Origin of the sequence: Candidatus Magnetaquiglobus chichijimensis (assembly GCF_045865675.1) — a bacterium.
Taxonomy (GTDB): Bacteria; Pseudomonadota; Magnetococcia; order Magnetococcales; family Magnetaquicoccaceae; genus Magnetaquiglobus; species Magnetaquiglobus chichijimensis.
The window spans coordinates 2,067,702-2,183,044 of record NZ_BAAFGK010000004.1 but is presented as its reverse complement, the minus strand read 5'-3'; the positions used below and the strand labels follow the sequence as shown (position 1 = coordinate 2,183,044).

Below are 115,343 nucleotides of genomic sequence, written 5' to 3'. Positions count from 1 at the left end.
AAAACGCAATCAAACGCAAAGTTTCAATCCGCGCCCCCGCGTGGGGGGCGACTCGTCAACCGGTTTGACTGTTTTCAGACCTTCCAGTTTCAATCCGCGCCCCCGCGTGGGGGGCGACAGCATGGTCACTGATTGGGAGGGTTGAGACAATGTTTCAATCCGCGCCCCCGCGTGGGGGGCGACGCGTCAACGGTGCCGGTACAACGCCAGCCGTCTGTTTCAATCCGCGCCCCCACGTGGGGGGCGACCCAACGTTTTGGCGAACATGCTGCCAGGCAGGAAGTTTCAATCCGCGCCCCCGCGTGGGGGGCGACCTTGTCAAAAGCTGCTCGGTGATACGTCTTGCTCGGTTTCAATCCGCGCCCCCGCGTGGGGGGCGACAATGATATTTTGACCATGACCGCCTATAACGCTGGTTTCAATCCGCGCCCCCGCGTGGGGGGCGACCCTGCCGTCGCTCCAGAGAGGCGACGGCAGACGTTTCAATCCGCGCCCCCGCGTGGGGGGCGACCGTGGCCTTGCTCATCGCCAAGTATTGGAGCAAGGTTTCAATCCGCGCCCCCGCGTGGGGGGCGACTCAAAGCGGATGCACCAGGCGCGTTGCGCGCGCTGTTTCAATCCGCGCCCCCGCGTGGGGGGCGACTCGTTGCAGATGGTTTGACAAGGAAAGAATTACAGTTTCAATCCGCGCCCCCGCGTGGGGGGCGACCTTGTTGGACTCGCTTGCGTGGCGCGCGTCCGGTTGTTTCAATCCGCGCCCCCGCGTGGGGGGCGACGACGGATGCAGCACGGCGGGAGGACGATATGCGATGTTTCAATCCGCGCCCCCGCGTGGGGGGCGACGGCGTCTCCAAGTGTGATAGTCGGTGATCGACTCGTTTCAATCCGCGCCCCCGCGTGGGGGGCGACCATTTATTCATCTCCTTCCATTTACGATAATGTAGTTTCAATCCGCGCCCCCGCGTGGGGGGCGACTGACCGCGCCAAGAACAGGAGTGTGTCTGCTCTCGTTTCAATCCGCGCCCCCGCGTGGGGGGCGACGACACGTTATGACGATTGCAAGCGAAAAACGCAAAGGTTTCAATCCGCGCCCCCGCGTGGGGGGCGACACGGTCTTTAAGCATGGCGAAATCATGATCCCAGTTTCAATCCGCGCCCCCGCGTGGGGGGCGACTCGACGCCTGCCAGCTGGCACCTTGGCATTATCAGCGTTTCAATCCGCGCCCCCGCGTGGGGGGCGACACTTTCGCTTTGATCTCTTCAGCATCCCACATCAAAGTTTCAATCCGCGCCCCCGCGTGGGGGGCGACTCTGCCGTCGCCTCTCTGGAGCGACGGCAGGGCGTTTCAATCCGCGCCCCCGCGTGGGGGGCGACCCACATTTTGTGGCGTTGACATGGCAACGGTCAGCGTTTCAATCCGCGCCCCCGCGTGGGGGGCGACTTTGCGACCTTGGCGCGATACGCAAGTGCCAAGGTTTCAATCCGCGCCCCCGCGTGGGGGGCGACGGTCCGCGGCAGTACCGGTCTAATCGCCAGGGCTGGTTTCAATCCGCGCCCCCGCGTGGGGGGCGACAGCCCTTCCGCGCAGGAAAACCCCCTCTTGACTGTTTCAATCCGCGCCCCCGCGTGGGGGGCGACCGTCGGTGCCGATCAACACCATGGTGGCTTCCAAGTTTCAATCCGCGCCCCCGCGTGGGGGGCGACACATGACATCATGCACATCAAATCCGGGAGCAGGTTTCAATCCGCGCCCCCGCGTGGGGGCGACGCGTTGAGCATGGCGCGACGGTGTACAAACACGGCGTTTCAATCCGCGCCCCCGCGTGGGGGGCGACACTTTCGCTTTGATCTCTTCAGCATCCCACATCAAAGTTTCAATCCGCGCCCCCGCGTGGGGGGCGACTCTGCCGTCGCCTCTCTGGATCGACGGCAGGGCGTTTCAATCCGCGCCCCCGCGTGGGGGGCGACAAGGAGACGGTCTGGTATACGCTGTGACCAGGGTGTTTCAATCCGCGCCCCCGCGTGGGGGGCGACCCCTTCTCGATCAGCCATGCACGAGCGATCCGTTCGTTTCAATCCGCGCCCCCGCGTGGGGGGCGACTCTTCCCGCCTGTGACGCCCTGAAGCGCCTGTTGTTTCAATCCGCGCCCCCGCGTGGGGGGCGACCGGCTGGTCGCAAGACCCAGACGCGGAGACCGGTGTTTCAATCCGCGCCCCCGCGTGGGGGGCGACTCGGTGATGTGCGGTTGCCGGACGGCACGATGTGGTTTCAATCCGCGCCCCCGCGTGGGGGGCGACGAAAATCCCTGGGTGTGGGTGAGAGATTTCAAAAGTTTCAATCCGCGCCCCCGCGTGGGGGGCGACCCTTGTACACGGGCGTCGGCGTGTACCCGCCGCAGGTTTCAATCCGCGCCCCCGCGTGGGGGGCGACCATCTGGCGGATGATAGACGCTGCTACCTGGATATTGTTTCAATCCGCGCCCCCGCGTGGGGGGCGACGTTTAACGTCAGTTATCTATACAACATCGTGTCGTTTCAATCCGCGCCCCCGCGTGGGGGGCGACGCGGCGATTCGGGATTTCTCCCGGGTGACCGGTTTCAATCCGCGCCCCCGCGTGGGGGGCGACCGCGATTCCCATGGTGTGAGTATTACAAGTCACAGTTTCAATCCGCGCCCCCGCGTGGGGGGCGACCGGAGGCGGATTTGCAAGTCCGTTTTAAAGACGGTGTTTCAATCCGCGCCCCCGCGTGGGGGGCGACCTGTAACGCACAACATCCCTTCGTAGTCCTCGTAGTTTCAATCCGCGCCCCCGCGTGGGGGGCGACCACGGCGTCATATTTTTTCGCGATCCGGGCCAGGTTTCAATCCGCGCCCCCGCGTGGGGGGCGACCGGGCCAAGGTCGGCAAGTCCGTGGTTGGCATGTTTCAATCCGCGCCCCCGCGTGGGGGGCGACATCAACACGCCAAGCGGTGTGGGAGCGGGTGAAAGTTTCAATCCGCGCCCCCGCGTGGGGGGCGACTCCATGTCGGCGACAAGACCGATGGGAGTACCGAGGTTTCAATCCGCGCCCCCGCGTGGGGGGCGACCAGAGATACGGAGCATGCCTGAGACCTTCATAGTTTCAATCCGCGCCCCCGCGTGGGGGGCGACTTGGAATATGTCTGCGAGATTGATATGGGATACAGTTTCAATCCGCGCCCCCGCGTGGGGGGCGACCGCGCATTGGGCGCCTATTGTCGAGCAACTTCGTGAGTTTCAATCCGCGCCCCCGCGTGGGGGGCGACTTCCATCGGTTCGTCCCTTTCGGTTCAGTGGTTGTTTCAATCCGCGCCCCCGCGTGGGGGGCGACGATTGAGATGGTTCCGTTCCCGGCGGACACAAAGTTTCAATCCGCGCCCCCGCGTGGGGGGCGACGGCCGTTGGCGATGGTAACCGCGAATCCGGAGGTTTCAATCCGCGCCCCCGCGTGGGGGGCGACGTTTGACCATCTGGGACGCGATTGAACTTTATATGTTTCAATCCGCGCCCCCGCGTGGGGGGCGACTTTGAAACTCTGCGGGCTGAAGGTCGTCGGCACTGGTTTCAATCCGCGCCCCCGCGTGGGGGGCGACGTTGATGATGGTGTTCTACTCCGGTACGCGCAAGTTTCAATCCGCGCCCCCGCGTGGGGGGCGACGGTCGCAGGGTGTGGTTTTGGTTGTAAGTATTTGTTTCAATCCGCGCCCCCGCGTGGGGGGCGACCCCTGCCGTCGCCCCAGAGAGGCGACGGCAGACGTTTCAATCCGCGCCCCCGCGTGGGGGGCGACCGCCATCCCGAAGTCCACCACCGTTTTAATGATGTTTCAATCCGCGCCCCCGCGTGGGGGGCGACTACTGCTCCAAAGCGGCGTCGTAGTAGGTGTTGGTGTTTCAATCCGCGCCCCCGCGTGGGGGGCGACGTTACTAGTCACGGGTCGGGAGGGTTGAGACAATGTTTCAATCCGCGCCCCCGCGTGGGGGGCGACCTGATCGCGCGCAACGCCAAGGGCCCTTACAAGGTTTCAATCCGCGCCCCCGCGTGGGGGGCGACACCCATTCCGCCTTGAAACCCTGCCATCCACGCGTTTCAATCCGCGCCCCCGCGTGGGGGGCGACCACCGCGCTGCGGCCAGTCTTTGCCACCACGGGGTTTCAATCCGCGCCCCCGCGTGGGGGGCGACCCTAGTGTTGAGTACATTGCTGCGGGAGAGTCTGTTTCAATCCGCGCCCCCGCGTGGGGGGCGACTGGCGGATGATAGACGCGCCGACATGGATGGTAGTTTCAATCCGCGCCCCCGCGTGGGGGGCGACATATTCGCAGCATCATCCTTAAAACGGATTAGTGTTTCAATCCGCGCCCCCGCGTGGGGGGCGACCGGAAAATTCCGAGTCGTTCAAGGGTTCCCGCATGTTTCAATCCGCGCCCCCGCGTGGGGGGCGACCATGCGCGATGTGGTCAACGCGCTCCGTAAGCAGTTTCAATCCGCGCCCCCGCGTGGGGGGCGACCGCTGAAGCTCGCGCCCAGAGGGTTGTACAAGGTTTCAATCCGCACCCCCGCGTGGGGGGCGACGCTCCGTTTGACGTCTGATAACAAGCAAGATGTTTCAATCCGCGCCCCCGCGTGGGGGGCGACCGTCATAGTCCGCAAAAGCGGCATTGTCACAATGTTTCAATCCGCGCCCCCGCGTGGGGGGCGACCCATCGTGATTTCCACCGGGGCGTCCATCCCCCCGTTTCAATCCGCGCCCCCGCGTGGGGGGCGACAACTGGTGGTTCGGGTCGAGCAAGACCAGCGCGGTTTCAATCCGCGCCCCCGCGTGGGGGGCGACGATAGGCCATGACCACAAACAGCTTGACCGTTTATGTTTCAATCCGCGCCCCCGCGTGGGGGGCGACCATGCGGCGCGCGGTGGGATGAGATGGACCTAGTTTCAATCCGCGCCCCCGCGTGGGGGGCGACCTTTCAAAGCTACCTTGCAGGTTCTCACCGCGGAGTTTCAATCCGCGCCCCCGCGTGGGGGGCGACAAGCTCAACAATGCCGCGCTCCACGGGGCGTTTCTGTTTCAATCCGCGCCCCCGCGTGGGGGGCGACCGTGCCGCCCTGAATGCCAATCTCGTCGAGTATCAGTTTCAATCCGCGCCCCCGCGTGGGGGGCGACTACGTCTCCAGGGTGCGATCGTAAAACCGTTCCGGTTTCAATCCGCGCCCCCGCGTGGGGGGCGACATGGCGGAAGTTACTTTCGCACCTCGGCAAGACGTTTCAATCCGCGCCCCCGCGTGGGGGGCGACCACCGCGCTGCGGCCCGTCTTTGCCACCACGGGGTTTCAATCCGCGCCCCCGCGTGGGGGGCGACGTCCTATCAAGATCGTGGGGGCGGCAGAAAGGGGTTTCAATCCGCGCCCCCGCGTGGGGGGCGACTATCGGCGCGCTATTAATAGGTGTTGGTATAGGGTTTCAATCCGCGCCCCCGCGTGGGGGGCGACCGTGGTGACTTGACAAGCTGCAAAAGGAGCACAGTTTCAATCCGCGCCCCCGCGTGGGGGGCGACGTGGCCGCCGGTGTGCTGGTAATGGATGATGCCGGGTTTCAATCCGCGCCCCCGCGTGGGGGGCGACCCGCAGGCAAGGTGTGCAAGTTGGTCTGTGCCTTGTTTCAATCCGCGCCCCCGCGTGGGGGGCGACGTCCCTTCTTATGCGCTTACAAAAGATCTGGCCGTTTCAATCCGCGCCCCCGCGTGGGGGGCGACCCAGGCTCCTTGATTGTTGACCGGGCGGTCAAGAGTTTCAATCCGCGCCCCCGCGTGGGGGGCGACGTTACTCCTCTGATCTGTCGGTTTGGTTAGCTAATGTTTCAATCCGCGCCCCCGCGTGGGGGGCGACCACCCTGCAAGGGGTTCTCAGGATTGCTCCCGGAGTTTCAATCCGCGCCCCCGCGTGGGGGGCGACGAGGCGCAGGATTTTCATTGAAGCGGCGTTAGGTTTCAATCCGCGCCCCCGCGTGGGGGGCGACTCGGATCATTGCCGGTCCCGGTTGGCGCGCAAGAGTTTCAATCCGCGCCCCCGCGTGGGGGGCGACCAATCAGCTGTTGCAAAAAATGCAACAACTGAAGTTTCAATCCGCGCCCCCGCGTGGGGGGCGACACCTTAACACCGGATCTCTTGACGATTGGCATAAGTTTCAATCCGCGCCCCCGCGTGGGGGGCTGCTGCAATACAACATTTTGATATTAAATATTTTTTATTGGTCGTTACGCGAACCTCCAGATGAATGGGTTTGAATGTTGAATGACGGAACCGGGGAATTCTACAATAATAATATGATATCAAACAGTTTTCATTTGTTTTTCTTGTTGAAACGCCACTCTGTGCGCTTGGGTTTCGCGTGGGGCGTTTGGTGGCACTGGCGTTGGCTGGAGCATCAGACGATTAATGGGCCATCGATATCATAGGACACCTTGATGCCGTAGTGTTCCACGCGGTGATGCCACTCGGCACCCAGATTATAAAACCGAATGCTGTCCTCGGTCGGATCCATGATCTCCAGCAACCTGTGTTTGAATTGGGTGAATTGGGCTGGATCGACTTTGCATTCAAATACCGAATTTTGGACCCGCTGTCCATAGTCAAGACACGCCTTGGCGACACGTCTCAAACGTCGGCGGCCTGCTGCATGCACCGTGGACACATCATAAGCGACGAGAACATACATGGTTTAATCCTCAACGCCACAAGAAGGCCGGATAGGCATCCAGATCGCCTCGCAAATGACGCGCCAGCAGTCTGGCCTGGAGGTGTGGCAATAGTCCGTAAGTGGTTTTTTCGTTCAGGAATGGGTGTGTCAACGTTTCCTTTTTGCGTTCTTGCCACGCCACCAAGACTTTTTTCCGGGACTCTTCACGGAGCAGAACCGCGCCGTTTTCGCGCTGCTCAAAATCCTCGGCATTCACCTGTTTGCGGTTGATCAGACTCAAGGCCAGACGATCGGCCAATACCGGACGGAACTCTTCCATCAAATCCAAGGCCAAGGAGGGACGTCCGGGGCGATCCCGATGAAAAAAACCGACCGCCGCATCCAGACCGGTGGCTTCGAGAGCGGAACGGCAATCATGGGCCAACAAGGCATAAAGAAACGATAACAGGGCATTGACCGGATCCAGGGGTGGACGGCGGTTGCGTCCGGAGAATTGAATGGCGGGATCCCCTCCAGACAGCATGTGTCCGAATGCATTGAAATAGCAGTGGGCTGCATGGCCCTCTTCGCCACGCAGGGTATCCGCACTCTTGGCCAGAGAGACACCGCGCAAGGCTCTGGCCAATTCGTCCACGGCCTTGGATAAACCATCCACATGATCGCCATCGGGTCGGTCCCGTCGTGTTCGTTGCAATACGCTGCGGCAGTTGGCGATTTTGGCGGCCACGCAGTGTTTTGCGATTTCCAACGAGGGAGCGTCCAGGTCTGCACGACGATACTGCTCCCGCCGCAACAAGACATTGCCCGGAGCAAACCCGGTTGCTGCCGCCAGAAAATGGCCATGCGGCGTGCAGAAAGACAACGTCACCCCACCTTCGGCACATGCGGCCATCAACTGGGCGGACGCTCCGATATCCCAGCCCAGACAGACGATGCCATCCAGATTGTGCAGAGGGATCCTCAAGCGGGTTTCGCCCTCCACCCGCACCTCCACGGTTTCCCCCTGCTTGCGCAACCAAGCCCCTTCCAGGGTCACGAACAGGGTATTGAGATGTTGTTGCATGGTTCAACGCTCCATCAGGAGTTGGTTCAGCGTATCCCGGAACCAGTTGCCGACCTGAGCAGGCGTCTCACGGCGACGTGGCAGGCAGATCTGCAGCAGTGAACAACCACGACACAGACTGGCGCGATAGAGCGCGGCAGGCGTTACGCCACGCTCCAGAAGCGCATGCAGGGCTTGCGCGGCCTGAATCGTGGTATCGCGCAACTCCAGGGTGAAGGGCACTTCGGTACGTCGGCGGGGTTCGCCATAAAACAGGGCGCCCTCGGTGATCGGAATGCCAAGCATCTCTTCCAGACAGATCGCCTGGGCGCACAACTGCACCAGATCGGCTGCATGGGATTTGGGGCGGCCGCGTTTGTATTCCACGGGCCGCACCGCATCCCATCTCTCCGCAGCATTTGGATGCCGTTTGCGCGAGGACAGAAACTCCACCAGATCACACTGCCCGATCACCCCCAGAGTCTCGGAGACCACGGACAGACCTCGGACCAGACGGATTCCCGGTCTGTTCTCTCCAGAGGTTTCGTGGACCTTTTCATGCAGCAGGTTGCCTTCGGCGGTCAGACGGTTGTTGATCCAGACCTGCTCCAGGTGGATCAAGGCGCATTGCCGCTCGCAATAGACAAAATGTTGCAATGCCGACAAAGGGGCATAACGGCGTTCTGGATTCATCGGTGCCGCCTCGCTGCTGAAAGACTACACCCGCCGGATCAGGGCAACCCCTTTAGCTACCTGTTCCATCGTTCCGCCGGGAGCCAAGACGCTTTCCAGCGGCTTGCCATCGAAGGTGATCTCATAATCCGTGAAGGCGCGCGCCGGTTTCCCGGGCTGGAGCAGCCTGACGCCGACCCGCTCGAACAGGGTATGGGCCGGAGCATCCCCCAGGGCGCTGTCATGGCGGAAGATCAACAGCGCGCGCGCCACCATCTCGCCTCGACTGGCGGAGCGGTCGTGTTCAAACATGTTCTCCAGGGATTGCCAGAGCAGTTCCAGATCCTCCTCCGAAAATCCGGTCTGTTGCGCCAGGGGCGCGCTGACGAAACCGTGGGTACGGTACAGTCCATAGGGGATGGTGAATTTCCGTCCCATGGTCCGGTTGTCCCCATCCTGTTTTTTGGCCTCTTCCTCGGTGGTGACTGCCATGCGGGTGATGCTGTGTTCGGCGGCGATGACCGGATCGCTGCTGCGGCCAAAGGTGAATTGGATCGGTCCACGCACTTGACCGCAGTTGGTTCCCGTGGTCATGACCGCTCCAAAGGCGCGCACATCGTAAAAATTGCGGCACATCCATCTGCGTGCCGCATCCACCTGCTCTCCGCTGCCCTTGCGTTTGCCATCCTTGCCATCCTGGGTGATCCCCAGCGCTGCATGGGCGCGGTCATGTTGTTGATTCAAAATTGCCTTCTCGCGAACATAGATGTCATATCCCGCGCCGGTCACTCCCACATCGTGCGTCTGCTGCTCCAGATGACGCAGTTGCACATAATTGCGGATCTTGCGTTTGAGACAGACATCGGTGACCAAGCCATGACTGGTCTCGGCATCGATGCGTGGCAGATTGCCGGCATCCGGGTCGCCATTCGGATTGCCGTCCTTGACATCAAACAGATAGACGAAATCATAACGATGGTTCATGGTAATCATTCCTTCTTTCAGGCTGGATTATGGATTGGAATCGATTTTGGTATCACCTTTGGCCGTGAAGAAATCCTGGCGCTGGTGGTAATAGCCGATGGCAAAGAGTCCTTGTTCTTCCAGGGAGAGCGTGGCGGGAATATCGGTCACGGCGCTCATGATCTCCTGAACGCTTTTTTCCCGGTTCACCTTGGCACCGACGGAAATTTTACTCAGATGGTGTTGATAGGTGCGCAACAGGCGCGGAAAGACCGAGCCGGGCGTCGCAGAGGCGGCGCCATAAAAACGGTCCCGGATGGTGGCGTTGATGCCGGGCAGGGCCTCTTCCTGGGTCTTTTCCAAGGCAGCGAACAGACGACCCAGGCGATAGGCCGGATCCGGGCGGGTGGTATCCAGAGTCACGGTGATCTCTCCTTTCCAACGGGGTGAGCGGTTGAGCCAGGCTTTGAGCAGACCGGCACGCAGATAATTGATTTGTCGATTGGGGTGTTGTCTGTCGTCCCGATCGGCGCGGATGCGGCGGATCACTGCCGCCGCCAAGGCATCGGGATAGGGGGTGCCATTCAGAATGGCGCGCATCAGCGCCCCTTCCAGCAGTGGGGCCACATCCTTGCCATCGCGGGTGCTCTCCTTGAGCAGCATCCAGACCGGCGGGAACTCCCTGCCCTTGGGCGGACGCACGATGTCGATGGCCGCGAAATGGTCGTGCAGGCGATCCACGAAATGGTCCAGCGTGGAGACGTGCCAGAAGCGCACCGAGATCCTTCCGGCATTCGGGGAGAGCCCCAGAATGTAAAACGGGGTTTCTGGATCCTCTTGCAGACAGTGACTCCCCTCCCGCACGGCCTGCATGAAGAGTCGTACATGTTCGAGTGTTGCCGGATCCTGACTCTCCTGAACGGAATCGGTGGATTCGTTCAGGCCTCCGGCAAACAACATGGCAATGCCCTCTTCCGCGTCGGTTCGTTTTTCGGTCCAGAAAATCACCGTGTCGTTGTCCAGCCGGATGCGGTGCCTGTCCCGTTTTGTCCCGTTCAAAAGGGTGTTGAGGGCGGTGCAGTAGCGGAAGGTGGCCATCTCCGAGACCGGAGCGTTGTAGCTCTGCTCTTTTCCATACGACTCAAAAGCAGCGCAATTGAAAGACACCATCAATGCGCCCGTGGATTGTGCATTCCGATTCTGGACCCCCTTGATTTTAGGTTCATGGATCCTGGCAATCGGATGGTCAAGGGTTCCGCTGATCAGGCACAGGCCCAGTTTTCCAGAGGTCGAGTTGGTTTGTTCTCCCAGATTCTGCCACCATTGACGGATGCGGGGATGCTCATGGACATACCCACCTTCCCCCTGGATTCGGAAAACTCCGAAACCGGCACTCTGTTCGACCAGCACGGGGTGATCGGGCGCCTGTTCCGGGGACCAGGTTTCCAGGAAGCGACACACGGCGGAAAAGGCCGGTTCGTTGATTTGGTTTTCCAACTCCAGGTGTTTCTGACGAAAGGCCTGAAAAGACAGGAGCGTTCGTTCCGGTTTGCTGTCCTTGGGATCGAATCCCAGCATGTATTTGGTGTTGTCCCACAAAAAACAGGGATTGATCCCTTGTCCAGTCGGTTTGGATTGTCCGGGCAGACGCAGGGATTTGGGTCTGCGGACGGTTTTTTTCTTGCCACCGGTGGCCGGGATGATCTGATCCACCTGTTCGTCCGCGAAGTGGAACAGCTCCCCCGAGGGGGTCAGGACCACGGAGAACGAGACATTCTGGGGGCTGTAGCCAGGTGCGGCGATGCCGTAGTCCGGATCGCAGGCCAGACGATCATAAAGGGCATAAAGGGATTGCAGGATCATGATCCGAACACCTCCTGTCTCTCTTTCCGACAGGCGGCCACATCCACCATGCCATCCAGCATGCGGGCGCGGAAGAACCGGGGCTGGCAACGCGCGTCGCAACGGTGCGGACGCGGCGTGCTGCCGGGATGCCCGACATGCTCCAGGTCGTCGAGCATGAAACCAAGCTGGCGCTCCCCTTTAAGCTCATCCGGGACGGGAGGGAACCCTGCGGCATCGACGGGTGCGAAATAGGCCGGGAACTCCCGGCATCCCAGATAGGGACGGTGAAAACAGGCGCCATCCCGCACCCGGCGGTTGAACTGGTCGAGATGTTTGGCCACCGGTTCGCTCAGGGTGGTACCATTTTTCTCCTGGGCATCCAGAATCTCGATGTGCGCCTCGATGCCGTAGACCACGTTGGTCAACAGCAGGGTGGCACGCTGTTGCCTGTTCTCCTCGGCATGGATGGATGGACCGGATTCCAGTCCCTGCATGGCCTTGGCGGTGACGGAAATCTTGGGCAGATCCACCTCGTTGCGGCGGATGTTGGCAAAGCGGATCGGGGCCAATACCCGGATGCGGTCGATCACCCAGCGCATTTGCGGTTTCCAGTAGATCGCCTCCAGGATGCCCCGCGCACCCGAAGGGGTCATGACATCATAAGAGACCCGCTCGGCTTTCATCTCCGGACGGGTCCAGCAGGCGTATTCGCCCCATACGTGCAGTCGGATTCCATGGCTCATGGCATGTTGTTCTCCTTGGGATCTGAAAAGGTCAGAGGATCAGTTTGGCTGGATCACACCAGCCTTCCCGGTTCACGGTCAGGCCGGTTTTGGGTGAGTAGTGCTCTTCTGGATTCAACAGAACACGAAAGCGTTCGTGCAGGATTTCGATGGCGTTGGAGCGGGAGAGCCATTCCAACTCGCGCGGATAGATGGTCACGACATGGCGTTGCAGAACTCTGGAAGCGTGCGCGAGAAAACCGGGGTGCGGATGGTGCATGGCACGCAGGGCGTCGATCACCGCTTGTGCCTTGGCATCCTTCCAGGGGATGATCACCGCTTCCTGGCTCTCTTCGATCAGGCGGAATTTTTCGGCAGCCTCCCGGAACTGGAACAAAAACGGCTCCTTTCGATTACCGAACTCGAAACATGCCATCACACCCTCCACATCCCAACCCTGTCCGGTCTCCGCGCCATGCTGCCAATAGTGCAGACGGAAATAGTGGTCGATGGCAGCAAGGGAGAGGCCCTCCGCGCGGTGCTCGGGCAGGGCGAGCACCTCCCGGGCTGTCGTGGCGGCCTGTCCCAGGGCGTTTTTGGGCAGAAATTGGGGTTCTGCGGGGGTAAACAGGCGGATGATGCCGGGTTGGGGCAGTGTGCCCTCCCGATTGCAGCGTCCGGCGGCCTGGGCCAGGGCATCGAGTCCGGCCATGGCGCGGTAGACCACGGGAAAATCCACATCCACGCCCGCTTCCACCAGTTGGGTCGCCACCACGCGACAGCTCTGCCAAGGATCGTGCAAACGGTCACGGATTTCGGACAAGACCGTCAGGCGATGCGCCGGAGTCATCAGAGCGCTCAAGTGGAAACAGGATGACGCATCGGTGTGCCTGGCCAGGGTCTCGTAGAGTTCACGGGCATGACGCCGGGTGTTGACGATCACCAGAACCCGTTCCAGGGCAGCCAACTGGAGCGCGAGTTCTTCCAGGGTGAGCGTTCCCGTCATCTCCACGGTTACCCGTTTGAGCGCGGCATGCAGGCGTTGGGCATCGGGGATGATCGGTCGCACCCCGGTCAGCCCGATAGGGAAATTGGCACGTTGCTCCAGCGCCGGTTGGGTGGCCGTGGATAAAACCACGGTGCAGCCGTAGCGTTGCACCAACTCTTCGAGTGCCGCCAGACACGGTTTCAGCAGAGAGACCGGCAGAGCCTGCGCCTCATCCAGAACGATCACCGAACGGGCTATGCGGTGCAGTTTTCGGCAACGACTCGGACGATGAGCAAACAGGGTCTCGAAGAGTTGCACATTGGTGGTGACGATGATCGGCGCATCCCAGTTTTCCGTGGCCAGACGGGCGCTGAGCACTTTTAGATCGTCGTGATCGAGATTGGCATGATGTTCCAGGATGATACCCTCCCCCAAAGGATTGAAAATCTCCCGATAGACCTCGGCGTTTTGTTCGATGATGCTGGTGAAAGGAATGGCGCAGATCACCCGGCGCAATCCGTGGCGAGCCGCATGATGCAAGGCGAAGGCGAGCGCGGAGAGGGTCTTGCCACCCCCGGTGGGGACATTGAGCGAAAAGAATCCGGGTTCCAGGCCAGTCGCCTGGAGACAGGCCTGCAAAATTTCGGCACGGTGGTGCTGCACCGGTGTGTGCGGAGCAGAAAATCTTGCGCTCAGGTGGGCGTCGAGATGCTCTGCCAGAGAGGCCATTCCCGGAAAGCCCTTTTCCCGAGCGGTGGACTGATCCGGATTCATGAACCCCTCGGTGGCCAGAAAATCCCCATCCGTGAGGCAGGAAAAGAGCATGCGGGTGAAAAAGGCGCAAGCGAATTTGTCTGGTGGCAACGAGATGAGTCTGGGGAATCCGGGTGCCAACAGCAACTTTGTCGGGATCGCCTCTTCCCAGGGTTCGACCGCTTTTTGCAGGCGCTGTTTCAGGACCGATTCGCCGGTGCCGTTCCAATTCGGCAAACCGTTGTGATGTCCGGCAATGGCAAAGGCGAGCAGTGTGCCGAATCCGGGAATGGTTTTGGCTGCATGTTGAGCGCCTGCCGTGGAATGATCGACCTTTCCTTTCCACTCCAGGGCGTGGGCATCTTCCAGATGAGACAGAAGATAATCCTGAAATTTCCGTGACCCTTTTCCCAAATCGTGCCACCAGCCGAGTAGGTTCGCGCCGTCCACGGCCAGTCTGATCAGTTCTGCGGCTTGGGGGGGGATCATCTCTTGCGCAAAGCGGGCAGACAAGCGTGCGGTTATAGCAAGATGACTATCTGGACCGTGATAGAGAGACTCTTTTTTTTGAGAACCAGAATTGATATGAGCATAATATTCCATGGCAACTGGACCTTAGAGTACTTGGTGGTGACGATTCTTGAGCGTAAAATAGTAGATTTTTACGGATGATAATTAAAATGGGTAAACAAAGGCTTTGCCGGGGGTGACAGTAAAAGTTTGACATTTCAGGGAGTCCACCAGGACACTCCAAAACCGTGAGCGCCAAGGACACGATAAAGGAGAATCCCGATGGACCAGGCAGAGATCCTAAACTACTCCCGGCGGGAGTGCAAATACCATGTGGTTTTTATCCCGAAAGGACGCCGCAAAGCTGTCAGGCGACATGAGAAACTGACTCCCTGGCGACACGAAGAATTGCCTCTCTCCCCTGGGAAGGAGGAGAGATGACATTAACGAAAGATTCGGTTTCAATCCTTGGAAACACGAACCAAGGAGGAAACCCAATGTTGCCAAACCGAAACTGCTGATCGTGGATGAACTGGGCTATCTGCCTTTGGAAGCCAATGCAGCTCATTTGTTTTTCCAATTGGTTTCAAGACGCTACGAGCGAGGCAGCATGCTGGTGACCAGCCATCGCGGTGTGGGCGAGTGGGGGGAAGTGTTCGGCGATCCCGTTGTGGCGACAGCCATCCTGGATTGCCTGCTGCAACAGCCATGTGGTGACGATCCGTGGCGAGAGCTACAGACTACGGGAAAAACGGCGTTCCGGTCTTTTGAAAACCGGAATATTGGCGAGCAACCATCAACCAGCGTAACCAGGAGGGGGGTCAGTTTTTCATGTCGTCAGGGGGTCAATTCTTCGTGTCGCTTGACATCCGTTGGACGACTCAAGAGACGATTTTGGACGATTTTGGAAAAAAACATAAAAAAAGCCACCTGTTACGGTGGCTTCATTCGGACTCTGTTGGACGCCGGACTCTGTTGGACGCCGGACTCTGTTGGACGCCGGACTCTGTTGGACGCCGGACTCTGTTGGACGCCGGACTCTGTTGGACGCTAAAAAATGTATTTTGGCGGAAGGGGTGGGATTTGAACCCACGGATGGTTACCCATCGACGATTTTCAAGACCGTTGCATTCAACCGCTCTGCCACCCTTCCGTACCTGCCGCACGCGCCATCTGCGTGATGCCGTGCGGGTCAATCGCATTCCCTGGTCAACCCGACGCGAGGTGTTTCCTGGTCAACCCGACGCGAGGTGTTTCCTGGTCAGTCCGCTCGGGTTGTTCCTTGGTCAATCTGGCGCGGTGGTCAACCGCGTATCTCGATCCGGGCCTGACCGCCCATATAGGGACGCAGGGCGTCCGGAATTGTCACGCTGCCATCGGGTTGGACGAAATTTTCCAACAAGGCCACCAGCGTCCGTCCCACCGCGATGCCGGAGCCGTTCAGGGTATGCACCGGCTCGACCGTCTTGCTCTCCGTGCGTCGCAGACGGGCCTTCATGCGGCGCGCCTGGAAATCCAGGGTGTTGGAACAGGAGGAGATCTCCCGATAACGACCCTGACCGGGCAGCCACACCTCCAGATCATACGTCTTGGCCGAGGCGAAGCCAAGGTCGCCCGTACACAACGCCACGGTGCGATAGGGGAGTTCCAGACGTTTCAACACCTCTTCGGCGTGCCCGGTCAAAGACTCCAGAGCCGCCATGCTCTCCTCCGGACGGGTGATCCACACCAGCTCCACCTTGTCGAACTGGTGCTGGCGGATCAAGCCGCGCGTGTCGCGTCCGGCGGCGCCCGCTTCGCGGCGGAAACAGGCGGTCCAGGCCGTGAACCTCATCGGCAGGAGCGACTCATCCACGATCTGGCCCCGTACCATGTTGGTCAACGGCACCTCGGCGGTCGGAATCAGATAGAACGGGTCATCCCGCAGGCAGAAAAGATCTTCCTCGAACTTCGGCAGTTGGCCGGTGCCGAACAGGCTCTCCTTGTTGGCCAGAAACGGCGGCAGGATCTCCTCGTAGCCGTGCTCGCGGGTGTGCAGATCGAGCATGAACGAGGTCAAGGCGCGGATCAGTCGGGCGCCGTCGCCCCGGAAGAAGGTGAAACGGGCCCCCAACGTCTCGGCGGCCACCTGGAAGTCGAGAATCCCGAGGCGTTCGCCGATGTCCCAGTGGTTGAGTTCGGTCGCGGTTCCGGAAAAGTCTTCCGGCCAGGACCGCACCACCACATTGCCGCTTTCGTCCGGTCCCACCGGAACATCCTCGGCGGGCAGATTCGGCAGACGGGCCAGTTCCTCCTGCACCGCCTCCTCCTTGGCGCGCAATGCGGCTTCGTGCTCTTTGAGCCGAGGTCCCAGTTTCCTCATCTCCGCGAGCAGGGACGAGGCGTCTTCACCTTTGGCCTTGAGCTGACCGATCAGCTTGGAAATTTCGTTGCGGCGCGCCTGCAACCCCTCGGTCGTGGCGCGCAGGGCGCGCTGTTCGGCCTCAAGGGCGAAAAAGGCGGTCAGATCATGCCGTCCCCCACGGGTTTTCAACCGCGCATCCACCCACTCCGGACGCTCCCGGATCGCCTTCAGATCCAACATGGCTCATGCACCTCCCTCATCCATGGGCATTCCATCGCTCTCCCCATCCTCCGAGGCGGTCACGACGGCATCCTCCTCGGCTTCGGCGATGCGCGCCACCGATACCACCCGCTCCCCGGAGCTGGAGACATCCAACACCTTTACCCCACGGGCATTGCGGCCCGTCTGACGCACGCTCTCCACCGGGGTGCGCAACACCGTACCCTGATCGGTGATCACCATGATCTGATCCCCAGGCGACACCACCAGACTGGCCACCACCGGACCGTTGCGCTCGTCGATCAGCATGCCGATCACCCCTTGCGATCCTCGGCCTTTGGTGGGGAACCTCTCGGCCTCGGTCCGCTTGCCGAACCCGTTCTCGGTGATGGCCAGAATCTGACAATCCGGCTCGTTGGTCAGCACGTTCAAGGCGATCACCCGATCCTCGCCACGCAGTCGCATGCCGCGCACCCCGCGTGCCACCCGTCCCATCAGCCGTACCTGTCCGGTACGGAAGCGGGCCGCCTTGCCGGAACTCGAATAGAGCAGAATCCGTCCGGGTCTCGTCTCGCCGCTCTCCTCCGGCTCCTCTTCGGCCACCGGTTCGACCACCGGTTCGACCTCGACCGGGGTCGTGCCATCTTCGTCGCCTTCGCCCGCCGCGACGGCCTCGGCATCGATATCCTCTTGCAACACCGGCAGCAGCGCCACCCCGACCAGATCATCCCCCTCTTGCAGATCCACCGCCCGGATTCCCGAGGCGCGGATGTTGGCATAGGCGGAGAGGGCGGTTTTCTTGATCAGCCCCTTGGCCGTGGCGAACAGCAGATGCCAGTTGTCCCACTGGTCGCGCGCCACCGGCGCCGGCAGGATCTGGGCCAGCTTTTCGCCCCCCTCGAGGGCCAGCAGATTGATGATCGGGCGACCGCGCGCCGCGCGGCTGGCCAGGGGCAGTTCGTGGACCTTCAGGCGGAACACCCGGCCTTTGTCGGTAAAACAGAGGATCGGATCGTGGGTCGAGGCCACGAAGAGTTGCGAGATGAAATCCTCATCCCGGACTCCGGTGGCGCTTTTGCCTTTGCCGCCGCGGCGCTGACTGCGGTAATCCACCGCCGGCTGACGCTTCACGTAGCCCGAATGGCTCACCGTGACCACCATCTCCTCTTCCGGGATCAGATCCTCGGCGCAAAACTCGCCCAGATCCTCCACGATCTCGGTGCGGCGCGCATTGGCGAACATCTCCTTGATGCGCGTGAGTTCGTCCTTGATCACCGTCAGGAGCGCCTGATCCGAGGCGAGAATCGCGTTCAGCCGGGCGATTTCGGTCAGGGTCTCCTCGAACTCCTGATGGATTTTGTCCTGTTCCAGACCGGTCAGACGGTGCAGACGCATGTCGAGGATCGCCTGGGCCTGTTCGGGGGAGAGTCGATAGCCTCCCTCGACGAACTGGGGCGAAGCGACCATGCCTGCCTCCAGGGCGCGCGCCAGCATCGCCTCCACCGGGCCGCGCGCCCACACCTCGGCCACCAGCCGCTCCTTGGCGGTCTGGGGGTTGGGGGCGTTGCGGATCAGCTCGATGATGCGGTCGATGTTGGCCAGGGCCACGGAGAGCCCTTCCAGGATGTGGCCGCGTGCCTGGGCCTTGGCCAGATCGAACAGGGTACGTCGCGTCACCACCTGACGGCGGTGGTTGATGAACTCCTCGAGGATGCTTTTCAGACTCAGGGTTTGCGGCTGGCCATGCACCAGGGCCACGGCGTTCACGCCGAAGGTGGTCTGCATGGCGGTGTGCTTGTAGAGCTGGTTGAGCAACACTTCGGTGCTGGCATCGCGTTTGGTTTCGATCACCACCCGCATCCCCTGGCGATCCGATTCGTCGCGCAGATCCGAGATGCCGTCGATCTTCTTTTCGCGCACCAGGTCGGCGATGAATTCCACCAGTTTGGCCTTGTTCACCTGGAACGGCAGTTCGTCGATGATGATCGCCTCGCGTCCGTCTTTCTTCGTCTCGACATGGGTCTTGGCGCGCAGCACGATGGAGCCGCGTCCGGTTTCGTAGGCGCTTACAATTCCGGCCCGACCGTGGATCGAGCCGCCGGTGGGAAAGTCCGGACCAGGCACGAAGGTCATCAGGCCGCGATTGGTCAGTTCCGGGTTGTCGATCAGGGCGCAGGTGGCATCGACCACCTCGCCGAGGTTGTGGGGTGGGATGTTGGTGGCCATGCCCACCGCGATGCCCGAGGAGCCGCTGACCAGAAGGTTGGGGAATTTGCACGGCAGAATGCGCGGTTCGGTGAGGGATCCGTCGTAGTTGGGTCCGAAATCCACCGTCTCCTTGTCGATGTCGGCGAGCAGTTCGCCGGCCAGACGGGTCATGCGCACTTCGGTGTAACGCATGGCCGCCGGAGAGTCCCCATCCACGGAGCCGAAGTTCCCCTGGCCATCCACGAGCGGATGGCGCATCGAGAACTCCTGGGCCATGCGCACGATGGTGTCGTAGACCGCCACGTCGCCGTGGGGATGGTATTTGCCGATGACGTCACCGACCACGCGGGCCGATTTCTTGTAGGCGCGATTCCACTCGTTGCCCAGTTCGCTCATGGCGTAGAGGACGCGGCGGTGGACCGGTTTGAGTCCGTCGCGCACGTCGGGCAGGGCGCGTCCCACGATCACGCTCATGGCGTAATCGAGGTAGGAGCGGCGCATTTCGTCTTCGAGATTGACGGGAACCCGCTTGGAAAGGTTGGGATCCACGGTCGTTGTTTCGCTATCCATGATACCCGCGTGACATCGGTGGAGAAGAAGAGGGGTTAACTTGTCAATAATACCCCTTTTCCCTTGCTATCGCAACCGTGACCCAGCGGTTCGGGAATCCTTTTCGTCCGTGCGCATCAGGGCGAGAGGTGGGGATCATGTGCCTCCTCGCCGGGGTGTCGAGGAGGGGGCGAAGGGGGCTCGGGAGGCAAGACATTTTTGGCGGGCGGTTGGGGGGGGACTTGGGGCGGTTTTTTGGGGGGGCTTTGGGGCGGTTTTTTTTTGGCTTTTTTGGCTTTTTTGGCTTTTTTGGGTGGGCTTTGGGTGGGCTTTGGGTGGGCTTTGGGTGGGCTTTGGGTGGGCTTTGGGTGGGCTTTGGGTGGGCTTTGGGTGGGCTTTGGGGCCATGTTCGCGGGAACGTTTGGCAAAAGGCGCCAAACGTTCCCGCAGCCAAGGCGGCGCGCAGCGTTTTTTCGCAAAAGAGCGAAAAAACGCTTTTTTTGAAGAGCGCGCTAAAATCTTAAAGACCAAAGACCAAAGACCAAAGAGTCAAAGGCTAAAGAGTCAAGACACAGGCAAAATCACAGGCAAAACCTTGGAGACGCTGTCTCCAAACCTCTGCCGGGGACCTTCGGCCCCCCGTCCCCCGCAACAGTGGGGAGCTTTTCCGCTTCCGCTTCCGCTTCCCTCTACGCCGAACCCAACGTGATCAACAAATCCTTGGTCTCCACCTGATCCCCGGTCGAAACATGGATCTCGGCCACCACCCCATCCTTGGTGGCGCACACCGCAGTCTCCATCTTCATCGCCTCCAGGGAGAGCAGCAGATCGCCGCGCGCCACCTTTTGACCCCGCGCCACCGCGATCGCGCCCACGGCGCCCGGAATCGGCGCGCCCACCTGGGCCGGATCGCCATCCCGCGCCTTGGGCGCGGCACGCTTGCCGCTACCTTGGGCACGGTTGTGGATCAGGATCGAACGAGGTTGACCGTTTACCTCGAAGAACACCTTCACCATCCCATCCCGGTCCGGCTCCGAGGCGGTGACGAAGTGGACGATCAACGCCTTGCCCGGCTCGGGCTCCACGGTGATCTCCTGGCCCGGCTCCATGCCGTAGAAAAAGACCGTCGAAGGCAGGCGACTCACATCTCCATAGGTCTGACAGTGACGCATGAACTCGCTGTAAACCTGGGGATACATCAGATACGAGGCCAACTGGGCATCGCTCACCATGCCGCCGGTCAGGTGCGATACCACGGTGCGCTGCTCGTCGAGGTCGGTATCCGGGAGCACGGCGCCGGGTCGTTCGGTCAAGGGGGTCTGGTTTTTCAGCACCTTGCGTTGCAGCGCCTGGGGAAAGCCCCCCGGCGGCTGGCCGAGATCACCCCGGAAATACTGCACCACCGACTCCGGAAAGGAGATCTCCTTGTGCGGATCGAGCACATCCTGGCGGCTGAGCTGACTGGTCACCATCATCAAGGCCATGTCGCCCACCACCTTGGAGCTGGGAGTCACCTTGGGGATGTCGCCGAACATCTCGTTGACCTGGGCATAGGCGCGCGCCACCTGATCCCAGTGGGAGTCGATGCCCAGGGAACGGGCCTGCTGACGCAGATTGGTGAACTGACCGCCCGGCATCTCGTGCAGATAAACCTCCGAGGCCCCGACATATTGACGGGTTTCGAAGGCGGCGTAGTGACGCCGCACCTGCTCCCAATAGGTCGAGATCGCGCGGATGGCGTCGATGTCGAGTTCGGTGTCGTGGGGGGTGTTGCGCAACGCCTCGACGATCGAGCCGAGACTGGGCTGGGAGGTGGCCCCGCTCATGGCGTCCATGGCCGCGTCCACCGCATCCACGCCGGCTTCGATGGCCGCCAGGACGCTGGCCGCGGAGATGCCGCTGGTGTCGTGGGTGTGGAAGTGGATCGGCAGGCCGATCTCCTGTTTGAGAGCCTTGACCAGCACCCGCGCCGCGTTGGGCTTGAGCAGTCCGGCCATGTCCTTGATGCCCAGGATATGCGCGCCGGCGGCTTCCAGCTCCTTGGCCATCTCCACGTAGTATTTCAGGGAGTACTTGGCCCGTTTGGGATCGTTGATGTCGCCGGTGTAGCAGATGGCCGCCTCGCAGAGCTTCTCCTCGGCGCACACCGCGTCCATGGCCACGCGCATGTTCTCCACCCAGTTGAGGGAGTCGAACACCCGGAACACATCCACCCCGCGTCCGGCGGCCTGCTTGATGAAAAATTTGACCACGTTGTCCGGATAGTTGGTGTAGCCGACGCCGTTGGCCGAGCGCAGCAGCATCTGCAAAAGCAGATTGGGCATCAGCTCGCGCAGATGCATCAGCCGTTCCCAGGGACACTCCTTCAGGAAGCGCATGGTCACGTCGAAGGTGGCGCCGCCCCAGCACTCCATGGAAAACAGGTTGGGCAGAAGCCGCTGATAGGCCGGCGCGATCACCTTGAGGTCGAAGGTGCGCAGCCGCGTGGCCAGCAGCGACTGATGGGCGTCGCGCATCGTGGTGTCGGTGATCAGGGTGCGTTTCTGAGCCAGCATCCACTCGGCGAATTTTTTCGGTCCGAGGTCATCCAACAGATCGCGGGTGCCGAGCGGGAGCTCCTCTTTCTCGTTGAACTTCGGCACGTTCGGTTTGGCATAGCTCTCCGGTTTCGGCAACCCCTTGGTTTCGCGGTTGCCGTTGACCACCACGTCGGCGATGTATTGCAGCAGATGGGCGTGGGAGTCGTGCCGTTCCGGGGTCTTGAACAGGGAGGGGTTCTGATCGATGAAGGTGGTGGTGTAGTCGCCGAAACGGAACTTGTCGTGACGCACCACGCGGCTTAAAAAGCCGAGATTGGTCTTCACGCCGACGATGCGGAACTCCTGCAAGGCACGGTCCATGCGATGGATGGCCGCGTCCGAGGTGGCCGCCCAGGCGGTGATCTTGACCAGCAGCGAATCATAGAACGGGGTGATGCGCGCGCCGCTGTAGGCGGTGCCCGCGTCGAGACGCACGCCAAAGCCGGCGGCGCTGCGATAGTCGGAGATGCGTCCGTAGTCCGGGGTGAAGTTGTTTTCCGGATCTTCGGTGGTGACCCGGCACTGCATGGCGTGGCCGTGCAGGGCGATGTTCTGCTGGAGCGGCAGACCGCGGGAGCCGAGGGGGTGGCCCTGGGCCACCAGGATCTGCGCCTGCACCAGATCGATGCCGGTCACCTCCTCGGTGACGGTATGTTCCACCTGGATGCGCGGGTTGACCTCGATGAAGTAGAAGGCGCCGGAATCCACATCCTGCAAGAACTCCACGGTGCCGGCATTGCGATAACCCACCGCCTTGGCCAGCCGCAGGGCGTTGCCGCACAGTTCGGCGCGCTGGGCGTCGGAGAGGTAGAGCGCCGGAGCCCGTTCGACCACCTTCTGGTTGCGGCGCTGCACGGTACAGTCGCGCTCATAAAGATGCACGAGATTGCCGTGCTGGTCGCCGAGGATCTGCACCTCGACGTGCCGGGCGCGTCGGACCAGTTTTTCCAGGTAGACCGAGCCGTTGCCGAAAGCGGTGGCTGCCTCGCGGGAGGCGGTGCGCACCTGTTCGAGGAGCTGCTCCGGCCCTTCGATCACCCGCATGCCGCGTCCGCCGCCGCCCCAGATCGCCTTGAGCATCACCGGATAGCCGATTTGATGGGCCATGGCGTGGATCTGGTCCGGATCCTCGGGCAGGGTGGTGGTGGCGGGCATGACCGGCACGCCGGCCTCCACCGCGATGCGGCGCGCCTGCACCTTGTCGCCGAGCAGTCGCATGGCTTCCGGGGTCGGGCCGACGAAGGCGATGCCGGAGTCGCGACAGGCGGCGGCGAAATCGGGATTCTCGGAGAGAAACCCGTATCCCGGATGGATGGCATCGACATGCACCTCGCGGGCGATGCGCAGGATATCCTGGATATCGAGATAGGCGGCGATGGGGCGCTTGCCCGCGCCGACCAGATAGCTTTCGTCGGCCTTGTAGCGGTGCAGGGAGTAGCTGTCCTCCAGGGCGTGGATGGCCACGGTGGCGATGCCCATCTCGGAGGCGGCCCGGATGATGCGGATGGCGATTTCGCCGCGATTGGCCACCAACAGGCGTTTGAAGGGTCTGGCTTCGGTCATGGCATCGTTCCTTGCTGACTTGTCATGTAGGGCGGAACCCCTAGCCCCCATCCGTTGGAGCTTCACTGGGTGGAGGATCCACGGTAATGGTCAAATTTTTGCCATTTATGAGGGTAAACGCAAATGCGGGCCACGCCAAGTGGTGCCAATCGGCCATAAGATGATTTTTTCACCTGCGCGGGTTTTGTTTTTCGTCGATCTTGGTTACCATGCAAGGATTGGTTCTTCTTTCCCGTTTATTTGCCAGCATGGAAGTTGACTCGAACATGGATCCGACCCTTTTGACCGCTCTTTCGCCGCTGGATGGACGCTACGCCCGTCAGGTGGCCCCGCTGCGCCCGATCTTTTCCGAATTCGGCCTCATCCACCGTCGCGTGCGGGTGGAGCTGGGCTGGCTTCTGGCCCTTTCCCGCGAGCCGGCCATCCCCGAGGTACCCCCGTTCACCGCCGAGGTCGAGGCGCGGCTGCATGCCCTCGCCCAGGACTTTTCCGAGGTGGACGGCCATCGCGTCAAGGAGATCGAGCGCACCACCAACCACGATGTCAAGGCGGTCGAGTATTTTCTCAAGGAACGGCTCGGCGATCTCCTGCCGGAGCCGGTGCTGGAGTTCATCCATTTCGCCTGCACCTCCGAGGATATCAACAACCTCTCCCACGGCCTGGCGATGAAGGAGGCCAGGGAACAGGTGCTCCTGCCCGCCATGGAGCGGGTGGTGGCCCAGATCGCCGATCTGGCCGCGCGCCATCGTGAACAGCCCATGCTCGCCCGTACCCACGGTCAACCCGCCTCGCCGACCACGCTCGGCAAGGAGATGGCCAACGTCGCCCATCGTCTGCGGATTCAACGCGACGGTCTGCAACGGGTCGGGATTCCCGGCAAGATCAATGGCGCGGTCGGCAACTTCAACGCCCATGTGGTCGCCTATCCCGAGGTGGATTGGCCGGCTCTGGCCGAACGGTTCGTCACCTCCCTCGGCCTGACCTACCAGCCCCTCACCACCCAGATCGAACCCCACGACGGCGTGGCGGAGTTCTTCCACGCGGTCATGCGCTTCAATACCGTGCTGCTCGATTTCGACCGGGATCTGTGGAGCTATATTTCGCTCGGTTATTTCCGTCAGAAGACCCGCGCCGGCGAGGTGGGCTCCTCGACCATGCCCCACAAGGTCAATCCCATCGATTTCGAGAACTCCGAGGGCAATCTCGGCCTGGCCAACGCCGTGCTCGACCATCTGGCGGTGAAACTCCCGGTGTCGCGCCTGCAACGGGATCTCACCGACTCCACGGTGCTGCGCAACGTCGGCGTGGGGTTGGGGTATGCGGTGTTGGGGTATGATTCGGCCTTGAAGGGGATCGGCAAGCTCGAGGCCGATCCGGTCCGTCTGGCCGCCGACCTGGAAAATGCCTGGGAGGTTCTGGCCGAGCCGATCCAGACCGTCATGCGCCGGCATGGCCTGGAGAAACCCTACGAACGGTTGAAGGAGCTGACCCGCGGTCGAGGCATCACCCGCGAGGGGATCCGCGACTTCATCGAGGGGTTGGAGATTCCGACCGAGGCCAAGGCGCGGCTTCTGGAACTGACCCCCGCAGGTTACATCGGCCTGGCGACGCGGTTGAGCCGGATCGGGGAGGGGACGTGATCCTCGCGCCCTCCTGATCGGTGATCCCCACGGGTGCCCGCCGGGAAGGGGGCATCGTCGCTGGCGGATCGATAACGTACCGAAATCAAAAGATCCAGAACGAAAATATGCTGCGCGGCAACTTGACCGCGCGGACGTTTTCTTTCATCATCTGCTCCTTGAGAATTCGTCCCGGATGCGCGCATGGAGGAGCGCTTATCGTTGGAGTGGATGAAGCCCCGTTTGGTTCCACGATCCTTAAATTTATATCAGGAGGCGTTCAATGCAGATCGGCATTCCCAGAGAGATCTATCCAGGGGAACGACGGGTGGCAGCCAGCCCGGATTCCGTCAAGCAGTTCATCAAGTTGGGCTTCACCGTGGCGGTCGAGAAGGGTGCCGGTGCCGAGGCCAATTTCTCGGACGAGGTGTATCAGGAAGCGGGCGCCACGATCGCGGCGGATGCCAAATCCCTCTATGACAATGCGGATATCGTCCTCAAAGTGCGCGCCCCGATGGCCATTCCGGGTGGCAAGGCCCATGAGGTCGATTCCCTGCGCGCCGGCCAGACCCTCATCAGCTTCATCTGGCCCGCCCAAAACAAAGAACTCATGGACCGCATGGCCGCCCTCAAGGTCACCGCGCTGGCCATGGATTCGGTGCCGCGCATCTCCCGCGCCCAGAAGCTCGACGCCCTAAGCTCCATGGCCAACATCGCCGGCTATCGCGCCGTGATCGAGGCCGCCCATCACTTCGGACGCTTCTTCACCGGTCAGATCACCGCCGCCGGCAAGGTTCCGCCGGCCAAGGTGTTCGTCATCGGCGCCGGCGTGGCCGGTCTGGCCGCCATCGGTGCCGCCTCGGGCCTGGGCGCCATCGTGCGCGCCTTCGACACCCGTCCGGAAGTGGGTGATCAGGTCAAGAGCATGGGTGGCGAGTTCGTCACCGTCGATTACGAGGAAGAGGGTGGCGGCGTCGGCGGTTACGCCAAGGTGATGAGCGAAGGGTATCAGAAGGCTCAGGCCGAAATGACCGCCCAGCAGGCCGCCGAGGTGGACATCATCATCACCACCGCGTTGATTCCGGGCCGTCCCGCGCCCAAGCTGATCACCGCCGACATGGTGAAGAGCATGAAACCCGGCAGCGTGATCGTCGATCTGGCCGCCGAAATGGGGGGCAACTGCGAATTGACCGAGCCGGGCAAGGTGGCGGTCAAGCACGATGTCACCATCATCGGCTTCACCGATCTGCCCAGCCGTCTGTCGCGTCAGTCCAGCCAGCTCTACGCCACCAACCTGGTGCGTCTGATGGAAGAGCTGTGCCGTACCAAGGATGGCGTGATCAACGTCAACATGGAAGACGAAGTGATCCGTGGCGCCACGGTCATCAAGGAGGGCGAGATCACCTGGCCCCCGCCGCCGCCCAAGCTCTCCGCCGCCCCGCAGCAGGCCAAGCCCGCCGCCCCGCCGCCGCCGCCCAAGCACGGCCATGGCCCCGGCGAGCCGGCCAGCAACAAAAGCGTGCTCACCACCGGCATCAGCCTGGCGTTGATCTTCCTTCTGGTGGGCGTCGGCGCGCCGACGGCCTTCCTGGGACATTTCACCGTCTTCATCCTGGCCTGCTTCATCGGTTACATGGTCATCTGGAACGTCACCCCGGCCCTGCACACCCCGCTCATGAGCGTCACCAACGCCATCAGCAGCATCATCGTGATCGGCGCCCTGATCCAAATCTCCACGCCCGGAAAGATGATCACCATCCTGGCGGCACTGGCCATCGTTTTGACCGCCGTGAACATGATGGGTGGCTTCTGGGTCACTCAGCGCATGTTGCGCATGTTTCAGAAATAAGGAGGCGTGACCCATGAACCAAGGTTTGTTGACCGTTTCTTACATCGGCGCCACCATCCTCTTCATCCTGAGCCTGGGTGGCCTGAGCAATCCCGAAACCGCCCGGCGCGGCAATCTGTTCGGCGTCATCGGCATGACCATCGCCGTGCTCGCCACCCTGATGGGTCCGAAGCTGGCCGGCGCCGGCAATCTGGCCCTGATCATCGTCGCCATGGCCATCGGTGGCGGGATCGGCATTTTCGCCGCCATCCGTGTCAAAATGACCGAGATGCCGGAGCTGGTCGCCCTCATGCACAGCCTGGTCGGTCTGGCCGCCATGCTGGTCGGCTTCGCCAACTACATCGATCCCACCTCCACCCTCACCGGCGCCGAGAAGACCATCCACGAGATGGAGATCTACATCGGCATCCTGATCGGTGCCGTGACCTTCTCCGGCTCCATCGTCGCCTTTGGCAAGCTCTCCGGCAGGATCGGCGGCAAGCCTTTGACCCTGCCGGGTCGCCACCAGTTCAACTTCGGCCTGCTGATCGTCACCGTGCTGCTGGGCAAGGTGTTCCTGAACGCCCATGGCATCTCGGCGGGCATGACGCCGCTGTTGGCCATGACCGCGATCGCGCTGTTGTTCGGCGTCCACATGGTGATGGCCATCGGTGGCGCGGACATGCCGGTGGTGGTGTCGATGTTGAACAGCTACTCCGGATGGGCCGCTGCGGCCACCGGCTTCATGCTCTCCAATGACCTGTTGATCGTGGTGGGCGCCCTGGTGGGTTCGTCGGGCGCCATTCTGAGCTACATCATGTGTCGCGCCATGAACCGCAAGTTCCTGGCGGTGATCGGCGGTGGTTTCGGCTCCGATGGCGGCACCCCGACCTCTTCCGCCGGTGCTGCGCCGGCGGGCGAGGTGGTGGCCGTGTCGGCCCTGGAGACCGCCGAGCTGCTGCGCGAGGCCAAGAACGTGGTGATCGTGCCGGGTTACGGCATGGCCGTGGCCCAGGCCCAGCACACGGTGTTCGAGATCACCCAGCTGTTGCGTTCCAAGGGCAAGAACGTCCGCTTCGCCATCCATCCGGTGGCCGGGCGCATGCCGGGTCACATGAACGTGCTGCTGGCCGAAGCCAAGGTGCCGTATGACATCGTGCTGGAGATGGACGAGATCAACGAGGACTTCCCCTCGACCGATGTCACCATGGTGATCGGCGCCAACGACATCGTGAACCCGTCCGCGCTCGAAGATCCCAACAGCCCCATCGCCGGCATGCCGGTGCTGGAGGTGTGGAAATCGACCACCTCGATCGTCATGAAGCGCTCCATGGCCTCCGGTTACGCGGGCGTGGACAATCCGCTGTTCTACAAGGAGAACAACCGGATGCTCTTCGGCGATGCCAAGAAGATGCTGGACGAAGTGCTCAACAATCTGCGTGGTTGATGTGTCTCGACGGTCCTCCTCCCCGGTCTGACGGGGAGGAGGACCCGGGCGAACGCCATCCCCGGATCGACCTGTGATTGGCAGGTGGGTCCGGGGATTTTTTTTATCATGGCGAGTTGGATGCGGCGCTGCGGTTGCTTCAAACTGAGGCGTTGTCGGCTTTTCAACGCATAGGCGCAATCCAGGATTGAGCCTGGACGCATGGGCGAATGGCCTGGGCGCGCTTCCGGCAAGGTCAAGGTGAGGAGGCACGTCGCCAGCTCAAAGAAGAGGTTCTGCCGGTGTTCAAGAGAACCGGCCATGCTCAGGCATCCACGATACCGCATGCCTGCCCGAGCCAATCTGCACCCACCTTCCGCTCGCGAATCCTGACCTACATCCGCACCCGTTCCAGTTCCTGCTGAATGCGGCTCTGCATGGCGGCATCCGGGGTTGGTGAGGCGGGCGATTGAGAGGCGTCGTTCGTTTGGGTTTGCGCCTGACCGCGCCAGCGGCGCATCGCCAGCCACAGGGCATATCCCCCCAAACCCAGCCCCAGAAACGGCGCGCTCCACAACAGGGCGTTCATCCCCTGGCCGGTGGGTTCCAGGTAGATGTAATCCCCGTAACGCTGATGAAAATACTCCCGGATCGCCGGCTCCTTCTCGCCCGATGCCACCTTGTCGCGGATGATTTTCAACATGTCCTTGGCCAACTCGGAGTTGGATTCATACACCGACTGGTTCTGACACACCGCGCAGCGCAGATCCTTGGCGATCTGTCGCACCATCGCCTCGGTGGGATCCTCGTTGCGGACTTCGGCGTGGGCGGTTCCCATGGCCAGCATCAAGAGGAGCGAGGGCAAAAACCGGCGAGAAAAAAAAATCATGGGGCGTTTCCTTGCATCAGTGGCAGGGCGCGCTGCTCGAACCATCCCGGGAACAACGGGCCGGTATGTTTCATGCGGATCGTACCGTTCGGATCCACCAGATAGGACTCCGGGGCCCCATAGACCCCCCAGTCGATGGCGATTTTTTGTGCCGGATCCTGGGCATGGGCGTAGCCGGGATTGCCGTGCCGCTTCAGGAAGGCCTGTGCCGCCTCCGGTGTGTCGCGAAAATCCACGCCGATCATCACGAAATCGGGCCGTCCCTTGACCTTGGCCGCCAGCTCCATCAGATAGGGGTGTTCGGCCACGCAACTGATGCACCACGAACCCCAGAAGTTGACCAGTACCCATTTGCCGCGATGCTCGGAGAGGGAGACGGTCTGGTTCCCCTCCAACGCCGGGGCGGAAAAGTCGCTGGCCGGTCGGTTGACCAGCGGCGAGGGGATATCGCGCGGATCGTTTTTCAATCCCAGGGCGAACAGCAACAGAATCGCCATCACCGCCCCGAGCAGAACCAGTTTCCAGATGCCGTTCATCGGATTCCTTTAGAAAGGTTCGTTACATTAATTCTCGGAGCCGTCCGCGACCCGGAACGGGCGTCGTCCTTGCAACATGGCCCAGAATACCCCGATCACCATCAGGGTGGATCCAACCCAAACCCAGGAGATCAACGGGTTGCGATAGATCCGGAACGCCCACACCCCCTCTTTCACCCCATCCCCGAGCACCACGTACAGATCCTCGCGCCAGGTGCTGTGAATCGCCGCCTCGGTGGTGGGTTGGGAGTGCTCGTTGTAGACCCGTTTTTGCGGGGTGAGACGGATCGGCTCCGCACCGGGACGCTCGGCGCGGAACACCGCCTCATCCGCTTTCCAGTTGCGTTTGGCGGTCTTGTCCATGGACTCCAGGGTGAGGTTCCAGGAACCGATCTTCATCGAATCCCCGACCGCCATGAACAGGTCTCGCTCCTCCTGAAACAATCCCGATCCCACGAAACCGGCCACCATCACCAGCGTCCCGAGATGGACGAACAGCCCGCCGTAACGTCGCTTGTTGCGTCCGAGCAGACGCCAGAGAGCCGCGACCGCGGAGAGTCCCTCGCGGCGCATGCGCAGGCGGGTGTTGTGGAGGATATCTTTCAGATGGGTGGCGCCGACGAACAGAATCAGGCCGAATGCGATGGCCCCCGAGAGGTGGCTGATGCCGAGCATGGGGGCGCAGACCGCGCCGACGATGCCGAGGGCCAGCCAGGGCAGGAACTCCTGGCGCAAACGTGTCCACGAGGCCCGCTGCCAGGGGATGATCGGTCCCACGCCCATCAAGAGCAGCGTGGCGAGCATGATCGGGATGAACACCTTATTGTAATAGGGGGCGCCCACCGACACCTTGGCGGTGGACAGGGTTTCGACCGCCAGGGGGTAGAGGGTGCCCAGCAGCACGGTGCAGGCTCCGGCCACCAGAAACAGGTTGTTGACCAGGAACGAGAACTCCCGCGACAATCCGCTATCGAGTTTCGGGGTCTCCTTCAACCGATCGGAGCGGGAGGTGAGCAGTCCGAAGGAGAAGAGCAGGAGTGCCGCCATGAAAATGAGAATATAGACGCCGCGGCCCGGGTCGGTGGCAAAGGCATGCACCGACGAGAGCACCCCGGAGCGGACCAGGAAAGTGCCGAGCAGGGAGAGGGCGAAGGTGGTGATGATCAGAAAGAGGTTCCAGGTGCGGAACATGCCGCGCCGTTCCTGGACCATCACCGAGTGCAGGAAGGCCAGACCGGTGAGCCAGGGCATGAACGAGGCGTTTTCCACCGGATCCCAGGCCCAGTAGCCGCCCCAGCCCAGTTCGTAATAGGCCCAGTAGGCGCCGAAGACGATGCCGATGGTGAGCATGGCCCAGGAGAAAAGGGACCAGCGGCGGGTGGCCAGGATCCATTCGGCATCCCCCTGGGCGGTGATCAGGGCGGCCATGGCAAAGGCGTAGGGCACCGAGAAACCCACATAGCCCAGATAGAGGAACGGCGGGTGGAAGACCATGCCCGGATCCTGGAGGAGCGGGTTGAGATCCCGTCCGTCGAAGGGGGGATTCATCAACCGTTCGAAGGGCGAGGAGAGGAACACCACCAGCAGCAGAAATCCGAGCAGCACCCCGCCGAGGATCGAGAGCACCCACGGCATGGAGATCGGATGGGTGGCCCAGTGGCGCCAGGCGGCGATGGCGACGAACAGCGACAGCATCCAGGCCCAGAGCAGCAGCGATCCCTCGTGACCGCCCCACATGGCGGTGGCCAGATAGAAGACCGGGAGTTTCAGGGAGGCGTGTTCGGCGACGTATTTGACCGAGAAGTCGTGGTTGAGGAAGGAGAGGATCAACCCTGCCGAGGCCAGTGTCAGCAGCCCGCAGGTGAAGAAGGCGGCCTGGCGACCGACCCGGATCCAGACCACCCGTCCCCAGCGGATGCCGACCAGGGGCGCGACCAGCAGCACGCCGGCCAGGAGCAGGGCGAGCAGGGTGGAAAAATGGGCGATTTCGATCCACATGAGGCGGATTGACCTGTGTGAGAGTGTGTAAGGTTTTGGGGTTGTTTTTGAGTCGTTCCAGCCAGACCGCTACTTGAGCGATTTGAGCAGCGACTCCTTGGATTTGGCGATCCCCTGTTCGTTCATCTCCACCGGGACGTAATCCTCGCTGTGTTTGGCGAGGATGGTATCTGCCGGGAAATCCTGACCGTTTTTCCAGGTTCCTTCCACGACCACCCCTTGTCCTTCGCGGAACAGATCCGGCACGATCCCCTCGTAGCGGACCGGGATTTGCCCCTTGCCGTCGGTGACCAGGAAGCGGATCTTGAGCGTGCCGGCCTCACGGGTCAGGGTGCCGGCCTGCACCATGCCGCCGATGCGGATTTTTTTGCCATTCAGCTCCGGTTGTTTGGCCAGGGCCTCGGTGGGGGTATGAAAATAGACCAGCGCGCCGGTGAACGAGGAGAGTACCAGCGCCCCGAGGGATCCGATGACCAGAATCACGCTCAGGATCATGAAAACCCGGCGATTGATGGGCATGCTCATGGGGACTCCTGGGAGAGGGACGCGAGTTGCCGTTCCAGTTTTTTGCAGGAGGCGCGCCAGAGCAGGGTATAGCCACCGTAGACCAGAAGGGCCAACCCATACACCGCGGCCACATAGGGGGTATAATCAGTCATCGTGATGCATCCTCGCGGCTTCAAGAGCGTCGAGATGGCGGCGTGCCTCGATCTGGCGCGCCTTGACGGTCAGCATGTACAGACCCATCAGGATAAACGCCACCGACAGGATCAGCAATGGCGGCAGCAGGGGGCCGGCGATGTGGATGGCGGTGTTTTCGCTGGCGGTCAGGGAGGGGGGTTGGTGGAGGGTGCGCCACCAGACCACCGAATAGTGGATGATCGGCAGATCCACGGCCCCGACGATGGCCAGAACCGCGGTGGCCCGCGCCCCCTTGACCGGATCGTCCAGGGAGTGGCGCAGCACCATCAGCCCCTTGTAGAGGATCAGCAGCACCAGCATCGAGGTCAGGCGCGCATCCCAGGCCCACCAGGTCCCCCACATCGGTTTGCCCCAGATCGATCCCGAGGCCAGGGTGATGACGGTGAAGGCGGCGCCCACCGAGGCGGCGGCCTCGGCGAGGATGTCGGCCCCTTCGTATCGTTTCCACAGGTAGAGGATCGAGGCGATGGTGAGAAAGATGTAGCTCAACAGGGCCAGCTTGGCCGAGGGTACGTGGATGTAGAGGATGCGCACCGCGCCGCCCTGTTGGAAATCCGCCGGGGCCCGATAGACGTACCACAGGCCGACGGCGAGGGAAATCAGGGTCGCCAGTCCGACGAGGGGTTGGATTTTCTTGAGAATATTCATCGCACTTGAACTGATTACTCCTCCACCAACCAACCGAAGGCCCAGGGGGTCATGGCCAGATAGACCCCATCGAAAATCACCAGCAGTTTCAGCCAGGGCGCCACCTGGCCATCCACGGTCAGAATGGCCGCCACCGCCTGCACGCCGCTGATCAGCAGTGGCGCGGTCAGGGGTAGCAAAAGCAGCGCCAGCAGCGTCTCCCGCGAGCGGGCGCCGCGGGTCATGGCGGCCAGCAGGGTGCCCAGACCCGTCAATCCGAGGGTGCCCAGGGCCAGGATTCCCAGGATCGCCGGGATGTGTTGCCAGGCATCCACGTTGAAGAGGATCATGGTCAGGGGGAGTATCAGGAATTCCACCAGCAGGGTCAACAAAAGATTGCCGAGCCACTTGCCGAAAAAGATCACCCCGCGCGGCACCGCAGCCAGCAGCAGCCCTTCGAAGGCGCCATCTTCCTCCTCGGCCTGGAACACCCGCCCGAGTCCCACCAGGGTGGTGAACAGCGAAGTGGCCCAGAGCAGGCCGGGCAGCAGGCGCAGGGCCTCCTTGCGATCCGGCTCGAAGGCGGCCTGGAACACCACCAGCACCGAAATGGCGAAAAAGAGCATGGAAGAGAGGGTCGCGCGACGGCGCAGATCTCCGGCCACATCTTTCCAGGCGATGCGGTAGATGGCCTTGATCATTCAGGCCACCTCCGGACGCGGGGTGTCGAGGGGGGTGAGCACACCCCGCGCCAGGTGGTGCGGACGATGCCGCAGCGCCGCGACCCGCTCCGGGTCGTGGCTGGCCATGATCACCGCGCCGCCCTGGTTCAGGTAGTCGGCGAGGATGGCGTTGAGCCAGTTCACCCCCTGGGTGTCGAGGGCGGAATAGGGTTCGTCGAGCAGCAGCAGGCGCGGATCGGCCAGGAGCATGCGCGCCAGGGCCAGCCGTTTGCGCATGCCGGCGGAGAACCACTGCACCGGTTTGTCGGCGGCCTTGGCCAGTCCCACGGTGTCGAGCGCCTGGCGCAGGTGGGATTCCGAAACCGACAGACCACGCAGATCACTGAAAAAAAGCAGATTTTCCACCGAGGTCAGATGGCCGTACAGGTGGGTGTGATGGCCGACGAACAAAAGCCTCTCCCGCGCCTCCTGGCCGTGGTGACGCACATCCAGGCCGTTCAGGTGGTAGGATCCCTCGCGGACGGCGTGCCGGGTGGAGAGCAGCGAGAGCAGGGTGGATTTCCCCGAACCGTTGGCTCCGTACAGGACCACGCATTCGCCACGTCTGACCTCAAGCTCGATGCCCGCGAGCACCAGATGGCGGCCATAGCGATGGCGCACCCCTGTCAAGCGGGCAACAGGCTCGGTGGTCGCGTCCGTGACGGATGGGTTCATCCAGGTTCTTCTTCAAATGAGGTTGGTTGGGAGATCGGAGCGGGTCGCCATGGCCGGCGCGGGGGCGCGGGCGTGGCGATCCAGGGTGTAGACTTTAGCGGTTTGGCGGCGGATGTAAAAGAGAATTTCGCTTGCAAGGGGGAAAATGGCCGGCGGGTCGCGCTATCGCAACTCATGGGGTGGATACGATGGGAGGCGGGCAGGCGGGGTCAGGGAGCGGGACGATCCGCTCCCTGACACGACGCCCCCCTGGTGAGGCGGGGATCACTGACCGGGATTCAGAACCACGGCCTTCACGCCGCCGATTTTGGCCTGGGCCATGTTGGCCGCCTGTTGGGCGCGTTGCTGGGTCTGGAACGGGCCCAGGCGCACCCGGTAGACGGTTTTGGCGCCGGCCTTGGGATTGGTGATGAAGGTGGGCATGCGTCTGCCCTCGAACATCAGGCTCGAGAGCTTGGCCACCAGGGCTTCGGCGTGCTCGGTGTCGTTGAAGGAGGCTACCTGCACCGTGAAGCCGTTTCCGGGCGCGGTGGCGTTTTTTTGCGGCTTGGCGTTCTCCTCTTCCACGTCGCTCTCCTCGGCTTGATCCCGAGGGTTCGGCTTGGCTTGCGCGGCGGCGTTCTTGGCGTCGCCGGGCGTCTGGGTCGCTCCGCGGGCCGGCGGCGGGGGCGCGGGGCGCGCGCCTGGTGTGGACGCCATCTGCGGCATGGGCGGCGCCACATGACCGTCGGCGGGCGGCGGCGGAGCCTTGGCGGTGCTCAAACCCACCTCCTTGGGCAGCGGCTTGGACTCCAGACGCGCCGATTCCAGGGCCGAGGCCTCCTTGGAACCCCAGGGATCGCGCGGCTTGGAACCCTCCTTGGCGTTCGGATCCGGCGCGGTGAGATCCTGGGCGTCGATTTCGATGCGGGGCTCGGGTTTGGCGTCCCCCTTGCCGGCATCGGTGTTGAAAACCGGAGCCGGCGCCACCTGGGTGAGCCAAGCGGATTTGTTGGCATCGCTGGCGCGATCCCCGACCTTCACCTTGGGTGGCGGTTGGGTCTCCTTCTCGGTGATCAGGTCACCGGGCGAGCGCACCATGTTGAAGATCACCACCAGCAGGATCAAGACGAGAATGATGCCGCCGGTCACCAGAAACAGAAACTGTTCACGATTGGGTGATGCTTTCATAAGAGCCTTTTGTCGATGTCTGGATGGGCCAAGCTCGAAAATTTTTCAGCGCCGCGCACACCGGAGGCCGGAAATCGGGTGCGTCCCGGATGTCATGTCGGGGCCATTCCCCGCCTTGCCAGCCGCGCCACATGCCGTGCGTTGGGCCCTGGGGTGAGGATCTTGAATTTAAACTGCAAGAAACGCGCCGTTGAGTTCGGGCCGTGTGCCGGCCTGTTTGGCGTCGTGGGGGAAAGGGGGATGAGTCAAAACTTTGGCAACTCCGTGGAGCATCCATTCAAGCGGGTGACGATTCAGGATCCCCACTGGTCCCGTGGAACTCCCGAAGGGGGAGGTCCATGGCCAGGGGGGTGAGGGGGCTTCCCCCGTCATGCACGTTGCAGGGATGGGGGACCCCCGCCACATGTAGTAAGTCCTGAATCGTTACTCACGTGGAAGGGTGAGCCGCGTTCGCGCAAGAACTCCGCCCACCCTTTCACGGGCGCCTGCTCGCGAACCCGCCACGCTTGAGTCGGGCTACGACTCCAGAACCTCTTGCACCCGGTCGATCAGATCCGACGACAGACCGGTGATGGTCGGGTCGTTCTCGAAGTGGTTGCGGGTGATGAACTGAAACACCGCGTTGGTCTGTCCGGTCTTGGCCGCCAGGGCGGTGCAGACCATCAGCAGGGTCACGCCGCGGGAGATGTGTTCGTATTTGTTGCTGGCCGGATCCCCGAACAGCACCCGCGCCACCGGTCGGATGAACTTTTCGTGGTGACGGATCATCTCTCCGGCCACCGCGATCGAGGGGATGTCCACCAGCAGACAGGCCTCGGTGAGTACCGCGATGCTCGGCGACTTGAAGATCAGCCGTGTGTCGTAGTGATCGGCGATTTTGCGGTCGTAGGCGTTGATCAACCGGTTGTCGAGCACGAACCGCTCCATCTCCGCCTCGCCGATGCGGGTGCTTGGCACCGCCCGTTCCAACAAAGCGGGCTTGCCGGCCACGGGTGGTTTGCCCGACGACTGGAGATCCTCCTCGAGGGGCGGCGGCGGGTCGAAAGGGAGTTCCGGAAGGGGAGGAAGGGGATCGCCCGGTTCGAGCTCCGGCGCGCGGGCCTGTTTCGGGGGCTTCCAGGCGTGCGGCTTGATCTGGTTGAGTTCCAGATCCGCCAGCTCGAACAGGGCGGTCACCCGGGCATATTCGCGCTGCCTGGCCGGCGGACAGTGCTCGCGGGTCTGGAATCCCAGATGTTTGTTGATCTCCAGCCAGGCATGCTGCAACACCGAGCGAATCTGCAACTCCACCAGAAACCCCCGAAAACGTCGGTATTCGATCAACTCCAGCCGGTTGTCGAGCAATCCCACCTGCAAATTGGTCGAGGTGTAGCCAAAGCGGTTCGGATCCACGGTTTGCGACTTGGGATGCTCGGGCGAGGTGAAAACGTTGAATTCGCGACGGATGATCTCCGAGATGACCTGCACCTCCTCTTCGAAATAGGTGATGATGCGGATTCCGGCGATGTCGGGCACGTCGTTCAAGGTGGCGTAGGGGCTCTTGGGATGGTTGAGTTTTTCGACCAGGCTCTCCTTCTCCTTGATGCGACCGACGATCGAATGGATCTTCGGGCCATCGGGCACGATGAACTCCTTGATCAGCGTCAGGGTGCGCTCCAGGAAATCCTGGTAGTTTTTCTTCTGCTGATCGTATTGAATGAGGATCTTGTCGATCATCACCGTGTCGAGTGGCTTCATCGGGCAGCTCCAGGGCGTGGATTCCTCGTGGGGTACCTGGGCATTCTATCAGTCCAAACCCAGGGTTTTCAACTTGCGATGCAACGCCGAACGCTCCATGCCGATCACCTCGGCGGTGCGCGAGATGTTGCCGTTGTGACGCGCAAGCTGGGCTTTCAGGAAGATTCTTTCGAAGGCGATGCGGGCATCGCGCAGATTCTCGTTCTCCAGCAGCGTGTCCCAGGGGGTGGAGGTGGGGGTGGCGCCGGGTTTGAGATGGATGAATTCGGGCAGATCCTCCGGATCGATCACCGTACCCGGCGCCATGATCAGCATGCGCTCCACCAGATTTTTCAGCTCGCGGACGTTGCCGGGCCAGTGGTAGTTTTTCAGGCAGTTGAACGCCGCGGGGGAGAAGGTGCGATGCTGGGGCAGGGTGGCCTGATGGGTCTTGATGAAGAACTCCACCAAAGGCTTGATGTCCTCGAGTCGCTCCTTGAGGGGCGGAACCGCGATGGGGATGACGTTGAGCCGGTAGTAGAGATCGAGCCGGAAACGCCCCTGGTCGATCTCGTCTTGCAGATCCTTGTTGCTGGCCGCGATCACCCGCACATCCACCTGGATGGGGCGGCGTCCGCCGACCCGCTCGAAGCGTCGCTCCTGGAGGGCGCGCAGGATCTTGGCCTGGGTCTTCAACGACATGTCGCCGACCGAATCGAGAAACAGGGTGCCCCGATTGCTCTGTTCGAAGCGACCGGCCTGAATGATCTTCTGACCGTTGGGGGCGCTGCTCTCCTGGCCGAACAGCTCCACCTCGATGGACTCTTCCGGGATGGCCGCCGAGTTGACCGCGATGAACGGTCCCGCCGCGCGGTTGGAGAGGGCGTGCAGACGACGCGCGGCCACCTCTTTGCCGGTGCCGTTGTCGCCGGTGATCAACACCCACCCCTCGGTGGGGGCGACGCGCAACAGCTTCTCCTCGAGGGCGCGCATGGCCGGTGAGTCGCCGATCATCGGCGGCACGGTCTCCATTTGTGCCTTGAGGGCGCGATTCTCCCGCGCCAGATCATGGGCGCGGATCGCCCGATCCAGCAACAACAGCACCCGGTCCAGCGAAAGCGGCTTCTCCAGAAAGTCGTAGGCCCCCTCCTTGGTGGCCGAGACCGCGGTTTCGATGGTGCCGTGGCCGGACATCATGATCACCGGGGTCTCCCCTTCGCCGGCGCGACCTTTTTCGCGCGCCTTGATGCGCCGCAGGGTTTCGATGCCGTCGATGCCGGTCATCCAGATATCCAGCAGGATCGCCGCCACCTCCTGTTGCTCCAGGATCCCCAGGGCCTCCTCTCCGGAGGCGGCCTCGAGCACCGGATACTCCTCGTCCTCCAGGATGCCGCGCAGGCTGGTGCGGATCGGTTCCTCGTCGTCGATGATCAGGATGGTGCGGTTCATGGGGGTCAGGCCTGTTCGCGGGAGGGGGCCACGGCGCCGGTGGAGGACGCGGAGATGGCCTGGGTCAGCGGCAGATGGATCTCCACCAGCGCACCGTCCCATTGGGATTGACGGATGCGGATGGTGCCGCCGTGATCTTCGATGATCTTTTTGACGATGGCCATGCCCAATCCGACTCCCGTGGCCTTGGTGGTGAAATAGGGTTCGAAGACGCGATCCCGATCCTTGGGCGGGATGCCGGAGCCGGAATCGGCGATCTGGATCCGCACCCCTTCGCCATTTTCCGTAACCTCGGTGCAAATGGCAAGATGGCGCGCTTCGTTCCGTTCGCGAATCGCCGCCATGGCGTTGGAAATCACGTTGGTGAAGACCTGTTTGAGCTGTCCCCGGTCGTGGGGAAAGAGGGGGAGGTCGGGCGCGAACTCGGTGGTGACCGAGAACTTTTCCAACTCGGCGCGATGCAGTTGCAACACCTCGCCGATGCCGGCATGCAGATCGTTCAGGGCCAGCTCCGGGCGCGGCAGCCGCGCGAAGGTGGAGAACTCGTTGACCAGTACCCGCAACTCCTCCACCTGGCTGATGATGGCGTTGGTCCCCTCGTCGAGCACCTGCCAATCCGGACACGATTCGGATTGATGCTTCATGTACTTGCGTCGCAACCGCTGCGCCCAGAGCTGGATCGGGGTGAGGGGATTCTTGATCTCGTGGGCGATGCGCCGCGCCACTTCGCTCCAGGCGTGGGAGCGTTGCGCCAGCAGGATGTCGGAGATGTCGTCGAAGGTGGCGATGAACCCCTGGCCCTCGCCGGAGCCATCCACCAGCGGGGTGATGCGTACCGTCAGGGTGTGGATGCGATCCGCGCCCTGGATCTGCATCTGGAACTGCATGGCCGATTCGGCGGGCGGGGGTTCCGCGCCGTTGCTGGCGGCGCGGCGCGCGTCGCGACGCGCCAGGGGGGCCAGCATCGCATCGGGCAGCACCGCGCGATGGTGCTGGCCGATCACCCCCTGGCTGTCCAGCCCCAGCAGCGCGCCGGCGGCTGGGTTCATGAGGGTGATCTCGCCGCCACGGTTGACGCTGATCACGCCGGCGGAGATGTGCTGCACGATCGCGGCCATGAACCGTCGCCGCTCCTCGAGCAGGGCGTTGGTGGCCTGAAGTTCCTCGTGGTTCTCTTGCAGCTTGCGGGTCATGGCGTTGAAGGCGGCCATGAGGGTGGCCAACTCGTCGTCGCCGGTCACCGAGAGGGTCACGGAGAGGTCGCCGATGGCCACCTTGCGGGCCCCGACGATCAGTTCGGCGATCGGATCGGTGAGGTCGTCGGCGATGCGGAATCCCGACCAGATCGCGGCCAGAAGCAACAGCAGGGCGATCAGAGCCAGGGTGACCGTGTGGTTGGCCTTGAGCAACCCGTGGGAGGCGCGCAGATTCTTGTAATCGACGTAGACCGCCTCGATGTTCTCCAACTGGCCGAGGATCTGCCGGTCGATCCAGTGGCCGGTGGCGAGCACATAGTTGTCATCGAGGGCCACGAAGGCGCGCACCCGGTCGCCGGCGTCGCTGGTGACCACCAGGGCGCGCGATTCACCTTCCACCAGGGCGTCGAGATCGGGCAGGGGATCGAACGGCAATCCCCCCGCCTTGGCGATGCTGGTGCCGTCCGGGCGCAGGATGATCACCTCGTCCAGGCCGCGGGCGTTGCGCTCCACCTCCAGAATGGCCGCGACCGCCTCGTTGTCCTCCAGGGCGAGGGCCGAGGCCACCGCGCGGTTGCGCACGATCCCTTCGGCATCGTGGCGGACGTTGCGCTGGCTCTCCCGGTAATAGGCGCGCGATACGCCGAGCGCGGTATCCATGGCGCGGGCGATGCGGTCGGAAAACCACGAGTCCACCCCGCGGTTGAGAAAGTTGACCGACAGGATGGCGATGATCAGGGTGGGCAGCAGCGACAGGGCCACGAACATCATCGCCATGCGGGTGCGCAGCATCGAGCCGGTGCGGCGCTGGCGCCGGTCGAGCCAGAGCCGGAACACATGGCGCAGTACCAGGAAGCCCAGCGCCAGGGCCAGGAACAGGTTGACGTAGAGCAGAATCAGAAAGGCCACGCCGTAATCGCCGCTGGTCACCGCCGCCGCGCCGCGCAATCCCTGAGCGGTCAGGAAGGTGATGATCGCCACCACCAGGGGCACCAGGAGCAGGTAGATGTGCCGAATGGGAAAGGTGAACCGTTTCATCGCAGTTCCGATTCGTGGAAGAAGTCCATGGGTTGATGCCAGGTGAGCCAGCGGTCGAGAAAGCGGAACAGGCGCGACATCCCCTCATGGGTGATGGAGACGCGGGTTTGCAGCAGGTAGTCGGTATCCGGCAGGGATTTGAAGCGCGGGTGGAGCAGCAGGAAGCGCGGATTGCCGATGAATTGCAGGGCTTCGCTTTCGTCGGTGGTGTAGTGGACCAGCCGTTGTTGGTTTTCCTGAAGCTCGTAGCGCTCGGTGATCAGGCGCATGCGAACATGGCGCAGGATCTGTTTGTCCAAAACATGGGCATTCGGCAGCCATGGGTGCTTGCGGATGAGGCGGAAGCGGTAGGTGGCAAGCAGGGGTTCGCCTTGTTGGAGGTTTTCGCCGAGGCGTTCGAGGAGTTCGGGGGCGAGGGTGACCCGTGCCAGGAGTTTTTCCCCCTGAAAAAAGGCTTCGGACTGTTGGATGACCGGCGCGGCGGTGTCGGAGCGTGGCTTTTCGCAGCCGGCGATCATCAGCGTCAAAAAGAGGACGCTTAAGATCGCCGGGCGGATGGAGGGCGGCAAGGGGCCCGAGAACGGGTTACATGGAGAAGGCGACGGCGGGTTGGAGCACGCGCGGCACCGCATTGGAAACGAGTTCCTGGAGAGGGGGGGCATGTTCAGCGGACTCCACCAACTCCCACGCATCGGTGCGCGCCAGGAGTTTGCGCAGCAGGAGGTTGTTCATGGCGTGACCGGAGCGGACCCCCTTGAAATGGCCCAGGATCGGACGACCCAACAGATAGAGGTCGCCGATGGCATCGATGATCTTGTGACGCACGAACTCTTTTTCGTAGCGCAGCCCCCCTTCGTTGAGGATGCGGAAGTCACCGATGACGATGGCGTTGTCCAGGGAGCCGCCGCGTGCCAGACCATTGGCGCGCAGGGTTTCGAGATCCTTGAGGAAACCGAAGGTGCGGGCGCGGCTGATATCCTTGATGAAGGTGGTTTCGGTGATGTCGATCTCCACGCCCTGCTCTTCGAGGAGGGGGTGATCGAAATCGATGTGGAAGCTTAAGCGGAAGTGATCGCAGGGGTGGAACGAGGCCCGTTTGTTCTCGTGGGTGACGGAGATGGATTTCTTGATGCGCAGCCATTTTTTTGGCACGCGCTGTTCGACGATGCCGGCGCACTGGATCAGGAAGACGAACGGAGCGGCGCTCCCGTCCATGATCGGGACTTCCGGGCTGTCGAGATCGACATAGGCATTATCGACCCCCAATCCGGCGAAGGCGGCCAGGAGGTGTTCGACCGTGGAGACGCGCACGCCGTCGGCATTGGCGATGGTGGAGCAGAGTCGGGTATCGACGACGTTCTCAACGCGGGCAGGGATCAGGGCGTTGCCCTGGTCGATGCGCTGAAAGACGATGCCGGTGTTTTCCGGTGCGGGTCGCAGCGACAGGTAGACCTTGTTGCCGCCATGCAGTCCGATCCCGGTGCAACGGATGGTATTCTTGAGGGTGCGTTGAAAAAGCATGTCTTTAGGTTCCGTTTCAGTTTGATTCCGTTGTTGGGACCCATCTCTTTCACGGGCATCCGTGGGACGCTGCGATTGGACGGCTAACGGCTGTCAAAGTTTTGCCGAACTTTCTTTCAGACGTCTCCCATAGTGTCAGACCTAGCTGATTAAAGCAACTATAATGCCAACACGCCAACGGAAACTTCACATCCATGAATCAAAAATTTCACTATAGCCGATTATTCACCCAGGGAGAAGGAAAAAATCTGACAAGGGAATAGGGGGATTGGTCTGGACCATGATGGGAAATTCAGGTCAACGAGATCGATGTTGACTGTTTTCGTCTCTCGAGTCGTCAAGTCAACTGCAGGTCGTCGGGGTGACGATGGGAGATTCTCTTGTTCCGGAGTGACCATTGGGGCCCCCTGCATAGAGTGGTGGCCTCAATGGTCACTCCGGAAGCGTTCGGATCGTCCCGCAAAAACCAAGACGCCCCCAGAAATCCGGGGGCGTCTTGGTGTGCAGTGCGCAAACTGTCGAGAACAATCAATCCATCTGCCGGCGCAGGAAGGTGGGGATGTCCAGGGCATCCTCGTTGTTGGTCTGCTCCAGGGTGTTGAAATCATCCAGAGTGCGCATCGGACGACGCAGGACGCGCACGTTGCTCTTTTTGGGATCCACACCCTCCAGGGCGATCTCCTTGGCCGTCACCGGCGTCCGGCTGGAGGCCGCGCTACGCTGTGCGGTGGGCTGCTTGGCGGTGGGATGGGTCTTGTTGGTGATGCTCTCCTTGCTCGGAAAGGCCACCTGCTCGGCCTCGCCGATGCCGGTCGCGACAACCGTGACGCGCACCGAATCTTCCATCGACTCGTCGAGCACCGCGCCCACCACGATGATGGCATCGTCGTGCACCATGTCCTTGACCACCGTGACCGCTTCATCCACCTCTTGCAGGGCCAGGTTGTAGCCGCCGGTGATGTTGATGAGCACGCCGCGTGCGCCGTGGATGGAGATCTCGTCGAGGAGCGGGCTGGAGATGGCCTGGGTGGCCGCGTCGAGCGCGCGGGTGTCGCCGGTGGCCTCGCCCGCGCCCATCATGGCATGTCCCATCTCGTCCATCACGGTGCGCACGTCGGCGAAGTCCACGTTGACCAGACCGGTGATGGTGATCAGATCGGTGATGCCGCGCACCGCCTGCAACAGCACGTCGTCGGCCTTGCGGAACGCCTCGAGGATGGTGGTGTTCTTGCCGACGATGGAAAGCAGTTTCTGGTTGGGGATGGTGATCACCGTGTCAACGTGATCGCGCAGCTCCTTCAACCCCTCTTCGGCATACTGCAGACGCCGGCGCCCCTCGAACCCGAACGGCTTGGTGACCACGGCGACCGTCAAGATACCCAACTCCTTGGCGATCTGGGCGATCACCGGCGCGGCGCCGGTTCCCGTGCCACCACCCATGCCGGCGGTGATGAACACCATGTCCGCGCCATGCATCGCCTCCTTGATGCTTTCACGGCTCTCCTCGGCGGAACGCATCCCCACCTCGGGTTTGGCCCCCGCACCCAGCCCGCGGGTGATGTTGGTGCCGATCTGGAGGCGGGTCGGGGCCAGATTGCGGGCCAGGGCCTGGGCATCGGTGTTGGCCACGATGAATTCCACCCCTTCGAGTTGGGCCTGGATCATGTTGTTGATGGCATTGCCACCCCCACCGCCCACGCCGATGACCTTGATGCGCTGCAACGGCTCTGAAGACGTCTCGAATTCGATGGCCATGAATGAAGATCCTCTTTGCAAAAAAAGAAACGCCCTGATAAACCCGCATGTTTCGGGGAGATCACGCTCTCCCGCCCGGGGACGCCCCGATGGGCGCTCCCCCAAATTTCATGGGATGGGGAAAAGTCCAGCCCCCCTCACCCCCGACCGTGGATCTCCCTGACGGGAGGTCCATGGTGACAACTCAAAACAGACCGCCGAACCAATCCTTCATGCGCTGGAACACGTTCTTGATGGGCAGTCCACCCGGCTCGGGTTGCATGCGCCGCCCCATCTCCCGTTCGTTGCGGCTGGCGAACTGCACCAGTCCCACCGCCGTGGCGTAGACCGGGGAGGATACCACGTCGGTCAGGCCGCCCACTCCCTGCGGCATGCCGCGTCGCACCGGCTTGTTGAACACCTCCTCGGCCAGATCCACCATGCCTTCGGTGATCGACGAGCCCCCGGTGAGCACCACGCCGGCGGCGATGTGTTCCTCGTAGCCGGAGCGGGCGATTTCGCGGTTGACCAGGGTGAACAGTTCCTCGACGCGCGGTTCGATGATCTCGGCCAGGATGTGGCGGGTGAGGGAACGGGCCTTGCGGTCGCCGATGCTCGGGACTTCGATGGTTTCGTCCGGGGAGACCAGGGAGGCCAGGGCGCAGCCGTACTTGCGCTTGAGTTGCTCGGCCTCGCGGGTCGGGGTGCGCAGACCCACGGCAATGTCGTTGGTCAGATGGTCGCCGCCGATGGCCAGAACCGCGGTGTGCTTGATGTGTCCTTCGCAGAAGATGGCGATGTCCGTGGTGCCGCCGCCGATGTCCAGCAGACAGACCCCCAGCTCCTTTTCGTCTGCGGTGAGCACCGCTTCGGAGGAGGCGAGTTGCTCGAGGATGATGTCGCCCACGTCCAGGCCGCAGCGGTTGACGCACTTGACGATGTTCTGCGCCGAGGCCACCGCGCCGGTGACGATGTGGACCCGCGCCTCGAGGCGCACCCCGTGCATGCCGAGGGGCTCCTTGATGCCGTCCTGTCCGTCGAGAATGTACTCCTGGGGAATGACGTGCAGAATCTCGCGATCCATGGGGATGCTCTGGGCGCGGGCCGCGTCGAGAACGCGCACGATGTCGCTCTGGGTGACCTCCCCCTCGCGGGTGGCCACCACCCCGTTCGAATTGCCGCTCTTGATGTGTCCACCCGCAATGCCGGCGAAGACCATGTTGATCTCCACCCCGGCCATCATTTCCGCCTCCTCGATGGCCATGCGGATGCTTTCCACCGTGGAGTCGATGTCGATGACCACGCCCTTGCGCAGACCGCGTGACGGATGGGTGCCGATGCCGATGATATCCAGACGTCCGTCGGGTTGTACGTCGGCGACCACGCAGCAGATTTTGGTGGTCCCGATGTCCAGGCCGACGATCAGGTTTTGGTCCTGTTTGGGCATGCTCAACCCGAAATCTTGTGTTGATCCGTGCCCCGTAGGGCGCCTGACGCGCTGAGCGCAATGTTTGTGGCCACGATGCGAGCGATTACCTCGCGTCTCTTGCCGGGCGGTCGCTCGAACCGTTCGGATGATCAGGTGGTCGGAGCGCGTTTGAGATCGCTTTTATCGGGACGTGGTGGTTCCGGGACCGATTCTGGCCGGATGGCGATCCGATTGGCGATGCGCAGCTCAACTTGGCGTATACGCAGATCCAATATCTTGTAACGTTTCTGTAACCTATGCAAGAGGCTAAGTTCCTGTTCCGCACGATTCGATAATAATAGCTTGACCCCCTTGCGCGTGTACAGGGTCCATCCGTCACCCGGGGTGCCGACCGCCTCGGAGAGCTGGTCTTTGATCCATGCCTGCTTATCAAGCAGATTCAACAGTTTTACCGTTTGTTCTGCCTGGTGCGAGCCGGGCAGGGGGGTGATCACCGGCAGCAACAGGGGATCCCCTTTCTCAAACGTTTTGATCGGCATCCCGTACTCGTCGAGCACCATCAGCCGTTCCCCCTGGCGACTCAGGCCAACCGCGCTCTTTTCGGAGAGGGTGACCGTCAGGGTGGACGGAAAGATCCGTTTCACCCGCACCGAGTGAATCCACGGCAACGTCTGCAAGCGGGTGCGGATCGTCTCCGGATCGATGGCGAGCAGGTTGGCGCCCTTGGGGGTCTCCATGACCCCGATCGCCACCTGATTCGGAATGTTCACCAATCCACGGATGTGAATCGTCTCGAGCGGGAACCAGTTCGAGCGCTTGAGCAGCTCCCAGCTCTGTCGTCCCGCGAAGATCACCAGGATCAGGAGCAGGAGGCTCAGGAAGAAGCGCGGCATCGTTCCAATCCGGCGCCCGCCAGAATCCGTTCCGCCAGATCCTCGAAGGAGATGCCGATCGCCGCCGCCGCCTTGGGGGCCAGACTGGTGGCGGTCATCCCCGGCAGGGTGTTGATCTCCAGCACCCAGGGGGTGCCATCGCCATCCACCATCAGGTCCACCCGGTAGAGTCCGCGACAACCTGCCACCCGACCCGCCTCCAGACCGATGCGCGTGGCGCGCTCCAGGGTCGCCGGATCCACGCTCTCCGGCGGGATCAGATAGCGGGTCTCCCCCGAGGCGTACTTGGCGTTGTAGTCGAAGAATCCCGCTGCCGGACGGATTTCGATCAGCGGCAGGGGACGGTCGTCGAGAATCGCCAGGGTCAACTCGGGTCCGATGATCTCCTCTTCCACCAGGATGCGGGTTTTTCCGCTTCCGGAGGCCCGCACCGCGATTCGCAGCGCCTCCTTCAACCCCTCCCGATCGTCCACGCGGCTGATGCCGACGCTCGAGCCGGTGGCCATGGGTTTGACGAAGCAGGGCGGATTGAGGGCCAGATCCGGCAGGGATGCCAGACTCTCCTCGCCATCGACCACCACCTCTTCCCAGGCCGGGGTCGGCAGACCCGCATCCCGGAACAGCCGTTTGCTGGCGATTTTGTTCATGCACAGGGCCGAGGGGCCCACGAACGAGCCGGTATAGGGGATGCCGAGGGTTTCGAGCAGCCCCTGAATCGCGCCATCCTCGCCCCCTTCGCCGTGCAGGGCCAGCACCGCCGCCGCGACGCGGTTCTTCAACAGCGCCTCGGGCAGTTCCCGACCGTTGGCCGGGTCGATGGAGACGGGATTCCAGCCACGTTTTTCCAGGGCGCCCATCAGGGCCGCGCCGCTACGCAGGCTTACCGCCCGTTCCGGGGAGGCGCCTCCCATCAACACCGCGATCCGTTGTCCCTCGGTCAGGGCGCGCTTGAGTTGCTCCAGCATGGCGTCACGCTCACTCCCATCCGACGAATTGGACTTCCGGCTCCAACAGGATGCCGGCGTGTTCGGCCACGCGCTCCCGTGCCCGATCGATCAGTTCGCGCATCTGTATGGCCGTGGCTTGGCCCAGATTGATGAAAAAATTGCAATGCATTTCCGACACTTGCGCATCCCCGACCCGCAGGCCGCGCAGACCGGCCCGGTCCAGAAGTTCCCAGGCCTTGGGGCCGGCGGGCGGATTCTTGAACACGCTCCCCGCGCTTGGCCAGGCCAGAGGTTGCGACCGTCTCCGTCGCGCATTGAACGCGCGCATCCGCTCCCGCACCCGTTCCGGATCGTCGGGCCGGAAACGAAACCGGGCCCCGGTGAAGATCCATGCCGCATCGATGCCGCAGTGCCGATATTCCATTCCCAACGCCGACTCGGGCAGAACATGGAGCCGGCCCGCAGGATCGACCAGATCGGCCTCCACGAGCAGATCCCGGATCTCCCCGCCGTGGGCCCCGGCGTTCATGCGCAACGCGCCCCCCACGCTGCCCGGTATGCCGGCCAGAAACTCCGCGCCCGTCAACCCCCGTCGCCTGGCGAAGTGGGCCAACGCCTGGGTGGTGGCTCCGGCATCGGCATGCACCAGGGTTTCCGAATCGGCGTTCAAGGATTCGGTAATAGTATAAATCCGATTCATGGCCTGGGTCAAATCCATAACTGCACCTGGGACACCTTTATCGGAAATTAACAGATTGCTCCCCCCGCCCAGGATCACCCGTGGCAGATGGTCCGGCCAGTTGGCGAGCAGTCCGGCGATCTCCACGGCATCAACCGGGGTGACCAGCCAGCGGGCCGGGCCGCCGATCCGCCAGGTGGTGCGCGGCCTGAGGGGCACGTCGCGGCGTACCGGGAGGGTGAGCGCGCAGGAGGCGAACGGGTCCATGCCCATGCCGTCGGTCACGAGGCCGCGAAATCGCGTGCCCGGTGGGAGATGCTGCCCGCGCCCAGAAACAGGGTGACATCACCGGGTTTGAGCAGGGATTCGAGCGCCTCGCGCCAGTTCTCGCCGCCCGGCAGGGGTTGGGCCTCCACGCTGCACTTGTCGCGGATGCCGCGCACCAGCGGGGTCTGTCCTCCCTTGTCCAGGGGACCGGGGATCGGAGCCTCCCCCGCCGGGTAGATGCGATCCACCAGCACCAGGTCGGCATCCCCGAAACAGGTGAGGAACTCCGGGAACAGATCCTGCACCCGGCTGTAGCGGTGCGGCTGGAAAATGGCCACGATACGGCGCGTGCCGTAGGCTTCGCGGGCCGCGGCCAGGGTGGCGCGGATCTCCGAGGGGTGGTGGGCGTAGTCGTCGATGATCACCCGGTCCGGGCTCTCCTTGAGGATGTCGAAGCGGCGCCGCACCCCCTTGTAGCGATCCAGCCCGCGGACGATCGCCTCCCAGGGGATTTCCAGTTCCAGGGCCACGGCCACGGCGGCCAGGGCGTTTTGCACATTGTGATGACCCGGCACCGGCAGGGCCAGTTCGCCCAGGGAGCGGGATGCCCCCTCGCCGTCCGGATCCTTCAGGAGCACCTCGAAGCGGGTGCGTCCCCCCTCGCGACGGAGGTTGACCGCGCGCAGATCCGCGCCGTCGGTCAAGCCGTAGGTGATCAGACGTTTCTCCTCCAGCCGTCCCGCCAGCGCCGCCACCTGGGGATGGTCGAAACAGAGCACGCCAAGACCATAAAAGGGGATTTTCTCGACAAAATTGAAATAAGCCTGCCGAACCGCGTCGAAGTTCTTGTAGAACTCCATGTGCTCCGGGTCCATGTTGGTGACCACCGCGATGGTGGGAAAGAGCTTCAGGAAGGTGCCATCGCTCTCGTCGGCCTCGGTGACCAGAAACTCGCCGGTGCCCAGACGGGCATTGCTGCCGAAAGCCTTCACCACCCCGCCGTTGACCACCGTGGGATCCATCCCGGCCTCGCCGAGCAGGGTCGCGGTCATCGAGGTGGTGGTGGTTTTGCCGTGGGTGCCGGCTATGGCGATGCCGTATTTCATGCGCATCAGTTCGGCGAGGATCTCGGCGCGTCGCGCCACGGGAATGCGCAGCCGTTTGGCCTCGAGGATCTCCGGATTTTCGGTGGTGATCGCCGAGGAGCGCACCACCACATCCGCCGAGCGGACCTGTTCGGCGGTGTGTCCCACGCGGATGTCGGCGCCCAGATTCTTCAGGCGCAGCACCGAGGCGTTTTCGGCCATGTCCGAGCCCGACACCTGATAGCCCAGATTGAGCAGCACCTCGGCGATACCGCTCATGCCGATGCCGCCGATACCCACGAAATGGAGTTTGCGGATTTTGTCGTACATCGATCAACCGTTTCCCTGGCGCGCCAGAAGTTGGAGAATTTCGTCCATCATGTCCGCCGCGGCCCGTGGACGGGCCAGCGTGCGCGCCCGTCTTCCGGCCAACTCCAGCGCAGCCGGATCGCCCAGCCTGTCGGCCAGAAACGCGGTCAGCCAGGATACGTTAAAGTTTTTTTGGCTCTGGGTCCAGGCTCCGCCGGCATCGGTGAGCGGTTTGGCGTTGGCGGTCTGGTGGTCGTCGGCGGCAAAGGGGTAGGGGACCAGCAGCGACGGTCGTCCGGTGGCGGCCAGCTCCGCCACCGACGAGGCGCCGGCGCGGCTGATCACCAGATGGGCCTGTCGATAGGCGCTGGTCATCTCCGTGAAGAAGGGGGCGACCTCCGCTTCGATGCCGGCGGTTCGGTAGGCGGTGCGCACTTCCTCCAGATCTTCGGATCGCGCCTGCTGGCGCACCTGGAGGGAAACGCCCTGCCGGTGGAGCCGGTCCAACGCCTCGGGCACGACTTCGGTGAAGATCCGCGCCCCCTGACTGCCGCCAAAAATCAGGATCTGCCAGGGTTCGCCCGGTGCCGGCGGGGTCAGGGGCGGCACGTCGCGTACCAGGCTTTCGCGCACCGGATTGCCGGTTTCCACCGCCCGCCCGGCGGGGAAATATCCGGTGGCCTGGGCAAAGCCGGTCAGGATCCGGTCCGCGAACCGGCCCAGACGGCGGTTGGTGAGGCCGGGGATGGCGTTCTGGTCGTGGAGCAGGGTGGGGATGCCGGCCAGTCGGGCGGCGATCACCGCCGGGGCCGAGGCGTAGCCCCCCATGCCGAGCACGGCGTGGGGCTGAAACTCCCGCAGCACCCGCCGCGCGGACAGGATCGCGCCGGGGATGCCCAGCAGGGTGCGTGCCCGAGCCAGAGGACCGCTCCCCTTGAGTTTGCCAACCCGCAAGGTGACCAGTCTTTTGCCGTGCCGAGGAATCAGGCTGCACTCCATCCCCCCCTCGGCGCCGACGAACAGGGTCTCGCCACCGCCGGCCTCCCAGAGATCGGCGACCGCCAGGGCGGGAAAGAGGTGTCCGCCGGTGCCGCCTCCGGCCAGGAGCAGTTTTTTATCCATGGCGTTGCTCACGACGTTCGATCCCCATTCCCGGCCCGGTCACCCCGAAGGTCCATCCCGACTGGTGGCGCCACCCCGGTTCTGGGCCGGAAGCGTGCGCGAAAAGGCCAGCAACAGCCCGATGCTCGACAGGGTGATCACCATCGACGAGCCGCCGTAACTCACCAGCGGCAGGGTCAACCCCTTGGGCGGCAGCAACCCCATCACCACCGCCATGTTGGCGATCGCCTGGGAGGCGATCAGGGTGGTCAGACCCGCGCTGCTCAGACGCACGAAGAGGTCATCGCTCATCCGGGCGATCAGCATGGCGCGCCACACCAGCAGGGCGAACAGCGCGATGATGACCAGAATCCAGATCAGCCCCAGCTCCTCGCCGATCACCGCGAAGATGAAATCGGTGTGGGCCTCGGGCAGGTAGAACTGTTTCTGTTGTCCCTCGCCCAGCCCCGCGCCCATCACGCCGCCGCTTCCGAAGGAGATCAGGGATTGCGCCAGTTGGAAATCGCTGTTCAAGGGGTCGTCCCAGGGATCGAGAAACGAGGTGACGCGCCGGAACCGGTAGGGGGCCATGATCACCCCGGCGGCGGCCAGGGGGATGGCGGCCCCGGCCACGGCGGTGATCCAGGAGAGGGGCATGCCGGCGATGAAGATCACGGTCACGACCACCATGCCACAGATCAGGGTGGCGCCGAAGTCGGGTTCGGCCATCAGCAGCACCGCGCCCAGGCCGAAAAGTCCCAGCAGCGGCAGAAGCCCCTCCTTGAAATAGCGCACCCGTTGCGGCTCCAGGGCGAGCAGGTGGGCGACATAGAGGATCAGCGTCACCTTGAACGGTTCCGAGGGTTGCAGGGTGAAGAGGCGCAGATTGATCCAGCGTCGTGCCCCGCCCCCCTCCATGCCGATTCCGGGCACGAAGACCAGCACCAGCAGAAAGATCAGCACCCAGAAGGCGGTGCGGCTCAGGGCGCGGATGGTGGCGATCGGCAGACGGCTCAACCAGGCCATGGCGGCCAGTCCGGCCAGGGCGAACACCGCGTTGCGCAGCGCGTAATGGGTGGAGTCGTCGTATTTTTTCAGGGCGATGGGGGTCGAGGCGGAGTAGACCATCACCAGACCCACCAGCAGCAGCACGAAGGCGGTTCCGGCCAGCCACAGGTCGATGTGGCCGAGTCCCTTGTTCTCTTCGGCGTACTTTTCGCGCCACGGGGTGGAGGGCTTAGACGAGCTCATGGACAGCCTCGCGGAATTGATCGCCGCGATCCTCGAAGTTCTTGAACATGTCGAAGGAGGCGCAGGCCGGGGAGAGCAGCACCGCCTGGCCGGAACGGGCCAGTTTTCTGGCAAGGCGCACCGCGTCGGTCATGCTGGCGGCGCGGTGTGGGGTGGGCCCCTCGGCGAGGGCGCGGGCCAGGTCGTTGGCCGCCTCGCCGATCAGGATCGCCTCCGCGACCACCCGCCGGGCCACCGGCGCCAGGGCGGCGAAGTCTCCCTTTTTGTCGCGACCGCCGGCGATCAGGATCACCCCGCCGCCCGCCGCCACGGAAGGGAACGATTGCAGGGACATCAGGGTGGCCCCGACGTTGGTCCCCTTGGAATCGTTGTAGTAGTCCACCCCGTCGAGGGTGCGCACCAGTTCCATGCGGTGGGTGAGTCCGGGAAAGCTCTTCAAGACCGCGACGATCGCCTCGGGCGCGACGCCGTGCGCCAGGGCGGCGGCGGTGGCGGCGGCGGCATTGGCCTGGTTGTGGATCCCCCGGATGCGGATCGCCGCAAGCTCCACGAGGGGGACGGGCGCGGTCCCGCGTCCGTCGATCAGCCACCCCTCGGAGGCGTACACCCCGCCGGGAACCATCCGCTCCACGGAGAAGGGAATGATATCAAGCCCCATGGCGCGGGCACGAGCCAGATCCGCGCCCAGATTCGGATCGTCGGCGTTGATCACCAGCCGGTCGCCGGGCTTGCCGTTGGCGAAGATGCGGCTTTTGGCCGCGCCGTAGGCGGCCAGATCCGGATAGCGATCCAGATGGTCCGGGGTGAGATTGAGATGGACCGCCACCTCGGCGCGGAAGGCAGCGATGCTTTCGAGCTGGAACGAGGAGAGTTCCAGCACGTAGGCATCCATGGCCTCTTCCCAGAGGGAGAGGGCCGGCATGCCGAGGTTGCCGCCCACGGCGGTGGCGATCCCCTGCTGTTGCAGCATCAGGCCGATCAGGGTGGTGACGGTGGATTTGCCGTTGGAGCCGGTGATGGCCAGGAAACGGGCCTGTGGGCGTTGGGCGCGGACGTGGGCGTGGAGCCACTCCACGTCGTTGATGACCGGGATTCCGGCGGCGATCAGGGTTTGCATCTCCGGCAGCGCGCGGGGCACGCCGGGGGAGAGGAGCAGGGTGGCGCAGGTCGAGAGGCTCTCCACCGGGGGCGCGGCCCCGCGCAGGGGGGTGACGCCGGGCAGCTCGGCGAGTGGGGCGAGGGTGGCCGGATTGGCATCCCAGGCGATCACCGGCGTGCCGCGGGCGGCCAGAAAACGGACCGCCGCGATCCCGGAGCGGCCCAGGCCGATGACGCCGACGGGTGGGGAGGGGTGGTTCATCAGCGGATCTTCAAGGTGGAGAGGCCGATCAGGGCCAGGATGATGGAGACGATCCAGAAACGCACGATGATCTTGGGTTCCGCCCACCCCTTGAGTTCGAAGTGGTGATGGATCGGGGCCATGCGGAATACCCGTTTGCCCACCAGCTTGAAGGAGAGGACCTGGATGATCACCGAGAAGGTTTCGAGCACGAAGATTCCGCCGATCACCGCCAGGACGATCTCGTGACGGGTGGCCATGGCGATGGTGCCCAGGGCGGCCCCCAGGGAGAGGGAGCCCACATCGCCCATGAACACCTGGGCCGGATAGGTGTTGAACCACAAGAAGCCCAGGGCCGCACCCACCAGCGCGCCGCAGAAGATGGTCAGTTCGCCGGCTCCGGGAATGTAGGAGATGCCGAGATAATTGGCGAATTTGGCGTGTCCGGTCAGATAGGTGATGAACATGAAGCTGGCGGCGGTGAGAATGGTCGGTCCGATGGCCAGGCCGTCGAGGCCGTCGGTGAGGTTGACGGCGTTGCTCGAGCCGACGATCACCAGGATGGCGAAGGGCAGGAAGAACCAGGCCAGATCGAGGTTCAGCTCCTTGAAGAACGGAACCGACAGGGCGCCGAAGACACCCGGCGAGGAGAGCTTGAGATAGAGCGCCACGCCGATGGCGAGCATGGATTGCAACAGAAAGCGCACCGAGGCCGGCGCCCCCTTGGTGTTGCGTTTGGTCACCTTGTTGTAGTCGTCCCAGAAGCCGATGGCCCCGAAGCCGAGGGTGGTCAGCAGCACCATGTGGATGAACGGATTGGCCAGATTGGCCCACAACAGGGTGGAGATCGTGATGGCCAACAGCATCAGCGCGCCGCCCATGGTGGGGGTGCCGCCCTTTTCCAGCAGATGGCGCTGGGGACCGTCGGTGCGGATCGGTTGCCCGTTGGTTTGCAGCCGGCCCAGGGCTCGGATCATCCAGGGACCGACGATGAAGGAGAGGATCAGGGCGGTCAGGATCGCGCCGATGGTCCGGAAGGTGATGTATTTGAAGAGGTTGAGGACCGTCCAGTGGCCGCTCAACGGGTAGAGCAGGTTATACAGCATGGTTCATCAGATCCTTGACAAGTCGCTCCATGCGCATGCCCCGCGATCCCTTGACCAGGATCACGTCGTCACGCCGGAGCTGTGTAGAGAGGTTTTTCAACCAGTTGGACGGATCGTCCTGGTGCCGGGCGTCGATTCCCGGCAAATCGCGCCGCAGCGCCTCGTGCAGCGCACGCATCTGGGATCCGGCGGTCAGAACCAGATCGATGCGATTCTTGGCGATGTCGCGGGTCAGGGCGGCGTGCAGCGTCGGGCTCTCCGCGCCCAGCTCCAGCATGTCGCCGAGGATGGCTACCCGGCGCCGGGCCGGATGGCTGCCCAGGGAGGCGATGGCCGCCGCCATGGAGCCGGGATTGGCGTTGTAGGTGTCGTCGAGGATGGTCCATCCTTCGGGTCCGGCGAGAACCGCCCCGCGTCCGGGCAGGGGTTGGAACGCCGTGAGCGCCGCGCCGATCGCCTCGGGAGAGGCGCCGGCCAGCCGGGCGACGCCGGCGGCGGCCAGGGTGTTGACCACCCGGTGCGGGGCGCACACCCCCAGATCCACCGCCGCGCTGGTTCCATCCGGCCAGAGAATCGTGCCGCGTCGCGCGCCGTCGCCCGGTGTCGGATCATCCTCCCAGCGGATGTCGGCGTTGGGTGTGGGTCCGAAACGGATCCGGCGACAGTGGGTGGCGGCCTGCTCCAATATCGGGCGTTGCGGCTCCAAGGCCGGGATCAAACCCCAGCCGTCGGCGGGCAGGGCGGCCAGAAGCTCCCCCTTGGCGGCGGCCACCGCTCCCAAATCCGAGAACGACGCCATGTGCGCGGGCTGGACATTCGTGACGACACCGATGGAGGGGCGGGCCAGATCCGCGAGAAAGGAGATCTCCCCCGCCGCGCTCATCCCCATTTCGATCACCGCCACCCGGCAGTCGGCGGGCATGGCCAGCAGGGTCAACGGCACGCCGATGTGGTTGTTGAGGTTGCCGGTCGTGGCGTGGACCGGCGCGCACTCGGCGCGCAGGCAGGCGGCGATCATCTCCTTGACCGTGGTCTTGCCCGAGGAGCCGGTGACACCGATCACCAATGGCGCGACCTGGCGGCGCCAGGCGGTTCCGGCTTGACCCAGGGCGGTCAGGACATCGGGAACCCGCAGCACCGGGACCGAGGGGGGCGACGCCGGCAGGCGACTGACCAGCAGCGCGGCGCAACCCTGGTGGATGGCCGCATCGATGAAGTCATGGCCGTCGAAGTTCGGTCCGGCCAGCGCGGCGAACAGCTCTCCCGGACCCACCTTGCGGCTGTCGGTGGTCACCCCGGTCAGTTCCGGATCCCCGGACGGCGCGCCAAATCCCCATTCGGCGGCGCAGGCGGCATGGATGAAGGAGAGTTTCATGGGTTGGAGAGTCCTTGAAAACCGATCTCCGCCAGATAAGCGCGGGCCACCTGGGCATCGTCGAACGGGATCGGGCCATCGGCCAGGATCTGTTGGGTTTCGTGCCCCTTGCCGGCGATCAGCACCACATCTCCAGCGCGCGCCATCCCGATGGCCTGGCCGATCGCCTCGGCCCGTCCCGGAATCTCGAGGAGTCGCTCCTCCGCTCCGGTCATGCCGGCGCGGATCGCGGCGCGGATCGCGGACGGATCCTCGGAGCGTGGATTGTCGTCGGTGAGGATCGTGAAGTTCGCCAGGCGTGCGGCGATCGCGCCCATGAGCGGACGCTTGCCCGCGTCGCGTTCTCCGCCGCAGCCGAAGAGCAGGATGCGCCGCGCCCGCGGAGAGATCTCGATCATCGTGGACAACAGACGCTCCAGGGCATCGGGAGTATGGGCGAAGTCCACGAGAATGGTAAAGGGTTGACCTTGGCGGATCGTCTCCATGCGCCCCTTGACCGGCTGGAACCGGGCCAGTCCGTCGGCGATGGTGGTCATGTCGATGCCGATGCGGCGGCAGAGGGCGGCGGCGGTCAGGGCGTTGGCGACGTGGAATCTTCCGGCGGTCTTGAGGGTGATGGCGCGGCTCTGGTTTGGGGTGAACAACTCGAAGCGGGTGGTTTGCCAGTCGAGTCCGATCCCCTCGGCGCGGATTTTTGCCTCCCGGTGGCCCTCGAGGGTGAATCCGCTCACCGAAATCCCCATCGCCAGGCAGTCGGCGGCCAGTTCCGGCCCTTTCGGGTCGTCCAGGTTGATGACGGCGGCATCCGGATACGGCGGGTTCAGGAACAGCCGGCGCTTCGCCTGCCAGTAGGCCTCCATGCTGCCGTGATAGTCCAGATGGTCGCGGCTCAAGTTGGTGAAGGCCGCGACCTGCCAGGGGATGCCGGCGCAACGCGCCTGATCCAGGGCGTGGGAGGAGACCTCGGCCACCACCGCCTGGCAGCCGGCCTGATGCATCGCGGCCAGGGTCGCCTGAAACGTGACCGGATCCGGGGTGGTCAGCGTCGGGGCCAGCGCGCCGCCCGGATGGCGGATGCCGGTGGTGCCGATCACCCCGATGGGGGTTTCGGCGGCATGCAGGATCGCCTCGACCATCCCGGCCACGCTGGTTTTGCCGTTCGAGCCGGTCACGGCCAGCATGGTCAGCCGATCCGCCGGATGGCCGTGAAAGGCCGCCGCCAGATGGGCCAGGGCCACGCGGGGTTCGGGATGGATCAGGCTCGGAACCGGCAACTCCCGGCTCCCGTCGTGCAGGATCGTCACCGCGCCGGCAGCGATGGCCGCGTCGATGAAACGCCCTCCATCCGCCCGCGTGCCGGGCAGGGCGGCAAACAGCGCGCCAGGGGTCACCGCCCGTGAATCCGAGCACAACCCGGTGATCTCGACATCCGCGCCGGTCTGTCGCAATCCTTGGCCACGGTTGGCACGGAGCAGTTCGGAGAGTCTCATTCGAGCACCAGGCGCAGTTCGCCCTCCTCTCCGACGATCTCCTGGACCACGCGACCCGATCCGGAGATTTTGGGCACGATCCCTTGGGCCTGGGCCTTTTCCAGGGCGTTGGCCAGGGAGAGTCCCTTGTAGCCCTTCTTCTCTGCGGTCTCCTCTTCCGTTGGCGGGGGAGGCGCCGGCCTGGCGCCGGGCGGGTCGGGCAGGGGCATGGGTTTGGCCTCGTCTCGTGGCGGCGGGAGCTTGAGATCCACCGGTGTGGTGGGGAGCACCGCGAGCAGGGGAAGGATCTCCTCGGCGATCTCCCGGAAGACCGGCGCCGCGGCCAGTCCCCCGTAATAGAGTTTGGTGTCCGGCTCGTCGATGCCGACAAAGATCACGATCCTGGGATCTTCCGCCGGGATCATGCCCACGAACGAGGCGAAATAACTCCCGCCCATGTACCCCTGGCGTCCCGAAGCCTTGCGGGCCGTGCCGGTCTTGCCGCCCACCGTGTAGCCGGATACCTTGGCCTGGGCGGCGGTCCCTTCGGTGGTGACCACGGTGGTGAGAATGCGTCGCAGGGTGGCGGAGGTCTGCTCGGAGATCACCCGCTTGGGCTCCGGACGCTGGATCGAGTTTTGCTTGTGGTCGATGATCCGACCGGCCACCAGATGCGGGGGGCGCAACAGACCTCCGTTCACCGCCGCGGAGGCGGCACTGGTGATCTGGAGCGGGGTGGCCAGCACGCCGTAACCATAGGAGCGGTTGGCCTGTCCCACGAAACGGTAGTGGGTGATGTCGGCCATGGAGCCGGGCGATTCGTTGGTCTGCTCGATGCCGGTGGGGCGCGAGAAGCCGAAGTTGAGGATGTACTGTTCGAGCACGTCGTGTTTCATCATCAGGCCGATCTTGGCCGCGCCGACGTTGGAGCTTTTCTGGATGATCTGACTGACGGTCAGGCTCTGGGGGCCGACGTGGAAGTCCCGGATGGTGCGATCGCCGATGGTGAAGCGGCCACCCTCGATGTTGATGACCGTGTTCTCCTTGATCAGGCCCAGATCCAGGGCCGCGCCGATGGTGAAGATCTTGAAGGTCGAGCCCGGTTCGTAGGCATCCATGATGGCCCGGTTGCGACGGGTGTCCGAATGGCTCTCCAACAGATTGTTCGGGTTGAAGGCCGGTTGATTCACCATGGCCAGGATGTCGCCATTCTTGGGATCCAGGATGACCACCGATCCCGCCTTCGCCTTGCTGCGGGTCACCCCGCGCAGCAGGGCGCGGTAGGCGATGTACTGCACCGTGGAGTCGATGGTCAGCACGATGTCGTGACCGGGTTTGGCGTCGGTGATGTTCTTGACCGTCGGCATCACCCGACCCATGCGGTCCTGGGTGATGATGCGGGTGCCGGCCTGCCCCTCGAGATCCTTCTGGAACACCTTTTCCAGACCTTCCGCCCCCTTGCCGTCGAAACCGACGAAGCCCAGAATGTGGCCGGTGATCTCGCCCAGGGTATAGTAGCGCTGCATGTTCGGGATGAAGAACAGCGCCGGATTGTTCAGATGCTGGATCTTCTGGATGATGGTGGGGGGCAGTTTGCGGGCGATGATCGGATAGGTGCCGACCTTGGCCCGTTTGAGCTTGGAACGCAGGTAGTAGCGTTCCACCCCGAGGATCGGCGCGAGTTGATCGGCCAGTTGCTGGCGATCGTGGACCTGATCGATATCCACCGAGAGGGAGCGCACCGGCAGGCTGATGGCGAGCGTATGGCCGCGCCGGTCGAGAAACTGGCCGCGATGGCCCTGGGCGGTGATTTTCTTTTGGTACTGGCGCAGGGCGCGGCGATGCAGATCATCCCCCTGCACCACGGTCAGATCCACGGCGCGGGCGGCCAGGATCGTGAAGGCGAGCATGAAGAATCCGAGCAGGAATTTCAGGCGCATGCCGATGTTCACGGTTTCCGGCGGGCGGACGCCGGGACGGGGCTTCAACCGTTCCGGGGTGAGGGCCGGGGAGGGCAGGGGCGCCGAGGCGGACGGGGATGACTGGCCGGCGCGGGAACGTCGGCGCATCCGGGGCAGGAGTCCGCTCAGCGTGCGCAAGCCGGTGAGCATGCCCGCCAGACGATTGACCTTTCTGCTGGTGCTCACTCGGGGGCCTCGCGCCACTGATCGGGGCGCATCGGGCGCATGCCCAGATCCTTTTTGGCCCGACGTTCGATGGTGTTCAGATCGGTGCGCGCCACCCATTCGACGCGCAGCGCCTGTTCCTGATCCAGCAGGTGTACACGCTTTTTGAGATGCCCCTCCAGTTCGCGATGGGCCTCCTGCATCCACATGCGCGAGGCGATGGTGATGGCGGCGGTGATCACCAGAAGAATCGCCAGCAGGGTATGCAGAAGCCAGGGGGATTTCATCCGACCCGCTCCCGGCGCCCGAGGGGATCCCCGACACGTTCGATCACCCGCAGTCTGGCGCTGCGCGCGCGGGGATTGGCGGCGATTTCCGCTTCGCCCGGGACGATGGAGCGGGTGTGGGGCAGACGGAAACCGGGTTCGAAGGGGGCCGGTCGGAGGGGCAACAGCGCCGCCGGTCCGCTCGGTGGCGGCGGGGGCAGGGTCAAGGCGCGAAAACGCTGTTTGACGATGCGATCCTCCAGGGAGTGAAAGGTGATCACCGCCACCCGACCTCCCGGAGCCACGGCCCGCAACGCGGCGTCCAGTCCGCTTTCCAGCTCTTCCAGCTCTCGATTCACCGCGATGCGCAACGCCTGGAAAATGCGCGTGGCCGGATGGATGCGTCCGGCATGGGGGAGGGTTTGTTCCAGCAGGGTGGCCAACTGCGTGGTGGTGGCGAACGGTTCGCGCTCGCGCCGCGCCACGATGGCGCGCACCGCCCGACGGGCATGCCGCTCCTCGCCGAGATCCCAGAACATCCGGGTCAACGTCTCCGGGCTTTGCCGGTTGATGAGGTCTGCCGCCGTGGGGGCATCGCTCGAAGGGTCCATGCGCATATCCAGAGGTCCGTCCAGTCGAAAGGAGAAGCCTCGTTGCCCGACATCCAGCTGCCGCGAGGAGACCCCGACATCAAAGAGAACACCATCGATCTTTCCCATCAATCCGCGACTGGCCAGGTGTGTTTCCAACCCGCCAAACGGCGCGTGGATCATCTCCAGCCGGCCCGCGAGGGTGGCGGCCAGGGCCAGACCCCGTTCGACGGCTTCCGGATCCCGATCCAGGGCGATCACCCGACCATCCGGCGCCGAGGCGGCGAGCAGCAGGCGGGCATGGCCACCCGAACCGAAGGTGGCATCGACCAGGCAGCCACCCGGTCGTGGGGCGAGCGCCGCCACGGTTTCCTCCGGCATCACGGCGCGGTGGCCCCCGGAGTCGTCCTGGGCCGCATGGTTGGTGGCCTCGAGCAAGCCGGCCCATCCTTTCCTTGGTGTTGCCTGGTGATGACGGCGCACGAGCGTTGCGCACGCGCCGGCGGGGCGCCCGGATCTTGGGATGCGCCTCCACGGGCCCAGGAGTGATTAACGCATCCGAGATTATAGATTCCGATCCGATAACCGGTCAAGACAGGCAAATCGCCTGGATGGAAAATCGCGTCAAAAGCGTGAAAAAAAAGGGGGGATCCCTGCCTGGGAACGGGATGGACACGGTGGATTCCCGATGCACGCCGGGAGGCGGGTGCATCGGACAGGATCGGACTCCCCTCGGCGTCGGATTCCCGATGCACGCCGGGAGGCGGGCGCATCGGACAGGATCGGACTCCCCTCGGCGTCGGATTCCCGATGCACGCCGGGAGGCGGGTGCATCGGACAGGATCGGACGCCCCTCGGCACCGGATTCCCGATGCACGCCGGGAGGCGGGCGTATCGGACAGGATCGGACTCCCCTCGGCGTCGGATTCCCGATGCACGCCGGGAGGCGGATGGAGATGTCGAGAAAAAAGGACCGGAGTGGGCCTGTAAGCCGGGTTTTGTCCCCCGCCGCCTTGTCCCGTGGGGTGGAGGGGGGACGGTCATTCCTCTGCGATGGCCGTTGCCGGACATCTGTAGCGACCTACCCGGGGGCTGGACGGGCCGTCTTTAAACGCCCCCCTATGTGGTCTTGCTCCGGACGGGGCTTGCCGTGCCGCTCCCGTTACCGGGACGCGCGGTGCGCTCTTACCGCACCCTTTCACCCTTGCCCTCGGTTGTCGGCCCCGTGCGCGAGCACGAAGCGATCCGACAAGCGTGGCGGTTTGCTTTCTGTGGCGCTTTCCCTGGGGTCACCCCCGCCGGGGATTACCCGGCGTCCTGCCCTGTGGAGCCCGGACTTTCCTCCAACCGTTTTTCAACGGTCGGCGACCATCCGTCCCACTCCGATTTGACTCGCGTCGCGCGTCACCTTGCCCGCATCGGGCCGGGAAGTCAAGGAGCCACGCCAACCAGCGTGACGAGCGTTGCTCCCTGATCCAACCCACTGTGGCATCATGTCAGCAAAAAAAGAGGCGCGTCCAAACGGATGCGCCTCTTTTTCAAGGAACTCGACGGATCAAAACAACGATCTTACGAGATCTGCACCACGATGTCGTGCAACACGTCGGCGGCCTCGGCCATGCGATCCGCGGTGTTGGAGAGATGGCGATACAGTTCGCGACGCTTGAAGATCTCGATGACGTGGGTCAGGGCCGCCGAGTGGGCGCGGGACTCGTTGTTGTCCAGGGCGCGCAGATGGGCATCGACCTGGAACAGATCGGCGATGGCGCGACGATAGGCCTTCTCGGTGTTGCGCTCGGCCTTGCGGACCGCTTCGGCATCCTGATCGGCCAGGGACGGGGTGACACCCAGCTTCTGGAAGCCGCGCTTGAGAGCATCGACACCCTCGCGCATCATCTGCACCATCTCGCGGGTGTGCTCGTCGGGCTTGAGGCCCAGACCTTCCATCTCGCGGATCGTGGTCTTGGCGTAGTTGATGATCATGTCGATGGAGGTGACGGCGCGGTAGATGTCCTCGCGGTCCATCGGGGTGGCGAAGGCCTGGTTGAGGACCGTCATGTTGCGCTCTTTGATCTCGTCACCGCGCTTCTCGAGTTCGCGGACCTGCAGGGCCTTCTCCTCGGTGCCGGTTTCCATGAACTCGGCCAGGGCGTCCATGGTCTGGGCGCAGACATCGCACTGGTCGTTGATCATGCCGTAGAAGTCCGGCACGCGCGGGAAGACGTTGGCCAGGATTTTGGAAGCCAGGGAATTGGAGCTGCCACTCATGTTCGTTTCTCCTTGCTTAAGCATGCGGGCCCGTTTTCAGGCCCGGGAATGGTTGTTTATCGAAAAGCTTAACGATTTTGTACCACAAACGAGCCTTAGATCGCACCGCCCGAGAAGACCTTGATGAGATAATAGGTGAGGGCACCCACCGCGCCGGAGCAGGGGATGGTGATCACCCAGGTGCTGACGATCTCCTTGGCCTTGGCCCAGCGCACCGCCTTGGGACGCTCGGAGGCGCCGATACCCATGATGGCGGAGCTGACGACGTGGGTGGTGGAGACCGGGGCGCCCATCACCGCAGCGGAGAGGATCAGGGTGGCGGAGGTGAGCTGGGTGCTCATGGCATGCAACGGGCGCACCTTGTAGATGCCGAAGCCCACCGTGCGCACGATACGCCATCCACCCGACAGGATGCCCAGGGTGATGACGATGGCGCAGGAGTAGATGACCCAACTCGGCACCACGAACTTCTCGATGAAGCCGCCCAGCACCAGGATCATGGTGATGATGCCCATGCTCTTTTGCGCGTCGTTGGAGCCGTGGGAGAAGGCCAGACCGGCGGCGGTGAGGAACTGGGCCTGACGCAAGGGTTTGTTGACCGCGGGGGTGGCCTTGATCAGCAGACCACGGATGAAGCGGGCCATGGCGAAGCCTACCCAGAATCCGAGGATCGGCGACAGGATCAATGAGGCCAGGATCTTCATGAAGCCGTTGAGTTTGCCGTTCATGAGGTCGGCGAAGCCCCAGATCACATGATCCCCGCCGACGGCGGCGACAACGGCGCCGATCAGGCCGCCCACCAGGGCGTGGGAGGAGGAGGAGGGGAGACCGAACCACCAGGTCAGAAGATTCCAGAAGATGGCGCCGAAGATACCGCACAGGATGACCCCGATCGCGATTGCTTTGGGTACATCCCCGATGGTGATGAATTTGCCGAGGGTGTTGGCCACGGCGGTACCGCCCAGGACCGGCCCGAGCAGTTCGAAGGTGGCCACGATGATCACCGATTGGATCGGGGTCATGGCGCGCGAGGCGATGATGGTGCCGATGATGTTGGAGGCGTCGTGGAAGCCGTTGGTGTAGTCGAAGAGCAAAACGATGACTACCGCCACCACGGTCAATGTATACAGGGTATCCATGAGTTCCTTTCCCTTGCGATGCATTCAAGAAGTGCGATAGCAGAGCAGGCCGATTTGTGAGCAGATGTATTGAAATGGTTTGGAAAACGGGCGTAAGAGCGACCATCCGGTCCTTGTTTGGCGTGTCTTGGAATCTCGGATTGACGATTCACAAGCGCTGTTGCCAGGATCGGTTTGGTCCTGCTTGTCGATGAAGAGTCGCGATGGAGGCATGGCGACCGCTTCCCCATGTTCTTGAGCGGAGATGATCCGTCAAGGCCGTGGAGTTGGTCTTCTGTCTCTTCTTGGATTCTTCACGTCGGGATTTGTTGCTCTCCGCGCCAGGTAAAGAACGACTCGATGGTTAGCGCGCGTCACGAATCGATCTTTGCATGGATCGGAAGGCGGAAGCCTGATTTCCCGTTGTGCCAAGTTTTCCGGGTCTTTCAACGTACCCATCGATCGCATCATAGCCTGACGTGCGCGGGGGGGGGAAGGGTTTTCGTGGGGTGGTGCAAAATTTTTTTCTATGGAAATGGCATATTGCTTGTCGTTGCTTGTCAAGTATATGTTTTTATTTGATATTCATTTTTGTTTAACCAAACCTTCATGCAAAAAAATTGGCACCCAAAGCCGGTTTTGAGGGGGAAATAGAGCGGTTTGACGTAAAACGACGCCAACCCGTGGTCATGGGGACCGGTTCCCCCACGTGTCTTGATTCAGAATTGGACCGTCCGGATTCGGGAAAGTTCCTTTGGATCGGGGAGCGATCAACCTCCCGCGTCTCCCTTGGCCGGGAACATCTCTTCCTTGCGGATGGCGGTGTAATCGAGCACCCGACCGCCGAATCCGGCGGTAAAGGCTTCGGCCTTGGCCTTGTCGCCGAACGGGACCACCTCGGAGCCGCCCATGCCCCCTTCCCGGCGCGAGCCAAGCACGAAATAGGCCTGGGTGGCATCGATCCAGGTGCCGGCCTGGGGGGTGTTCCAATCCGCGCGTCCCATGTCGTGGACATGGAAGGCGCGCACGCGGCGCGTGGCGCCTTCCAGTTGCAGATAGGCCAGGGCATCGCGGATCGACGAGAACCACAACGGCCCCGTTTCGCCGGCTACGTGGATCTGCCCCTTGGGGCCGGGATGTTCGGCCAGGGTCATGCCGCAGTAGAATCCTTTGGTGGAACTGGTGGGCTCGAGGGGGGCCGGGGGCTTTTCTTCCGGGCCGTTGCCGCAGGCGGTCAACATCAGGGTGAGAAACAGAATCGCGATTCGGGTCACGCCGGGGTTCCTGTGCATCGTTCTGGTCGCGCCTGGTTTGTGAGGGTTGAGGTTTGTGTCGGGCGTGTGTGGTGATTCACGGCTCAAGCGGGTTAATCCAATGAGAACGTGTTGGTTATAATTCCCGGCGTCGGAAGATGGCGATTGCCGCCGCGAGGGGAACGACGGTCCAGGCGATGAGCGCCCCGAGCAGCATGCCGGGGGAGAAATCCATCTGTCCGGAGAGTCCCGCCAGTCCGGAGAAGGTACGGGTGTTTTCGAAGGCGGTCAGATTATACAGGCGAAAGATATCGGTCGGATTTCCCATCAGCAGCCAGGGGAACACCGTTTCATGGATCTGTCCCTTGGTGGCGACCAGCACGCCGAGCAGTCCCATGTCGTAGAGCACGACGAACAGCAGCCACAGTCCGATCGCCACTCCGGCGGCCCCGCCCCGTTCGCGAGCGATGGCGCTGACCAGGTGGGCCAGGGCGATGAAGATCGCCCCGAGCAGCACCGAGCTGCCGACCAGGGCGGCGAAGGCGCGCCAGCTTTCCGGATCCGCCCCTTCGGTCTGGAGCCCCACCGCGACTCCGGCGGCGCCATATCCGACGATGGTGGCCACGGCCAGGACGCTGGTTTGGCCGAGGAACTTGCCGAGCACCACCTGGGCCCGGGTGACCGGGTGGGCGAGCAGCAACAGCAGGGTGCCGCGTTCCATTTCGCCGACCAGGGCGTCGTGGGAGAGCATCAGGGCGATGAGCGGCACCAGGAAGATGGTGAGGCTGGAGAGGCTGACCACGGTTACCGCGAGGGGTTTGGCGCCGATTTGGCCGGTGGGTGCGCTGCCGAGAAAGGTGAGGGAGAAGGCCAGGCCGGCCATGAGGAGTGTGGCGCTGATCACCCAGCGGTTGCGCAGGGCGTCGCGGGTCTCCTTGTCGGCGATGACCAAAAGTGGGCTCATGAGGGGGCTCGTGAAAAGAGGGTTGTCGGGCCAGGCATGAACTGGCGGGGTCCAGGGGCCCATGGCCCCTGGTGGGATCCAAGGGCAACGCCCTTGGGGTTTTTCCTTTTTCGTTGACTTTTTTGTTTGATCTTTTGCGCTCTTTGTCGAGCGCGCCAGAAACCAAGGACGCAACGATCGAAACAAAAATAACAGCCAGAAAAAAAGTTGCAAACAGAGTCAAGAATCACAATGCAAAACCAGGGTCAAAACCAGAACCTCGGAGGCGCTGCCTCCGAACCTCCGCCGGGGACCTTCGGCCCCCCGTCCCCCGCAACGGTTGACCGTCTATCCCTCTTCCTCATCCTTTTCACGCCCGAAATGGGCATACACATCATCCAACGTCGGCAACTGAATCTCCAGATCCTCGATCTCAACCCCACAGGCCATCAACTGCCGCAACACCGCCATCTTGTCCCGCACCGGCACCGAAAGCTCCAACGCGCTCTCCGACGCCAACCGATGCACGACACCTCCCACCGACTCGGCCACAATACGCGCGCGCGCGCACCTGATTCTAAAGATAGCCGGCAGATCCGCCTGACTCCGCAAGGCATCCAACGTTCCGAATGCCTTGACCGATCCCTGCTCCATGATCATCGCCAGATCGGTGCGCGCCTCAAGCTCCGTCAAGACATGCGAGGAGAGCATCACCGTCACACCCTCGGCGCGCAACTCCTGAATCACCCGATAAAACTCCTGCCGCAACATCGGATCCAACCCCGTGGTTGGTTCGTCGAGCAACAACAACCGGGGACGCCCAAGCAACGCCTGAGCCAAACCCAACCGCTGCCGCATCCCCTTGGAATACCCTTTCACACGCCGGTCCGCAGCATGGGAGAGCCCGACACGCTCCAACAACGCCACCTGACGACGAGGATCCTCCCCCTTCAATCGGGCGTAGTGACGCAAGGTTTCCACACCGGTCAACTCGTCGTGAAAGATGACATGCTCGGGCAAAAAACCGATCTGACGCCGGAAGGCAAGAGGCGCACGCAAGGGATCCTCACCCAACACCTCGACCCGACCCGATGTCGGACGGGTCAGACCGAGCAGCAGCTTCATCAGCGTGGTCTTGCCCGCGCCGTTGTGACCCAACAACGCCAGACAAACACCCGGCGGAATGGAAAAACTCACCCCGTTCAAGGCGCGATGACGCGGATACGCCTTCACCAACGCTTCCGCCAACAAGGCAGCCCCACTCATGAGCGACTCCCGATGTAAAAGGAGGCGTCGGCGGGAACCGGCACCGGATCACCGGGAGGGGCGATCAAGGGCCAACTGTCCACCACGCCGCCAGGAGAGAGCGAAGGAAATCGTCCCTGGGCCACCCGCAGGGTCTCCATGATCGGGCTTGCCAGAAGCAGTTTCGCCAGGGGATAGTTCCACACCACCCGATCCATCAGGGTGTTGGGCCGATAGGCGACATCGGCGATGCCGTCCCCATCCAGATCAAAGGCCGGATTGTCGCTCCAGTAGTTGCCACGCCGTTCTTTCGACCACTCGTAATGGACCATGCCGGAGTATTTCACCTGGGTGTGGTTGTTGATGAAGGCGTTTTCGTAAATGGCATTTTTCTCCGACCCTCCGGTGAAGTGAATGCCGATCTCGCACCCCTCGAAACGGTTGTGGTGAAAGATATTCTTGGATGAGGTGTAGATGAAGGTGCATTTTTCCCGCGTGCCGCGCACCAGGTTGTGATCCAGGGTCGAGTAGTGCGACGAGTGGAACATCAGACCGTGATCGCGGTCGTTCAGGGAGATATTGCGCTGAATTTTCAGGTGCTCGGAGTACATCAGGGCATAGCCCACGGTGTTTTCCACCGAGATGTTGTCGGTCACGTCATTCTTGTTGGCATACATGTAGTGGACCGCGAAGCGCAACCGGGTGAAACGGTTGGCGTGGATCACATTGCCGTGGGCGGTGTGGATGTAAAGACCGTCACGACCGCCGTCGATGCGGTTGTGTTCGAAGCGGGAGCCGGTGGAGTTCCAGACGTTGATGCCGTTGCCGCGATCGTTCTCCCAAAGATCGTTGCGGTTGGCGATGTCGTTGTCGCGGATCAGGGCCCGTTGGGCGCCCTGCACCGAGATGCCATACAGATTGCTGATCACATGGGTTTTTTCGACCCGCGCGTCGTCCCCGCCCTTCATCAGCAGAATGCCGCTGTTCAGATCCGGCTCCACGATGCCCGAACCGGTCAGGGTCATGCCACGGATCACGACGTCGGGAGCCTGGATCACCAGGACGCTCCCCTTGCCAGCCGCGTCGATGATGGCATCCGACGGACCTTCGATGGTCAAGGGACGATCCACCACCGCCGCGCCATGCCAACCCGATTCCAGACGCAAGGTGTCGCCAGGACGGGCCGCGGCGATCGCCTGGCGCAAGGACTCCTCACCGGGAGGGACCGAACGGGTCTCCGCGCCGAGCGCGCCGGGGGAGGACGCAACAACAGCCAGGAGGGCGGCGACCACTGGATGACGAATGCCCCAAATCAGGCCAGGCATGACCCCTCCATCCCCACAAAGAAATCCGGCGACCAGAATCAACCTGACCGCCGGAACCACCACTCCAGGTTGTGGGGGGAGCCCCTCACCCCCCCATCCATGGAACGCCTCCATGCGCTCCACGGCGAGCTGCCCGCCGTGCGGCGGGACACTCTTGATATCAGGAAGCGTTATGCCTCCACGAACATGCGACCCTGCATCTCCATGTGGAGCGCGTGGCAGAACCATTGGCAGTAATAATAGGAGACGCCCGGACGATCCGCGCGGAAGGTGGCCGAGGCCGAAGCCTGTGGTCCCACCTCGAAGCAGACGTTGTGATTGATCATGGTGAAGCCGTGGGTCAGATCCACCACTTCGTCCACGTTGGTGACGATCACGGTGACTTCATCGCCGAGCTTGACGGTGAAATCGGTCATGCTGAAGGTCGGGGCATGGCTCAACATGTAGACGCGCACCTTCTTGCCGTCGCGCACCACCTTGCTGTCCTTGCCGAGCACCAGGCCATCGGCCTTGGCTTGGGCATGCAGACCGGCGAAGATCGGGTCGTTCATGTTGTAGACTTCGACCGGCTTCACCTTGGACTTGTGGACGATGATGGCATCGTGGGGTTCCGCGAAGGTCGGGCCGTCGTGGACCAGTTTCATCTCGTCGCCGGAGATGTCGATCAACTGGTCGTTTTCGGGCTTCAAGGGGCCGACATTCAGGAAACGGTCCTTGGAGAATTTGCACAGGGCCACGAGCCATTTGCCGTCGGCATCCTTGGACTCGGCATTCGAGGCGTTGGTGTGTCCGACCTGGTAGTGGACATCCAGCTTCTGGCGGATGGGATTGACCTTGTCGCCCTTGTACTGCTTGATGGCGTCTTCGATGTTCCACTTGACGATCTGGCTGTCCAGGAAGACCGAGGTGTAGCCATTGCCACGGCCATCGAAGGTGGTGTGGAGCGGACCCAGGCCGATCTCCGGATTGGCGACGATGCAATCCTTTTCGGTGATCTTGCCGGCGAACAGCTCATCGAGCTTGGCCCATTCGATCACGGTGACGGTCGGGGAGAGCTTGCCGTTGAGCACCACATACTTGCCATCCGGGGTGGCGTTGCAGCCGTGGGGGCTGTTGGCGACCGGGATGTAGCGGGTGAACGGGGACTTGGCATCCTTGCGACCATCGACCACCGGCACGCCGTTGATCATCTTGGCCTTGCCATCCTTGACCGCAGCCTCGATGGCGGCGATGTTGAAGAAAACGGCGTGATCGGTCGGGGAGGCGGTCATCTCGGCGGTGGTGAAGCCCTCTTCCGAGTTGTAGCAGCTCGAGGCCACATATTTGCCCTGATAGTCGGCATCGTTGTTGTCCAGGTTGCCGCTCACCAGCACCTGCCAGGCCACCTTCATGGTTTCGGCATCGACCGCAGAGAAGAGTCCGGAATACTTGGTCGGATCCTTCATGGTCTCCGGGGTGTTGGGTATGGGCAGACGCATTTCGCTGTTGCAGAAGACATAGCCGGTCTTCGGATGGCGTTGCAGACGCAGACCGTGGATGGCATGGGCGTTGGGGATCTCCAGCACCTTGTCGGTCTTCATGATGTCCAGACGGATACGGGCGATACGGGTGTTGGCCTTGTCGTTGATGAACAGATAGCGTCCGTCGTAGCTGCCGGCGGTGTAGGACATGCGCGGATGGTGGGTGTCACCATGATCATAGGTGACCTTGCCCTGTTTCTTGAGATACTCCTTGGTCTCCGGGGTCAGCCCCTCGGAGAGGATTTTCTGGCTCTCGTTGGTCAGCCCCCAACCCGTGGCGCTTTCGCGGTTGAAGACCGGGATGCGCATCAGCTCGCGCATCGACGGCAGCCCCAGAACCCGGACCTCGCCGGAGTGACCGCCGCTCCAGAAGCCATAGTACTCATCCAGCTGACCGGGGGGAACGTCGGCCTTGCCAGCAGCCGAGGCGGTCGCGGGCAGGGTGGCCGCAGCGGCGGCCAGGGCGCCGCCACCCACCACGCCGGCACGACAGGCCATGCCGGTCAGACCACCCACCGTGGCCACCTTGATGCCGGTTTCCAACAGATCACGCCGCGTTACGCCCTGCTTTTCGTTCTCCGCCATGGTTCTCTCCCCTTGGGTCTTGAAAAAGTGTGTTTCGATCGTGGATTTCGCGACCGTGATCGCCTGGTCGCCCGCTGTGTGTTTTCACACAGCGTATAACACACCCGAAAAATCGAAACAGCAAAATATCCACCTGGAATTGATGCAGATCAATTCCAGGTGGAACATTTTTCTCAAGATGCCGAATCTTCGTTCTCGCTGGCGGCGGCGCGGCGTTCCCGGCGGTTTTTGCGCATGATCAGGGTTGGGCAGACGTTCTCGTTGACGTAATTCAGTTGGCAGTGCAGGCAGTAGAAGCACTCGTTGGGATGGATTTCGCCGTTGGGCAGGATCGCCTGGACGAAGCACTCGGTTCCGCAGTTGGAGCAGAGATCGCCGCACTGACGCCGCCGTTTGAGCCAGGCGAAGATGCGCATGCGTCCCGGAATGGCGATGGCGGCGCCCAGGGGGCAGAGGTAACGGCAGAAGAACCGTTCGACGAACAGGCCGAGGCCGATCAGGATCAGGGCATAGAGGACGAAGGGCCATTCGCGATCGAAGCGCAGCAGGACCACGGTCTTGAACGGTTCGATTTCGGCCAGTCTCTCGGCCATGGCCATGGAGGAGAGGGAGACGGCCAGAAGCCCCAGGAAAAGAACGTATTTCAGGGCCCAAAGCCGTTCATGCCAGGCAAAGGGGATGCGGAACTGGGGTACGCCGAGGGAGCGGGCCACCCAGTTGAGCAGTTCGGTGAGGGCGCCGAAGGGGCAGAGCCAGCCGCAGAAGGCGCCGCGTCCCCAGAAGAGCAGGGAGAGCGCGGTGGCGGACCAGAGGATGAAGATCAGGGGGTCGATGAGGAAGAACTCCCAGCGGAATCCGCCCATGAGCGCGTGCAGAAAGGTGAAGACGTTGACCACCGAGAGTTGCGCCTGGGCGTAGCCGCCGATGAAGAGTACCGAGAAGAGCAGGAATCCGCGCCTCAGCCAGGCCACCAGGCGCGGATGGGTGACGAGAAGTTCCTGGAAAAAGAAGATCATCGTCAGAAAAATGAGCGAAACGGCCAGGACGATCACGTCCGAGGTCCGATCCTTCCAGATCCGTTGCCAGAGCGGCGGGGTTCCGTCATCGGTGGCCGCCGTGGCCTGTGCGACGGGTGTCGAGGCCGGGGCGATGGCCTGACGCTGGATGAACCGCTCCGGCAGGTTGTAGGAGACGAGAAAGCTGGTGAAGATCTTTTCGATCGGCCCGGTCGGGCGTTGGGCGAGCAGTTCCAGCGCCCAGGGATGGGTGGGATCGAAGTTTTCCGGCATTTTGAACAGCCCGATCTCTTCGAAGCCCGGCATGTCGGGTCCGAGATCGCGCAGCCGGCGGTACTGGTAGTCGTGCAGGAGAATGCTGCTGCCGTCCTGGTTGATCTTGAAGCGGTCGAAGATGCCGCCGCGCACGAAACCCGAGCCGCGAAACGAGTAGGAACCGTTGGCCACGATCAGCAGGGCCTGCTGTCCGGGGGCGAGCCATTCGCGCATGTTGGCGTATTCGGCCTCGCCCAGAAGGTTCCTGCCGATCGCCTCCGGGGTGACCAGGGCGATGTGCAGATCGATGAACAGGGTCTCGGGCGGCATTACCTTGACGTAGGGTTCGCCGGAGGGGGCGCCGAGTTTCGCGAAGGCGGAATCCACGTCCCCATGGTTGAGGGTCATGCGGCGCACCGAGCCGTCGCCAAGCAGGCTGTTCCAGTCTGCGGCCTTGAAGGGGGGCTCGATCAGGGTGGTCTTGACGGTCTGGGTTTCGGCCTGCCCGCCACGGGCGATCTTGCGCGCCGAGCGCAGAATGCCGTCGTTGATGACAATGGCGGTGACCGTGGCGCCGCTGATGGCGTCGATGGCCTGCTTGCCGGCGGTCTCGGCCTCCTTGATCGGATCGCGTCCCACGTAGCGGGAGACGAAATCGAACAGCTTCTGCTCCGGAATCCCGATCAACAGGATCGGTTCGGCGTGTTTGACCACCTTGGCGCCGGTGATGATCCCCTCCTTGCTGACGCCAGCCAGGATTTCGATCGGTTTCCCGGAGTAGCCGATGTCGCTGGTCTGGAACACATGTCCCACCGGTTTGTCGTTCTTGTAGGCGATCGCGTTTTTCGGCGTGCCGCTCAAAGGATCGAAGCGGTCGGCGTCCGGGAAGACCTCGGCGGGTTGAACCTGGACGTCGTAGTCGCCGAACTCCCGTGCCTGGATCGCTCCAGGGGCGAGCAGCACCATCGTCCACAGCAGCGCAATCATCCATGCGCGTTTTGCCGTGGAACGCCCATGGAGAGGTCCACGGTCGGCAGGTGAGGGGGGGAGTCCCCCGTCGTGCGGGTTTTGGCTCTCCGAGACGGGGAGCCGGGTTGAAAACATCCTGGGCATGCTTGGGAAACTCCGGGTCAGAAGGATATGATATTTACAAATATAACTTATACGCCTGTAACTTCTTTGATATTCTCAAAACGATCCGAGTTCCTGCGTCAAGGGGTGTTGAATTTGAAATTTTTTTAATTTACTTGCCAAATCGGATCGGGTTAAAGTGTCCATACTGCGGGAAAGTTATGAGTCGTCATGGGGAGAGTGACCGATGCCCGCGGGTGGATTCTCGGTACGTTCTTAACGAACATCTCGGAAGTTTTAACCATGAGGAGGAATTTGCGATGAAGAAAGGTTTGCGCATGATGGCCCTGGCGACTCTGCTGGGGGGTGCGGCCATGCTGACCGCGGGCGATGCATCGGCTTGGTGGGGCGGTCCCGGTTGGGGCAATGGTCCTGGTTGGGGCAACAACTACAATAACTGGAACGACAACTGGAACAATAACTGGGGTAACAACTGGGCCAACAATGGCAGTGGTCGTGGCTCGGGCAATTTCGGTTTCAACATGGGCGGCGATGTCGCTGGTTCCGGTAACAACAACTGGAACAACGACTGGAACAACGGCTGGAACAACGGCTGGAACAACGGCTGGAACAACGGCTGGTATCCCGGTTACGGCTATGGTCCGGGCTGGGGCGGTCCGGGTTGGGGGTATGGTCCGGGTTGGGGCGCTCCGGGTTGGGGGGCTCCGGGTTGGGGTGTCGCGCCCGCTGCGCCTGCTGCGCCTGCCGCCAAGGAAGAGAAGAAGTAAGTTCGCCTGGAACCGGGGAGGGGTTCGCCCCTCCCTTGGTTTTGTTGCCCAACTTGCGCGCACGCCTTGGAGTGTCGGCTGGAACGGGTTCGCCCCTCCCTTGTTGCGTCATCCCCGCCTTCACGCTGGAAAATCGACACCCCGTTCGCGGTTCTTGAAGCGGGTGCTTTCATGTGGGCGCTTTGCCCGGAATGGCATGTTTGTTCTGTGCCTCTCTGAAATCATTTGGTGTATTCCTTGCATGATCTTTCCATCGCCACATCGTGAGTGGTTCTCATTTTGACGCTCAAGCTGGCTGGCAAAGCGACCGATATAAGACGAGACGTGACGGAAAAGCCCGTCAAGAGTGCTTTTCGTTTGCTTTGCAACGGGTATTCGTGTATACTTTTTAACGGTTTTTTTGTGTTTAAACGACCGTTCATGCCGCCCCCGTCGGTTCCGGTCACCCAAAGCCGCACCAATCCTTAATAACTAGCTTCGCCCATCATACAAAAGAGATCCTTCGAACCCCGCGTCAAGACGGCGACCCGTCGTGTGGCTGGTTCGGAAAAAACATCCTGTCTGGAGGCACGAGATGCATACCGCGCAAACGAGAACCGTGAAAGTCCAATCCTCGAAGCAGTTGGTTCGCGAAAAACGGACGGGACAGCGCGTGCTCTCCCTGGCGGCGATGATGGCCGTGTATGGATCGGTCGCTCCGGGCTGGGCGGGAACGCCGGGCACGGCGGGGAGTTGGGTGAACAACGGGGTGATCGACGCCAACAATACCGGGTTGCCCCAGGCCACGGCCATCAAGAACATCCAGACCAACGACCTGTCCTCCATCACCTACCGCAATGTGGATGGCAGCACCAACTCGCTGAATCTGGGCGCCAACAGCAAGGCGATCATCAACTGGGATCACTCGGGCGCGGCCACGGGTTTCGACATCAACAGCGGCAAGGTGTTGAGCATCACGGCCAACAGCCCCTCCTTCACCCTGTTGAACGTGGTCGAGGGGGGCAGCGGCACCACCATCGCCGGCACCCTCTCCTCGCCGGGTCTCTCCTCGGTGGTGATCGTCGATCCGAACGGACTGAGCATCGCCAACACGGCCACGATCGCCACCGGCAACCTCGGTCTGTACACCCAACTGCCGAACAACATCACCAACACCGGCACCACCGAATGGAACTCCTTGAGCACGTCGTCGAGTGGCAACTTCGGATTGACATTCACGGCACTCCCGAGCAGCTCGAGTCATAATGTCACCATCAACAAAAACTTCGCCCTCTCCAACAACACCGATCTGGTGATTCGTGCCGATGGTGCGGTCACCATCAACGACACCGGCAGCTCGGGCACCACCTCGGCCCAGAACATCACCATCACCGGCAGCACCGCCTCGGGCAACGCCGTTTCCATTGGCGCCAACAGCCAGCTCTCCCTCGGTTCGGGTGGCGAGTTGACGGTCACCGCGAATGGGGGCAACATCAATCTGCGCACCACCGGCTCGGCCAAACTGGGTGACATCGACGCCGGCGCCGGCACCGTGAGCATCGCCGCCGGGGGTGTGTTGACCCAGGGGGCCACCAAGAAGGTCACCGCCGCCAGCACCGCCATCCAGACCACCTCCGCCGTCGGTACCTCCGAGACCACGGGCCTGAACATCGGCGCCAAGTCCCCTTCCACCACCCCGTCGATCAGGGTGGACAGCAACGGCAGCGGTGGTTCGACCACCAAGGATGTCTACATCAACGCCGTGGACGGCATGACGGTCAAACTCGACCAGGTGGTCGCGGATCGGGTCATCCTGGGCAATCCGAATGGCAGCACCTCCGGAACCGGCGCCTTTCAGGGGTTGCAGACCCTGCCGGCCAACATCGACATCACGGCCAACACGCTGGTGATCAGCAACAGCAACAGTACGGCCATTTCCAGCGTCAAAACCAAAGTCACGAACCTGCTCCTCGAAGATGCGGGCAACACCACGCTCACCAACACCGGCGCCTTGAATCTCAGCACCGGTTCCACCACCAAAACCGGTGGCGCCACCATCCAGATCACCAACGATGCGCAGATCACCGTGGATGGCACCTTTGACGGCACGGCATCCAAGGGTTCGACCCTGACCTTGTTGAACGCGGCGAATCAGGCGGTCAACTTTGCCACCAGCGCAGCCAGCAGCATCAAGCTGGCCAATCTGAACATCGTCTCCGATACGGTCACCTTCGCCAATCCGACCGCCAACCAGATCATCATCGACGCCGCTGGCAAGGCGGCCATCAGCGCCAAAACCTCGACCCGGGCCATCAACCTCGGCACCCGGCCCGGTACCGGCCTGGATCTGACGGCGGATGACCTGCTCGCCTTTGGCGCGGGCGGGGCGGGCAGCAAACTGGAGATCGGTGGCACGGTGGGCGGCAACGCCACCACCAGCACCGGCGCCATCACCATCACCGCCAACATCGTCTCCAAGAACGACCTGACGCTGTACGGCGGTTCGCTGGCCGTCACCGGTGGGACGATCACGGTCAACGACGGTAGTGCCAATCGGGATTTCACGGCCACGGTGACCGGCGCGGTCACGGCAGCGGCGGATACGAATTTCACCTCGTCCGCCGGTGCGGGCAACACCACCGCCGACATTACCGCCAAGGCCGTCACCATCGACGCCAAGGGGAGCGTCGGTGCCGCCCCGACCCTCAACGGCACGTCGGTGGGTTCGGCGGATCTCGACATCACGGCCACGGGCACCGTCACCATCGCGGCGGGCGACAGTAACGTCGCCACCAACGACTCCATCAACATCCGCGCCATCGGCGATCTCTCTCTGGGTTCGATCCAGGTCCGCGATTCGAGCGGCACCTTGGATACGAACGACACCATCAACCTGATCGTGAGCGGCGATCTGCTGCATGCCTCGGGCTCGACCACCAACCTGACCGCCCAGAAGGTCAACATCTACGCGGAGACGAGCAACAACGGCGTGGCGACCGCGACTTCGGGCATCGGTACCTCCGCCGCCGCGATTCAGATGTCCAAGGTGGCGACGACCGGTCTGGTGATGCAGCATTACAACAACACCACCGGTGCGGTTTCCAACTCTTCGGGCACCCAGACCTTCGACGGGGTGCATATCGTCGCGGATCAGAGCCTGACCCTGAGCAATCCCATCTACACCACCAGTGATGCGACCGGTGGCGGCATCAGCATCTCCCTCTCCGGGACCACGGCGACCTTCGACAACGCGGGTTTGGCGATTCAGTCCGGAAAGGGCAACCTGACCCTCTCCGCGCCTGAGGTCAATCTCTCCGGCACCAACGTGGTCACCGCCGCGGCGGCGAACACGTTGCAGATCACCGACACCAGCGGCAACCTGACCCTGGGTGGCGTGGGTGGTACGGCCAATGCGCTGGATAACACCGAAATCACCGCCATTGCCGCGACGCCGAACGTCACCTTCACCGCTTCCAATGGCAACATCGTTCTGGGCGCCGCCCTGGCGAAATGGGCGGCCAAGAACGTCACCCTCTCCGCTTCGGGCGACATCACCGGCACCGGCAATGTTGTCAGCGGCGACACCCTTACCTTGTCTGGCGTCAACATCGGTTCCAATGGCAATGCCATCGGCGTGGCCGCGACCACGGCCCTGGTGATCACCGGCCCGACCGCGAACGCGGGTTATCCGGGCAACGTGGCCGCCACCAGCGCCTATGTGACTTCGGCAAGCCACCTTCATTTGGGCAATGTGGGCGTCACGGGCGCTCTCAACATCACGACGACCGGCGCGGCCAACCTGGACAATATCGCCAATGCCACGATCCTGGTGGGCGGTCTGACGACGATCAATACCGCGGGGCAGATCTTTGTCGGTTCCGCGGCGGGTGATTCGGTCAAGTTGGGTTCCGTGAATCTGACCTCCGGCGGCGGTTCCGCGATCTCCCTCACCGAAGACGATTCCATGCTGATCGCCGGCGTCAACACCACCGGCACGCTGGCCCTGACCACCTCGAGCGCCGTCGCTGCGAACGCTGCGGTCACGCAAAGCGGGGCCATCGTGGCGGGCGCGACCACCGTGACGACCTCCACCGGAGGCGGCGCGATCACCCTGACCACCGCTGGCAACATGGTCACCAGTTGGAATGTCGCCTCCGGATCCGGGAACATTCAGATCACCGAGGCGGATGCCATGGCGATCGCCGGCGTGAACACGACCGGCACGCTGGCCCTGACCACTTCGAGCGCGGTCGCTGCCAATGCGGCGATCACCCAGAGCGGTGCGATCGTGGCGGGTGTCACCACCCTGACCACCTCCACCGGTGGCGGTGCGATCACCTTGACCACCGCCGGCAACATGGTGACCAGTTGGAACGTCTCCTCGGGCGCGGGCAACATTCAGATCACCGAGGCGGATGCCATGGTGATCGCCGGTGTGAACAGTTCCGGCACCCTGGCCCTGACCACCAGCAACGCCACCCAAGCCAGCGCCTCGATCACCCAGACCGGCGCCATCGTGGCCGGGGCCACCACCTTGACCACCTCGACGGGTAACGGCGCGATCACGCTGACCACGGCGGGCAACATGGTCACGAGTTGGAATGTCACCTCTGGATCCGGGAATATTCAGATCTCCGAGGCGGATGCCATGCTGATCGCTGGCGTGACCTCGACCGGCACCCTGGAGTTGACGACCACCAGCGCCACGCCGGCCAACGCGGCGATCACCCAGAGCGGTGCGATCGTGGCTGGGGCCACCACCCTTTCGACCTCGGCGGGCAATGGCGCGATCACCTTGACCACCGCCGGCAACATGGTGGGCAGTTGGAATGTCGCCTCGGGTTCGGGCAACATCCAGATTATCGAGGCGGATGCCATGGCGATCGCCGGCGTGAACACGACCGGCACGCTGGCCTTGACCACCTCGAGCGCGGTGGCCGCCAATGCCGCGATCACTCAGAGCGGCGCGATCGTGGCGGGTGCCACCACCTTGACCACCTCCACCGGCAACGGCGCGATCACCCTGACCACCGCCGGCAACCAGGTTGGCAGTTGGAATGTCACCTCGGGTTCGGGCAACATCCAGATCTCCGAAGCGGATGCCATGGTGATCGCCGGCGTGAACTCGACGGGTACGCTGGCCCTGACGACGACGAGCGGCACCGCCGCCAGCGCTTCGATCACCCAGAGCGGCGCGATCGTGGCGGGTGTCACCACCTTGACCACCTCCACCGGCAACGGCGCGATCACCCTGACCACCGCTGGCAACATGGTCACCAGTTGGAATGTCGCCTCCGGATCCGGGAACATTCAGATCACCGAGGCGGATGCCATGGCGATCGCCGGGGTGAATACGACCGGCACGCTGGCCTTGACCACCTCGAGCGCGGTGGCCGCCAATGCGGCGATCACCCAGAGCGGCGCGATCGTGGCGGGTGCGACCACCTTGACGACCTCAACCGGAAGCGGTGCGATCACCCTGACCAACACCGCCAACGATGTGTCGAGCTGGAGTGTCAATGCCGGAGCTGCCGGTGGCGCGGTTCAGTTGACCGAGATCAACGGCATGAGTATCGCCGGGTTGACCGGTGGCGCTGTCACCTTGACCGTGCGGACCGCGGGCAATCTGACGCAGACCGGCGCGATCAACGCCACCAGCGTGACCATGGATACCTCCAATCATGGCGGCAACATCGACCTGCAACAGGCGAATGTCCTGACCGGCAACTGGGTTGTCAACGGAACCGGTGCCGGCACGGTGACGATCCACGAAACCGACGCGGCAGGCATGTCCCTGGGCGCCATCACCACCACGGGTGGGACGGTGACCGTGCAGAACACCACGGGTGCCGTGACGACCACGGGGGCCATCGCCACTTCCGGCGGTTCGGTGGGTATCACGGCTACGTCGGGTGCCATCACCCAGGGCGGCACCATCAATGTTTCCGGTGGTGGCGGCACGGCTGGCGTGACCATGACCTCGACGGGCGCCGGAAATGGCATCACCTCCAACGCCACGATCACCACCGGCAGTGGTGGCGTGACCTTGACTGCGGCGGGCGCGGCGGCGACCACGGCGGCGATCACCACCGCGAATGGTGCGGTGAGCATCAGCGGAACCTCGGTGAACGATAGCGGAGGCATCACCACGGCGGGTGGCGGCGTGACGCTGACCTCGAGTGCCGGCGCCATCACCTCGGGCGCGGCGATCAGCACGGTTGCCGCCACGACGGGGGGCAACGTAAGCATGACCGCGACCGGTGGCGCGGTGAACGCCAACGCGAACATCTCGACTGGCGCCACGACTCCGGGGACGAGTGGCACGGTGTCGCTGGTCTCCAACAGCGGGAATGTGACGCAGGCCGCCGGCGCGACGATCGCCACCAAAGGTGCCGCGGTGACCATGACGGCAGGTGGCGCGGCGGGTAATGTGGTGCTTGGTTCGATCGATACCACCGGCGGGGCCTTGAGCGCCAAGGGTGCGTTGAATGCCACGGCTGCCGGCACCGGCACCATCACCGATGCGGCTGGCGCCACCATTGCGGTCGGTGCCACCACCCTGACGACCACCAATGCGGCCATCACTCTGAACGATACGACCAATTTCGCCTCTCTGAATCTCTCTTCCGGCAGCGGCGCCATTGCCGTGACGCAGACGACCGGCGCCATGGTGATCGCCGGTGTGAACACCACCGGCACCCTGGCCTTGACCACCTCGGACGTCTCGGCGGCCAACTCGATCACCCAGAACGGTGCCATCGTGGCCGGCGCGACCACCCTGACAAGTTCAGCGGGCAACGGCGCGATCACGCTGAATACCGCCGGAAACGCGGTGACGAGTTGGAATCTCACCTCGGGTTCGGGCAACATTCAGATCACCGAGGCGGATGCCATGGTGATCGCCGGTGTGAACACCACCGGCACCCTGGCCTTGACGACGAGCAGCACCACGGCGGCCAGTGCGTCGATCGGCCAATCCGGCGCGATCGTGGCGGGTGCCACCACCTTGACGAGTTCGGCGGGCAACGGTGCGATCACGTTGGCCACGGCGGGTAACCAGGTGACAAGCTGGAACGTCTCCTCGGGCTCTGGCGCCATTCAGATCATCGAGGCGGATGCCATGGCGATCGCCGGCATCAACACCACCGGCAGCCTGACCTTGAGCACCTCCAGCGCGGTGGCCGCCAATGCCGCGATCACGCAGAGCGGGGCGATCGTGGCGGGTGCGACCACCTTGACCACCTCGACGGGTAATGGCGCGATCACCTTGGCCCACGCCTCCAACGCGGTGACCAGTTGGAACGTGACTGCCGGAACCGGCGTGGTGCAGCTCAACGAAACCGATGCCACCACCCTTACCGTGGTGAGCAGCGGCGGTCTGACCGCCACCTCGGGCGGCAATATGACGCTTGTGGCAGCCTCGACAGGCGCTGTGGCGGCGACGGCGGCTGGCACCATGGATGTCGGCACCACCTCGGGTACCACCGTGTCGTTGACCACCACCGGAGCGGGCGGCAACATCACCGATTCCGGCGTGATCACCGCCTCCACCTCGCTGGCGTTCGCCAGCAGCGGCTCCGTGACCCTGGATGCCGGCATCGTCACGCCGGTGATCGCCGACTCCTACGCGACCGGCAATGTCAGCCTGGTCACTTCTGGTGGTTCGGCCCTCACGGTCGGGAATATCTTTGTCGTCGATTCCACAGGCAGTCAGTATTCTGTCTCGATCTCCAATCCGGCCAAAGATATCACCCTGAATGGCCTCATCGCCGCGACCAATACGACCTCGGCCATTCTCAATGACACGGCTGGCTCTGGACTGGCGTATAACAGCTCTGCTCCAGACTTTACATCAGCCTATTTTGGTAGCGCCAATCTCAAATATCTCAAGGATATTACGCTTACCACGGGAACCACTGCGGGGCGCATTCTCTCCACCAACAGCGCGAATTCCGGTTTCCTGAAGGCGGAAGGGTTCAATCTGACCGCACAGGGTGTGGTGGGTGACGGAGCCACCACCCAGGCCATCAAGGTTGACTGGGATGCGACCCGGACCACCACCGCAGACCGTCTGAATATCAACCTGGGCGATCTCACGACCAGCGCGGCATCGGCTTCGCATGCGGCCAATCCCTTGCTTTATGTGGAGCAGGCCAAGAACAGCAGCAACACCGGATTGGGTGGTGGACTGGCCTACACCGATTATACCGGCAAGTTCCTCAATGTTTCGATTACCGGCTATGACGCTCTTGCGGCCTCGGCCTCGGGGGCTGGTTATGTGACGCCGGTCAATGACGGGGTGACCGGTTCCTTCTCGGGTGGCAATCTGAACGCTTCGGGCGGCAATGTGGCGGACTTTTTTGTCAGCCTCTCCTCGCGGGTCACCACGCTGGAGAACCTGTTGGGCCTGGATTACTTCTCCTCGACCAACACGGTGGCCAAGTACATCTCCTTCATCATCAATGGCGCGGCGCCGGGCGTGGCCAACAACGGCGTCACCTTCGACATGGCTGGAACCATGTCGGCGAGCACCACGGTTTGGACCCCGACCGAGTTCTTCGCCAGTAAGAAGGCGGACGGCACCACGACCTTCACCGGCTCGTTGATCTCCTACAACGCTTCGCTGAGCGACGCCAGCATCATCGCGACCGAGGCGTTCAACCGCGTGAACGTGCTGGCGGAATTCGGGGTGACGGATACGGGCAGTGCGCATGTCGTGGATGGCAAGGCCGCCACGACCACCGCCGCAGTGCTCGCCAATACCATGGAGCGTGTGAATACTGCCACGGACAAGGCCAGCAAGGTGACGGTCGCGACGACCACCGCCGGCGACACCACGACCATCACCGGCGGCGCGATCTCTGGAGCGAGCCTGACGGCGACCGGCGCGGTGCAGGGCGCGACGGTGAAGGGGACGACGAGCGTGTCGGATAACGTCGCGACCCTCTCCGGCGGCAACCTGACGGGTGCCGGCAACATCACGGCGAGCGGCACGGTGTCGGCGGCCAACGTCACGGCGTCGAGCGCGGTGAACGCGGCCTCGGTGACGGCGACGGGCGCGGTGCAGGGCGCGACGGTGAAGGGGACGACGAGCGTGTCGGATAACGTCGCGACCCTCTCCGGCGGCAACCTGACGGGTGCCGGCAACATCACGGCGAGCGGCACGGTGTCGGCGGCCAACGTCACGGCGTCGAGCGCGGTGAACGCGGCCTCGGTGACGGCGACGGGCGCGGTGCAGGGCGCGACGGTGAAGGGGACGACGAGCGTGTCGGATAACGTTGCGACCCTCTCCGGCGGCAACCTGACGGGTGCCGGCAACATCACGGCGAGCGGCACGGTGTCGGCGGCCAACGTCACGGCGTCGAGCGCGGTGAACGCGGCCTCGGTGACGGCGACGGGCGCGGTGCAGGGCGCGACGGTGAAGGGGACGACGAGCGTGTCGGATAACGTCGCGACCCTCTCCGGCGGCAACCTGACGGGTGCCGGCAACATCACGGCGAGTGGCACGGTGTCGGCGGCCAACGTCACGGCGTCGAGCGCGGTGAACGCGGCCTCGGTGACGGCGACGGGCGCGGTGCAAGGCGCGACGGTGAAGGGGACGACGAGCGTGTCGGATAACGTCGCGACCCTCTCCGGCGGCAACCTGACGGGTGCCGGCAACATCACGGCGAGCGGCACGGTGTCGGCGGCCAACGTCACGGCGTCGAGCGCGGTGAACGCGGCCACGATGACGGCGACGGGCGCGGTGAACGCGGCTTCGGTGACGGCGACGGGCGCGGTGAACGCGGCCACGATGACGGCGACGGGCGCGGTGCAAGGCGCGACGGTGACGGGTACCACCAGCGTGTCGGATGGCACTGCGACCCTCTCCGGCGGCAACCTGACGGGTGCCGGCAACATCACGGCGAGCGGCACGGTGTCGGCGGCCAACGTTACGGCGTCGAACGCGGTGAACGCGGCCTCGGTGACGGCGACGGGCGCGGTGCAAGGCGCGACGGTGAAGGGGACGACGAGCGTGTCGGATAACGTCGCGACCCTCTCCGGCGGCAACCTGACGGGTGCCGGCAACATCACGGCGAGCGGCACGGTGTCGGCGGCCAACGTCACGGCGTCGAACAACGTGACGGCGACCAACGCGGTGCAAGGCGCGACGGTGAAGGGGACGACGAGCGTGTCGGATAACGTCGCGACCCTCTCCGGCGGCAACCTGACGGGTGCCGGCAACATCACGGCGAGCGGCACGGTGTCGGCGGCCAACGTCACGGCGTCGAACGCGGTGAACGCGGCCACGATGACGGCGACGGGCGCGGTGAACGCCGGCTCGGTGACCTCGACGGGCGCGGTGAATGCCGGTTCGGTGACCTCGACGGGCGCGGTGAATGCCGGCTCGGTGACCTCGACGGGCGCGGTGACGGCGGGTTCGGTTTCCACCTCCGGCAACGTGACCGCCACCGGCACGGTGCAAGGCGGCACGGTGACCGATGGCGCCAACACCCTCTCCACCACCACGGATACCGCCAAACGGGCCGAGAAGAAGGCCGACACCGTGGCCACCTACACCACTTCGGGTGGTGCGGCGGCCTCGACCACCGGCACCGGTTCGGATATCGCCAATGCCGCCCTGAAAGCGGTGGATGCGGCCAACGCCAAGGCCACCCAGACCACCACGGTGGGAACCCTGGGCACGGAGCGCGATACCGGCAACGTCTTCCTCGACTTCTTCAAGAAGCTGTTCGGTACCCCGTAACCAAGATTTCGGGGGATGGGCCATCCCCTGCCATCCGAGGATTCCCCGTCATGGGGGAGGCTCGGATGGCAGGGGTGAAAACCCGACACAGGCGCGTTTGCCCATTGCGGCTGGCGCGCCTTTCTTTTATTATGGTAAATCACAATGGCTTTTCCACCTGTGCGGGATCGGATGATTCAGATCGCAGGAATCGGCAATCCCGAACGCGCGCAATCGTGCAACGTCCGATGGAGTCACGCATGAAGAAAATCGCGAATCTCTCTGTTGCCACCCGGTCCGGATGGGGCGAGCCGTTGCGGGGTATCTCGACCCTGCTGATGTTCGCGGCCATCGGGCTGACTTTTCCCGGCTGCGGCGGGGGCGGCGGTGGAGGCTCCAGTGGACCCTCGGGCACCACCGTGGTGGTCCAGGACGGCAATATCGTCGGTCTCACCCTGACCGATTCGAAGAATACGGTCGCCGTGGATCAGGGCAAGGGAACCTACTACTTCGCCAACGTCGCCACCCCGCCGATCACCGCGACCAGCCGGAATGAAATCGATCCGGCCACTGGTCTGGTGAAGATTTTCGATGCACAAGGAAAGCTGCTCGTCAAGACCTTCCAGGATCTGGATGGTGATGGCATTTTCACCTACAACACCGATATTCCCTATGGTGCGTCCATCACCGTGGCCTACAGCCCCAATCCTTCGGTCATCCGGATGAATCCGATCTCCGCGTTGATTCCGGCAAACTGGAATGGCACGACCCCGGTTGCCGGTTTGCCGGCGGACACGGTCAAGAGTGCGGCCACCACCGGCATTCCTGCCTCGACCGATACCTCGACCACCGCCAACACGCTCCGATCGGTTGCCGCGAATCTGACCACGGTGCAGGAAAATCTGGTTCAGATGGGTGTCAGCGCCGCGAACTCCGGCGTCATTCTTCAAGGTCTGCGCGATGCGGCAGCCGCCAATGGCGCGCTCTCCGTGACCAAGCCCGAAGATATCGGCACCGCCCTGGCATCCGTGGTCACGTCCCAGAATGTGGCCACGCTGTTCGGTGCGGGTGTCACCGAAACCGTGGCCGAAACCGCGGTCAAAACCGTCACCGACACGCTCAAGAATACCATCGATGCGTTGGCTACCGGCCAGTATGCGATGAAGAACTCCGAGTCGGTGGTCGCGGCAACGACCAACTGGGTGAAAAGCCTGGTATCCACCACGACGCCGGCGCAAGCCGTTACCCTGATCAGCACGACGGCGGCGGTCAATCTGAGTGATCCGGTGAAAACCCAGGACACCGCCATCGAGGCCGGCAAGGTGTTGACGACCTCGCCGTTGGCGAACCTGTTCGCATCGCTGTTCATCATGCCGACCTATAACCTCGCGACCACAGCCAACACCGGGGTCACGCCCCTGGATGTCACGCTGAGTGGATTGACCGGCTTTGGTTTGACCTACGCGTCCTCGGGAGTGACCGTGGCCGGTAGCGGTGGCATGGCCTTCCTGAATCAAACGTTGTCCTACGACTCGGCCAAGAGTCAGTATGGCTGGGCCGAGAGCGGCAAAATCAATGCCGCCGCGATCAATCTCAACTACGCTGGATTCCGGCTGTTCAGCTACACCACCGACAGCGCCGCCAGCTACCACCTGTTCGCTCTGGCCACGAAAGAGCAGATTTGCACGTTTCGCTTCAACGATGGCAAGAGCCTGAGTCAGAAAACCGGTACCGGCACGAAAACGCTGTTTGAAGAGATTCAGGGCATGAACCTCAATGGTGCCACCCGATTGACCTGTCCGGCCACTTGATGGGACTGTGCGTGCCATGACCGCCCACGGACGAATTCGTTGGCTGGCCAGCCTGGCGCTGGCTGGCTTGGCAGTGTTGTTCCAGAACCACGGCTGGGCCGCCGGTCTGCCGACCGACATCGCCCCCTCGCCACAGAGTCTGCGTGAACTCGAGGAGCGCGCGGCTCCCAATCAACCGGTGACCGAGAACGAGCGCAAGGGGCAGCCCGGCGTGGTCAGGGACATCGAGGTCGATCCCGGCGCGCAGCCCAAACCGGAGAGCCAGATCGACAAGGCCGTGACCTTCTTTTTGAAGGGTGTGAAGGTGATCGGCAACCAGACGTTGCCGAACCAGGAGATCATCGACGTCGTGAAGCCGCGCCTGGAAAAGCAGGTCACCTCGGCGGAACTTCAGGATATCGCCGCGCGGATCACCACGCTTCTGACCTCCAAGGGGTATGTCACCTCCCGGTGCATCATTCCGGCCCAGACCGTCTCCGACGGAACGGTGATCCTGCAGGTCGAGGAGAACAAGCTCGCCCAGATCCAGCTCACCGGTCGCAGCAGCTATCGTTACGACGCGCGGGTGTTCAGCCAGCACTTTCACGATCTGGTCGGCAAGATCATCCATCTGGAGACCCTCAACAGCCGGCTGAAACTGCTTTCCAAACTGCCGGGAACCCGCATCGAGCCGACCCTGCACAAGGCGCCGGAGGGCACCTCGAACCTCGTGTTGAAGATCACCGATTTCGAGGATACCCATTCGCTCTCCTTCAACAACCAGGCGAGCCGTTATACCGGCGAATTCAACGGTCGCTACACCGGCACCCTCTACAACATCACCGGAGCCGGCGATTCGATCTCCGCCATCTTCACCGCCAACCCGCTCCACCCGGAGTTTTCCAACAGCCTGGCCATGAACTACGTCCGACCGTTTGGGGATAAGGGCGGTGTGTTGCAGATGTCCTACACCACGGTGCGCTACCAGTTGGACCCGGACGAGGTGGGCAACGACGTGGTGCTCTACGAAGGCGATTCCGATACCTTTGCCGTGCGCTATGAAAAGCCTTTCCTGGTGGACGAAGGTGATTTCTGGTGGGGGATCGGTCTGGAGAAGAAGCATTCCACCGCCACGACCCGACTCAACACCGCCTTCCCGGGCTACAACGCCGGCGATACCATCGTGCATGGCGAGGACAAGCTGTTCGTGGGAGAACTCTCCCTGCGCGCCACCGTCATGGACTCCCTGCTCCCCGAGCGACCAGCGGCCAACACCGCCGCCTTGCGCGTCAAGCACGCCTTTTCCGGGGTGTTCGGCTCCATGACCGACGACGACGTGCGCTGGAAGCTGGAAAATATGGCCACCGCGGTCAACAAGCTCAACGTGAACGGTCCGATCGGCAACGTCAATGGCCTGGAGCCCGATTTCTGGAAGCTCTATCTCTCCTTGTCGCGTCTGCAGATGTTGCCGTATCGACTCTCCGCCGTGTTCCAGTTCGACGGCGAGTACACCCCGAGCGACAAGATCCCCAATGCCTACAACTTCGTGGGCGCCAACAACGGTCCTTCGGGCTACCGCTATTCGCTGGCGATCGGGCGACCGATCTACGAGGATATGGTCAACATGATGGTCGGTTTTCGTCATGCCACCTCCTACGGCCATTATTGGGACGAGAATCCCGGCTGCGGTGAGAATGTGCTGATCCGAGGTTCCTATCAGTGCTATGCCGATACCGGTTTCCTGAATCTCTCCTTCAAGTACAAGATGTTTTTCGGGGATCTGGAATATCAGTCGGTGGTGAATACCTTCGAGCAGAACCAGGAGCGGATCAAGCTCAACATCGGGGCGCGCTGGTAGGCGCGTCAGGGATGCGTTGCAGCGGGTCATTTTTGCAAGGAACTGAAAGAGAAATGATTATGAGAATGGTTTCCCGGATGGTTGGACTGGCTGGCATGCTGGTGATGCTCTCCCTGGCGCTGCCGACGCAACTTCACGCCGCCCCTGGAGATAAGGGCGCCGAGAAAGCGGACAAGGGAGGCGACAAAAACGCTCCTCTCGCCAGCATGGGCGGTGTGAATCTCACCGTGGGTGAGTTCCAGGCCCTGATGAACAACAGCGACAAGGAGGTCAAGAAGCACCTTCTCGAGAATCCCGAGTTGATGAAACAGAAGATCGGCGAGGCGATGCTGCGCAAGTACTTCCTGGCCAAGGCCCGCGAGCAGAAGGTCGATCAGAAGGGCGATGTGGCCTTCATGATGGAGCGCGCCAGGGAAGGGGTTCTTGTCGAGAATTTTCTGAACATTTCGGCCAAGGTTCCCGCAAAATATCCGGAGGAGTCCCTGGTGCGTCAGGCCTACGACGAGAACAAATCCCGTTTCATGCTTCCCCAGACCGTGAACGTGGCCCAGATCTTCTTGAAGTACGAGCCGAACATGGACGACAAGGCCAAGCAGGATCTTTTCAAGCTGGCCGAGCGCTACATGACCATGGTGCAGAAGAAGGAGTCCGAATTCGCCAGTCTGGCTCAGAAGTTCTCCCAACATCCGGCCTCGGCTTCCCAGGGCGGAGACATGGGTTGGGTGCCTCTCAATCAACTGCTTCCCGAGTTCCAGAAAGCGATCTCCGGACTCAAGAACGGCGAGGTCGCCGGTCCGATCAAAACCCCCCAGGGCGTGCATGTCGTGCAGTTGCGTGGCACCAAGGAGCCCACTCCGCGTCCCTACGACGAGGTGAAGCCGGCTTTGACCAAGATGCTCAAGGACAAGAAACTCCAGGAGAACAAGGACGCCTATGTCAGCGAACTGCTCGGCAAGACCCAGATCTCCCTCAACGAGCAGAGCCGTGCCTTGTTGAAGTGACGCATGGCGGAGCTGCTTTTCTATCAGAAGCCGGTGGTGCTGGACCGACAACGCCACCGGCAGTGGCGTATCATCCGGCAGGAAAGACCCCATGATTTCGCCGCCCGCACCAATTCGGTGCTGCTGACCGGTGCCGAGTTCATCGAGGCGGCCAGGGAGTATGCCATCTTCTTCGCACGGGTGGGGAGCAAAATTCTGCCGCTGGTCTTGCTGAGCCCGCGGGACAATGAAAATCTCTTCGTGCGACCGGATGGCATCTGGGAGGCACGCTACATACCCGGCTTCGTGCGACGCTATCCGTTCGTTCTGGCGGGTGGGGAACACGATTCTCAGTTGACCGTGTGCATCGATGCGGCCTATTCTGGAATCTTATCCACCGGGGTGGGCGAACGTCTCTTCGATGACCAGGGCCAACAAACCCCCTGGCTTCAAAGTGTGGTCCGTTTCTTGCAACAATTTCAAGAGTGGGTGCGCCGCACGGAGGTGTTCGTCAACCGCCTGGAGGGGATGGACCTGTTCGTCAGCGTCGTGGATCGTCCCGAAATGCGCGGGTGGGGGGTGCCGGCCAGTCCGGATCTGCTGGTCGTGGACGAGAAAAAATTATTGGAGCTGAGCAAGCCACAAGCGTTGGAACTGTTCCGTTGCGGTGAGTTGGCGTGGGTCCATGCCCATCTGGCCTCGCTCGGCAACCTGGGACGTTTGATGGAACTTATGGCGCGTCGCACGGGAGGAGAATAAACCATGTTTGATGTGCAATTGCTTGAAAAGATCAAATTCTTTTCCGACTTCACCCCGCAGGCCAAGGCCGAGATCGCCAGTCTCGACACCCTCTTCAAAAAGTATCCGGCCAATGCGCCGATCATCAACGAAGGGGATGAGTCCGGTTCGTTCTTCGTGCTGCTCCAGGGCAAGGTGAACGTCTACAAAAAGCCGAACGTCAATCCGATCAACGAACTCAAACCTGGCGCCATCTTCGGCGAAATCGCCTTTCTAAGCTCCAAGCCCCGTGGCGCGAGCATCGTGGCCATCGAACCGTGCATCCTGCTGGAGTTCGATCGCAAGATCATGCACGATCTCTCTCCGGATGTGCGTGACTTTCTCAAGGACAAGTTGATCACCATCCTGGTGACCCATCTGAACGACATCATCGATCTGCGTACCAAAGAGACCTTCGGCCTCGACACGAGCAACCCGCACGCCGCCGAGATGATCGGCGTCAAGGTGGAGGTCAACAAACAGATCTTTGCCCAGGAGGGGTATTTCATCTATTACGTCGGCAACGGCGAGGCGGTCATCGAGAACAAGAGTGAAGGCACCCGCAACAAGGTGCGCATGAGCGAGCTGACCGAACAGATCCCCGGCAAGTTCGTCAATGCCATCAAGTCCGCCAACCGCGACCCGGACGACTACCTCTATGGCCAATTCGGCGATTTCGGTGGTTACCTGGTGTTGAAGGCCGCGCGTCATGCCTGGAAGAGCACCCTTATGGCCATCCAGGCCGAAAAATTCGATCTGGGCCGCAAGTCGGATGCCTTCCGCAGTCGCAATCTCGAGATTCCGCAATAGACTTCATCGTTTCCAAACGGGGGCCGCCAGACGGGGCCCCCGCTCCATCGACCTGCCCACTGAGTGTCCCGGCGGGGAATCGTTGCATGAACCCATATCGTTGTTCTGACTGGCGCTTCACATGGAAGCGGCTGTTGGCCTTCTGGCTCGTGCTGGGATGGTCCGTGACGCTGTGCGCGGCGGACTCCCCCCAGTTGACCGCGTTGAGTCCGGTCTGGAAGCAGACCGGATTGACCGCGGAGAGCGTTGAGTCGGTCATCGGCCTGTTGAATCAGGAGTTGGCCGCCATTGCCGGGGATGTGACGGACGAGAGCCAGGAAGGCCGGCGCCGTGCCGCCCTGAAGGATCGGGTGGTGCTGTTGCGCCAGTTGGAGGAGACCCTGGTCCGGCGGCGCGAGATGGCGCAATCCAAACCGGAGAAAGGGCGTGGAGAGGCCGATCTGGATGCCAGAATCCGGGAGTGGGAGAAGAGATCGCCTCCTCCGCCACCCGCCAATCCGACCCAGGAGGCTTTCAAGCAGCTCGAGGAGAAACGTGCCGAGCGGTTGAAGACGGTCAAGGGGTTGCAGGATGCCCGCGATGCGCGGCGTCAGTTGTTGCAACGGATTCCGGAGCTGATCCTTCAGGCCAAGCAGACCCAGAAGGCCGCCGAGGAGGAGCGGCGCAAACTGCCCACCCTCTCCGGCAAGGCCGACGCGGCCAAGAAGGGGTTGGTGGCGTTGAAGCTCGACAACGCGGAGTTGAGCCAGGCGGTCAGTCAGGCGCAGGTGGCGCTCTGGAACGCCGAGCTGGCCTTCGAAAAGGAGAACGGCGTTCGTCTGGACAAGGAGTTGGAGCTGGCGCAGCGGATTTTCGAGTGGGAGGAGCAGCAGATCAAGCTCTATCAGGAGGCGTTGAGCCACCTGCAGGCCCAGGCCCTCGAAGCCAAGAGCGGCGCGCTGGAACAGAAGGAGAAGCTGGCCGAGAAGGCCCATACCCCTCTGGAGAAGTTTCTGGCGCAACGGGAGATCCTGGTCGCGCAGAGTCAGAAGAACACCGCGGAATGGCATCAGTTGCGCACCGAGTTGGCGAGCGTGATCACCGGACAGGAGACGCGCATCAAGGAGGAGGAGACGGAACTGGGCAATCTCGGCGCCCTGGTGAAACGACTCGGCTCCCAGGGGATGGCCGCGGAGCTGCTCAAATCCACCTTCCGGCTGATGGGCGAGCGGCGCCTGGAACTGGAACATCTGCTCTCCGCGTCGCTGCGTGAACGATTGACCGCCGCGCAGGCGCGGCGCGTTGAGATCGAGGCCCGACTGGTCAACCTCCGCGAGCAGTGGCGTGGCGAGTGGCAGGTGCTTTCGTCGGCCAGCGGCGAGAACATCGCGTTGGATGCCAAACAGGAGGCGCTGTTCCGGGAGAAGAGCGTCAAGGCCCTCGATGCCTATCGTCAGGGATTGCTGGATGAGAAGAAGGTGCTCTTCGAGATCAACGTCGATGAGCGCCGTCTGGAGCTTCTGACCTCGGAACGGGCCAACGTGCTCGACTCCCTGGAGCGGTTCGTGTTGTCGAAGGTTTTCTGGATCCAGGATGCGGATCCGCTCGGTTGGTCGCTGATCACCGGCATGCTGGATGAGCTGTTCGGCACGGAGCGCGACACCAGCTTCATCAAATGGCTCGAGCGGGTTTTCACCATCGAGAATGGTCAGCATCTGCTGGAGGCGCTCACCCATCCGCTTGAGCTGTTCTATGGGGCGATGCTGCTCATGGCGCTCTTTGTCGGCATCCCCTTGTCGCGACGCTGGGTGCGGGCCATGGAAGCCTGGAAACAGCGCCCGGAGAGCGAACGGGAAGGGCGGGCGTGGTTTCTGCCCGTGTTGGCGGCTCTGGCCGAGGCGGGCTTGTGGTCGGTCTATTTTCTGATCGCGGCCATGGCCATCGATGCCGCCGGCTTACCCCAGGGGGTGGGCAAGGTGGTGGCGCGGGTGTTGATGCATGTGGCGTTGTTCGTCTTCCTGTGGCGTCTGAACCGCGCGCTGTTTGGCTCCGGAGCGGTGGCGCGCAGTCAGTTCGGCATGCCGCGCGATCTTTCCAAAACGCTGCACCGGGCGGTCCGGATGCTGCTGATCGCCTATCCCAGCCTGCTGATGCCGTGGATCATCTTTCGGGGGGCGCCGTTCGATTTTCAGGCCCTGCCGCGTCTCGGCTACACCGCCTACGAACTGACCGTGGCCGCAGTGCTCTATTATCTCATTCGCGACTCTTCCCCTCTGGTGCGTCACGCCTTCCTGGAGACCGGCGAAACCCCGAACGGTGGACATCAACCGCGCGGCGGGTTGCTGGCCGACAACTGGCGCCTGATCAGCCGTCTGCTGCTGCTTGGCATTCTCACCGTGGTTGGCATCGATGCCTTCGGCTACCGCTTCGGCGCGGCCACCATCACCCGCAATGGTCTGTTGACCCTGGTGACGATCTTTCTGCTGATTGGTCTGTATCGACTCTCCATCTCGGTCGCCATGAGTCTGGGTCGGGATCGCCACTGGGTGATGGCCGTGGCGCCGGGCGAGGATGCCCAAGACGATCTGTATCAGTCCGCGTTGAGCATCCGGCGCTTCCTGAGGCTGCTTTTCATCATCGGCGGAGGATGGATGCTGGCCTCCTATTGGGGGGTCAACCGCCAGACCTTGGACGCCCTCCACGAATACACCCTTTTCACCACCACCCTGGCCGATGGCGGCGTGGATGTGATCAGCGTCGCCGACATGATCCGGTTCGTGATCACCCTGGTGGCATCGGTGTGGCTGGTTCATCACCTGCCGGGGATACTCGAGCTGTTCATCTTTTCACGGGTCCGGGTGGATCAGGGGGTACGCTACGCCATTCTCACCATGAGCCGCTACACCGTGGTGCTGATCGGTCTGCCGGCCTCGCTCTCCGCGCTGCATGTGGACGTGGGCAAGATCGCCTGGCTGGCGGCGGCCATCAGCGTGGGAATCGGTTTCGGCTTGCAGGAGATCGTCGCCAATTTCATCAGCGGCATCATCCTGCTCCTGGAACGTCCGGTACGGGTCGGCGATCGCATCTCGGTGGGGGCGGTGATGGGTGAGGTGCGCCGCATCAACATCCGCGCCACGCGGGTGATCAGTCAGGATCTCCAGGAGATCCTCATCCCGAACCGGGATCTGATCACCAAGGAGGTGATCAACTGGACCTTGAGCTCCCGCGAGGTGCGGCTGGTGATTCATGTGGGGGTGGCTTACGGCTCCGACATCGAACAGGTGCGCAAGCTTCTCATGGAGGTGGCGGAACGGGATCCTCTGGTGCTGCGCGATCCGCCGCCGCGCGTGCTTTTCATGAACCACGGCGCCAGCGCCCTGGAGTTTCAGTTGCGCGTCTACCACATCGATCCGGACATCCGCGCCAACATGACCGACCGGCTCAACACCGCGATCAACCACACCTTCCGCGCCAACGGCATCGAGATCCCCCTGCCGCAACAGGAGGTGCACATTCGCGGGGGCGGGTTGATCGCCGCGCCCGAGACGTCTGCCGAGGGACATGCAACGGAGCCCCCGGTTCCGGGTCGTTGAGAGGTTAACTTGCATGCTGGGGGAGCCCCCCCTCACCCCCCGTACCGTGGACCTCCGGGCGTTCGACGGCAACTTGCATGCTGGGGGGAGCCCCCCCTCACCCCCCGTACCGTGGATCTCCCTTCGGGAGTTCCACGGCACCTTGCATGCTGGGGGGAGCCCCCCCTCACCCCCCGTACCGTGGATCTCCCTTCGGGAGTTCCACGGCACCTTGCATGCTGGGGGGAGCCCCCCCTCACCCCCCGTACCGTGGATCTCCCTTCGGGAGTGCCACGGTACTTGCGTTCGGAATCGGTCCGCCCAGGGCCTTGAAGAGTCCGATGGCGGCATTCAGACGGGCCTGACGGGTCTGGGGCAGCTCATCCTGAATCTGCAACAGCGATCGTTGGGCATCGAGCACATTCATGAAATCCACCGCGCCGGCGCGATGGCGCACCTCGGCCAGTCGCAGCGCCTCGCGGGCGGCATCCTCGGCCAGTTGCTGGGCTTTTTCCTGTTCGGCCAGCCAGTGGATGGCGGCCAGATTGTCCTCCACATCCTTGAGTGCGGCGAGGATCGCCTTCTGGTAGGCGGCCACGGCGGCCTTTCGGGCCTCCTCGGCGACCGCGATGGCATCGCGCTGCTTGCCGCGATCAAACAGAGTGACCGTGAGGCTGGCGCCCAGTTTCCAGAGCAGGTTGCCGGGTGAGATCAGCTCCTTGAGCCCCTTGCTGGCATAGCCGCGCTCGCCGGTCAATTCCAGTGAGGGAAAGAGCGCGGCGCGGGTGGCGGCCAGATCGGCCTGGGAGGCGACCAGATCGGCCTCGGCGCGGCGGATGTCCGGGCGACGGCGCAGCAGATCCGAGGGGACGCCGGCGGGCACCTCGGGGATGCGCCAGTCGGCGAGTTTGCCCCCGATCTCGCGGATGGCGGACAACGGCTGGTTGGCGAGCAGGGCCAGGGCGTCACGGGCCTGGGCCCGTTGCAGATCCAGGGCGGCGTTCTGGGCCTCGATGGAGGCGACGGTCTGTTTCTGACGGGTTTCGTCCAGCGGCGCGGTCTGGCCGAAGGCCACCTGTTTGGCGGTGAACTCCAGGATCCGTTGGGCCGCCTCCAGGGATTGCCGGGCCAGTTCACGGCGGTGATCCAGGGTCAGCAGGCGCAGGTAGGCGCTGGCCAGATCCGCGGTCAGCGTCCAGTGGACCGCTTCGCGATCCATGCGGCTCGCCGTGGATTCGGCCTGGGCCTTGTCGATCAGGGACAGGTTGCGACCCCGGTAGTCGAGTTCGTAGCTGGCGTCGAGCGAAGCCTGGGAGGCGCGCACGCTCTTGCCGCTTCGTCCCTGCCCGGAGACCTGATCGCTTCCCGACAGCGCGAGGGTGGGGAAGAGCGGACTTTCAGCCATGCGGGCGCGGATTTCCGCCTGGTTCAGGCGTGCCTTGGCGGCCTGGATGTCCGGATGGCTGGTGAGAGCCTGTTCTTCCAGGGTGTCGAGGCGCGGATTGCCGAATGTTTGCCACCAGGGCGCGGCGGGGAGGGCGGCGCTGGGCGCGGCGCTGGGGTTGCTCCAGGCGGCGGGGAGATCGGGCAGGGGCGGTGGAGTGGCGTCGCGGTTGGCGCAGCCGGTGAGCGACACGTTGATCACGAGCAGCGCGAGTGCCATCAGGAGTCCAGCCCGCGCACCGGGGGGAGCGAAGCGGTGCCGGGGGTGGATCGATGCCAGGCGGGAGAGCGATCCCTGGATTGGTTTCATCGTTTGTACCTCACTTGTCCGCCAGAGCCACGACCGGATCCAGATGCGACGCCTTGCGCGCCGGCATGAAGCCGAAGATCAATCCCGTGGCCACGGCGAACCCGAAGGCCATGGCCACCGGCGTGGCCGTGAAACGGGCCGGCACGTTGAAGCGGGTGGCGATCCAGGCGGAAAGCACGCCTCCGGCCACCCCCAGAATACCTCCCAACAGACAGACCACCAGCGCCTCGACCAGAAATTGGGTCATGATGTCGCCGCGTCGCGCGCCGACGGCCATGCGGATGCCGATTTCGCGGGTGCGTTCCGTGACGCTGACTAGCATGATGTTCATCACGCCGATCCCCCCCACCAGGAGCGAAATCGCGGCGATGGAGCCGAGCAGGATGGTCATGGTGTTCTGCGTTTCGGTCACGGTATCGAGGATCGAGGCCATGTTGCGCACCTGGAAATCCACCGTCTTGTGACGCGCGGTCAACAATTGGGTGATCGCCTCCTGGGTGGCGTCGATCTGGGAGATATCCTCGACTTCGACGTTGATGCTGCGCAGGAACCGTTGTCCGAAGAGTCGCAGGCCGCCGGTGGTCAAAGGGACGAACACGGCGTCGTCCATGTCGTTGCCGAAGGGGGTGGCCCCCTTGCTGGACAGAACGCCGATCACCAGGAACGGGATGTTGTTGACCACCAGGTAGCGTCCCACCGGATCGGAGTCGGCGCCGAAGAGGTTTTCACGCACGGTCTTGCCGAGCACGATCACCGGTGCGTAGCTTTTGACATCCTCGGCGGAGAAGAAGATCCCCTTGTCGGTGGCCCAGTCGCGGGCCATGGGAAAATCGGCGGTGGTGGCGGTGGCCGGGGATTGGGAGTCGTTGCCGCCGATGCGCAGGGTGACCGCGCCGTTCATCTCCGGCACGGCATGGCGCACGTTGGGGATTTTGGCGATCTCCACGGCGTCATCCGGGATGAGGGTGGCCACCTGGCCGCCGCTGCCACGCATGTTGGGTGCGCCGGAACGGACCAGCAGGAGGTTGCTTCCCATGGCCTGGATGCGTCCCAGCACCTCTTCCTTGGCGCCGTCGCCGAGGGCCAGCATGGCCACCACCGATCCCACGCCGATGATGATGCCCAGCAGGGTGAGCACGGTGCGGAACAGGTTGGCCTTGAGGGCGTGCAGGGCGATCTTGATCGTCTCGTGGACGTCGATGACATGGCCCCCGCGTTTCCGGGACTGGTCCGTTTGGGTCGCGGGATCTTCTTTGGTGGATTCCGCGCGGTTGGCGTCGGAGACGATGCGACCATCGGCGATGGTGATGACGCGGCGGGCCTCGGCGGCGACGTTGGCGTCGTGGGTGATCAGGATGATCGTGTGTCCCTCGGCGTTGAGGCGATGCAGGAGGGCGAGGATATCCCGTCCGCCGCGACTGTCCAGGGCGCCGGTGGGTTCGTCGGCGAGGATCACCTGACCGCCGTTGATCAGGGCGCGGGCGATGGCGACCCGTTGTTGTTGACCGCCGGAGAGCTGACTGGGACGGTGATGCAGCCGGTCGCCCAGCCCGAGGGTGGCGAGAAGGTCGCGGGCGCGGGTCAGGCGGACGTTTTTGGCGTGGCCGGCGTACATGGCCGGCATTTCGACGTTCTCTTCCGCCGAGGCGGTGGGCAGCAGATTGTATTGTTGAAAAATGAAGCCGAAGACCAGTCGCCGCAGAGCGGCCAGGCCGTCGTGGTCGAGTTCGGAAATATCCTGGCCGTTCAGGAGCAGTCGTCCGTTGGTGGGGCGGTCCAGGCAGCCGATCAGGTTCATCAGGGTCGATTTTCCCGAGCCGGATTGTCCCATGATGGCCACGAACTCGCCGGGCCAGATCGCCAGGCTGACCTCGTGCAACACCTCCACCGTCAGGTCGTCGGAGATGTAGCTTTTGTCAACCCGTTCCAGGCGAATGATCGGCTGCGACGCGGTCATGCTGGCATTCATCGCGGTTTTCCGCCGCCGGGATGGCTCATGCCGAAGATCGAGCCGCCGGAGGTGGGTTTTTTCTCCGCGCCCCCGATCAGAACCTCGTTGCCCTCTTCCAGACCGGAGAGGATCTGGGCCTGGAGGCGATTCTTGACGCCGAGGGTCACCTTGCGGGTGATGGGCGTGCCATCCTGGAGCAGGCGCGCGGTGGCTTCGCCGGGTTTGCCCTTGATGGCGAGGGCGGTGATCGGCAACAGCAGGGCATCCTTGGCCATCGCATGCACGAAGGAGACCTGGGCGGACATCTGGATGCCCAGTTCCAGATTGGGATTTTCCACGTCGAACAGGGCGTTGTAGAGCACCACGCTGTTCACCACGTCCGGGGAGGGGAGAATTTGGCGCAGTTTGCCGTAGTGCCGTTTGTCCGGTTGACCGAGGGTGGTGAACCAGGCTTCCATGCCGAGTTTCAGGCGGGTGATGTCGGCCTCGGAGACCTGTGTCCAGACGGTCATGGTGGAGAGGTCGGCGATGCGCAGCAGGATGGGGGCCTGTTGGGCGGCGATAAGAGTCTGGCCCTGACGGGCGGGCAGGGTGACCACGGTACCGGTCATGGGAGCCAGGATCCGGGTGAAAGCCAGATTGGTTTCGTTGGCCTTGAGGCTGAATTCGGTCTGACGGATCTGGGCCGTGATCTGGGCGATCTGGGCGGTGGAGCCTTTCAGCGTGGCCTCGGCGGACTGATGGGCGTCCTGACTGGTGGCGTTGGCGGCCAGCATCCCCTTTTGGCGGTCGTACTGGGCCTTGGCCAGGGCGTGGTGGGCCTTGCGTTCCGCCAGTTGCGCCTCGAACACCTGCAACTGGGCGCGATCCGATTCGACCTTGGTGATGAAGAGGGTCGGATCGATTTCGGCCAACAGATCGCCCGACTTGACCGTATCGCCCAGGGCGACGTGGATCTTCATCAACTGCCCCGAGACCTGGGTGCCGACATCGACGTAGTTGAGCGGTTGCAGGGTGCCGAGCGCGGTGGTGGTCTCTTCGATGTCGCCACGGATCACCTTGGCGGTGGTCTGGAGACCCTTGTCCGCGCCGTCGCGCTTGGACCAGGCGTACCATCCACCCGTGCCAAGCACGACGAGCAGGGCAAAGATCACCAGTTTCCTGATTCCAGACATGGCGTGATTCCTGTTTTTTTGATCTGGCAGCCGGGGAGAGGCGCAAGAGTGTTACATTAATTGCTAAAATGGCGGAATTTGTCAATTGCCAATATTGCAAAGATTTGTCAGTTTGCTTTCGATGGTTGGCCTTTTTCTTGACCACGCGTTGCCGCGACTGTTAGACTTTGATGCGGGGAGGCTGCGGAGTCGTGATGGATGGTCGTTGAAATGGCAGGATTTATCATCTGTCACCCACCAGTTGCCGTGGAACTCCCGAAGGGAGGTCCACGGTACGGGGGGTGAGGGGGTGCTCCCCCCCATCCTGCAAATCAGGTATCCAGGTGAAAAGGAGAACCCGGATGAAACGTTGGCTGATCGTGCCCCTGACCGTGACAGGGTTGCTGGTGGCGCCCGCGCAGGCGCGTTCGGATGCCGGAAGCGGGGCGGCGGTGGGTGCCCTGACCGGTGCCATGGTGGGCAGTCTGGCGGGGCCGATGAAAAACCGGGTGGAGAACTCCCTGATCGGCGCGGTGGCGGGCGGGCTGTTGGGGTATGCCGCCGGCAACGAGCGGGAGCGGCAGGGACGGACGGTGGTCTACCGTTCCCTGGAGTATGCACCCTCTTATCAGACCACCACCTGGGTGAATCCCGAGAGCCGCGTCTCCTACATCGTCACCCCGCGTCCGGCGGCGAACATGGGGGGGCAGGTGTGTCGCGAGGTGGAGATCCAGGCCACCATCGACGCGCGGCGCGAGTCCTTGACCGGGCTCTCCTGTCGGGACGGGGCCGGGCAGTGGCGTCTGATGGATCGCGTCACCCTGGACGCGCCCACCGTGGTGACGCGCACCGTGGTGGCGTCCCCGCCGCCGAGTTACGTGGTGGTGGAGCCGGCGCCCATGGTGGTGGTTCCGCGACGGGTCTACTACCCGGACTATTACCATGCTCCCTACTACGTGCGCCCCCATTATTACGATCGGGCCTGGCGCGACCGCCACTGGCGGCGGTATTGAGCCGGGAGGAGCGATATTTTTCGAAGGTTTTCGCCCTCATGGACCACGGGTTCCCGTGACCTCCTGAAACCGACCCCCCCCCTCAAGAAACAGGCATGATGGAGATCCCCCCCCGACCGTGGACCGCGCCAAGGTGGGGGGGCGTCCCCCCCCACCTTGCGTGTTACTCCACCTCCGGACGGAAGCGGATCTCCAGTTCCCGACACTCGTGACACCCCTGCGGCGGCGGATCCACCGACACCGTGCGGCTGATGGCGCGCATCACCGACTCGTCGTAGATCGCATTCCCCGAAGGATGGGTGACGCGCGGATTGACCAGCGAGCCATCCGGTCCCACCTGCACCACCACGATCACCTCCAGAGCGGCTTCGCCACGCAACCCACCCGGTTTGCGCCAGTTGTCGCGCACCTTGTTGGTCACCCCGTGCTGCCACCGTGAGATGGCGAACGCGGAGACCGGTGGATCGTTGCTCGAGGCAGGGGCATGGTCGGTGCCCACGGCCTTGGCCTCGGTGGCCGCCTTTTGATGCTTGTTGATCGCCTTGGAGAAATCCAAGGGGGTCTCCTCGCTCTTGGCGGCAGGCGTGCTCTTCTGGAGCTTGTTGATCGCCTTGGAGAAGTCCAGGGGATCCTCCTTCTTTTCCGGCGGTTTTTCCGGTTTTTCCGGTTTCTTTTCCGTCGGCTTCTCCGGCTTCTCCGGCTTTTTTTCAGCCGGTTTTTCCGGTTTTTCCGGCGGTTTTTCCGGCGGTTTTTCCGGTTTTTTCTCAGCCGGCTTCTCCGGTTTTTCCGGCGGTTTTTCCGGCGGTTTCTTCTCCGGCGGTTTCTTCTCCGTCGGTTTCTCGACCGGCTTTTCCGGTTTTTCCGGTGGTTTCTTCTCCGGTTCCGGCGGTTTGATCCCCTCCTTTTTCACCTCCGGCTTGGGCGGCGTCTCCTTGGGCGGCTGCGGCGGGGGCGGCGTCTCCTTGGGCGGCTGCGGCGGGGGCGGCGTCTCCTTGGGCGGAGGCGGAGGCGGCGGCGTCTCCTTGGGCGGAGGCGGCGGTGGCGGCGTCTCCTTGGGCGGAGGCGGCGTGGGCGGCGTCTCCTTGGGCGGTGGCGGCGGGGCCTCCTTGGGCGGGGGAGGGGGCTCCTTCGGAATCGCGGGCGGCGTCAACGACTTGGGCGCGGTCGGCTGCTTCTTTGGTGGCATCTCCACCAAAGCCACGGCAAAGACCGGTTGCACCGGTGGCTTCGGCGGCGTGAAAGGCACCAGGAAGAACAGTGCCACCACCAACAGATGGAGCACCACCGAAAACAGCAGGGTGAGACGAGAAAGCATCGAGAATCAGCCAGGGGGTTCGGTGATCAGTCCGACCCGGTCCACGCCCGCCATCTGCAACTGGGTCATCACGGTCATGATCGAACCATACGCGGCGTTGCGGTCACCGCGCACGTATACCGGGAAATTGGGATTGTTGGCGCGGATGCCACGGATTTTGTCCACCATCTCGGTGATGTTCACCGCCCGTTCCTCGATGAAGGTGGCCCCATTGGCGGTCACGCTGATCACCAGTGGTTCATGATCCGTGCTCATGGCGTTGGCCTCGGAGTCCGGGAGATTCACCTCCACACCCTGGGTCAACAACGGCGCGGTGACCATGAAAATCACCAGCAGCACCAACATCACATCCACCAGTGGCGTGACGTTGATTTCGCTCATGGTACTGACGCGGTCCGATCCCGAACCGCTCATGTTCATGCTCATGGCCATCAGGTCAGGCTCCCGCGGCGTGAGGTCTGCCGCTCCAGGATGTTGAGGAATTCCGAGCCGAAGTTCTCCATTTTTTGATGCTGACGACGCAGGTCCGCGGCGTATTTGTTGTATGCGATCACCGCCGGAATCGCCGCCACCAGCCCCATGGCCGTGGCGATCAACGCCTCGGCGATGCCGGGGGCCACCATGGTCAGGGTGGTGGACTTGGCGCCCGCCAGACCCAGAAACGAGTTCATGATCCCCCACACCGTGCCGAACAGGCCGATGAACGGGCTGGTGGAGCCCACGGTGGCCAGAAAGGTCAACCCGCGTCCCAGATTGTCCACCTCGCGGTTCAACGCCACGGTCATGGCGCGCCGCACGTTCATGAACAGATCCCCCACCTCGCTGGTTCGGGTGCCGTTCCCCTCCCACCGTTTCCACTCGCGAAAGCCGGTCACGAACACCGTCACGATCGGGCTCTCCGGCCACTCCTGGGCCGCGGTCTGGTAGAGCTTGGCCACGCTGCCACCGCTCCAGAACCGCTCTTCGAACTCTGCGGCATCCTTGGTGACGCGTCGGAACCGCCGCCACTTCTCGATGATGATCGCCCACGAGACGATCGAGGCCAGCAGCAGGGCCAGCATCACCATTTTCACCACGGGGCCGGCCTGGAACACCAGATCCAGAATGCTATGTGAGGTCAATGCTTGTGGATTCACGGCAATTCTTCCAAAGGAGGTTACCATGGATCGCCGAAAAAGGGGGGATCCACGGGCTGGGGTGAGGGGGTTCACCCCCCATCTTAAGAGTCTGTTTGGTGATGCCATGCATGGAATCGCCAAACCTGCACGAATCGAAAAAAACGATTCATGCTTCTCAAATCGCTGCACAATTGGGCGGGCCATTCATGGCCCGCGTCGGCGGTTTGACCTGTGCCAAACCGCCTCTAACTTGCATCATGGGGGGAGAGCCCCCTCACCCCCTTACCGTGGCGCTCCCTTCGGGAGTTCCATGGTGAGGGATCGGCATCCGGTTCAGGAGATCCTGGGGGATGCGAACCGGCTTGAAATCACGACTCAACATGGCGATCCGCACCTTGGCCCGGATCAGCGGGGTTGGTTCGGGGCGGCCATCCATTCGGGTGATGGTTTGCGCCAGCAACAGGCTGACGCGTCTGGTCTCCGTCAATATTACCGAAACATTGAGCAGGTCGTCCAGGCGTGCGGAGGCCAAAAAGTCGATTTCCATGTTGACGACCGCGAACAGGAGTCCGCGTTCGCTCGATAACGTCGCCTGTTGGTGGCCGAGATGGCGCAGCCACTCGGTTCTGGCCCGCTCCATGAATTTCAGGTATTCGGCGTGGTAGACCACGCCGCCGGCATCGGTGTTTTCGTAGTAGACCCGCGCCGGCCAGGTGAATGGATGCATGATCACACCAACGATCCCTGCCATGTCGCGGGCGGCACCCGTTCCAGATGGCGCCAGGCTGCCGGCGTGGTGCGTCTGCCGCGCGGGGTGCGATCCAGAAACCCCTGTTGCACCAGATAGGGTTCGATCACCTCTTCGATGGCGTCGCGGGTTTCGCCGAGCGCCGCCGACAGGGTGTCGAGTCCCACCGGCCCCCCGGCGTATTTGTCGATGATGGTCAGAAGCAGTCGCCGGTCCATGGCATCGAGTCCCAGGTGGTCCACATCCAAAAGCGTCAACGCGGCGTCGGCCAGTTCGGCGTCGATGTGGCGGGCTTGACGCACCTGGGCGAAGTCCCGCACCCTTTTCAAGAGCCGGTTGGCGATGCGTGGCGTGCCGCGCGCCCGTTTGGCGATCTCCATGGCGCCGGCGGGCAGGATCGGGATGGCCAGCAACTGGGCGGAACGTTGCAAGATTCGCGCCAGCTCTCCAGGGGAGTAGAACTCCATGCGCGCCAGTATGCCGAAACGGTCGCGCAGCGGGTTGGTCAGAAGGCCGGCGCGGGTGGTCGCCCCCACCAGCGTGAAAGGGGGGAGGTCGATTTTGATCGAGCGCGCCGACGGGCCTTCGCCGATCATGATGTCGAGTTGATAATCCTCCATGGCCGGATAGAGGATCTCTTCCACCGCCGGACTCAGACGGTGGATTTCGTCCACGAACAGCACGTCGCCGCGTTCCAGGTTGGTCAACAGCGCCGCCAGATCTCCGGCCCGTTCGATGATCGGCCCGGAGGTGGTTTTCAAGCCGCACGCCATCTCGGCGGCGATGATGCGCGCCAGGGTGGTTTTGCCCAATCCGGGCGGACCGTGCAGCAGCAGGTGGTCCAGGGACTCCCCGCGCGATCTGGCGGCGTGGATGAAGACGCGGAGATTGGCCTTGAGCCCATCCTGGCCGACGAATTCGTCCAGACGCGGCGGTCGCAGCCCCGCCGCGTCGCGACGCTCCTCTTCGGGATCGGGTAGCGGGGAGAGGATGGGGTTCATCGCGACAGGATCTTCAAGGCCGCGCGCAGGGCGATGGCCGGATCGGAGAGTTCATCGGGCGGCAGGGTGCGCAACACCCGTTCGGCGTCCGGGGCGCGATAGCCAAGGTTGACCAGGGCGCTGATCAGATCCTGACGCAGGGACGGCTGCACCGGCGCGGAGGGCGCGGGTGGCGCGGCGTTCGGATCGATGGGGTTGGCCGGTTGGGCATCGGGCAGGGTGCCGGAGATGGTGGCGGGGAGGGCGGGAAGACGATCCTTCAACTCCACCACCAGCCGCATGGCGATCCGTTTGCCGATGCCGGGAATGCGCGCCAGCAGCGTGACATCCTCCTGCGCCAGGGCCGAGACCAGGGCGTCGGGCGCGAAGGTGGAGAGGGCGGCCATGGCCAGCCTGGCGCCGATGCCGGTCACCGAGTTCAACACCACGAACACCTCGCGTTCGGCGGCGGTGGCAAAGCCGTGCAACAGAAAGGCATCCTCGCGCACATGGGTCACGGTGACCAGGTGGACCGCTTCTCCGATGCCGGGAAGTCGCTCGAAGGTGGAGAGCGGAATGAAGACCCGGTAGCCCACCCCGCCCACATCCACCACCACCTGATGGGGCTCTTTTTCCGCCAGAATGCCGCGCAGATGGGCGATCATCGGGTTCTCCCTTCCTGGTGGGGCCTGTTTTGCGTCGGCATGCCACGCGGATGGGCGATCATTTCGTTTTCCCTTCTGCCGCGGCCACGCGGGCAGCGATGCTGGTGCTTCGTTGCAGGTGACACAACGCCCCGGCCAGGGCGTCGGCGGCATCCTGGGGCGGGGCGCTTTCCAGGGTGAGCAGCATGCGGATCATGGCCTGGACCTGTTGCTTCTCGGCGCGACCGAACCCCACCACCGCCTGTTTGATCTGCAGGGCGGTGTATTCGAACACCGGCAGTCCCGCCGCGTCGGCGGCGACGATCGCCACGCCCCGGGCATGGCCGAGTTTCAGGGCACTCTGCACATTGGCCGAAACGAAGATCTCTTCCACGGTGACCGCTTCGGGCTGATGGTCGCGGATCACCGCGCTCACCCCGGCAAAGATCCTGCCGAGCCGTTCGGGCATGGGGCTTTCCGGCGAGGTGCGGATGCAGCCGTGGGCGATGTGTCGAAACCGGGAGCCGATCGATTCCACCACCCCCCAGCCGGTCACCGTGGTGCCGGGGTCGATCCCCAGAACGCGCATCGCGGCGGTCAACCCAACCGTTCCATGATCTCGTCCGGGATGTCGAAGTTGGCGTGAACTTTCTGAACATCGTCGTTGTCCTCGAGCATGTCGAGCAGCTTGAGCATCGAGGAGGCTTGTTTCTCGTCGTTGAGGGTGACGGTGTTTTGCGGACGGAGGGTCACCTCGGCAGAGAGCGGATTGGCGAAACCGGCCTTGGCCAGGGCTTCGCGCACGGTTTCGAACTCCTCGGGGGCGGTGATCACCGCGCATTCGCCATCTGCTGAGATCATATCCTCGGCGCCGGCCTCGAGGGCGGCTTCCATAAGTTTTTCCTCGTCAACGTCTTGAAAGAGCAACTCCCCCTTTTTGTCGAAGAGGTAGGCCACGCAGCCGGAGGCGCCCATGTTGCCGCCGTACTTGTTGAATCCGTGGCGCACGTCGGCGACGGTGCGGTTGTTGTTGTCGGTCAGGGTATCGACGATCACCGCGACGCCGCCCGGACCATACCCCTCGAAGCGCACCTCCTTGTAATCGGTGCCATCCTCGGCGCCCGCGCCGCGTTTGACCGCCTTGTCCATCGTGTCCTTGGGCATGTTCTGCGCGCGTGCCGCGAGCAATGCGGCCCGCAGGCGCGGATTGAACGAGGGCTCCGGTCCGCCGATGCGCGCCGCCGTGACGATCTCACGGATCAGCTTGGTGAAGATCTTGCCGCGCTTGGCATCCTGCGCGCCCTTGCGGATTTTGATGTTGGCCCATTTGCTGTGTCCAGCCATGAAAACGCTCTCCTGATGAACGATAAGAAACCGGCGTGGCAGGGCCGGGGCTCCATTTCCTTAATCAAGATTAGACCAATTCTTCCGGTTTCGCCAGTCGTGATGCGCCGTGGTTTGGGGTGCGTGCCGGGCACGCCGTGATTTTTCTGCAAACTGATGGACTTTTGCTTGCGCGGAAAGGAAATTGATTATATCAATCAATTCAGATATACGTCTGTCAGGCCGTTTTTATTCATAGAATCGAGAAAAGGTGTCATGAAAAACGTGACAACAGGGTCTGGCTTGGGTTTGCGCGCCACGATGATCGCCATCGTGACCACGCTGTTGGTCTCGTCGCTGGTTGGAGGTGGTCTGTTGATCTACAGCCTGCGCGCCACGCTGCAAGGGTATGCGGGCATCTCCGATGTGGTGGAAAGGCTCAATGACACCACCCGGCGCATGAATACCCTGATGCTCATGTGCCGGCGCGGCGAAAAGGATTTTCTGTTGCGGCGCGGTGCCGGCGACGTGGAAAAGGTGGTGACCTACTCGAGTCAACTCGAAACCGATGCGCAGTTGGCGCGGGAGTTGGCCAAGGATCCCCTGATCGCCGATCCCAAGGATGTGGAGAGCGCCGGGCGGATCCTGGCGAGCACCGGTCGTTATCGCGATGCCTTCCTGGCGGTGGTCAAGGCGGTCGAGGCCAGTGGCGGGAACCTTTCCACCGCCGAGGTGACGGCCAAAATCGACACCATGCGCGCCACCGTGCATGAGATCGAACCGCTGGTCGAGGAGATCTCCAAACGGGTCGAACTGCGCGTAGAACAGATGCGCGCCGAGATCGCGGTTCGCTCCAGCGGATTGATGAGCACCGCCTTGTGGGTTTTCGGGATCCTGACCCTGATCGGTCTGGGGATCGCGGTCAACGGGGCCCGGCGTGTACTGCGTCAGATCGGCGGCGAGCCCGTCGTGGTGAGCGACCTGGTGTCGCGCATCGCCTCCGGGGATCTGACCGTGCGCGGCAGTGGGCGGGATGTCGGGCTGCTGGGCGAAATCGTCGCCATGGCCGAGCGGTTGCGCGACATGATCACTCTGATCCGCCTGCAGGGGGTTTCGACCCTGCCGCCGGTGAACGATCAGATCGCCAAGGCCGTGGAGCGGCTGGGACAGGTGGCCGACGAGGTGCGCGGCAGCACCATCTCGGCCCAGTTCTCCAACGAACGCCTGGAGGAGCTGATTCACGAGCAGGTGAAATCCGGCGCGGATTACATCGTTCGCTCCATGGTGGACATCGGCGGCGCGGTGGGCGAGCAGTCCCGTGCCGCCGGCGTGGTCTCGCTGGCCGCCGAGGAGGGGAGCACCAACACCTCGACCCTGGCCTCCGCCGCCGAGGAGATCAGCGCCAATGTCGGGGAGGTGAACCACAGCCTGGAAGAGGTCGGTCGCATGATCGACAGCGTGACCGCCAGCATGAGCCGTCTGACGCGCAGTCAGGAGGCGGTGCGGCGGCGTTGTCTGGATGCCGACGCCGAGGCCTCGCGGGCCACCGGCATGGCGCGGAACGGTCGCCAGGTGATGGAGGAGCTTACCGAGTCGGCGCAACTGATCGGGCAGATCGTGCAGACCATCAACAACATTGCCGAGCAGACCAACATGCTCGCCTTGAACGCCTCGATCGAGGCCGCCGGAGCCGGCGAGGCGGGCAAGGGGTTTGCGGTGGTGGCCAACGAGGTGAAGGCCCTGGCCCGTCAGACCGCCGAGGCCACCGGAGATATCGGCAGCCGCATCCATCAGATCCAGATGCAGGCCAACGACGCCGCCAGTGCCGTGGACGAGATCGCCGGGGTGATCGAGCGGCTGGCGGATGTCAACCGGGAGATCGTGAACGCCGCCGACGAGCAGGCCCTGGCCGCCACCGACATCGCCCGCTCGATGGATGGGGTGACCCGTGCCGCGGACACGGTGATGCGCGGCTCCCAGGAGTTGGGTTCGGCGGTGGACGAGATCGCCCGCACCGCCAACACCCTGGGCAACGGCTCCCGCGAGTTGGCCGAAACCGCCACCTCCATGGCCTCGGCCATCGAGGAGACCGCCACCCAGGCCGAACAGTCCAACAAGCTGGCCCAGGCGATGCTCGCCACGGTGGCCGACACGGTGAGCGCCTCCCAGGGGATGCGCCTGGACATGGAACGCACCCGCATGGCCTCCGAGCGGCTCGAGTCCACGGCCCAGACCATTTCGTTGCTGATCGATGCGTTGGGAAGCGTGTCGCGTCGATTGCACGACGCCCAGGCCTCCCTGAACACCGGCGCGCCCCCCTTTGACATGCTGCGGGTCAAGACCGCGCATCTGGAGTGGCTGCGCAAGCTCGAGGAGATGATCAACGGCGAGGCGGTGATGAACGAACGGGATGCCGGTGACGCCAGGGCCTGTCCTCTGGGCATGTGGCTGTTCGCCGCCGATGAGGGTGGCCGCTTCGCCTCCCTGCCGGCCTACGCCAGCGTCGAGTCCACCCACGACCGGGTGCATGCCCTGGCGCGCGCCGTGATCCGCGACCACGCCGAGGGTCGGGATGCGCGCGAAGGGCTGCAACGGTTCAATCAGGAGCGCGATGCCTTGTTCCTGGCCCTCGACCAGCTCTACGTTGAGGCGGCGCGTTCGAGCGGTTGAAAATCAGGTGCGTCGGGCGCGGCTCCGACGCATGCCGGACGTCGAATGCCAGCGCCCGGCGACGACCTCAGGGAACCAGCGCCCGGCGACGACCTCAGGGAACCAGCGCCCGGCGACGACCTCAGGGAACCAGCGCCCGGCGACGACCTCAGGGAACCAGCGCCCGGCGCAATTGCTCGATGTTGTGCCGGAACAGCTTGACATAGGTCGGCGCCGGTCCTTTTTCATCCGAGAGCGCCTCGACATACAGGGTGCCGCCCGCCCTGGCGCCGGTCGCCTCTCCGATCTGGCGCACCACGCGCGGATCGTTCGAGCTTTCCAGGAAATAGACCTGAATTCCCTCCGCGCGAATCTGTCGGATCAGGTTGGCGATATCCCCTGCGGAGGCCTCCGACTCGGTGGAGAGTCCCAGCGGCGCGATGAAGGTCAGGCCATAGGCATCGGCAAAGTAACCAAACGCATCATGCCCGATCAACACCTTGCGCCGCTCTGCCGGAATGGCCCCCATCAGACGACGGGTTTCGGCGTCGAGCGCCTCGATCTCCGCGATCAGACGGAGGCCGTTCTCCTGATAGCTCCGCAACCGTTCCGGGTCCGCCGCGCCGAAGGCCTGGACGATGTTGTGGACGTAGATCATTCCGTTGGCGGCGTTGTTCCAGGCGTGGGGATCGGTGATTTTGTGGCCATCCTCCTCCATCTGCCTGGGCACGATGCCGGTCGTGGTCACCACCGGCGTCCCCTTGAAGCCGGATGCCTTGACCAGACGATCCATCCACCCTTCCAGCCCCAGACCGTTCATGAGCACCACCCGGGCCCCCTTGATGCGGCGCACGTCCGCCGGGGTGGGTTCGTAGGTGTGCGGATCGCGATCCGGACTCACCAGGGTGGTGACCTGAACGTGTTCCCCGCCCACCTGGCGCGCCAGATCGCCGAGAATCGAATGGGTGGCCACCACCTCCATGGGGGCGGCCCGCAGCGGGGTCGGTAGCCAACAGAAGAGGCCAAACAACAAGATGACAACCGGAAATTTCCTCATGATCGACTCCCTTGCATGGGGGTGTGGGCCGTCTGGTCAGTGTGCCAGGTGCGGACGGGTGAACAGGCGTCGCGCCACGCCACCGGGCGCGAAACCCAACGACAGGATGAACAGGGCGCTGGCGGTGAGCACGATCGCCGGTCCCGAAGCCAGATGGGCGTGAAACGAAATCAACAGACCCAGATAACCAGAACTCCAGGCCACCCCCATGGCCACCAGCACCATGCCGGTCAGGGTGCGCGCCCACAGACGGGCCACGGCTGCCGGGATCATCATCAGACCCACGGCCATCAGGGTGCCGAGGGTCTGAAAGCCGGCCACCAGATTGATCACCACCAGAGCCAGAAACAGCAGATGCTGACCGCGACCATGCCCCCCGACCATGCGCAAGAAATCCGGATCGAAACACTCGGCCACCAGAGGACGCCAGACCAGCGCCAGGCTCATCCAGGTGAGCGTGGCGATCAGGCCCACCAATCGGATCGCGTCCGCGTCGATGGCCAGGATGGTCCCGAAGAGCACATGCAACAGATCGACATTCGAGCCGCGCAACGAGACGATCAACACCCCGGCAGCCAGCGAGGTGAGATAGAAGGTGGCGAAGGTGGCATCCTCCTTGAGCACCGTTTCGCGACTCACCTGACCGGAAAGCAGTGCCACGACCAGGCCGGCCACCAGACCGCCCGCCCCCATGGCCGGATAGGAGAGCCCGGCGATCAGAAAACCGATGGCCGCGCCCGGCAGCACCGCATGGCTCAAGGCATCGCCCACCAGGCTCATGCGGCGCAGCATCAGCAGCACGCCGACCGGACCCGCTCCCAAGCCCAACGCCAGGCAGGCCATGAGCGCCCGGCGCATGAACCCGAAGTCGTCGAACGGGGCGATCCACCATTCATGCAGCGTCATGGCCGCTCCCGGAGCGATCCGTACCCGATGCGCACGGTTCGGCCCGCTCGTTCCAAGCCTCGGCCATGGTGCGTGCCTGGTGTAACGTGCCTGATGGGGGGAGACCCCCCTCACCCCCCGGACCATGGACCTCCCTTCGGGAGTTCCATGGTAACGTGCCTGATGGGGGGAGACCCCCCTCACCCCCCGGACCATGGACCTCCCTTCGGGAGTTCCATGGTAACGTGCCTGATGGGGGGAGACCCCCCTCACCCCCCGGACCATGGACCTCCCTTCGGGAGTTCCATGGTACATTTCCGGCGGTCAACACCGTCTCCGTATCACCCCAGGCGATCCGGTGTCGGGCCAGCAACAAGGTGTGGGGAAAATGGGCGCGAATCTGCTCCAGATCGTGCAGGATGGCGATCACCGTGCGCCCCTCCCGTTGCCAGCGATGCAGCAGTTCCAACAACTCTTCGGTGGAACGGGCATCGAGCGCGGCAAACGGCTCATCCAGAAGAATCACCCGCGCATCGAGCATCATCAACCGCGCAAACAGCACCCGCTGAAACTGTCCGGCGGACAAGGCATCGATGCCGCGTCCCTCGAAACCGCTCAGGCGCACGAGTTCCAGCGACCGGCGCGCCCTTTCGGCCAGTTCGCGCGTCACCCGACCCAGGGCGCCACTCTGTCGCCAGGCGCCCATCAGCACGGTGTCGGCCACGCTCATGGGAAAGGTGCGATCCAGCCGGCTCGATTGGGGCAACCAGGCAATCTGCTCTCTGGCAAGACCGTGCCAATCGATCGATCCGCCAGCCAGAGGGATTTCCCCCATCAGCGCCTTGAAAAGGGTTGTTTTTCCCGCTCCGTTCGGTCCGGTGACCGCTGTAAGTTCTCCGGCGGCGAAACGACCGGTCAGGTGATGCACCGCCGGGTGACGGTGATAGGTGATGGTGAGATCCTGAACCTCGATCATGGCAACGCCACCGACCAGAAAATCCCCAGCCACAAGAGCACGATGGGCAGGCTGGCGATGAGGCCGCGCCGCGCGGCGCCCATCGCCAGAAGCGAATGCAACAGGGGATCGTCCGGCATTTCGACCGGTGAGGATGGTGGTTCGAGATGAGGTGTGACGGAGGATGGCATCAGTCTGGCGTCTCGTCAATGGAATGATATATTGTATCAAATCCTTGACAGATTAATCGATACTGTATATCGTTGTCAATGGCTTTTTTTGCCATGGAGATCCCGAGGATCCAACCCGAACCATCGAATGCCAAGAATGTCTGCCACACCCCATGCATCTTCCCCGGTCACGCTGTTTCCCAACGCCGGGCACGACCATGCGCGCTGCCGCGACTGGATGATCGGGCGCGCCGAGAGCCTCTGTCAGGATCTGGGGGTGCGTTTCACCCCGCAACGCCGCGAGGTGCTGGAGATTCTTGCCACGTCCCACCACTGTCTGGGAGCCTACGACATTCTCGAACGGATGGCGCATCGGGATCGTCGCCCGCCGCCTGCGGCGGTCTACCGTTCGCTGGAGTTTCTTCTGGAACTGAAACTCGTCCACCGCATGACCAGCCGCAACGCCTTTTTCGCCTGCACGCGCGCCACCCATGCCGCACCGATCCAGTTCTGGATCTGTCGTCACTGCGGGGTGGTGGCGGAGAGCGAATCGATGCGGATCAGCGAAGAGGTTTCGCGTCTGGCCGGACAGCTCGCCTTTTGTCCGGAGACGATCAATGTGGAGATCGAAGGAGCCTGCCAGACATGTCGCAGCACCCCGTGAAGGGTCAGGCCGCCGCCTCTCCGGTGGCCACTGAGAAGTGGATCGGGGCGCTGATCCTGCTCGTGTTCGTGCTGGTGGCCTTTCTGCCCCTGGTGGGCCAGAACACCAACAGCCTGATCCCCTTCCTGGATCGGGTGAACACCACGCCCGGCACCGGATGGCGCGAGAATTTCGCCACCTACTTCGTGGCCATCGTGCTCGAGGGGGCGCCCTACATGATCCTGTCGGCCTGCGCCGGGGCGATCATCGAGTTGCTGGTTCCGCCCCACTGGCTGCCGCGCGCGGTGCGGCGTCTGGGGGTGTGGGGGATCCCGATGGTGGTGGCGATCTCCCCGCTCTTTCCGATCTGCGAATGCGGCATCGGCTTCGTGGCGCGCCGCCTGTTGCGCATGGGACTCCCCTTGCCGCACACCCTGGCCTATCTTCTGGCCGCGCCGATCCTCAACCCGCTGGTGCTGGCCGGCACCTGGATGGCCTATGGCCAGAACTGGGTCTATCCGGCGGTGCGCGGCCTGGGGGCGGTGGTGGTGTCGCTGGTGGTCGCGTTCGGGTTTTCCAGGGTGTCGTCGTCGGTCTTGACCTTCCGTCCCGAGGAGCCCGCCCCGTCCGTCTGCTCCCACGGCGCCTGCGACCACCGCCACGACCCGCCCACCCTCGGCGCCCGCATCCACCATGTGCTCACCCACACCCGCGAGGATTTTCTGGAGACCGGACTTTATTTCCTGTTCGGGGTGTTCGTGGCCAGCCTGTTGAAGACCTTCGTGGATCCGGCCTGGATCGAGGGGTTGGGACAGGGCTCCCTGCTGGGTCCGGGGGTGATGATGGCGTTGGCCTTCACCCTGTCGTTGTGCGCCGGAGCCGACGCGTTCGTGTCCGCCAGCTTCACCGGCTTCTCGATCCCGGCCCACGCGGCGTTTCTGGTGCTGGGACCGATGCTCGACATCAAGCTGTTGTTCATGTATCGCACCCTCTTTGCGACGGGCTTCATCGTTCGTTTCGCGCTTGCGATCCTGTTGGCGGTGTGCGGGTATGTCGTGGCGTTGCAACAACTGCCCGACGGGTGGCTCGAAACCCTGGGACTGCCGTTTCTGGGGTGACGGATCGGGTTGGATGGAGAAGGGAGAACACGGACCATGCGACTGCCCCACGGTTTCTGGAAAGAGCTGCAACTGCACGGCTGGATGATCTTTCTGGCCTACATGATCCTCACCGGCAAGGATCTGAGCTATCTGGCCCCGCTGCAACACCAGATCCTGCTGGCCGGGGGGGCGGTGCTGTTCTTGGCGCTGATGGCCGGGTTTTTCGCCAAGAGGCCGGCCACGCTCCCGGTCGGCGCGGGCGGGGGGTGGCGGGCGTTCCTGGAGTCCTCCGGACACTGGGTTCCTTTTCTGGTCGTGATGCTGATGGGGGTGACCACCCTGAACATGGATCTGGCCAGTCTGCGCAACGGCATCCAGATGCGGGTGATGGATCCGGACCGGGTGCCGGAGGATCCCACCGCCCGGCTGGCCCATCTGCGTGTCGGGGAGTACCTGGAGACCACCCACATCCAGCTGTATGGCCAGGCGGTGCTTGCCGCCGACGCTCCGGTGAGTCTGATCGGGCGTCTGGCGCGGCTGAATGGGGAGCAGTTCGCCAAGGCTTTTCCGACCCTGCCCCCTCGGGAGGAGAGTCATCTGTTGTATCGGTTCGCCATCGCCTGTTGCGCGGCGGACGCGACCCCGCTGACGGTGTTGCTGGAGGGGGTTCCGGCAGATGCGGAGGTGGGTCGGGAGGGGTGGTATCGGGTACGCGGGGTGACCCGCACCACGGATGAGACCGGTCCGATCGTGGTGCGCATCGACCGCCTGGAGCCCATCCCCGCGCCGGAGAAGCCGTTCTTGAGCTGGCTGGATGTGTATTGAGCCGCATCCGGTGCGGTTTTCTGGGCAACGGGGCGTTTCAGGACAGAGTGGCGCGGTTCAATAATCCTTCTTCCACTGCACGCCCACATCGCCGTTGGATTTGGCGTCCACGCCGGTTTTGAGGTAGATCTGCGGGGTCATCTCGATCTCCACGTTGATCCGCCCCGAGTCGGCCTTGATCCCCTTTTCCACCTCCAGGTAGATCTCGTCGGTGATGTATTTGCCGGCGCTCACCGTGCCGCTCTCCAGCGAGGTGCCGCCCACGTCGAGCCGGTCGATCCCAAGACCGCGCTGGAACTTGCCGAGCAGGCCCGGCCCGCCCCCCTGCATGCTTTTCACCGCCACGGCCAGACGCAGCGCCTGGGCCGGGGTGATGGCGTCCGTGGCGCGATCGAACAACAGGTGGGAGATGATCTCTTCCTCGGAGAGCATGGGTTCGCTGGTCAGTTTCA

General features: G+C 63.2%; 79 protein-coding genes, 1 tRNA gene, 1 other RNA gene, 2 pseudogenes and 1 CRISPR repeat array (2 of these 84 cut by a window edge). Of the genes and pseudogenes, 18 read left to right on the top strand and 65 right to left on the bottom strand.

Going from position 1 to position 115,343, the window contains the following annotated elements; genetic code table 11:
- Window positions 1–6,231: direct repeats of the CRISPR family, unit length 32 nt; unit sequence GTTTCAATCCGCGCCCCCGCGTGGGGGGCGAC (it extends 3,910 nt beyond the left edge of the window).
- A 211-nt stretch (window positions 6,232–6,442) separates the two neighbouring features.
- Genes cas2 through cas3 form a run of 7 tightly spaced genes read right to left on the bottom strand, consistent with a single transcriptional unit; the run spans window position 6,443 to window position 14,303 of the window.
- The gene (gene cas2, locus ACOY6C_RS13535; protein ID WP_420905998.1) at window positions 6,443–6,733 is read right to left on the bottom strand and encodes a CRISPR-associated endonuclease Cas2; all 291 of its coding nucleotides are present in this window, start codon (window positions 6,731–6,733) and stop codon (window positions 6,443–6,445) included.
- A 10-nt stretch (window positions 6,734–6,743) separates the two neighbouring features.
- The gene (gene cas1c, locus ACOY6C_RS13530) at window positions 6,744–7,778 is read right to left on the bottom strand and encodes a type I-C CRISPR-associated endonuclease Cas1c (RefSeq protein WP_420905997.1); all 1,035 of its coding nucleotides are present in this window, start codon (window positions 7,776–7,778) and stop codon (window positions 6,744–6,746) included.
- A gap of 3 nt (window positions 7,779–7,781) precedes the next feature.
- A complete protein-coding gene (gene cas4, locus ACOY6C_RS13525; protein WP_420905996.1) occupies window positions 7,782–8,450 on the bottom strand; it encodes a CRISPR-associated protein Cas4 in 669 nt (222 codons plus the stop codon).
- A gap of 24 nt (window positions 8,451–8,474) precedes the next feature.
- Entirely contained in the window at window positions 8,475–9,419 is a 945-nt protein-coding gene (cas7c, locus tag ACOY6C_RS13520) for a type I-C CRISPR-associated protein Cas7/Csd2 (RefSeq protein WP_420906124.1), read from the bottom strand.
- A 21-nt stretch (window positions 9,420–9,440) separates the two neighbouring features.
- Window positions 9,441–11,255 carry a type I-C CRISPR-associated protein Cas8c/Csd1 gene (gene cas8c / locus ACOY6C_RS13515; protein ID WP_420905995.1) on the bottom strand — a complete coding sequence of 605 codons (1,815 nt, stop codon included), beginning with the start codon at window positions 11,253–11,255 and terminating at the stop codon, window positions 9,441–9,443.
- Complete coding sequence (gene cas5c, locus ACOY6C_RS13510) at window positions 11,252–11,980, bottom strand: type I-C CRISPR-associated protein Cas5c (protein WP_420905994.1); 729 nt, start codon at window positions 11,978–11,980, stop codon at window positions 11,252–11,254. The genes cas8c and cas5c overlap by 4 nt, the downstream gene beginning before the upstream one ends.
- A gap of 31 nt (window positions 11,981–12,011) precedes the next feature.
- Window positions 12,012–14,303, bottom strand: a complete 2,292-nt coding sequence (cas3, locus tag ACOY6C_RS13505; RefSeq protein WP_420905993.1) for a CRISPR-associated helicase Cas3' — start codon at window positions 14,301–14,303, stop codon at window positions 12,012–12,014.
- Between the two features lie 189 nt (window positions 14,304–14,492).
- Here cas3 and ACOY6C_RS13500 point away from each other — a divergent pair.
- Window positions 14,493–14,588: pseudogene (locus ACOY6C_RS13500) on the top strand (IS200/IS605 family transposase); the annotation flags it as partial.
- Window positions 14,589–14,709: 121 nt separating this feature from the next.
- Window positions 14,710–15,019: pseudogene (locus ACOY6C_RS13495) on the top strand (ATP-binding protein); the annotation flags it as partial.
- A 256-nt stretch (window positions 15,020–15,275) separates the two neighbouring features.
- Here the strand turns inward: ACOY6C_RS13495 and ACOY6C_RS13490 are convergent.
- The 4 genes from ACOY6C_RS13490 to ACOY6C_RS13475 form a co-directional block, all read right to left on the bottom strand.
- Window positions 15,276–15,363: transfer RNA gene (locus tag ACOY6C_RS13490), tRNA-Ser, on the bottom strand.
- Between the two features lie 150 nt (window positions 15,364–15,513).
- Entirely contained in the window at window positions 15,514–16,794 is a 1,281-nt protein-coding gene (serS, locus tag ACOY6C_RS13485; protein ID WP_420905992.1) for a serine--tRNA ligase, read from the bottom strand.
- 3 nt (window positions 16,795–16,797) lie between these two features.
- The gene (gene gyrA, locus ACOY6C_RS13480; RefSeq protein WP_420905991.1) at window positions 16,798–19,551 is read right to left on the bottom strand and encodes a DNA gyrase subunit A; all 2,754 of its coding nucleotides are present in this window, start codon (window positions 19,549–19,551) and stop codon (window positions 16,798–16,800) included.
- A 668-nt stretch (window positions 19,552–20,219) separates the two neighbouring features.
- Window positions 20,220–23,672, bottom strand: a complete 3,453-nt coding sequence (locus ACOY6C_RS13475) for a pyruvate carboxylase (RefSeq protein WP_420905990.1) — start codon at window positions 23,670–23,672, stop codon at window positions 20,220–20,222.
- Between the two features lie 266 nt (window positions 23,673–23,938).
- Between ACOY6C_RS13475 and purB the strand changes: the two genes are divergently transcribed.
- The 3 genes from purB to pntB all read left to right on the top strand — a co-directional run bounded on the left by purB (window position 23,939) and on the right by pntB (window position 28,566).
- On the top strand, window positions 23,939–25,312 hold the full coding sequence (gene purB, locus ACOY6C_RS13470) for an adenylosuccinate lyase (protein ID WP_420905989.1): 1,374 nt from the start codon (window positions 23,939–23,941) through the stop codon (window positions 25,310–25,312).
- 262 nt (window positions 25,313–25,574) lie between these two features.
- Window positions 25,575–27,140 (top strand): Re/Si-specific NAD(P)(+) transhydrogenase subunit alpha, encoded by a 1,566-nt coding sequence (locus tag ACOY6C_RS13465; protein WP_420905988.1) that lies wholly within the window; start codon window positions 25,575–25,577, stop codon window positions 27,138–27,140.
- Window positions 27,141–27,153: 13 nt separating this feature from the next.
- The gene (gene pntB, locus ACOY6C_RS13460) at window positions 27,154–28,566 is read left to right on the top strand and encodes a Re/Si-specific NAD(P)(+) transhydrogenase subunit beta (protein ID WP_420905987.1); all 1,413 of its coding nucleotides are present in this window, start codon (window positions 27,154–27,156) and stop codon (window positions 28,564–28,566) included.
- 373 nt (window positions 28,567–28,939) lie between these two features.
- Here pntB and ACOY6C_RS13455 read toward each other — a convergent pair whose 3' ends face one another.
- The 38 genes from ACOY6C_RS13455 to ACOY6C_RS13270 all read right to left on the bottom strand — a co-directional run bounded on the left by ACOY6C_RS13455 (window position 28,940) and on the right by ACOY6C_RS13270 (window position 73,265).
- Complete coding sequence (locus ACOY6C_RS13455) at window positions 28,940–29,434, bottom strand: cytochrome c-type biogenesis protein (RefSeq protein ID WP_420905986.1); 495 nt, start codon at window positions 29,432–29,434, stop codon at window positions 28,940–28,942.
- Entirely contained in the window at window positions 29,431–29,970 is a 540-nt protein-coding gene (locus tag ACOY6C_RS13450; protein WP_420905985.1) for a DsbE family thiol:disulfide interchange protein, read from the bottom strand. The genes ACOY6C_RS13455 and ACOY6C_RS13450 overlap by 4 nt, the downstream gene beginning before the upstream one ends.
- Window positions 29,971–29,997: 27 nt before the next feature.
- The gene (locus tag ACOY6C_RS13445) at window positions 29,998–31,968 is read right to left on the bottom strand and encodes a heme lyase CcmF/NrfE family subunit (protein ID WP_420905984.1); all 1,971 of its coding nucleotides are present in this window, start codon (window positions 31,966–31,968) and stop codon (window positions 29,998–30,000) included.
- A gap of 69 nt (window positions 31,969–32,037) precedes the next feature.
- A complete protein-coding gene (gene ccmE / locus ACOY6C_RS13440) occupies window positions 32,038–32,493 on the bottom strand; it encodes a cytochrome c maturation protein CcmE (RefSeq protein WP_420905983.1) in 456 nt (151 codons plus the stop codon).
- Window positions 32,490–32,627 (bottom strand): hypothetical protein, encoded by a 138-nt coding sequence (locus ACOY6C_RS13435; RefSeq protein ID WP_420905982.1) that lies wholly within the window; start codon window positions 32,625–32,627, stop codon window positions 32,490–32,492. Before ACOY6C_RS13435 ends, ccmE begins: the two co-directional genes overlap by 4 nt.
- Complete coding sequence (gene ccmC, locus ACOY6C_RS13430; protein WP_420905981.1) at window positions 32,620–33,318, bottom strand: heme ABC transporter permease CcmC; 699 nt, start codon at window positions 33,316–33,318, stop codon at window positions 32,620–32,622. The genes ACOY6C_RS13435 and ccmC overlap by 8 nt, the downstream gene beginning before the upstream one ends.
- A 14-nt stretch (window positions 33,319–33,332) precedes the next feature.
- Complete coding sequence (locus ACOY6C_RS13425) at window positions 33,333–33,998, bottom strand: heme exporter protein CcmB (protein ID WP_420905980.1); 666 nt, start codon at window positions 33,996–33,998, stop codon at window positions 33,333–33,335.
- Window positions 33,999–34,694, bottom strand: coding sequence for a heme ABC exporter ATP-binding protein CcmA (gene ccmA / locus ACOY6C_RS13420; protein ID WP_420905979.1), 696 nt, complete (start codon window positions 34,692–34,694; stop codon window positions 33,999–34,001). It lies immediately after the preceding gene.
- A 264-nt stretch (window positions 34,695–34,958) separates the two neighbouring features.
- Window positions 34,959–35,864 (bottom strand): SPOR domain-containing protein, encoded by a 906-nt coding sequence (locus tag ACOY6C_RS13415; RefSeq protein WP_420905978.1) that lies wholly within the window; start codon window positions 35,862–35,864, stop codon window positions 34,959–34,961.
- Between the two features lie 516 nt (window positions 35,865–36,380).
- The gene (locus ACOY6C_RS13410; protein ID WP_420905977.1) at window positions 36,381–37,601 is read right to left on the bottom strand and encodes a GTP pyrophosphokinase; all 1,221 of its coding nucleotides are present in this window, start codon (window positions 37,599–37,601) and stop codon (window positions 36,381–36,383) included.
- A 48-nt stretch (window positions 37,602–37,649) separates the two neighbouring features.
- The gene (locus ACOY6C_RS13405; protein ID WP_420905976.1) at window positions 37,650–39,029 is read right to left on the bottom strand and encodes a sigma-54-dependent transcriptional regulator; all 1,380 of its coding nucleotides are present in this window, start codon (window positions 39,027–39,029) and stop codon (window positions 37,650–37,652) included.
- Window positions 39,030–39,034: 5 nt separating this feature from the next.
- Window positions 39,035–41,263 carry a sensor histidine kinase gene (locus tag ACOY6C_RS13400; RefSeq protein ID WP_420905975.1) on the bottom strand — a complete coding sequence of 743 codons (2,229 nt, stop codon included), beginning with the start codon at window positions 41,261–41,263 and terminating at the stop codon, window positions 39,035–39,037.
- Window positions 41,260–41,832 (bottom strand): DUF4390 domain-containing protein, encoded by a 573-nt coding sequence (locus ACOY6C_RS13395; RefSeq protein ID WP_420905974.1) that lies wholly within the window; start codon window positions 41,830–41,832, stop codon window positions 41,260–41,262. The genes ACOY6C_RS13400 and ACOY6C_RS13395 overlap by 4 nt, the downstream gene beginning before the upstream one ends.
- 16 nt (window positions 41,833–41,848) lie before the next feature.
- Window positions 41,849–42,784, bottom strand: a complete 936-nt coding sequence (lpxC, locus tag ACOY6C_RS13390) for a UDP-3-O-acyl-N-acetylglucosamine deacetylase (RefSeq protein ID WP_420905973.1) — start codon at window positions 42,782–42,784, stop codon at window positions 41,849–41,851.
- Window positions 42,785–43,312: 528 nt separating this feature from the next.
- Window positions 43,313–44,539 (bottom strand): cell division protein FtsZ, encoded by a 1,227-nt coding sequence (ftsZ, locus tag ACOY6C_RS13385; RefSeq protein ID WP_420905972.1) that lies wholly within the window; start codon window positions 44,537–44,539, stop codon window positions 43,313–43,315.
- Between the two features lie 184 nt (window positions 44,540–44,723).
- Entirely contained in the window at window positions 44,724–45,965 is a 1,242-nt protein-coding gene (gene ftsA / locus ACOY6C_RS13380; RefSeq protein WP_420905971.1) for a cell division protein FtsA, read from the bottom strand.
- 131 nt (window positions 45,966–46,096) lie between these two features.
- Entirely contained in the window at window positions 46,097–46,840 is a 744-nt protein-coding gene (locus tag ACOY6C_RS13375; RefSeq protein WP_420905970.1) for a cell division protein FtsQ/DivIB, read from the bottom strand.
- Window positions 46,822–47,805, bottom strand: coding sequence for a D-alanine--D-alanine ligase (locus tag ACOY6C_RS13370; RefSeq protein ID WP_420905969.1), 984 nt, complete (start codon window positions 47,803–47,805; stop codon window positions 46,822–46,824). The genes ACOY6C_RS13375 and ACOY6C_RS13370 overlap by 19 nt, the downstream gene beginning before the upstream one ends.
- 10 nt (window positions 47,806–47,815) lie before the next feature.
- Window positions 47,816–48,751 (bottom strand): UDP-N-acetylmuramate dehydrogenase, encoded by a 936-nt coding sequence (gene murB, locus ACOY6C_RS13365; protein ID WP_420905968.1) that lies wholly within the window; start codon window positions 48,749–48,751, stop codon window positions 47,816–47,818.
- Window positions 48,748–50,148, bottom strand: a complete 1,401-nt coding sequence (gene murC, locus ACOY6C_RS13360; protein ID WP_420905967.1) for a UDP-N-acetylmuramate--L-alanine ligase — start codon at window positions 50,146–50,148, stop codon at window positions 48,748–48,750. The genes murB and murC overlap by 4 nt, the downstream gene beginning before the upstream one ends.
- A gap of 3 nt (window positions 50,149–50,151) precedes the next feature.
- Window positions 50,152–51,261: an undecaprenyldiphospho-muramoylpentapeptide beta-N-acetylglucosaminyltransferase gene (gene murG / locus ACOY6C_RS13355; RefSeq protein WP_420905966.1), complete on the bottom strand. Its 1,110-nt coding sequence runs from the start codon at window positions 51,259–51,261 to the stop codon at window positions 50,152–50,154.
- A gap of 27 nt (window positions 51,262–51,288) precedes the next feature.
- Complete coding sequence (gene ftsW / locus ACOY6C_RS13350; protein WP_420905965.1) at window positions 51,289–52,479, bottom strand: putative lipid II flippase FtsW; 1,191 nt, start codon at window positions 52,477–52,479, stop codon at window positions 51,289–51,291.
- A complete protein-coding gene (murD, locus tag ACOY6C_RS13345; protein WP_420905964.1) occupies window positions 52,466–53,839 on the bottom strand; it encodes a UDP-N-acetylmuramoyl-L-alanine--D-glutamate ligase in 1,374 nt (457 codons plus the stop codon). Before murD ends, ftsW begins: the two co-directional genes overlap by 14 nt.
- On the bottom strand, window positions 53,839–54,924 hold the full coding sequence (gene mraY, locus ACOY6C_RS13340; protein ID WP_420905963.1) for a phospho-N-acetylmuramoyl-pentapeptide-transferase: 1,086 nt from the start codon (window positions 54,922–54,924) through the stop codon (window positions 53,839–53,841). The genes murD and mraY overlap by 1 nt, the downstream gene beginning before the upstream one ends.
- Window positions 54,914–56,299: a UDP-N-acetylmuramoyl-tripeptide--D-alanyl-D-alanine ligase gene (locus tag ACOY6C_RS13335; RefSeq protein WP_420905962.1), complete on the bottom strand. Its 1,386-nt coding sequence runs from the start codon at window positions 56,297–56,299 to the stop codon at window positions 54,914–54,916. The genes mraY and ACOY6C_RS13335 overlap by 11 nt, the downstream gene beginning before the upstream one ends.
- On the bottom strand, window positions 56,296–57,789 hold the full coding sequence (locus tag ACOY6C_RS13330; RefSeq protein WP_420905961.1) for a UDP-N-acetylmuramoyl-L-alanyl-D-glutamate--2,6-diaminopimelate ligase: 1,494 nt from the start codon (window positions 57,787–57,789) through the stop codon (window positions 56,296–56,298). Before ACOY6C_RS13330 ends, ACOY6C_RS13335 begins: the two co-directional genes overlap by 4 nt.
- Window positions 57,786–59,915: a peptidoglycan D,D-transpeptidase FtsI family protein gene (locus tag ACOY6C_RS13325; RefSeq protein WP_420905960.1), complete on the bottom strand. Its 2,130-nt coding sequence runs from the start codon at window positions 59,913–59,915 to the stop codon at window positions 57,786–57,788. Before ACOY6C_RS13325 ends, ACOY6C_RS13330 begins: the two co-directional genes overlap by 4 nt.
- Window positions 59,912–60,181, bottom strand: coding sequence for a cell division protein FtsL (locus ACOY6C_RS13320; RefSeq protein ID WP_420905959.1), 270 nt, complete (start codon window positions 60,179–60,181; stop codon window positions 59,912–59,914). Before ACOY6C_RS13320 ends, ACOY6C_RS13325 begins: the two co-directional genes overlap by 4 nt.
- Window positions 60,178–61,188: a 16S rRNA (cytosine(1402)-N(4))-methyltransferase RsmH gene (rsmH, locus tag ACOY6C_RS13315; RefSeq protein ID WP_420905958.1), complete on the bottom strand. Its 1,011-nt coding sequence runs from the start codon at window positions 61,186–61,188 to the stop codon at window positions 60,178–60,180. Before rsmH ends, ACOY6C_RS13320 begins: the two co-directional genes overlap by 4 nt.
- 533 nt (window positions 61,189–61,721) lie before the next feature.
- An RNA gene (gene rnpB, locus ACOY6C_RS13310) (RNase P RNA component class A) lies at window positions 61,722–62,134 on the bottom strand.
- A 185-nt stretch (window positions 62,135–62,319) separates the two neighbouring features.
- Window positions 62,320–63,018 (bottom strand): DUF47 domain-containing protein, encoded by a 699-nt coding sequence (locus ACOY6C_RS13305; protein ID WP_420905957.1) that lies wholly within the window; start codon window positions 63,016–63,018, stop codon window positions 62,320–62,322.
- A gap of 95 nt (window positions 63,019–63,113) precedes the next feature.
- Window positions 63,114–64,157, bottom strand: coding sequence for an inorganic phosphate transporter (locus ACOY6C_RS13300; protein ID WP_420905956.1), 1,044 nt, complete (start codon window positions 64,155–64,157; stop codon window positions 63,114–63,116).
- 749 nt (window positions 64,158–64,906) lie between these two features.
- Complete coding sequence (locus ACOY6C_RS13295) at window positions 64,907–65,410, bottom strand: nitrous oxide reductase accessory protein NosL (protein ID WP_420905955.1); 504 nt, start codon at window positions 65,408–65,410, stop codon at window positions 64,907–64,909.
- 115 nt (window positions 65,411–65,525) lie between these two features.
- Window positions 65,526–66,353: an ABC transporter permease gene (locus tag ACOY6C_RS13290; RefSeq protein WP_420905954.1), complete on the bottom strand. Its 828-nt coding sequence runs from the start codon at window positions 66,351–66,353 to the stop codon at window positions 65,526–65,528.
- Between the two features lie 327 nt (window positions 66,354–66,680).
- Window positions 66,681–67,598, bottom strand: a complete 918-nt coding sequence (locus tag ACOY6C_RS13285; RefSeq protein WP_420905953.1) for an ABC transporter ATP-binding protein — start codon at window positions 67,596–67,598, stop codon at window positions 66,681–66,683.
- On the bottom strand, window positions 67,595–68,902 hold the full coding sequence (locus ACOY6C_RS13280) for a nitrous oxide reductase family maturation protein NosD (RefSeq protein WP_420905952.1): 1,308 nt from the start codon (window positions 68,900–68,902) through the stop codon (window positions 67,595–67,597). Before ACOY6C_RS13280 ends, ACOY6C_RS13285 begins: the two co-directional genes overlap by 4 nt.
- Window positions 68,903–69,072: 170 nt before the next feature.
- On the bottom strand, window positions 69,073–71,007 hold the full coding sequence (gene nosZ, locus ACOY6C_RS13275; RefSeq protein ID WP_420905951.1) for a TAT-dependent nitrous-oxide reductase: 1,935 nt from the start codon (window positions 71,005–71,007) through the stop codon (window positions 69,073–69,075).
- Window positions 71,008–71,180: 173 nt separating this feature from the next.
- Window positions 71,181–73,265, bottom strand: coding sequence for a 4Fe-4S binding protein (locus ACOY6C_RS13270; RefSeq protein ID WP_420905950.1), 2,085 nt, complete (start codon window positions 73,263–73,265; stop codon window positions 71,181–71,183).
- A gap of 404 nt (window positions 73,266–73,669) precedes the next feature.
- On the opposite strand from ACOY6C_RS13270, the gene ACOY6C_RS13265 reads away from it, so the two are divergent.
- From ACOY6C_RS13265 to ACOY6C_RS13230, 8 genes are all read left to right on the top strand, one after another.
- Window positions 73,670–74,137 carry a hypothetical protein gene (locus ACOY6C_RS13265; RefSeq protein ID WP_420905949.1) on the top strand — a complete coding sequence of 156 codons (468 nt, stop codon included), beginning with the start codon at window positions 73,670–73,672 and terminating at the stop codon, window positions 74,135–74,137.
- A gap of 598 nt (window positions 74,138–74,735) precedes the next feature.
- Window positions 74,736–84,863 carry a hypothetical protein gene (locus tag ACOY6C_RS13260; protein ID WP_420905948.1) on the top strand — a complete coding sequence of 3,376 codons (10,128 nt, stop codon included), beginning with the start codon at window positions 74,736–74,738 and terminating at the stop codon, window positions 84,861–84,863.
- A 239-nt stretch (window positions 84,864–85,102) separates the two neighbouring features.
- Window positions 85,103–86,653, top strand: a complete 1,551-nt coding sequence (locus ACOY6C_RS13255; protein WP_420905947.1) for a hypothetical protein — start codon at window positions 85,103–85,105, stop codon at window positions 86,651–86,653.
- A gap of 16 nt (window positions 86,654–86,669) precedes the next feature.
- Window positions 86,670–88,490: a POTRA domain-containing protein gene (locus ACOY6C_RS13250; RefSeq protein ID WP_420905946.1), complete on the top strand. Its 1,821-nt coding sequence runs from the start codon at window positions 86,670–86,672 to the stop codon at window positions 88,488–88,490.
- 59 nt (window positions 88,491–88,549) lie between these two features.
- Window positions 88,550–89,491, top strand: a complete 942-nt coding sequence (locus ACOY6C_RS13245; protein WP_420905945.1) for a peptidylprolyl isomerase — start codon at window positions 88,550–88,552, stop codon at window positions 89,489–89,491.
- Between the two features lie 3 nt (window positions 89,492–89,494).
- Window positions 89,495–90,229 (top strand): SapC family protein, encoded by a 735-nt coding sequence (locus ACOY6C_RS13240; RefSeq protein WP_420905944.1) that lies wholly within the window; start codon window positions 89,495–89,497, stop codon window positions 90,227–90,229.
- 3 nt (window positions 90,230–90,232) lie between these two features.
- Window positions 90,233–91,057 (top strand): Crp/Fnr family transcriptional regulator, encoded by an 825-nt coding sequence (locus ACOY6C_RS13235; RefSeq protein ID WP_420905943.1) that lies wholly within the window; start codon window positions 90,233–90,235, stop codon window positions 91,055–91,057.
- Window positions 91,058–91,143: 86 nt separating this feature from the next.
- Window positions 91,144–94,629: a mechanosensitive ion channel domain-containing protein gene (locus ACOY6C_RS13230; RefSeq protein WP_420905942.1), complete on the top strand. Its 3,486-nt coding sequence runs from the start codon at window positions 91,144–91,146 to the stop codon at window positions 94,627–94,629.
- A 235-nt stretch (window positions 94,630–94,864) separates the two neighbouring features.
- On the opposite strand, the gene ACOY6C_RS13225 is transcribed toward ACOY6C_RS13230, so the two are convergent.
- Genes ACOY6C_RS13225 through ACOY6C_RS13215 form a run of 3 tightly spaced genes read right to left on the bottom strand, consistent with a single transcriptional unit; the run spans window position 94,865 to window position 99,487 of the window.
- Window positions 94,865–96,361 carry an efflux transporter outer membrane subunit gene (locus tag ACOY6C_RS13225; RefSeq protein WP_420905941.1) on the bottom strand — a complete coding sequence of 499 codons (1,497 nt, stop codon included), beginning with the start codon at window positions 96,359–96,361 and terminating at the stop codon, window positions 94,865–94,867.
- 10 nt (window positions 96,362–96,371) lie between these two features.
- Entirely contained in the window at window positions 96,372–98,330 is a 1,959-nt protein-coding gene (locus ACOY6C_RS13220) for a MacB family efflux pump subunit (protein ID WP_420905940.1), read from the bottom strand.
- Complete coding sequence (locus ACOY6C_RS13215; protein ID WP_420905939.1) at window positions 98,327–99,487, bottom strand: efflux RND transporter periplasmic adaptor subunit; 1,161 nt, start codon at window positions 99,485–99,487, stop codon at window positions 98,327–98,329. The genes ACOY6C_RS13220 and ACOY6C_RS13215 overlap by 4 nt, the downstream gene beginning before the upstream one ends.
- A gap of 341 nt (window positions 99,488–99,828) precedes the next feature.
- Here ACOY6C_RS13215 and ACOY6C_RS13210 point away from each other — a divergent pair, with 341 nt between their 5' ends.
- Window positions 99,829–100,479, top strand: a complete 651-nt coding sequence (locus ACOY6C_RS13210; RefSeq protein WP_420905938.1) for an RT0821/Lpp0805 family surface protein — start codon at window positions 99,829–99,831, stop codon at window positions 100,477–100,479.
- A 163-nt stretch (window positions 100,480–100,642) separates the two neighbouring features.
- Here the strand turns inward: ACOY6C_RS13210 and ACOY6C_RS13205 are convergent, their stop codons facing one another.
- The 8 genes from ACOY6C_RS13205 to ACOY6C_RS13170 form a co-directional block, all read right to left on the bottom strand.
- Complete coding sequence (locus ACOY6C_RS13205) at window positions 100,643–101,794, bottom strand: energy transducer TonB (protein ID WP_420905937.1); 1,152 nt, start codon at window positions 101,792–101,794, stop codon at window positions 100,643–100,645.
- Window positions 101,795–101,800: 6 nt separating this feature from the next.
- Window positions 101,801–102,226, bottom strand: coding sequence for a protein TolR (tolR, locus tag ACOY6C_RS13200; RefSeq protein ID WP_420905936.1), 426 nt, complete (start codon window positions 102,224–102,226; stop codon window positions 101,801–101,803).
- Complete coding sequence (gene tolQ, locus ACOY6C_RS13195) at window positions 102,226–102,930, bottom strand: protein TolQ (RefSeq protein WP_420905935.1); 705 nt, start codon at window positions 102,928–102,930, stop codon at window positions 102,226–102,228. The genes tolR and tolQ overlap by 1 nt, the downstream gene beginning before the upstream one ends.
- Window positions 102,931–103,186: 256 nt before the next feature.
- A complete protein-coding gene (gene ybgC, locus ACOY6C_RS13190; protein ID WP_420906123.1) occupies window positions 103,187–103,639 on the bottom strand; it encodes a tol-pal system-associated acyl-CoA thioesterase in 453 nt (150 codons plus the stop codon).
- Window positions 103,640–103,641: 2 nt separating this feature from the next.
- Window positions 103,642–104,661, bottom strand: coding sequence for a Holliday junction branch migration DNA helicase RuvB (ruvB, locus tag ACOY6C_RS13185; protein WP_420905934.1), 1,020 nt, complete (start codon window positions 104,659–104,661; stop codon window positions 103,642–103,644).
- Entirely contained in the window at window positions 104,658–105,305 is a 648-nt protein-coding gene (ruvA, locus tag ACOY6C_RS13180; protein ID WP_420905933.1) for a Holliday junction branch migration protein RuvA, read from the bottom strand. The genes ruvB and ruvA overlap by 4 nt, the downstream gene beginning before the upstream one ends.
- Before the next feature lie 58 nt (window positions 105,306–105,363).
- Window positions 105,364–105,873 carry a crossover junction endodeoxyribonuclease RuvC gene (gene ruvC / locus ACOY6C_RS13175; protein ID WP_420906122.1) on the bottom strand — a complete coding sequence of 170 codons (510 nt, stop codon included), beginning with the start codon at window positions 105,871–105,873 and terminating at the stop codon, window positions 105,364–105,366.
- An 8-nt stretch (window positions 105,874–105,881) separates the two neighbouring features.
- Entirely contained in the window at window positions 105,882–106,628 is a 747-nt protein-coding gene (locus ACOY6C_RS13170) for a YebC/PmpR family DNA-binding transcriptional regulator (protein WP_420905932.1), read from the bottom strand.
- 255 nt (window positions 106,629–106,883) lie between these two features.
- On the opposite strand from ACOY6C_RS13170, the gene ACOY6C_RS13165 reads away from it, so the two are divergent.
- On the top strand, window positions 106,884–109,277 hold the full coding sequence (locus ACOY6C_RS13165; RefSeq protein ID WP_420905931.1) for a methyl-accepting chemotaxis protein: 2,394 nt from the start codon (window positions 106,884–106,886) through the stop codon (window positions 109,275–109,277).
- Window positions 109,278–109,425: 148 nt separating this feature from the next.
- Here ACOY6C_RS13165 and ACOY6C_RS13160 read toward each other — a convergent pair whose 3' ends face one another.
- From ACOY6C_RS13160 to ACOY6C_RS13145, 4 genes are read right to left on the bottom strand one after another with little or no spacing between them, the layout of a single operon-like run.
- Window positions 109,426–110,313: a metal ABC transporter substrate-binding protein gene (locus tag ACOY6C_RS13160; RefSeq protein WP_420905930.1), complete on the bottom strand. Its 888-nt coding sequence runs from the start codon at window positions 110,311–110,313 to the stop codon at window positions 109,426–109,428.
- 36 nt (window positions 110,314–110,349) lie between these two features.
- Window positions 110,350–111,219 carry a metal ABC transporter permease gene (locus ACOY6C_RS13155; protein WP_420905929.1) on the bottom strand — a complete coding sequence of 290 codons (870 nt, stop codon included), beginning with the start codon at window positions 111,217–111,219 and terminating at the stop codon, window positions 110,350–110,352.
- Window positions 111,206–112,174 (bottom strand): metal ABC transporter ATP-binding protein, encoded by a 969-nt coding sequence (locus ACOY6C_RS13150; protein ID WP_420905928.1) that lies wholly within the window; start codon window positions 112,172–112,174, stop codon window positions 111,206–111,208. The genes ACOY6C_RS13155 and ACOY6C_RS13150 overlap by 14 nt, the downstream gene beginning before the upstream one ends.
- Window positions 112,171–112,344, bottom strand: coding sequence for a hypothetical protein (locus tag ACOY6C_RS13145; RefSeq protein WP_420905927.1), 174 nt, complete (start codon window positions 112,342–112,344; stop codon window positions 112,171–112,173). The genes ACOY6C_RS13150 and ACOY6C_RS13145 overlap by 4 nt, the downstream gene beginning before the upstream one ends.
- 136 nt (window positions 112,345–112,480) lie before the next feature.
- On the opposite strand from ACOY6C_RS13145, the gene ACOY6C_RS13140 reads away from it, so the two are divergent.
- The 3 genes from ACOY6C_RS13140 to ACOY6C_RS13130 are packed head-to-tail and all read left to right on the top strand — an operon-like array spanning window position 112,481 to window position 114,891.
- A complete protein-coding gene (locus ACOY6C_RS13140; RefSeq protein ID WP_420905926.1) occupies window positions 112,481–112,987 on the top strand; it encodes a Fur family transcriptional regulator in 507 nt (168 codons plus the stop codon).
- Window positions 112,969–114,084, top strand: coding sequence for a permease (locus ACOY6C_RS13135; RefSeq protein ID WP_420905925.1), 1,116 nt, complete (start codon window positions 112,969–112,971; stop codon window positions 114,082–114,084). The genes ACOY6C_RS13140 and ACOY6C_RS13135 overlap by 19 nt, the downstream gene beginning before the upstream one ends.
- A 36-nt stretch (window positions 114,085–114,120) precedes the next feature.
- Window positions 114,121–114,891, top strand: coding sequence for a TIGR03943 family putative permease subunit (locus ACOY6C_RS13130; protein ID WP_420905924.1), 771 nt, complete (start codon window positions 114,121–114,123; stop codon window positions 114,889–114,891).
- A 57-nt stretch (window positions 114,892–114,948) separates the two neighbouring features.
- Here ACOY6C_RS13130 and ACOY6C_RS13125 read toward each other — a convergent pair whose 3' ends face one another.
- Window positions 114,949–115,343, bottom strand: the 3' end of a protein-coding gene (locus tag ACOY6C_RS13125; protein ID WP_420905923.1) for a translocation/assembly module TamB domain-containing protein. 3,832 nt of this gene lie beyond the right edge of the window; the window shows 395 of its 4,227 coding nt (coding positions 3,833–4,227); the start codon falls outside the window, past its right edge; it ends in the stop codon at window positions 114,949–114,951.

Excerpts from the sequence above, each read along its gene's own strand:
- cas2 (WP_420905998.1), bottom strand. The coding sequence starts at position 6,733 with ATGTATGTTCTCGTCGCTTATGATGTGTCCACGGTGCATGCAGCAGGC.
- cas1c (WP_420905997.1), bottom strand. The coding sequence starts at position 7,778 with ATGCAACAACATCTCAATACCCTGTTCGTGACCCTGGAAGGGGCTTGG.
- cas4 (WP_420905996.1), bottom strand. The coding sequence starts at position 8,450 with ATGAATCCAGAACGCCGTTATGCCCCTTTGTCGGCATTGCAACATTTT.
- cas8c (WP_420905995.1), bottom strand. The coding sequence starts at position 11,255 with ATGATCCTGCAATCCCTTTATGCCCTTTATGATCGTCTGGCCTGCGAT.
- cas5c (WP_420905994.1), bottom strand. The coding sequence starts at position 11,980 with ATGAGCCATGGAATCCGACTGCACGTATGGGGCGAATACGCCTGCTGG.
- cas3 (WP_420905993.1), bottom strand. The coding sequence starts at position 14,303 with ATGGAATATTATGCTCATATCAATTCTGGTTCTCAAAAAAAAGAGTCT.
- serS (WP_420905992.1), bottom strand. The coding sequence starts at position 16,794 with ATGTTGGATCTGAAGGCGATCCGGGAGCGTCCGGAGTGGGTGGATGCG.
- gyrA (WP_420905991.1), bottom strand. The coding sequence starts at position 19,551 with ATGGATAGCGAAACAACGACCGTGGATCCCAACCTTTCCAAGCGGGTT.
- ACOY6C_RS13475 (WP_420905990.1), bottom strand. The coding sequence starts at position 23,672 with ATGACCGAAGCCAGACCCTTCAAACGCCTGTTGGTGGCCAATCGCGGC.
- purB (WP_420905989.1), top strand. The coding sequence starts at position 23,939 with ATGGATCCGACCCTTTTGACCGCTCTTTCGCCGCTGGATGGACGCTAC.
- ACOY6C_RS13465 (WP_420905988.1), top strand. The coding sequence starts at position 25,575 with ATGCAGATCGGCATTCCCAGAGAGATCTATCCAGGGGAACGACGGGTG.
- pntB (WP_420905987.1), top strand. The coding sequence starts at position 27,154 with ATGAACCAAGGTTTGTTGACCGTTTCTTACATCGGCGCCACCATCCTC.
- ACOY6C_RS13455 (WP_420905986.1), bottom strand. The coding sequence starts at position 29,434 with ATGATTTTTTTTTCTCGCCGGTTTTTGCCCTCGCTCCTCTTGATGCTG.
- ACOY6C_RS13450 (WP_420905985.1), bottom strand. The coding sequence starts at position 29,970 with ATGAACGGCATCTGGAAACTGGTTCTGCTCGGGGCGGTGATGGCGATT.
- ACOY6C_RS13445 (WP_420905984.1), bottom strand. The coding sequence starts at position 31,968 with ATGTGGATCGAAATCGCCCATTTTTCCACCCTGCTCGCCCTGCTCCTG.
- ccmE (WP_420905983.1), bottom strand. The coding sequence starts at position 32,493 with ATGAGCATGCCCATCAATCGCCGGGTTTTCATGATCCTGAGCGTGATT.
- ACOY6C_RS13435 (WP_420905982.1), bottom strand. The coding sequence starts at position 32,627 with ATGACTGATTATACCCCCTATGTGGCCGCGGTGTATGGGTTGGCCCTT.
- ccmC (WP_420905981.1), bottom strand. The coding sequence starts at position 33,318 with ATGAATATTCTCAAGAAAATCCAACCCCTCGTCGGACTGGCGACCCTG.
- ACOY6C_RS13425 (WP_420905980.1), bottom strand. The coding sequence starts at position 33,998 with ATGATCAAGGCCATCTACCGCATCGCCTGGAAAGATGTGGCCGGAGAT.
- ccmA (WP_420905979.1), bottom strand. The coding sequence starts at position 34,694 with ATGAACCCATCCGTCACGGACGCGACCACCGAGCCTGTTGCCCGCTTG.
- ACOY6C_RS13415 (WP_420905978.1), bottom strand. The coding sequence starts at position 35,864 with ATGAAAGCATCACCCAATCGTGAACAGTTTCTGTTTCTGGTGACCGGC.
- ACOY6C_RS13410 (WP_420905977.1), bottom strand. The coding sequence starts at position 37,601 with ATGAAGCCACTCGACACGGTGATGATCGACAAGATCCTCATTCAATAC.
- ACOY6C_RS13405 (WP_420905976.1), bottom strand. The coding sequence starts at position 39,029 with ATGAACCGCACCATCCTGATCATCGACGACGAGGAACCGATCCGCACC.
- ACOY6C_RS13400 (WP_420905975.1), bottom strand. The coding sequence starts at position 41,263 with ATGAAACGGTTCACCTTTCCCATTCGGCACATCTACCTGCTCCTGGTG.
- lpxC (WP_420905973.1), bottom strand. The coding sequence starts at position 42,784 with ATGCTTTTTCAACGCACCCTCAAGAATACCATCCGTTGCACCGGGATC.
- ftsZ (WP_420905972.1), bottom strand. The coding sequence starts at position 44,539 with ATGGCCATCGAATTCGAGACGTCTTCAGAGCCGTTGCAGCGCATCAAG.
- ftsA (WP_420905971.1), bottom strand. The coding sequence starts at position 45,965 with ATGCCCAAACAGGACCAAAACCTGATCGTCGGCCTGGACATCGGGACC.
- ACOY6C_RS13375 (WP_420905970.1), bottom strand. The coding sequence starts at position 46,840 with ATGCCGCGCTTCTTCCTGAGCCTCCTGCTCCTGATCCTGGTGATCTTC.
- ACOY6C_RS13370 (WP_420905969.1), bottom strand. The coding sequence starts at position 47,805 with ATGCTGGAGCAACTCAAGCGCGCCCTGACCGAGGGACAACGGATCGCG.
- murC (WP_420905967.1), bottom strand. The coding sequence starts at position 50,148 with ATGTACGACAAAATCCGCAAACTCCATTTCGTGGGTATCGGCGGCATC.
- ftsW (WP_420905965.1), bottom strand. The coding sequence starts at position 52,479 with ATGAGCTCGTCTAAGCCCTCCACCCCGTGGCGCGAAAAGTACGCCGAA.
- murD (WP_420905964.1), bottom strand. The coding sequence starts at position 53,839 with ATGAACCACCCCTCCCCACCCGTCGGCGTCATCGGCCTGGGCCGCTCC.
- mraY (WP_420905963.1), bottom strand. The coding sequence starts at position 54,924 with ATGCTGTATAACCTGCTCTACCCGTTGAGCGGCCACTGGACGGTCCTC.
- ACOY6C_RS13335 (WP_420905962.1), bottom strand. The coding sequence starts at position 56,299 with ATGAAACTCTCCTTCATCCATGCCGCCTGCGCCGCCGAATGGGGATTT.
- ACOY6C_RS13330 (WP_420905961.1), bottom strand. The coding sequence starts at position 57,789 with ATGAGACTCTCCGAACTGCTCCGTGCCAACCGTGGCCAAGGATTGCGA.
- ACOY6C_RS13320 (WP_420905959.1), bottom strand. The coding sequence starts at position 60,181 with ATGAAATCCCCCTGGCTTCTGCATACCCTGCTGGCGATTCTTCTGGTG.
- ACOY6C_RS13305 (WP_420905957.1), bottom strand. The coding sequence starts at position 63,018 with ATGAGTGGCAGCTCCAATTCCCTGGCTTCCAAAATCCTGGCCAACGTC.
- ACOY6C_RS13300 (WP_420905956.1), bottom strand. The coding sequence starts at position 64,157 with ATGGATACCCTGTATACATTGACCGTGGTGGCGGTAGTCATCGTTTTG.
- ACOY6C_RS13290 (WP_420905954.1), bottom strand. The coding sequence starts at position 66,353 with ATGAGCCCACTTTTGGTCATCGCCGACAAGGAGACCCGCGACGCCCTG.
- ACOY6C_RS13285 (WP_420905953.1), bottom strand. The coding sequence starts at position 67,598 with ATGAGTGGGGCTGCCTTGTTGGCGGAAGCGTTGGTGAAGGCGTATCCG.
- ACOY6C_RS13280 (WP_420905952.1), bottom strand. The coding sequence starts at position 68,902 with ATGCCTGGCCTGATTTGGGGCATTCGTCATCCAGTGGTCGCCGCCCTC.
- nosZ (WP_420905951.1), bottom strand. The coding sequence starts at position 71,007 with ATGGCGGAGAACGAAAAGCAGGGCGTAACGCGGCGTGATCTGTTGGAA.
- ACOY6C_RS13270 (WP_420905950.1), bottom strand. The coding sequence starts at position 73,265 with ATGATTGCGCTGCTGTGGACGATGGTGCTGCTCGCCCCTGGAGCGATC.
- ACOY6C_RS13265 (WP_420905949.1), top strand. The coding sequence starts at position 73,670 with ATGAAGAAAGGTTTGCGCATGATGGCCCTGGCGACTCTGCTGGGGGGT.
- ACOY6C_RS13255 (WP_420905947.1), top strand. The coding sequence starts at position 85,103 with ATGAAGAAAATCGCGAATCTCTCTGTTGCCACCCGGTCCGGATGGGGC.
- ACOY6C_RS13250 (WP_420905946.1), top strand. The coding sequence starts at position 86,670 with ATGACCGCCCACGGACGAATTCGTTGGCTGGCCAGCCTGGCGCTGGCT.
- ACOY6C_RS13245 (WP_420905945.1), top strand. The coding sequence starts at position 88,550 with ATGAGAATGGTTTCCCGGATGGTTGGACTGGCTGGCATGCTGGTGATG.
- ACOY6C_RS13240 (WP_420905944.1), top strand. The coding sequence starts at position 89,495 with ATGGCGGAGCTGCTTTTCTATCAGAAGCCGGTGGTGCTGGACCGACAA.
- ACOY6C_RS13235 (WP_420905943.1), top strand. The coding sequence starts at position 90,233 with ATGTTTGATGTGCAATTGCTTGAAAAGATCAAATTCTTTTCCGACTTC.
- ACOY6C_RS13230 (WP_420905942.1), top strand. The coding sequence starts at position 91,144 with ATGAACCCATATCGTTGTTCTGACTGGCGCTTCACATGGAAGCGGCTG.
- ACOY6C_RS13225 (WP_420905941.1), bottom strand. The coding sequence starts at position 96,361 with ATGAAACCAATCCAGGGATCGCTCTCCCGCCTGGCATCGATCCACCCC.
- ACOY6C_RS13220 (WP_420905940.1), bottom strand. The coding sequence starts at position 98,330 with ATGAATGCCAGCATGACCGCGTCGCAGCCGATCATTCGCCTGGAACGG.
- ACOY6C_RS13215 (WP_420905939.1), bottom strand. The coding sequence starts at position 99,487 with ATGTCTGGAATCAGGAAACTGGTGATCTTTGCCCTGCTCGTCGTGCTT.
- ACOY6C_RS13210 (WP_420905938.1), top strand. The coding sequence starts at position 99,829 with ATGAAACGTTGGCTGATCGTGCCCCTGACCGTGACAGGGTTGCTGGTG.
- ACOY6C_RS13205 (WP_420905937.1), bottom strand. The coding sequence starts at position 101,794 with ATGCTTTCTCGTCTCACCCTGCTGTTTTCGGTGGTGCTCCATCTGTTG.
- tolR (WP_420905936.1), bottom strand. The coding sequence starts at position 102,226 with ATGGCCATGAGCATGAACATGAGCGGTTCGGGATCGGACCGCGTCAGT.
- ybgC (WP_420906123.1), bottom strand. The coding sequence starts at position 103,639 with ATGCATCCATTCACCTGGCCGGCGCGGGTCTACTACGAAAACACCGAT.
- ruvB (WP_420905934.1), bottom strand. The coding sequence starts at position 104,661 with ATGAACCCCATCCTCTCCCCGCTACCCGATCCCGAAGAGGAGCGTCGC.
- ruvA (WP_420905933.1), bottom strand. The coding sequence starts at position 105,305 with ATGATCGCCCATCTGCGCGGCATTCTGGCGGAAAAAGAGCCCCATCAG.
- ruvC (WP_420906122.1), bottom strand. The coding sequence starts at position 105,873 with ATGCGCGTTCTGGGGATCGACCCCGGCACCACGGTGACCGGCTGGGGG.
- ACOY6C_RS13170 (WP_420905932.1), bottom strand. The coding sequence starts at position 106,628 with ATGGCTGGACACAGCAAATGGGCCAACATCAAAATCCGCAAGGGCGCG.
- ACOY6C_RS13165 (WP_420905931.1), top strand. The coding sequence starts at position 106,884 with ATGAAAAACGTGACAACAGGGTCTGGCTTGGGTTTGCGCGCCACGATG.
- ACOY6C_RS13160 (WP_420905930.1), bottom strand. The coding sequence starts at position 110,313 with ATGAGGAAATTTCCGGTTGTCATCTTGTTGTTTGGCCTCTTCTGTTGG.
- ACOY6C_RS13155 (WP_420905929.1), bottom strand. The coding sequence starts at position 111,219 with ATGACGCTGCATGAATGGTGGATCGCCCCGTTCGACGACTTCGGGTTC.
- ACOY6C_RS13150 (WP_420905928.1), bottom strand. The coding sequence starts at position 112,174 with ATGATCGAGGTTCAGGATCTCACCATCACCTATCACCGTCACCCGGCG.
- ACOY6C_RS13145 (WP_420905927.1), bottom strand. The coding sequence starts at position 112,344 with ATGCCATCCTCCGTCACACCTCATCTCGAACCACCATCCTCACCGGTC.
- ACOY6C_RS13140 (WP_420905926.1), top strand. The coding sequence starts at position 112,481 with ATGTCTGCCACACCCCATGCATCTTCCCCGGTCACGCTGTTTCCCAAC.
- ACOY6C_RS13135 (WP_420905925.1), top strand. The coding sequence starts at position 112,969 with ATGTCGCAGCACCCCGTGAAGGGTCAGGCCGCCGCCTCTCCGGTGGCC.
- ACOY6C_RS13130 (WP_420905924.1), top strand. The coding sequence starts at position 114,121 with ATGCGACTGCCCCACGGTTTCTGGAAAGAGCTGCAACTGCACGGCTGG.